The sequence below is a fragment of the Delftia sp. K82 genome (assembly GCF_002193035.1).
Taxonomy (GTDB): domain Bacteria; phylum Pseudomonadota; class Gammaproteobacteria; order Burkholderiales; family Burkholderiaceae_C; genus Comamonas; species Comamonas acidovorans.
Genome location: NZ_MYFL01000001.1, coordinates 783518 through 898860, shown reverse-complemented (window position 1 = coordinate 898860; position 115343 = coordinate 783518). Strand labels below are relative to the sequence as shown.

The following is a 115343-nucleotide window of genomic DNA, read 5'->3' as shown; positions in this document are numbered from 1 at the left end:
CGCACATGGGCCTTGACGGCCTGGTGGCCGCCCACGCGGTAGAAGTGCCCGTCCGACAGCACACGCAGCAGGCGCGTCTGCAGGTCGAAGGGCATGTCGCCGATTTCATCGAGAAAGAGCGTGCCGCCCTCGGCCTGCTCGAAGCGTCCGCGCCGTTGCGTCTGGGCGCCCGTGAAGGCGCCGCGCTCATGGCCGAACAGTTCGGACTCCAGCAGGTCCTTGGGGATGGCGGCGGTGTTGATGGCCACGAAGGGGCCGCCCGCCACGGGCGAGTGCTTGTGCAGCGCGCGCGCCACCAGCTCCTTGCCCGAGCCCGACTCGCCCGTGATCAGCACCGTGACCTGGCTCTGGCTGAGCCGGCCGATGGCGCGGAACACGTCCTGCATGGCAGGCGCCTGGCCCAGCATCTCGGCCTGCAGCGGGGCCTGGGCCTCGGCCACATCCTCGCGCAGGCTTTCCTCGACGGCGCGCCGAATCAGCTCCACGGCCTTGGGCAGGTCGAAGGGTTTGGGCAGGTATTCGAAGGCTCCGCGCTGGAAGGCCGAGACGGCACTGTCCAGGTCGGAGTACGCGGTCATGATGATGACGGGCAGGCCCGGCTGCTGGGCGCGGATCTGCTCGAGCAGCTCCAGCCCCGAGCCGCCGGGCATGCGGATATCGCTCACCAGCACCTGGGGTGGCTGGCGCGCCGGGTCACCGGCATCGACATCGGACAGTGCCGTGAGCACATCGCGCGCCTGGATGAAGCTGCGCGTTGCCCAGCCTTCCCGGCCCAGTGCCTTTTCCAGCACGAAGCGGATGGAAGGGTCATCATCCACGATCCAGATCGGTTTCATTGGTGGTGCATCCTTCCCTTGTTGCAGTGTTGACTTCCGTGGGCCTCAAGGCAGGGGAATGAGGATGCGGAAATCCGTGCGGCCCGGCTGGCTTTCACATTCGATCAGCCCCTGGTGGCGCTGCACGAAGGTCTGCGCCAGCGTCAGCCCCAGTCCCGAACCGCCATCCCTTCCCGATACCAGCGGATAGAAGATCCGCTCCTTGATGGCATCGGGAACGCCTGGCCCGTTGTCGATCACATGCAATTCCAATGCCAACCGATAGCGCTGGCGACCAAAAGTTACCTGCCGGGCCACACGCGTTCGCAAAATGATCTCGGCATCACCAGCCGCAATGCGCTCCTGCAGCGCCTGCGCCGCGTTCTGGACGATGTTGAGCACAGCCTGGATCAGCTGGGCGCTGTCGCCCCGGAACTCCGGGATGGAGATGTCGTAGTCGCGCGTGATGGTCAGCCCGGCAGGGTGCTCGACCAGCACCAGCGAGCGCACGCGCTCGCAGACTTCGTGGATGTTGACGTCGCCCACCTCATGCGGATGGCGGTGCGGCGCCAGCAGCCGATCCACCAGCGCCTGCAGCCGGTCGGCCTCGTGGATGATGACTTCGGTGTACTCGCGCAGCTCGGGGGCGTCCAGATCCATCTGCAGCAGCTGGGCTGCGCCACGGATGCCGCCCAGCGGGTTCTTGATCTCGTGGGCCAGGTTGCGGATCAGCTCCTTGTGTGCCTGGGCCTGCTCGCGCAGCCGCTCCTCGCGGTCCTGGCGGGCCTGCTGCTCCAGCGGCCAGAACTCGACCAGCACATGGCCGGGCCGCTCGGCCAGCGAGACCGTGACGTGCACGGGCAGCGCATCGCCGCCCACGCGGTGCAGGCTGGCCTCGAAGCGCAGGGCCGCGAAGTCGTTGTCCTGGGCGCCACGCAAGGCCTTGTCCAGCAAGGCCGGCTCGGTGAAACAGGCCGCCAGCTCGCTGCCTTCGAGCATGCGGCGCGACAGGCCCAGTGCGTTTTCAAGGGCGGCGTTGGCGAAAAGCACGGCACCCTGCTCGTCGAGCACGGTCATCAGCGTGCACAGCAGGTCAAGCGCCTGATAGGAGGCCGGGGGCGCCGGCCGGTCGTCCTGGATCATGGCCGGGCTCCGGTGGGCCGCGCGGGCCCGTCAGTTCTTGGGAAGTCGATCCAGCTCACGGCGGATGCCGGCGACATCGCCTTCCTGCCGCGAGATGCTGCTCTTGAGCTGCTCGACACGTTCCAGATAGCCCTGGGGATTGCGCAACTCCAATGCGGTGCGCTGGGGATTGCCATCGTTGTACTCCTGACGCAGCTGTGTCAGCTTCTCCTGGGCGCGGGCCAGCTCGCTTTCCAGAATGGTCCGCGCGTCGGAGTCGCGGGCCTTCTGGGCGCTGCTGTTGACCTTGGCCGGAGCGGGCGATCCTGCGGCCGGAGCGGCGGAGGTGCGCGGTGCCTGGCTGCCGCCCGAGGCCGCCGGCTTGCTGCCGCCATGGATCACCGTCACATGCCCGCCATCCACCGGCTTGCAGTCCTTGGCCTTGGCCTGGCTGACGTTGTTGGTGTACTCGTTGCCGCAGCGGTAGATCACGTCCTGGGACCAGGCTCCCACCGACAGCAGGGGCAGCAGCAGTGACACAAACAGTTTCTTCATTCCATTCCCTCGGGTAGCCAGATCGGAAGGGCCCAGCTTATCCGGGCAAGTATCGCTCCATCTTCCGGGCTGGACGTCATTTCTTGAGCGGGCCAACCCCTTTTGGTTCCGCGCCCAGCATACCCAGGTCCTGGCCGAAAGCAAAAAAGGCGGCTTGCGCCGCCTTTTTGCCGACTCGCCTTACAGCGAGAAGTACATGTCGTACTCGACCGGATGCACGGCCTGACGGTAACGGGTCACTTCGCCCATCTTCAGCTCGATGTAGGCATCGAGCATGCTGTCCGAGAACACGCCGCCCTTGGTCAGGAACGAGCGGTCCGCGTCCAGAGCTTCCAGGGCCTGGTCCAGGCTGTGGCAGACCGTGGGCACCAGCTTGTCCTCTTCCGGGGGCAGGTGGTACAGATCCTTGGTCGCGGCTTCGCCGGGATGGATCTTGTTTTCCACGCCGTCCAGACCTGCCATCAGCAGGGCCGAGAAGCCCAGGTAGGGGTTCATCAGCGGATCGGGGAAACGTGCCTCGACGCGGCGGCCCTTGGGGTTGGCCACGTAGGGGATGCGGATCGATGCCGAGCGGTTCTTGGCCGAGTAGGCCAGCTTGACCGGAGCCTCGAAGCCGGGCACCAGGCGCTTGTAGCTGTTGGTGCCGGGGTTGGTGATGGCGTTCAGGGCACGGGCGTGCTTGATGATGCCGCCGATGTAGTACAGCGCGAAGTCGGACAGGCCGGCGTAGCCGTCACCTGCGAACAGGTTCTTGCCATCCTTCCAGACGGACTGGTGCACGTGCATGCCCGAGCCGTTGTCGCCCGGATAGGGCTTGGGCATGAAGGTGGCGGTCTTGCCGTAGGTGTTGGCCACGTTCCAGATCACGTACTTCATGACCTGTGTCCAGTCGGCGCGCTCCACCAGGGTGCTGAAGCGGGTGCCGATCTCGTTCTGGCCGGCGCCAGCCACTTCGTGGTGGAACACTTCGACGGGAATGCCCAGTTGCTCGAGCAGCAGCACCATTTCGGCGCGCAGATCCTGGGTGCTGTCCACGGGGGGCACGGGGAAGTAGCCGCCCTTGTTGCGCGGACGGTGGCCGCGGTTGCCGGATTCGAACTTGGCGCCCGAATTCCAGGGTGCTTCGTACTCTTCGATTTCGTAGAAGGTGCTGCCGGGTTCGGTGTTCCAGCGCACGCCGTCGAAGATGAAGAATTCGGGTTCGGGTCCGAAGTAGGCGGTGTCGCCCAGGCCCGATGCCTTCAGATAGGCTTCAGCGCGCTTGGCCACGGAGCGGGGATCGCGGTCGTAGGCCTTGCCATCACCGGGTTCGATCACATCGCACTGCAGGAACAGCGTGGTCTCTTCAAAGAAGGGGTCGATGTTCGCGGTAGCGGGATCGGGCATCAGCTGCATGTCAGATGCTTCAATGCCCTTCCAGCCTGCCACCGACGAGCCGTCGAAGGCGTGGCCCGAGGTGAACTTGTCTTCGTCGAAGTGCGACACCGGCACCGTGACGTGCTGCTCCTTGCCACGGGTGTCCGTAAAACGAAGGTCCACGAATTTGACCTCGTTCTCCTTCACCATGTTCAACACGTCTGCAACGGTCTTTGCCATCAGATCTCTCCTGCCAATCTGGCTGATCAAAAAAGATAAATACTCTTAAGCAGTTTGCGTGCCAGGCTGCATCCATTGAGTGCATGCCTGCAGACTGGCACCTGCTTGGCGCGCCAGCCCCGTGATTCTGCCGCCTTGGGAAGGGCTTGTGGATGACATTGAGGCCTCTGTCGGCATTCGATCCACCGCCCGGCATCTTCACCAAATCGGTGCAGATTCAGGGACCGGCCCGTAAATCAGATATTGCGCACCAATTCAGGGCCAAGACTTGCACCAAATGAGTGCAAGCCTTCCAGCAGTGTGGGCCAGGCCTTGGTGACGGCACCAGCTTCGCCCTTGACACCAAGTTCTATGTGCCGGCCGTGCTTGGAATCATCCACACTGGGCAGGCTGAACACCTTGACGCCCGGGTGGTCGCGCTCTATGGCCACCATCAGCGGCGTCAGCGTGGCTTCCATGCCGCCGTAGACGATGACCGAATGCTCCCGCTGCACCGTGCTGTGGAAATGCTTGGCGTAGCGCTGCTCCAGCACCCACTCGACCATGGGCCAGGCCATGACAGGGAAACCGGGCACGAAGTGCACGGTGCCCGCTGCACCCGTTTTGCCCATTGCGCCCGAGCAGGAAAAGCCCGGGATCTTGTTGTAGACGTTGGGGATGATGCGGGCGCCTTCGGGGAAGTTGCCCATCTGCAGCCGGTGCAGGTTGTCGGCGCGCTGGGGTTCGTAGGGCTTGCCTTCTTCGGTGGCCACATCGCGCATGCGCTCGCGGATCAGGGCCACGGCTTCCGGGTGCAGTGCCAGCGGCACGCCCAGGGCCTCGGCCGCGCATTGGCGCGTGTGGTCGTCGGGGGTGGCGCCTATGCCGCCAAAGCTGAAGACCACGGCCTGCGATGCGAAGGCGCGGCGCAGGGCGTCGGTGATGCGCGCCCTGTCATCGCCCACGTACTCGGCATGGGCCAGGGACAGGCCACGCGCGCCCAGCAGCTCGATCAGCTTGGGAAGGTGCTTGTCGGCACGCTTGCCCGACAGGATTTCGTCTCCGATGATGAGTGCGCCTACTTGAAGGGTCATGAGGTCTTTTCTTGCGGGGTGGAGGGGGGAGAGGCCGCGCCGGCTCGGAGCGGCGCGTCGGGAGCGTAGGGCACGATGGGGGTGTCGGGCAGCGCGGGTTCCTCCTCGCGCATGCGCTGCAGCGCGGCCAGGCAGAAGTGGGCAAACCACAGCGAGGAGAAAGCGAAGATCAGCGCATAGATCCAGATGGCCACCGGAATCAGTATCCAGAAGGCCGCGATGAAGACCACGCCGGAGGCCCAGACAATGGCCGGCGCCGCGCCCAGATAGCCGCAGACCACGCCCATGAGCATCAGCGCCAGGCGGTGGCGCAGGAAAAGGCTGCGGCGCTCGGGCTTGCTGGCGTGGGCAGAAAGCGCGTCAAAGGCCATGACGCGGTAGGTCAGCCAGCCCCAGATCAGCGGCGGGATCACCACCACCAGGGGCGGCACGAACCACAGCGGCACCGACACCAGCAGCGCGATCAAGGCAATCAGCGAAGAGCCTGCGGACCACACCAGGCTGCCGACCAGGGTGGCGCCCTGCCTGCGCTCCAGCGCGGGAAAACGCCGCTGGGCCACCAGCTCGACCAGGGCCGGCGTCATGAACAGCGCCACCAGCAGCAGCGAGACCACGACCAGCACCGGCGTGACCGAGAGCACGACCAGCACCGGCGCCACCAGCTCGGGCAGCGATTGCACGCCCATCCAGGACCAGACGGTGTGCAGCCAGCCCACGCCCTGCAGGACCCCTTCCGTCCAGACGACGGCATCGGCCCAGAAGAAATAGCCCAGCAGCCAGGCCGTGATGGCCATGAACAGCAAGGGAAACAGCGACCATGCAATCACCCGCTTATGCAGGCAATACGCCGTCGCACGCCAGAAGGAATCGAGTAGCAAGCCCATGCTGGCAAGCATACCCCGAGCCCAGCCTCAAGCGCGACCCATCAACCTTAGGAACCCACGCCATTGCTGGGCCCAAAAGCCCTGGCCGTAGTCGCGCAGCTGGCCCTGGGCATTGGGCTGGACTTGGTCGCGCACGCCGGTGGGATCGAAGCGCAGCTCGAAGTTGGCCGTGCCGAACAGCATGTCCCACCAGGGCAGGAGCACGCCGAAGTTGTTGCCATGCGCCTTCTTGTTGCGCACGGGCGCCATGGGCTCATGGCCAATGCCGATGGCGTGGTGGCGGCGGTGAAAGCGGGGGCTGATCCACAGCCGCTCTCCGATGGTGCCGAACCAGACGCGCAGGTTGGCGTGCTGGAAGCTCTCGCTGAGCTGGGTGAAGGCCACGATGGCCACGAACTGGCCCGGCGCCACGCCGATGAGCTGGGCCACGAGCACGATGATGGTGTCGCGGATCACATCGTCGAGCAGGTGGTTGCGGTTGTCGCTCCACACCGTCATCTGGCGCTGCGAGTGGTGCAGCGCATGCAGCTTCCACCACCAGCCGATGCTGTGCTGGCCGCGGTGTATCCAGTAGTCCAGGAAGTCGAAGGCCAGCAGGTAGATGATCAGGCTGACCCAGGCCAGGTCGGTGACGCCGGGCCACACGCCGTCGAGGTGAAAGCTCGGCAGCCCCCAGACATGCAGGCGGCCCATGAGCTCGTCCCACAGCGGGTCCAGCGTGAAGAACAGGGCCAGCCGGAACAGGCCCAGCCGGTGGACCACGGTGTAGATGATGTCCACGTGGATGGCGCGCCGGTCGGTGACGGGCTCGACGGGCCGCCAGTATTGCAGCGGCGCGATCACCGCCACCATGATGAAGATCTGCAGCAGGCCCACCAGCAGCCAGCCCGTGGCGCCATAGGCGTCCTCCAGCAGGCTGGCCTGCCCCAGGCCGAACAGCAGGGGCTGGACAACGCCCTCGAACAGGCGCTGCTGCGCATTACCGAACCACTGAATCCACCAGTCCACACCACGCTCCCATCGCCCGCCGCGCTGCGCGCGCGGACACTATGCGAATTTTGCTACCCAATCCCGATAGTCGGGATGCTCCCGCAGCGTGCGGAAGCAGAACCCCTGCTTGAGCAGGCCCGTGACCAAAGGTTCCAGCACGGCAGGTGCCCAGGGGTCCTTGCGTGACCAGATGCCCAGATGGGCCAGCAGGATGTCTCCGCTGCGGATGTTCTTGAGCGCCTGGGCCAGCAGCTGCGCATTCGGGTAGCGGTCACTGGGCAGCTCATCGCCCAGAAAACCCGCGCTGGCCCAGCCCACATGCATGTAGCCGCCCTGCCGCGCGGCATCCAGCAGCGCGGGCGAGGTCTTGCCGCCGGGCGCACGGAACAGCGGCAGAGGCTTGCGCCCCGTGATCTGCTGCAGCCGCTGTGCGGATCGGCGGATCTCGTCGCAATAGCCTGCCGCATCGACCGTGAAGTTCTCGTTGGCGCGAGGCCCTGCCGAGGGGCGCACGCGAAAACCCGTGACCGGCCCGTTCTTCGAGGCGCGCAGATCACCGCGCCAGTACATGTGGTCGTAGGTGTGCGAGGCGAATTCATGGCCTTCGGCAGCGCGTGCGCGCCACCAGGGCGCCCAGGTCTCGCCCAGGCTGCCATCGCCTTGCTGGGTGGGCTCGTTGGCCGCGAAAAACGTCACTGGCACCGCATGGCGCTTGAGCACATCGGCCACCAGGTCGGCAATGCCCATGTGGCCTGTGTCGAAGGTCAGATACACGGTCTTGGCACAGCCTGTGCCATGCCCTGCCGCCAAGGCGGGGCGCAGCAGGCCGAAAGCCGCCGTACCGGCCAGCGATTGCGCAAAGAGACGGCGGTCCATCAGCGTTGCGCGTGGGCCAGCGTCCACACGCCGTGCGGCGACTTGCCGACCTTGACCTGCTGGACCACCTTCTTTTCCACGGTGTCGATCACCGACAGCTTGCGCGCCCAGCGCGAGCTGACCAGCAGGTAGCGGCCGTCGGCGGAGACGTCCATGCAGTCGGGGCCGCCCGGTGCCGGGTAGTTGGCCACGACCTGGTTGGTCTGCATGTCGATCTTGCTGATGGTGTTGGCCACGCGGTTGCTCACATACAGGTGGCGGCCGTCGCCGGCCGCGCGCATGGCGTGGGCGCCAGCGGCTGTCTTGATGCGGGCCACGCTGCGCGGCTCGGGGCCGGTGATATCGAACACTTCCACGCCATCGCTGCCGGTCAGGCCGATGAACAGCTTGGTGCCGTCCGGGCTGCCATAGAGATCGGCCGGCATGGGGCCGGTGGGCACGCGGGCCTTGATGGTCTGGGTGGCGATGTCGATGGCCACCAGGGCATCGCTGTCCTGCATGGTGGAATAGATGGTCGTGCTCTTGGCATCGATCCAGAGATGGCTGGGCGTCTTGCCCGTGGGCACGCGCTTGACCAGCTGCGGGTTCTGGCCATCCCAGCGGTAGATGTCGATGTGGTTGAGGCGGTTGGCCGCCGTGACGAACCACTTCATGTCCGGGCTGAAGCGCAGGTGATAGGGGTCGATGATGTCGCGGATCACGCGCTGCACCTCGCCCGTGCGCGGATCGACCAGGGTCAGGGTGTCGCCCAGCGCATTGGCCACGACCAGCGATTTCTCGTCCGGCGTGAGGTACAGGTGATGCGGCTCCTTGCCCGTGGGAATGCGTGCCGTCTCCTGCCAGGTGACCGGGTCCACGATGCTGATGTTGGCATCAAGCGAGTTGAGCACAAAGATGGGCGTGGGGCCCTGGGTCTGCGGTGGCGGCGTGACACGCGCGACCGGGGCCGCGGGAGCTGCCGTAGCCGAGGGAACGGAAGGCGCGGCAGGAACGGCGGCCGCCTGGGCCGATGCGGCTTGCGCCTGCACGGCAGCAGACGTGGCCGAGGCCGCACGGGCCGATTTGGATCCGGGCAGGGATGCCACGGCCAGCCAGGCCAGCGCACCGCCGCCCACAACCAAAGCCACAGCCGCGCTCAAGCGCCCGACGGAAAGACGTTTCACAAAGCACCACCTTCTGAGAATCTGCGCAGTGTAGCTGCGCCAATCAGCCCCTCGGACGCTCTGGGGCATCGGCTTTTGCTGCTGTGCAAAAAACCGACATTTGCGCGACGTTGGCCCGAGATATCGCGGCAAGCGCGCCAATCCATGACTTGCATCAAGGCATGACAACGGCGCATGGAAATACCCGCCACAACGAAAAAGGGAGCCGACAGGCTCCCTTCGCTGGCATGCACCCAAAGGCGCAGTGGCGATCAGATCTTCCACTTCTCCATGAGCTTTTCGGGACGCAGGGTGTCGTAGTGCTCGAAGGGCTGGTGGATCCAGGGGTTGGTCGGCAGGTAGTCCACCGAGTAGTCGGGCGTGAAAGCCGACAGGCCCTTGGTCCAGATCACGGCGCTGCGCAGCTCGGTGATCGGCGGGTAGTTGGTCTTGAGCATGGCGATCACGGCGTTCAGCGTGTGACCCGAATCGGCCAGGTCATCGACCAGCAGCACGCGGCCGGCGATCTCGCCCTTGGGCGTGGTGATGAAGCGCGCGATGTCCAGATGGCCCTGCACCGTGCCGGCTTCGGCGCGGTAGGAGCTGGTGGACATGATGGCCAGCGGCTTGTCGAAGATGCGGCTGAGCATGTCACCGGGACGCAGGCCGCCACGGGCCAGGCAGAGAATGGTGTCGAATTCCCAGCCGGACTGGTGCACTTTGATCGCGAGCTTTTCGATCAGTCCGTGGTATTCGTCGTAGCTCACATACAGGTGTTGACCGTCTTCCGTCAGCATGGAATGGCTCCTGGTTCAATCTTGGGGTTCAGCCGCCAGTGGTTCACTGAGCGGCGTAGGGGTTTTGCATCAGGATGGTGTGATCCCGGTCGGGGCTGGTCGAAACCATGGCGATGGGCACGCCCGTCACTTCCTCGATGCGCTCCAGATAGCGGCGGGCATTGGCCGGCAGCTTGTCGTAGTCGGTCACGCCCACGGTGGAATCGGTCCAGCCGGGGATGGACTCATAGATGGGCTTGCAGCGGGCGATCTCGTCGGCACCCATGGGCAGCAGGTCGATCTTCTCGCCATCGAGCTCGTAGCCCACGCACAGCAGCAGCTCCTGCAGGCCGTCGAGCACGTCGAGCTTGGTGATGCACAGGCCCGACAGACCGTTGACCTGGGCGCTGCGCTTGAGCAGCGCGGCGTCAAACCAGCCGCAGCGGCGCGAGCGGCCGGTGGTCACGCCCTTTTCGGCGCCCACGGTGCTCATGTGCCAGCCCGGCGTGCCTTCCTTTTCCCAATCCAGTTCGGTGGGGAAAGGACCGCCGCCCACGCGGGTGCAGTAGGCCTTGGTGATGCCCAGGATGTAGTGCAGCATGCCGGGGCCCACGCCCGAGCCTGCAGCCGCATTGCCGGCGACGCAGTTGGACGAGGTGACATAGGGATAGGTGCCGTGGTCCACGTCCAGCAGCGTGCCCTGCGCGCCTTCGAACAGCAGGTTGGCGCCTTCGGCGTGCGCGGCGTTCAGCTCGCGGGAGACGTCGGCCATCATGGGCTTGAGCAGCTCGGCATGGCGCATGGCCTCTTCGTACACCGCGTCGAATTGCACTTCGCCATCCTTGATGTACGGCTTGAGCGCGTCACCGAAGGTGAAGTTCTTCGAACCCAGCACGTTGACCAGGATGTGGTTGTGCAGGGCCAGCAGTTCGCGCAGCTTGGTGGCGAAGCGCTCGGGGTACTTGAGGTCCTGCACGCGCAGTGCGCGGCGGGCAATCTTGTCTTCGTAGGCGGGGCCGATGCCACGGCCGGTGGTGCCGATCTTCTCGGTGCCGCCCTGCTCGCGCGCAGCTTCGCGCGCCACGTCCAGCGCCGAGTGGAAGGGCAGGATCAGCGGGCAGGCCTCGGACACGCGCAGACGGTCACGCACCTGCACGCCGGCCTTCTCCAGGCCTTCGATTTCCTCGAACAGCTTGGCGGCAGAGAGCACCACGCCGTTGCCGATATAGCACTTCACGCCGGGGCGCATGATGCCGCTGGGGATCAGGTGCAGTGCGGTCTTCACGCCGTTGATGACCAGCGTGTGGCCAGCGTTGTGGCCACCCTGGAAGCGGACCACGCCCTGGGCGCTTTCGGTCAGCCAGTCCACCAGCTTGCCTTTGCCTTCGTCACCCCACTGGGTGCCGACCACGACCACGTTGCGACCTTTGGTAGCTTTCATATTCAAATCCGATGAAATCCGAAGAAATTGACAAATGCGTCAGATGGCTTGCACGGCCCACTGCCCGGCAACCTGCACGAGCTCGCGGTCGCAGTGGAATTCGTCCACTTCGCTTTCATGCCCTGGCAGCACGCAGACCACGGTCTCGCCCTGCCGGCGCAATGCAGCAATGGCAGCCGCAACCTGGGGATCGTCGCCCCAGGGCGCGCGGATGGCAGCCTTGAGCGGGCGCTCGGGCACGACGGCGACGAGCTGCTTGATGTCCAGGCTGAAGCCGGCGGCGGGCCGGTTGCGGCCAAAGACCGCACCCACCTCGTCATAGCGACCGCCGCGCACCAGCGCATCGCTGGCACCCGGCACATAGATGGCGAAGCGCGTGCCGCTGTAGTAGGCATAGCCGCGCAGATCGGCCAGATCGAAGCTCACGCTCACGCCTTCGAGGCGCTGCGCCAGCCAGCGCAGCTGGTCCAGCAGCGGCTGCACGCCTGCAGTGCGGGCCAGCAGCTTCTCGGCGCGGTCCAGCACCTCGATGCCGCCGTACAGCTGCAGCAAGGCCATCAGGCCTTCGCGCGAGGCGACGGGGAAGTCGCGCGTGAGGCGCTCGAGTTCGCTCGCATCCTTGGCGGCCAGCGCAGCGTGCACGCCGCGCAGCACCTGCATGTCCACCATCACGCCAGCCAGCAGGCTGCGCACGATGCGCACATCGGCCAGATCGACATTGATGTTGGTGACGCCTGCGCTGCGCAGGCAGTCCAGCGCCAGGTGCAGTGCCTCCAGGTCGGCTTCCATGCCCTGGTGGCCGTAGATCTCGGCACCGAACTGAAGCGGCTCGCGCGTGGCGCGGGGGCGGTCAGGGCGGGCATGGACAACGGGGCCGCAGTAGCACAGGCGCGTGAGGCCCTTGCGGTTGAGAAGATGGGCATCGATGCGGGCCACCTGCTGCGTGGTGTCTGCACGCAGACCCATGGTGCGGCCTGTCAGCTGGTCGATGAGCTTGCAGGTCTGCAGGTCCAGCGCCTCCCCTGTGCCGGTGAGCAGGGATTCGAGGTACTCCAGCATGGGCGGCATGACCAGTTCATAGCCATAGCCACGCGCTGTATCGAGCAGGCCTCGACGCAATTCTTCGATGTGCCGGGCCTCGGAAGGCAAGACATCGGCGATGTGATCCGGCAGGACCCAAGCAGACATGGAAAAGGGGGAGGCTGTTAAAAACGTGATTCTACCGGCTGTTGCGGGCCAGCCCAAATTGGGGGTGACCCAAGGCCCACGGCGGGTGTTCGGTATTCCGAATCGATTCGGTGCACGGGCGACAGCGGCGGCGCAAGAAAAAACGGCGCCCCAACAGGGGCGCCGTGCAGGGGCCGGGCGGCGTTGCCGCTCAGGCGCGCTTATTTTCCAGAGCTTCCACCACTGCGGTAGGCCTTGAAGAAATCGGTCTGCGAAGGATCGAGCACGAGCACATCGCTCTTCTTGGCAAAGCTGGCCTTGTAGGCCTCCAGGCTGCGGTAGAACTGCGCAAACTGCGGGTCCTTGCCAAAGGCCTCGGCGTAGGTCCGGGCGGCCTCGGCATCGCCCTCGCCCTTGATCTTCTGGGCATCACGGTAGGCATTGGCGATGGTGATCTCGCGCTGGCGATCGGCCTCGGCGCGGATCTTCTCGCCTTCGGCGGCGCCGGTGGAGCGCAGCTCGTTGGCCACGCGCTTGCGCTCGGCTTCCATGCGGCGGTAGACCGATTCCGTGATCGTCTCGGCATAGTCCACGCGCGTGATGCGCACATCGACCACGTCCACGCCCCAGGGCTTGGCGCCGCGCACGGTCTCCAGCACTTCGCGCTTGACGTCGTTCATCAGCGCATCGCGCTTGCTGGACAGCAGTTCGCGCACGGTGCGGCGGTTGATTTCCTCCTGGAAGGCATTGCGCACCACGCGGTTGAGCTGCATGGCGCCGGCCGACTCGTCCAGGCCCACATTGCGGATGTACTCCGACGGATCGGAGATGCGCCAGCGCACGTACCAGTCGATGACCACGCGCTGCTTTTCGGCAGTGAGCATGGGCTCGGTGTCGGTGCTGTCCAGCGTGAGCAGGCGCTTGTCGATGTAGCGCACGTTCTGGAACGGCGGCGGCATCTTGATGTTCAGGCCCGGCTCGGTGATCACTTCCTTGATCTGACCCAGGGCATAGACCACGCCGAACTGGCGCTGATCGACGACGAACAGCATGGAGCTGAGCAGCGCGAGCGCCAGAAGAATGCTAGTGATGAAAAATCCAACTCGGTTCACTTGGGCTGCTCCTCAGCGTGCTTCGCGGTCACGGCTGCGACTGCTGTCGCGGCTGCGCGCATCGTTCGAAAGGCCGGGAATGGCGGCAGGCGCAGGCGCCTGAGTGCTGGGGGCCGCCGAGCTGTCGGCTGCCGGCACATTGCCGCTCACGCCTTGCATGATCTTGTCCAGCGGCAGGTACAGCAGGTTGGAGCCCTGGCGCGATTCCACCAGCACCTTGGTCACGTTGCCGTAGATCTGCTGCATGGTTTCCAGGTACATGCGGTCGCGCGTGACCTGGGGAGCCTTCTGGTACTCGGTGAACACCGAGCTGAAGCGCTGCGCATCACCCTGGGCCTGGGCCACGATGCGGGCCTTGTAGCCGTTGGACTCTTCCAGCAGGCGCGCTGCCGAGCCGGCTGCGCGCGGCACCACGTCGTTGGCGTAGGCCTGCGCTTCGTTCTTGGCACGCTCACGCTCCTGGCCGGCACGCAGCACGTCGTCGAAGGCCGCCTGGACCTGCTCGGGCGGACGCACACCGCCTTGCTGCAGGTTGATGCCCACGACTTCCACGCCCACCTTGTAGCGGTCCAGGATGGTCTGCATCAGGTCGCGCACGCGCGGGGCGATCTGGTCGCGCTCCTCGGCCAGCGCCGTGTCCATCTTCATCTTGCCGACGACTTCGCGCACGGCAGTCTCTGCGGCCTGGACCACGGCCTCGGACGGGTTTTTGCTCTCGAACAGCCAGGCGCGCGCGTCGCTCAGGCGGTACTGGACGGCGAACTTGATCTCGACGATGTTCTCGTCCTCGGTGAGCATGGCCGACTCGCGCAGGCCCGTGCTCTTGATGATGGTGTCGCGCCCCACGTCGGCCGAGCGGATCTGCGTCACGAAGACCAGTTCATGGCGCTGGATCGGGTACGGCAGCCGCCAGTTGATGCCGGCGCCCACCGTGCTCTTGTACTTGCCGAACTGGGTGATGACGGCCTGCTGGCCTTCCTGGACGATGAAGATGCCCGTGCCCATCCAGATGATGAAGGCAATGCCGGCGATCAGGCCCACGCCCATGCCGGCGCTGCGCATGTCCGGCGGCTGGCTGCCGCCGCCATTGCGGATGGGCGGCTGGCCACGGCCGCCGCCCGGCTTGCCGCCGAACAGGCCCGAGAGCTTGCGGTTGAGGTCGCGCCACAGCTCATCCAGATCAGGCGGCTGGCCGCCGCCCGACGAGGGGCGGTTGTCACGGCTGTCGCGGTTGTCGCGTGCAGGCTCCGCAGGTGGGGGCGGCGGCGCGGGACGGTCGGCATCGGGGCGCGAAGCATCGTCGTTCTTGTCGTCGCCACGTCCCCATCGCGGATCATTCAGGTTGAACATCCCGCGAAGGCGCTGCGGCAGCATCGCCCAGCGATGGGCGCGTTGTGAAAGATTCATGCGAGAAGTCTCGGTTTCTTCGGTAAAGACAGGGACCCAATCGGCATTTTGCCCAATCAGGGCGCTAGCCCCTAGTATTCGGCGTCCTGCCCAGGGGGCATCGCGCCATCCACCTCCTCCTGATCCCGCTCATCACCACCGTGCGCTTCGGCGTGTTCCGCCTCCGCGCGCAGCGCATGCTCGGCCAGCAACTGCCGCAGCTGCGGCAGCCCCTCGCCGGAGCGGGCGCTGACGAACACCCGTGAAACAGGCAGCCCGTCAAGCTCGTACTGGTCCTGCAACTGCGCTGGAAGCCGCTCCGGATCGACGGCGTCCAATTTGTTGAAAACCAGTACCAGAGGCACCTCCTGGGCACCGATTTCCTTCAGAACTTTCTGGACTTGTTGGATTTGCTCTGGGAAATTCGGATTGGAGGCGTCGACCACATGCAGCAGAAGATCGGCATCGATCGCCTCCTGCAACGTGGCCTGGAATGCATCGACCAGGCCGTGCGGCAGGTCGCGGATGAACCCCACGGTATCCGACAGGGACACCGATTGCTGGGCTTCATTCAGGTACAGCTGGCGCGTGGTCGTGTCCAGCGTGGCGAACAGCTGGTCGGCCGCATAGGCGCGCGCCTTGACCAGCGCATTGAACAGCGTGGACTTGCCGGCGTTGGTGTAGCCAACCAGAGAGATGTTGAAGATGCCATGGCGCTCGCGCCGCCGACGCTGCGTGGCGCGCTGCTTCTTGACCTTCTGCAGCCGCTCCTTGGTGCGCTTGATCGACTCGTCGATCATGCGGCGGTCCAGCTCGATCTGCTTTTCGCCAGGGCCGCCACGGCCGCCGATGCCGCCCATCTGCCGCTCCAGGTGGGTCCAGCGCCGCACGAGGCGCGTGGCCACATATTGCAGGCGCGCCAGCTCCACCTGCAGCTTGCCTTCATGGCTGCGCGCGCGCTGGGCGAAGATCTCCAGGATAAGCAAAGTGCGGTCGTTGACCGGCATCTGCAGATGGCGTTCCAGGTTGCGCTGCTGGGCCGGGCTCAGGGCCTGGTCGAACAGCACTTCCTGGGCACCGTGCATCTGGGCGAGCATGCGGATTTCGTCGGCCTTGCCACTGCCCACGAACAGCGCCGCATCGGGCACCTTGCGCTTGCAGGTCAGTCGTGCGACGGGACGCAGGCCGGCCGTGCCGGCCAGCAGGCCCAGCTCTTCCAACTCGCCATCGAAATGGGGAAAGCCGAAATCCACGCCCACCAGCAGCACTGGCGTTGGCGTGGACCGGTCAAAAGATTCAGAACTCAAGAAAAACCTCTCCCGAAGGGTGAGGAAGCTCCCCGGCGGTGCGGGGAGGCATCAGGGCGCCGCGAGCTCAAGCGCTGGCGTCGCTGCCGGCAGCTTCGGCCGTGGAGAAGTTCACGGCGCGGCCGGGAACAATGGTGGAGATGGCGTGCTTGTAAACCATCTGCGTGACGGTGTTGCGAAGCAGAACCACGTACTGGTCGAAGGATTCGATCTGGCCTTGCAGCTTGATGCCGTTGACGAGGTAGATGGACACCGGAACATGTTCGCGGCGAAGCGCGTTCAGGAACGGGTCTTGGAGGAGTTGGCCTTTGTTGCTCACGATATTCTCCGTGTTCGAAGAGTGTTGTTGTAAACCGACACCTTACCACAGTGTTTTGGGGCCCTTGTTCGCACAAGGGTTTTCCCGAAATCCCGTAGCTTGTTACTTGTCCTTGTCGGCAAAAGGATTATGAGAGGTTTTCAACTCGATCCGCAACGGCGTGCCAACCAAATTGAATTCCTTGCGGAATCGCCCTTCGAGGAAGCGCTTGTATGCCTCCGTCACATGCTCGAGCGAATTGCCGTGTATGACGATGACCGGAGGGTTCATGCCGCCCTGGTGCGCATAGCGCATCTTGGGGCGATAGATGCCCGTCTTCTTGGGCGTCTGGAACTGTACGGCCTCCATCAGCAGGCGCGTGAGCACCGGCGTGGGCATCTTGCAGGTGGCAGCCTTGTGCGCCTGGATGATGGAGTTCCACAGCGGACCCAGGCCCTGGCGCTTTTCCGCCGAGATGAAATGCATGGGAGCGAACTTGAGGAAGGACAGGCGCGTCTCAATCGAGCGCTCCAGCATCTGGCGCTGGTAGTCGTCCACCGCATCCCATTTGTTCACGGCCAGCACCACGGCACGGCCGCTTTCCAGCACGTAGCCGGCAATGTGCGCATCCTGGTCGGTCACGCCCTGCGTGGCATCGATGAGCAGCAGCACGACATTGGCGCTTTCGATAGCCTGCAGCGTCTTGACCACGGAGAACTTCTCGATGGCCTCGAACACCCGGCCCTTGCGGCGCAGGCCTGCCGTGTCGATCAGCTCGAACTTCTGGCCGGCGCGCTCGAAAGGCACCGAGATGGCGTCGCGCGTGGTGCCCGGCATGTCGAAGGCGACCAGTCGCTCCTCACCCAGCCAGGTGTTGATCAGAGTGGATTTGCCGACGTTGGGGCGCCCTGCCACAGTGAGGCGGATGGGCTTTTGGGCCACATCGTCGAAGGGGTCGTCTTCCTCGGGTTCGGGCAGGTTGAGCTGGCCCAGGGCCAGGTCGAGCAGGTCGCGCACGCCCTGCCCGTGTGCTGCGGAAACCGGCAGCACATCGCCCAGGCCCAGTTCGTAGAACTCGGTCAGCTGCACGCCTTCCTTCATGCCCTCGGCCTTGTTGGCCACGAGCACGCAGGGCTTGCCCAGCCGGCGCAGGTACTTGGCGATGTCGTGGTCCTGGGCGGACATGCCCAGGCGCGCATCGACAACGAAGACCACGACGTCAGCCTCGGCAACAGCCTGCTGCGTCTGGCGCGCCATCTCCTTGAAGATGCCGCTGGATGCATCTGGCTCAAAACCGCCGGTATCGATCACGATGTACTCGTGCTTACCCTGGCGGCCCTGTCCATAGTGGCGGTCACGCGTGAGGCCCGCGAAATCCGCGACGATTGCATCCCTCGACTTGGTCAGCCGATTGAACAGCGTCGATTTGCCCACATTGGGTCGCCCTACCAGGGCAATAACTGGCTTCATTCCCGAAAATACCTATCAATCCGGCCTGAAGCCGTACACAGTTCCGCTGCGGCTTACCACCACCAGCGTATTGGCAGCCGATACCGGGGGCGAGGCCACGCCGGAGTCGTCCGTCTTCAATCGTGCCAGCGCCTGTCCGTCCGTCTTGGACAGCAGGTGCACCACACCATAGTCATCACCAAACACCACCGAGCGGCCCAGCATCAACGGCGCCGTCAGGCGGCGGTGCTGCAGTTGGTCGATGGACCACACGCGCGAGCCGTCGCCGCGGCGCCAGGCCTGGACGGTGCCATTGCTCTCGGCGCCGAACACGGAATCACCATCACCGTCGATGCCATCGGCACCCTTGGACGGCTGGGTCCAGCGCACCGATGCGTTTTGCGTATCCACACAGCCCACGGCAGCCTGGAAGGCTCGCGCGCAGACGCTGTCACCGACACGGCTGACGCGGCCCACGAGGTCCACCAGGCGCTCCACGTCATTGGTGCCGCGCGGGCTGGCCAGCGGAGCCTCCCAGCGCACGGCGCCGGTGTCGGGATCGATACCCACCATGCGGCCCGACAGGCCGGCCACCAGCGTGTTGCCCACGGCGATCAGCACGCCGGGCTGGCGCAGCACCAGGGGCTCGCCCGGGCGCTGCGCGGTCCACAGCTTGCGGCCGTTGGCGGCATCGAAAGCGGCCAGCGAGCGGTCGGCTGCCAGCACGAAGACGCGGCCTCCCGCCACCAGAGGCGGCGTGTAGGCGGCTGCGGGCAGTGGCTGCTTCCACAGCTGCTTGCCTTGCGAGTAGACGATGATCTGGTTGCTGCGCGTGAGCACGGCCTGGCGCTCGGCGTCACCGCCCACGCCCGCGGTCAGCGGCTCGCCAACAGTGAAGCGCGACAGCTGGCTGCCGTTGCGTGCATCGAGGGCCGTGACGCTGCCGTCCTTGGCAGCGATCAGCAGCGTGTCGCCCTGCACATGGATGTCGGTGGCCAGCGGCACTTCGGCGCCGAGCTTGGCGGTCCAGGCCTGGTGCACGGCCAGCAGGCCGGGGTTGGCACCCAGCTCCTGGGGCTTGGGCTTGGTGTCGCTGCTGAACCACGAGGACACGGTGGAGCAGCCACCCAGGGCACCGGCCAGCAGGCCCAGAGCCATCCAGCGCGCAACGCCGCGCGGGCGCGAAATCGCCATCAATTGATCAGCCGAAGTTTTCAAGGTTGCTTCTCCGAAGTCGACGTCTTGGCTTGTGCCAGCACGGTGGGTTCAGCACCCAGCGCATTGAGCTTGAACTCGATCAGACGGCCATAGTCCACGCCCTTGTCCAGGGCGGCATGGGCGCGCTGATAGGCATCAATGGCTTCGGCCTGCTTGCCCTGGGCCGCAAGAATGTCGCCACGGCGATCGGCCACGATGCCGGCGAAGGATTCGGGCATGCTGCCTTCCAGCGCCTTGAGGGCTTCGTCGTATTGCTTTTGCTGCTCCAGCACGGCGCTCAGGCGCAGCTTGGCCAGCGCCTTGTAGCCTTCGTCGCCCTTGTCGGCCACCCAGCTCAGGGCTGCCTTGGCGTCATCGAGCTTGCCTTCGTCCACTGCAGCCTTGGCCAGCAGCAGGCCGGCCTGGGCCGCCTGCGTGGTGCCGGCGTACTTGTCCTTGAGATCAGCGAAGGCCTGGCCGGCGCGCGCCGCGTCCTTGCCAGCCAGCGCCACGTCAACGGCATGCGCCAGAGCGGCAGCCTGCGTGGCCTGGCGCTTTTCCCAGTACTGGTAGCCATTCCAGCCGGCAAAGCCGACGAAGATGACCACGAGCACGCCGGTGATTAACGTGCCCCAGGTATTCCAGAAATGCTTGAGCTGCTCTATCTGCTCTTGTTCTTCGAGATCGAAATGGTTTGCCATGGATCGCCTGTGTCGCTTTATGTATGGAGGTCGCCGCTGGAGCGGTCGCTTGAAAAGCTGCGGATGCTGGTCAAACCGCCGATTGTAGGGTGGCAGCCCATTGGGCCGCATCAGCCAGGGCTTGCTGCACCTGCTGGCCCGCGCCGTCGCGCAGCGACTTGACGGTGACCAGGCCCTGCTGCAGCTCATCGGAGCCGAAGATCAGCGCGAAATGTGCACCGCTGGCATCGGCCTTCTTGAACTGCGACTTCATGCTGCCCATGCCTTCGGCGCTGGCCGCATGCATCTGCACGCGCACACCGGCCTCACGCAGCTGCTGCAGGGTGCGCAGCGCCACAGGCATGGCCGCCACGTCGGGGACGATGGCGTAGGCATGCAGCGTGGGCGCGGGGATGTCGGTGCCGAGCTCCTTGACGAGTTCCAGCACACGCTCCACACCCAATGCCCAGCCCACGGCAGGCGCGCTCTTGCCGCCTACCTGTTCGATCAGGTAGTCGTAGCGGCCGCCAGCGCAGATGGTGCCCTGCGAGCCCAGCATGTCGGTGATGAACTCGAACACCGTCAGGTTGTAGTAGTCCAGGCCGCGCACCAGGCGCGGGTTCACGGTCCAGGGCACGCCGTTGGCGTCCAGGATGGCCTTGAGCCCGTCGAAGTGGGCCAGCGAGCCCTCGCCCAGGAAGTCCAGCAGGCGCGGCGCGCCGTTGACCATCTCCTGCATGGCGGGGTTCTTGGTGTCCAGCACGCGCAGCGGGTTGCTGTACATGCGGCGCTTGGCCTCTTCGTCCATCACGTCCTGGTGCTGCTCCAGGTAGGCGATCAGGGCCTGGCGGTGTGCCTGGCGCTCCTCGGGCTGGCCCAGGCTGTTGATTTCCAGGCGCCACTGGGTCAGGCCCAGCTGCTTCCACAGGGAAACGGCCAGCATGATGAGTTCGGCATCGACATCGGGGCCGGCAAAGCCCAGGGCCTCGGCGCCGATCTGGTGGAACTGGCGGTAACGGCCGCGTTGCGGGCGCTCATGGCGGAACATGGGGCCCATGTACCACATACGCTTGCCGCCGTCGTACAGCAGATTGTTCTCGATGGTGGCGCGCACCAGGCTGGCCGTGCCTTCGGGGCGCAGCGTCAGGCGCTCGCCGTTGAGCTTGTCCTCGAAGGAGTACATCTCCTTCTCGACAATGTCCGTCACCTCGCCGATGCCACGAACGAACAGCTGCGTATGCTCGACGATGGGCGTGCGCACGTTGCGGTAGGCAAAGCGCGCCATCAATTCACGCACCTGCGCTTCCAGCCATTCCCAGCGAGCGGACTCGGCGGGAAGAATGTCGTTCATGCCTTTGACGGCGGAGAGTTTTTCGGGTTTGGCCACGTTGTTCTCGTTCGATGAATGCTCGGAAACAGGCGCTGACCCCGCTTTTTTCGCCCCTGCTCTCAACGCCTGTTTCGCGTAAGAGCCAATGAGGCAAAGCGTGGTGCGCTATCTATTTTGCAATAACTGCAGGCGCAGCCGCTCAGGCGGGTGCAGCGGCGGTGGCGCCATAGGTGCGCGCCACATAATTTTCGACCAGTGCCTGGAATTCCTCGGCAATCCGCTCGCCGCGCAGCGTGAGCGCCTTTTCCCCGTCGATGTAGACGGGGGCGGCGGGCGCCTCGCCCGTGCCGGGAAGGCTGATGCCGATGTTGGCGTGCTTGCTCTCGCCGGGACCGTTGACGATGCAGCCCATCACGGCCACCTTCATCGCCTCGACACCGGGATACTTCATGCGCCACAGCGGCATCTGGCCACGCAGATAGTCATCGATCTGCTTGGCCAGTTCCTGGAAGGTGGTGCTGGTGGTGCGGCCGCAGCCCGGGCAGGCCGTGACGCTGGGCACGAAGATGCGCAGGCCCAGGGCCTGCAGGATTTCGGAGGCGACCACCACTTCCTGCGTGCGCGCCTCGCCGGGCTGGGGCGTGAGCGAGACGCGGATGGTGTCGCCAATGCCTTCCTGCAGCAGCACGGACAGCGCGGCGGCCGAGGCCACCGTGCCCTTGGTGCCCATGCCGGCTTCGGTCAGGCCCAGGTGCAGCGCATAGTCGCAGCGTTGCGCCAGGGCGCGGTAGACCGAGATCAGGTCCTGCACGCCGCTGACCTTGCACGACAGGATGATGTTGTCGCCATTCAGGCCCATGGACTCGGCCAGGCGCGCGGAATCGACGGCCGAGGAGATCAGCGCCTCGAACATGACCTGGCGCGTATCCCAGGGCTGGGCGCGGCGCGAGTTCTCGTCCATCAGCCGGGCCATCAGTTCCTGGTCCAGCGAGCCCCAGTTGACACCGATGCGCACGGCCTTGTCGTAGCGGGCCGCCGCCTCGATCATCTGGCCGAACTGCTTGTCCTTCTTGTCGCCCTTGCCCACGTTGCCGGGGTTGATGCGGTACTTGGACAGTGCCTCGGCGCAGGCCGGGTATTCGGTGAGCAGGCGGTGGCCGTTGTAGTGGAAGTCACCCACCAGCGGCACGTACTCGCCCATGCGGTCCAGCTGCTCGCGGATATAGGGCACGGCGGCGGCAGCCTCGGGCGTGTTGACGGTGATGCGCACCATCTCCGAGCCGGCCTGGGCCAGTTGGCGCACCTGGATGGCCGTCTCGACCGCGTCCACCGTATCGGTGTTGGTCATGGACTGCACGCGCACAGGCGCATCGCCACCCACGGTGACGACGTTGTTGCGCCAGACCACACGGGCCTGGCGGGACTTGCGCGGCAGCGGCGAGGCAATCGCTATCGGCTGCTGCGTGATGGGGAGATCTTGCACGGTCACTTCACCTCAAAGCGGGCCACATTGTCGCGGGTGGTCTTGGCGACTTCCAGCAATTCGCCACGCACACGCACCTCGGTGCCGCTGGCATTGCCGATGATGACCGACAGCGGCAGCGCGCCCTCGGCGCCAATGGATTCACCGGCCGCCAGCGTCTTTTGCAGCACCACGCGGCCGCTGGAATCCTTGACCTGTACCCACGATTGTGCGTTGGCCTTCATGACCAGCACGCCACCAGGCGTTTGCGCCGCGGTGGCTGCCGATGTCGCTGCGGCGCCCTCGGCAGGCGCATCGGCGGCAGGGGCAGCAGGCGTTGTGGTGGACGCAGGAGCCGGAACGGCTGCCGCTGCAGGCGCTGAAGTTGCCGGTGCAGATGCAGGTGCAGGGGCAGATGCAGCCGGCACATCGGCCGGCGTCGTCGCCGCAGGCGCAACGGGCTCCTGGGCGGCCACGGGCTCGGACACAGTCCCTGCTGGCTGCACCAGGGCAGCGGCATCGGAAGCGCCGGCCTGCGGCTCTTCGGCGTCGCCTTCATGCTTGGGCAGGAAGTAGACGGCAGCGGCAGCGGCCAACAACAGCAGCACGATGATGGCCACCTTGCGCGAGCCGTTTTCACGTCCCAGCGATGTTCCGGTGGCCTTGAAGGAGCGCTCCTTGAACGTGGCGTTGATGCTGCCGCGATCATCGGCCAGGCTCTTGAGCTGGGTGCGCGGCAGCAGGGCCAGCACCGATGCCGAGTCCATGCGCAGCGTGCGGCAGACGCTTTGCGCCAGGGCCCGCATGAAGACATGGTCCTGGAATGCGGCGTAGTCATCCGCCTCCAGCGCCTCCAGCTTGGGGGCTGGCACCTTGAGTGCCGCCGCCAGCCCGGCCAGAGACAGACCCGCCGCCTCGCGCGCCTGGCGCAGCAGCGTGCCCGCCGTCATGGAAGTTTGTGCGTTCTCGCCTTGCGTACCTGCTTCGTCATGCACCGCCAACACCTCACTCATTGAATGCTCCACGCTCGTAGGCCAGCCATTGGCGGGACTCGGGGAAGCGCTGGTGCAGCTGGTCAGCCAGCTGCCGCATCGCTGCAGATTGCTGCAGCGCCCTCTCTATCTTGATCCCCAGCCACAGGCTTTCCGCATTGGACTGGGGACTGCTGTTCAGGCGCCGGATGTAGAACTGCGCCCTCTTGGCGTCGCCGCCCTGCAGCATCGCGTTGCTCAGGTGGTAGGCGATCACCGGGTTGGCGGGATCGAGTTCATAGCCCTTGAGCAGCGCCTGCTGGGCCTCGACCAGCAGGCCGGCCTGCTGCAGGCACAGGCCCTTGGCCATCCAGGTCTTGGGGCGCTCCAGGTAGCCGGGCTGGGCCAGGGCCTTGTCCAGCCATTCCTGGGCTTGCGCGTATTGCTTGCGCTGGCACAGCAGCCAGCCGTAGTTGTGCTGCAGGTCGCCGTCCTGGGGACGCAACGACATCGCCTTGCGCAGGCTGGCGTCAGCCTGGTCCCAGTCCTGGTTGCGCATGTAGATCAGGGCCAGCAGGCCATAGCCGTCGGCGGAACTGGGGTCAGCGGCCAGCGCCTGGTTCACCTCTTCCAGGGCCACATCGATGCGGCCAGCCTGGAAATAGGAAGCCGCCAGCTCCAGGCGGATGCTTGCGCGGCGGCGGGGATCGGCCTCGGCGGCAGAAGCCATCGAGGCATTGGAGACGGAGGAAGCGTTGCCGGAGCCAGAATTCGTCGGGGGCACCAAAGGCTGCTTGCCTGCGCAGCCCGCCAAGAAAAGAACCAGCGCGGGCACTGCCCAGCGCATGCCTGTACCGATATCCCCCGTTCGCAGCCGCCGAGCCACTGACTTCATGAACTGTCCTTTGTTCCGTCGGGGCATGCCAGGCATGCCCCAGGTCTTCTCAAGGCACCTGCTTGAGAACAATGGTGCGCTGCCTGGCCATGCGCTCGGCAGCGCGCGTGCGGTCCTTGACATCGCCAGCCAGCTGTCCGCAGGCTGCGTCGATGTCGTCGCCACGTGTCTTGCGCACCGTGGTCACGATGCCGGCATTGCTCAGCAGGCTGGCGAACTCCGTCACCCGCGCTGCGGGTGAACGCAGCAGCCCCGAGGCCGGGAACGGATTGAACGGAATCAGGTTGAACTTGCACCAGCTGCGGCCATCGCCACGCGCGCGGACCAACTCTATCAGTTGGCGAGCATGCTCAGGCTGGTCATTGACGCCATCGAGCATGCAGTATTCGAACGTGATGAAGTCACGGGGCGCGAACTCCAGGTAGCGCTCGCAGGCATCGAGCAGCTCGTGGATGGGGTACTTGCGGTTCAACGGCACCAGGGGGTCGCGCAGCTCGTCATTGGGCGCATGCAGCGACACGGCCATGGCCACGGCGCAGTCCTGGGACAGCCGGTCGATCATCGGCACCACGCCCGAGGTGGACACGGTCACGCGGCGGCGCGAGAGGCCGTAACCATGGTCATCGAGCATGGCGCGCAGCGCCGGCACCAGGGCCGTGTAGTTCTGCAGCGGCTCGCCCATGCCCATCATCACCACGTTGGAGATGACGCGCTCGCCGCCCGTGCCCAGGCGCTTGCGCAGCGCATGCTCGGCATACCACAGCTGGGCCAGGATCTCGCCCGTGCTGAGGTTGCGGCTGAAGCCCTGGTGACCCGTGGAGCAGAAGCGGCAGCCCACGGCGCAGCCCGCCTGGGACGACACGCACAGCGTGCCCCGGTCATCTTCGGGAATGAAAACGGCTTCGACGGCATCGCCGCCTCCCACGTCGAACAGCCACTTGACTGTTCCATCGGCAGACACATGCTCGGTCAGAACCGGCAGGGCCGTGATGTGGGCACACGCCTTGAGCTTTTCGCGCAGGGACTTGGCCAGATCGCTCATCTGGTCGAAGTCGCTGGCGCCTCGCTGGTGAATCCAGCGGAACAGCTGCGTCGCGCGGAAACGCTTCTCGCCGAGTTGCTCGCAGTAAGCGGCAAGTCCGTCGAGATCAAAATCTAGCAAATTGGTATTCATGTCGGCAGGCCGGTGCCACGCCGCTCTCGGCTCTTCCGCGGCAGGCACGGCCTGCACCGGACAGACCATGACGGCCGCGGAAGACGCGGGGATTAGCGCGAGTAGACGTTCATACCGGGGAAGAAGAAAGCCACTTCCACGGCTGCAGTTTCAGCGGCGTCAGAGCCGTGCACGGCGTTGGCGTCGATGCTGTCGGCGAAGTCGGCGCGGATCGTGCCCTTCTCAGCCTTCTTGGGGTCGGTGGCGCCCATCAGTTCGCGGTTCTTCAGGATGGCGTTCTCGCCTTCCAGAGCCTGGATCATCACGGGGCCGGAGACCATGAAGTCCACCAGGTCCTTGAAGAAAGGACGCTCCTTGTGGACGCCGTAGAACTGCTCGGCTTCGCCGCGCGACAGGTGCACCATCTTGGCAGCGATGACCTTCAGGCCAGCGCCTTCGAAGCGTGCGTAGATCTGGCCGATCACGTTCTTGGCAACGGCGTCGGGCTTGATGATGGAAAGAGTGCGTTCGATGGCCATTTGAATGGTTCCTAATCAGGGTTACTATGGATTTTTGTCAATTGGACAAAACCGTTGATTCTAGCTGTGCCATCAAAGTCCTTGATGACATGGTGCTGCCAAATGGCAGGCTTACAGGGCGGGCCGACCACCTCTGGAGAACCAGAAGGCGGACGGCCCGGCCGCCTTTCAGCGGCGTCCTCCCGGCTTGCGCTTGGCGTTCTGGCGTGCACGCGAGAGGCTGTCGGAGCCGATGTAGCCCACCGATGTACGCATCGGATCGGGCTGCTGGCTGCCGCCGCCCTTGCCCCGCCCGCCTGCACCGCCCTGCCCCTTGCCCTGTCCCTGGCCGCCGTCAGCCTTGCCGCCCTTGGCGGCAGGCTTGGCACGCGGGCCGTCGAGCATGGCGTTGGGCGCCGGGCGATTGCCGTCGAAGTAGCGGCCGCCGCCTTCGCGGCGAACGGTGTTGCGGTCAGCCGGGCCACCACGGCGGCCTCCGGCCGGTGGCTTGGGTGCAGCGGGCGCACGCGCCTGCATGCCGGCTGCCGAAGCCAGGGACTGGATATCGGCCTGGTCCAGCTCCACCCAGGCGCCGCGCTTGAGGCCGCGCGGCAGCACCATGGCGCCGTAGCGGATGCGGATCAACCGGCTCACGGCATGGCCCACCGCCTCGAACATGCGGCGCACTTCGCGGTTGCGGCCTTCGGAAATGGTCACGCGGTACCAGCAGTTGGCGCCTTCACCACCGCCGTCCTCAATGGAGCCGAAGGCGGCCACGCCGTCTTCCAGCTGCACGCCGTCGGTCAGGCGCTGCTTTTCTTCCTTGCTGAGCGCGCCCAGCACACGGGCTGCGTATTCGCGCTCCAGGCCGAAGCGCGGGTGCATCAGGGAGTTGGCCAGCTCGCCCGAGCTGGTGAACAGCAGCAGGCCTTCGGTGTTCAGGTCCAGACGGCCCACCGATTGCCATTTGCCATGCTGCAGCCGAGGCAGCTTGCGGAACACCGTGGGACGGTTTTGCGGATCGTCATGCGTGACGACCTCGCCCACGGGCTTGTGATAGGCGATAACACGCGCCGGCGGCGGGTCGATGCGAAAGCGGATGGGCTGGCCATTGACCTTGATCTGGTCGCCGAACTGGATGCGCTGGCCCACGTGGGCAGGCTCGTTGTTGACCGAAATGCGGCCTTCAAGAATGAGCTGCTCCATTTCGAGGCGCGATCCCAGCCCGGCCTGGGCCAGCACCTTGTGCAGCTTGGGCGAATCGACCTGGGGCAGCAGCACACGCTTGGCAGGCGCGGCATCGTCGCGCTCTTCGGCGGCGTCGAGTTCGCCCGAGATGACGTCCGCAAAACCGTAGCCTTCGACAGAGCCTGAGTCGCTTGACTCTGATGCATCAGCCGGCACCAGCTCTTGCACGGTGTCTTCGGCATGCACCGCCTCGTCGGCCGGACGCGGCTTGCGCACAGGCTTGGCGCCGGGCCGCGCCCCGGCCTTGGGAGCGCGCGTGCGCGCAGGGCGGGCCTTGCGCTGCGCGCCGGCCTCATCGGACGCCGGCTGGGCGTCCTGGTCTTTGGAGATATCACTACCCGTCATGGCTTTCCTTCTTCGGCCTGCTTTGCAGTGCCGTCCGTATCCGTTGTATCCGCTGTATCCGTTGCGTCTGTTGCCTCTGCCGCATCCGCCAGGTCTGCTGTATCTGCTTGAGCCGTATCTGCTGCCAATGCGGCATCTGCCCCGTCCGATCCCGCGGCATCTGTCTCGCCCTGGGGCTCTTCGGGCAAGGGAGCGTCACCGGCTGGCGCGGCCTCGTCCGCTGCCAATTCCTGCGCACCCGACTCTTCCAGCGCCTTGAACAGGCTTTGCTGGGATTCGGGCTCCTCGAGCATGGGCAACTGGTCCAGCGACTGCAGGCCCAGGTCGTCCAGAAACTGGCGCGTGGTGGCGAACAAAGAGGGCCGGCCCACGGTTTCCCGGTGGCCAATGACCTCGATCCATCCCCGGTCTTCCAGTTGCTTGATCAGCAGGCTGTTGACCGTCACGCCGCGTATGTCCTCGATGTCGCCGCGCGTCACTGGCTGGCGGTAGGCGATGATCGCCAGCGTCTCCAGGGTCGCACGGGTGTAGCGTGGCGGCTTTTCGGGATGCAGCCGGTCCAGATAGACCCGCATCTCGGGCCGGCTCTGGAAGCGCCATCCAGACGCCACCTGCACCAGCTCCACACCCTTTTGCGCCCAGTCTTTCTGCAGGTCCAGCAGCAGGTCCTTCAGCGTGTCGGAGCCCAGCACGTCATCGAACAGCGAGCGCAGCTCACGCAGCGTGACAGGCTGCGGCGCACAGATCAATGCAGTTTCCAGGACCCGCTTGGCATCTACCGTATTCATGGCTCAGCGTCTCGGGAACAAAGGCGCGCGTGCCACCAGAGGTGGCAGCCAGGGTGCGCCGAATCAAAGAAGAGGAAGCAAGCGCTCCACGGATGCCATGCGAGAGATGGTCAGAGGCTTTCGGCGGGATTGTAGCTCAGCCCCCAATTTTCCAGCGCCTGTGCCATATCGGCCGGCAGCGGCGCGCGCAGCACCAGGGCCTGGCCTGTCATGGGATGGGTGAAGGCCAGCCGGAAGGCGTGCAGCGCCTGGCGCGCCATGCCGCCAGCCTCCTTGCCGCCGTAGACGGCATCGGCCACCAGCGGGTGGCCCAGCGATGCCATGTGCACGCGAATCTGGTGGGTGCGGCCCGTGTGCAGCGTGCAGCGCACCAGGCTGACTTCCTCGTTGCCGGCCAGCAGGTCGATGTCGGTGCGCGCGGTCTTGCCCGCATGCTGTGCCAGGTCGACCACGGCCATGCGCAGGCGGTTGCGCGGGTCGCGGCCGATGGGTGCATCGACCTCGCGGCGCTTGCGCGGGCCCCAGGCCTTGTGGGCCAGCGCCAGGTACTGGCGGCTGACATCGCGCGCGGCGATCATGGCCACCAGCGCGTCCATGGCGGCGCGGCTGCGCGCCACCACCATGAGTCCGCTGGTGTCCTTGTCCAGGCGGTGGACGATGCCGGCGCGCGGCACCTCCCGCGCCTTGGGGTCGCGCCCCAGCAGGCCGTTGAGCAGGGTTCCCGTCCAATTGCCCGGAGCCGGGTGGACGACCAGGCCAGCCGGCTTGTTGACGACCAGCAGGTGCTCGTCCTCATACACCACGTCCAGCGCCATGTCTTCGGGCTGGAAGGCCATGCTCTGCTGCGTGGGCCGCATCTCCAGCACCATCCGGTCGCCGGCGGCCACCTTGGTGGCCGGCTTGACCAGCACACGCCCATTGAGCGTGACCGCGCCCTGCGCCAGCAGTTGCTGCAGATAGCTGCGGGAGAACTCGGCCACGCATTCGGCCAGCACCTTGTCGGCGCGCAGGCCGTGCTGGGCCGGCGGCACGGTGATCTCGCGCAGCTCGGCTGCGGCGGCCTCGACCTCGCCGCCTTCGGCCTCGTCCTCGACCGGCTCCCACGGCGATTCGCCGGGCGCAGAAGAAACAAGCCCCTGCGGGGCAGGGGCTTGTCCGGTTTGCCTGGTGCTGCGGCTCATCAGCGCGAAGGCAGGTAGCGCGAAGGATCGACAGGCTTGCCCTGGCGACGCACCTCGAAGTGCAGCTTCACGCGGTCCGCGTCGGTGCTGCCCATCTCGGCGATCTTCTGGCCCTTGCGCACGGTCTGGTCTTCCTTGACCAGCAGCGTCTGGTTGTGCGCGTAGGCCGTGAGGTAGGTGTTGTTGTGCTTGAGGATGATCAGGTTGCCGTAGCCACGCAGGCCGGCGCCGGCATAGACCACGCGGCCATCGGCAGCGGCCATCACGGGATCGCCGGCCTTGCCTGCGATGTCGTAACCCTTGTTGCGCGCCTCGTCAAAACCGGCGATCAGGCTGCCCGATGCAGGCCAGATGAAGTCCACATCGTCGGCGCCCTTGCCGGCTGCGGGTGCAGGGGCGGGTGCCGGGGTCGGTGCGGGTGCAGGCGTTGCCGTGGAGCCGCCCGACGATGCCACGGGTGGCAGCGGCGTTGCCACCACGGGCGAGCCGCTGGGCGTGGAGGAGGCAGTGGACGAGGGGCGCGTGCCGACGCTGTCCGAGCTGGTCGGCGGCACGACGCGCACCACCTGACCGACTTCGATCAGATTGGGGTTCTCCAGATTGTTCCAGCGCGCGATGTCCTTCCAGCTCTGGCCGGTTTCCAGGCCGATGCGGATCAGCGTGTCACCGGGCTTGATCGTGTAGTAGCCGGGCTTGCCGGCGTTTTCGACGCCCGGCAGCGGCTTGACGGCTGCCGATGGCGAGGAAGAGGTGGAGGAGGTGGTGGTCGTTCCACGGTCCTCCACGGGAGCCCTGTTCACTTGGGATGTGCAGCCTGCCAGAACCATGCCGGCCAGCACCACCGTTCCCCAAGCCCCAAGACTTCGCGATACCAACATAAGTTATTCCCTTCTAGGCGATGCCCGATTTTAGGGGGACAAAGTTCACGGCCTCCAAAATCGACTGCGTAAACCCGTGTGAACTCTTGTCAATCACCAGCAGTGCCTGCTTACCACCCGTAACCACCATGGGGGCGACAAGCCGCCCGCCCACGGCCAACTGGTCGCACCAGGCCGAGGGCATGCTCTCGCCGCCAGCGGCCGAGATGATGCCCGCATACGGCGCGCCGCTGCCATAGCCTTCCATGCCATCTCCAAAGATCAGATGGACATTGGTCAGCCGCCAGGGACGCAGGTTGCTGCGCGCTTTCTCGTGCAGGCCGCGCAGGCGCTCGATCGAATAGACCTCGCGTGCCACGCGCGCCAGCACCGCCGCCTGGTAGCCGCAGCCCGTGCCGATTTCCAGCACGCGGCCCAGGCCCGACTTCGCGGCTTCCGAACCCAGCAGCAGCTCGGTCATGCGGGCGACCACGCTGGGCTTGGAGATCGTCTGGCCCAGGCCAATGGGCAGGCTGGTGTCTTCATAGGCCTGGTTGACCAGGGCGCTGTCCACAAAGCGGTGGCGCTCCACCGATCCCATGGCGGCCAGCACGGCAGGCGACTGTATGCCGGTGGCGGCCAGCCGCTGCACCATGCGGGCGCGCACGGCGGCCGAGTCCAGGCCGATGCCCGAAGGCTGTTGCGGGGCACGGGCACCGGCCGGCGCCAGCGCAGAGCGCGCAGGCGCCGCGCGCGAGGCCGGCGCAGGGGTCTGCACCGAGCGCGCCACCCACGAGGGAACTCCGGGACGGCGCTCGCTCACGGTTGCACCGCCCCGCCCTGGCCGGCCGACGCCAGCCTGGCCGCCGTCTGTGCCCAGTAGCCCAGGTTGTCGTGGTCGGTCAGGTCCACCTTCAGCGGCGTGACGGACACATGGCCGTGCGCCGTGGCGTGGAAGTCCGTGCCCTCCGAGTCATCCTTGGCCGCGCCTGCGCCGCCTATCCAGTACATCATTTCGCCGCGCGGGCTCTCCTGGGTGATGACGCGTTCGGCCGCATGGCGGCGGCCCAGCCGGCACAGCTTGAGGGGCTTGAGCGCGGACAAGGGCATGTTGGGAATGTTCACGTTGAGCAGCCAGGGCGACAGGCCGATCAGCTCCTGCGATTGCATGTCCATGACCAGCTGGCGCGCGGCGGCGGCAGCGGCCTCGATCTCGGACCAGCCCTTGTCCACCTGCGAGAAGGCAATGGAGGGAATGCCGAACAGAAAGCCCTCCATGGCGGCGCCCACGGTGCCGGAATAGATGGTGTCGTCGCCCATGTTGGCGCCGTTGTTGATGCCGGAGACCACCAGGTCGGGCCGGTAGCCCAGCAGGCCGGTCAGGGCGATGTGCACGCAGTCCGCAGGCGTGCCATTGACATAGCGAAAGCCGTTGTGGGCCTGGTGCACATACAGCGGCGCGTTCAGCGTCAGGGCGTTGGACTTGGCACTGTTGTTGTGCTCCGGTGCCACCACCTCGACGTCTGCCACCGTGCGCAGCGCCTCGTACAGGGCCTGGATGCCGGGCGCCTGGTAGCCGTCGTCGTTACAAATGAGAATCTTCATGGATACAGCAGGGATTGCGGGCGATTGTAGGCGGGCGTCTCGTCGCCCGAGGGACAGGAGGCATTCCCACCACACTCCTATCATCGGCCAGCCATTCAATCACAGGAGACAACCACCATGCACGCTTGGCTTTGCACCACGCCCACAGGCGTCGATCAACTGCAGTGGACGCAGCTGCCCACGCCCACGCCGGGCCCTGGGCAGGTACTGCTCGAAGTGAAGGCGGCCAGCCTGAACTTTCCCGATCTGCTGATCGTGCAGAACAAGTACCAGATGAAGCCTGAGCTGCCGTTCGTGCCGGGCTCGGAGTACGCGGGCGTGGTCCAGGCCGTGGGTGAAGGCGTGAGCCACCTGGCCGTGGGCCAGCGCGTGGCCTGCCTGTCGGGCACGGGTGGCTTCGGCACCCATACGCTGGCGCCGGCCGCGCTGTGCATGCCGCTGCCAGACGGTTTCAGCTTTGTCGATGCTGCGGCCTTCATCATGACCTATGCCACCTCGCACCATGCGCTGATCGACCGCGGCCAGCTGCGCGCGGGCGAGACCGTGCTGGTGCTGGGCGCGGCGGGCGGCGTGGGCACGGCCGCCATCCAGATCGCCAAGGCGGCGGGTGCGCGTGTAATCGCAGCGGCCTCCACCGACGAGAAATGCGCACTGTGCAAGGCACAGGGCGCCGATGCCACCATCAACTACAGCCAGGGCGATCTGCGCGCCGCCATCAAGGAAGCCACCGACGGCAAGGGCCCCGACGTGGTCTACGACCCCGTGGGCGGCGACTTCGCCGAGCCGGCCTTCCGCTCCATCGCCTGGCGCGGCCGCTATCTGATCGTGGGCTTTGCCGCTGGCCCGATTCCTGCCCTGCCGCTGAACCTGCCGCTGCTCAAGGGCGCATCGCTGGTGGGCGTCTTCTGGGGCGAGTTCTCCCGGCGCGAGCCCAAGGCCAATGCGGCCATGATGCAGGAGCTGGCGCAGTGGTACGGCCAGGGAAAGATCAAGCCCGTGATCGACCGCACCATGCCCATGGCCGAGCTGCACGCCGCCTATGCGCGCATGGGATCGCGCCAGGTGCAGGGCAAGCTGGTGATGGTCAACGAGCAGTGAACCGGGCGCTGGCCATGCCACACTGGAGGGCATTGCATTCTGAAACAACTGCCCACCCATGGCCGAGCGCTCCGCTTCCGAACTGGCACGCGAAACCCTGCGGCAACTGGCGCTGAACCGCCTGCCGCCCACCCCGGAAAACTACACCCGCCTTTATGAACAGGCGGCCGGCGAGCCCGGCCCCGCCAGCTTTCCCCAGGGCCCGCTGCGCCATGTCCATGCGCTTTTGCCAGCGCAGACGCCCGGACAGAAGCGCCTGCGCGACCAGTTGGGCGCTGCCATAGAGCGCAGCGACTGGCAAGGCCTGCAGCAGGTCATCACCGCCTATGCCAACGCGGCCTTGCAGCCGCCTGCCCATGAGGCCCGGCCCGTGGAGCTGCCCGTGCCGCCGCCCGTCCAGGCCCTGCCCGACGACCTGACCCAGCAGTTGGCACGGCGCTTCGAGGCCTTGTCCACGCTGCTGGACACCCAGGACACCAAAACCGGGCAACTGCACCAGCAGCTGATGGAGCAGCTGCAATCGCCGCCCGTGGATGCCAAGGCCCTGGCGCGGCGCCTGCACGACCAGCACTACCAGCTGTCGTTCGCCATCGCCGACCAGCTTCAGGTCCTGCAGTTGATGCAGGAGTTGCTGCAGACCCTGGTGCAGCACCTGGCCCAGGACCCCACGCATGGCAGCTGGCTGGTGCAGCAGCTCACGGCCATCGAGCAGGCCATCACCCCGCCGCTGTCGCCCGCGCCCCTGGCCGATGCACGGCGCGAGCTGCAGACCGTGATCCACCGGCGCCTGCAGTTGCAGGACGGCATGGCCGCCGCGCAGCAGGCGCTCAGGGACATGCTGGGCGGCTTCGTGCAGCACCTGGCGCAGATCACGAGCAGCAATGAAACGCTGGGCGCCCGCATGGAAGAGGCGGCACGCCAGCTGGACGGCATCCAGCGCCTGGAAGACGCAGCCCCGCTGCTGCAGCAGGTGCTGGAGGCCACGCGCACAATGGCCGCCGGCAGCCGCGTGGCCCAGGAGGAGCTGCAGGCGCTGCGCGCCCATGTCGATGCCTGCGAGGCCCGCATCGAAACACTGCAGCAGGAGCTGGACGAGGCCGCGCGCCGCGCACGCCACGACCCGCTGACCGGCCAGCTCAACCGCCTGGGCGTGAGCGAGGCGCTGGACCGCGAGGTGGCACGCGCACAGCGCCATGGCCAGCCGCTGAGCGTTGCCCTGGTCGACATGGACGGCATGCAGGCCCTCAATGCCGAACTGGGGCATGCCATGGGCGATGCGGCGCTGGTGCATGTGGCCCAGTTGGCGCGCCAAGGGCTGCGCCCGGAAGACGTGGTGGGCCGCTATGAAGGCCAGGCCTTCGTGCTGCTGCTGCCGCAGACCCCGGAGACGGCGGGCGCCCAGGCGCTGCAGCGCCTTCTGCAGTTGCTGGAGCAGGCGCCTTTGCCCGCATCTGCGCAGACCCCCGGCCAGCCCGCGCCCCGGCCCCTGAGCTTCAGCGCGGGCGTGGCCCAGTTGCAAAGCCACGAAAACGGCATGGACGTGCTGCGCCGCGCCGACACCGCCATGCTGCAGGCCAAGGAGCGCGGCAAGCACTGCATTGCCACGGCATCAGGCGCACAATGGCAGCCAGTTGGAAATGCAGGCGCCGGCCTTTGATCCACCCCAAGGCCACGCCCCGTCTTTCCCCGCTTTTTTGCGCCATCTGCCCCGAACCGCCATGCACCTGCCCTTCAGCGCCTCCGTCCCTGCACCGCGGCGCCAGTTTCTGGTCGGCTCGGGCCTGGCCACGGCGCTGGGCCAGTTGCCTGCCTGGGCCCGGCTGGGCGAGCGGCCTGCGCACAACCCCTTCACGCTGGGCGTGGCCAGCGGCGACCCCGAACCCGACAACGTGCTGCTGTGGACACGGCTGACGCCACCGCTGGCCCAGCTGGGCGAGACCGACACCACGGCCATGCCTGCGCTCAAGATCCGCTGGGAGCTGGCGCACGACCCGCTGTTCCGCCAGATCGTGCGCAGCGGCGAGGCCATGGCCCAGCCCGAATGGGGCCACGGCGTGCATGTGCAGGTGGGAGGACTGGCGCCCGACCGCTGGTACCACTACCGCTTCATGCTGGGACAGGCGGTCAGCGGCACGGGCCGCTGCCGCACGGCGCCCGCCCCCGGCAGCATGCCGCAGCGCCTGCGCCTGGCCTATGCCTCCTGCCAGCGCTGGGAGCACGGCTACTACGCGGCCTGGCGCCAGGTGGTGCAGGATGCGCCGGACCTGGTGATCTTCCTGGGCGACTACATCTACGAATACGCCACGCCCGCCATGACGCTGGGCCTGGCCCGCACGCACAGCCTGCGCGCCGCGCAGACCCTGCAGGACTACCGCGACCGCTACGCCCTGCACAAGAGCGACCCGCTGCTGCAGGCCGCGCATGCCCTGTGCAACTGGTCCGTGGGCTGGGACGACCATGAGGTGGAGAACAACTACGCGGGCGACCAGGGCCAGGGCGATGCCGCGCGTTTCCTGGCCCGGCGCATGGCCGCCTGGCAGGCCTTCTACGAAAACATGCCGCTGCGTGCCAGCGCGCTGACGGGCGCCGGGGCATCGCATGGCGGCGGCGGCCTGCAGCTGTACCGCAGCCTGCAATGGGGCCGGCTGGCCCGGCTGCATCTGCTGGACGGCCGCCAGTACCGCAGCGCCCAGGCCTGCCGCATCGAGGGCGAGGCAGACAAGGGCAGCGTGCGCCCTGCGCAATGTGCGGCCCTGTCGGATACGGCGCGCAGCTTCCTGGGCTGGACGCAGGAGCAGTGGCTGTACCGCCAACTGGCCGAGGACGCCCGCCACCAGGGCAGCGAGGGGCCGCGCTGGAGCATCCTGGCCCAGCCCACCCTGCTGTCGGCGCACCGGCCGCCCTCGGGATCGCAGGCCACGGACAGCTGGGACGGCTACCCGGCCGCGCGCCAGCGCCTGGTGCGCCACCTCACGCCGGGCGCCCAGCCCACGCCGCGCAACAGCGTGCTGCTGGGCGGCGACCTGCACCAGAACTACGTCTGTGCCGTGCATGCCGATCCCGAGGCCGCGCCCGAACGGCGCAACCCCATCGTGGCCAGCGAGTTCTGCAGCACCTCGATCACCTCGCGCAGCGGCACCACACAGGCCAAGGTCGATGCCATCGTCGCCCACAACCCGCAGGTGCTGTACGCACGCTGCGAGGAACGCGGCTATGGCCTGGCAGACATCACGCCCGAACGCTGGACCAGCGAGCTGCGTGCCGTGGCCAACCCCATGCGCGCCGACAGCCGCATCTACACGCTGGCCCGCTTCACCGTCGAGGACAGGCGGCCCGGCCCCGTAGCCAGCTGACAGGGCACTGACGCAGGGCACGACCGAAGGGCACTTTCAGCAGGCCTCGGAATCAGTGGCTATCCTGACATCGCCCCCCTGCATGCCGCCTATCGTATGGTGAGCTGCCTTGCCCCGCCCACCAGAACACGGAAGCCATGCACCTGACTTTCAGCGCCTACTACACCCTGATCTTCGCCGCCCTCGTCCTTTTGCTGGGCAAATGGCTGGTGCAGCACCTGCGCCTGCTGCGCGAATTCAACATCCCCGAGCCCGTGGCCGGCGGTCTGGTCGTCGCCGTCGCCCTGTTCGTGCTCAACCAGACCCTGGGCTACACCTTCAGCTTCAGCAGCGAGCTGCAGATGGCCTTCATGCTGGTGTTTTTCTCCTCCATCGGGCTGAGCGCCAATTTCGCCAAGCTGCGCGAAGGCGGCCGTTCGCTGCTGCTGTTCCTGGCCGTGGTCGCCGTCTTCATCGGCCTGCAGGACCTGGTGGGCGTGAGCCTGGCCACGATGCTCGGGCTCGACCCGCTGTTCGGGCTGATCGCAGGCTCCGTCACCCTGACGGGCGGCCATGGCACGGCAGGCGCCTGGGGCCAGGTTTTCGAGCGCGAATACGGTATCCAGGGTGCGGTCACGCTGGGCATTGCCTGTGCCACCTTCGGACTGGTGATCGGCGGCCTGATCGGCGGCCCGCTGGCCAAGGCCCTGATCACGCGCCGCAGGCTTGCCGTGCACGACCCCGCAGCCGCCCCCGAAAAACAGCCCCCGCTGGGCGAAAGTGCAAGCCACGGCGGCTTCGAGAACCCCGAGCAGACGCGCCTGATCACCACCAGCGCGGCCATAGAGACACTGGCCCTGTTCGCAGGCTGCCTGGGCTTTGCCGAGTTCATGGCGCAGTTCACCGCCGGCACCCTGTTCTCCCTGCCCACCTTCGTCTGGGCGCTGGCAGGCGGCGTCGTGATCCGCAATACGCTGGACTATGTCTTTCACTTCCAGGTATTCGACCGGGCCATTGACGTCTTCGGCAATGCCTCGCTGTCCATCTACCTGGCCATGGCCCTGCTGTCGCTCAAGCTTTGGGAGCTTGCAGGGCTGGCGGCGCCGCTGATGGTGATCCTGGCGGCCCAGACCCTGGTGATGGGCCTGTATGCCGCGCTGGTGACCTTCCGCATCATGGGCAGCAACTACGATGCGGCCGTGCTGGCCGCCGGCCACTGCGGTTTCGGCATGGGTGCCACGCCCACGGCCGTGGCCAACATGCAGGCCATCACCAACCAGTACGGCCCCTCGCACAAGGCCTTCCTCATCGTGCCGATGGTGGGCGCCTTCTTCGTCGACATCGTCAATGCCACGGTGATCCAGCTGTTCATCCGCTGGCTGCACTGACCACCGCGAACACCGAACGCACCATGCCCCTGCTGCGCCGCGCCCTTGCCACCACCCAGGCGCTCGTCCTGGCCCTGCTGCTGGCAGGCTGCAGCCTGCCGCCGCTGGCCGGCCGCAGCGAATCCACGGCGCTGGCGCCCGAGGCCGCCCAGGCCACGCTGCTGGGCCAGGCGCTGGCACCGCTGCTGGACCAGCATCCGGGGCTTACCGGCATCCACGCGCTTTCCGATGCACGCAACGCCTACGCGGCGCGTGCCCTGCTGGCCCGCGTGGCCCAGCGCACGCTGGATGTGCAGTACTACATCTGGCGTGACGACACCACGGGCCACCTGCTGCTTGACGAACTGCGCCAGGCCGCCGACCGGGGCGTGCGCGTGCGCCTGCTGCTGGACGACGGCGGCACGGCGGGGCTGGACACGCAGCTCAGCGCGCTGGACCGGCATCCGCAGATCGAGGTGCGGCTGTTCAACCCCTTTGCGCAGCGCACGCCCAAGGCGCTGGGCTATGTGACGGATTTCTCGCGCACGCAGCGGCGCATGCACAACAAGAGCTTCACGGCCGACAGCCAGGCCAGCATCGTGGGTGGACGCAACATCGGCGACGAGTACTTCGCGGCCACCGACGGCGTGCTGTTCGCCGACCTGGACGTGGTCGCCATGGGGCCGGTGGTGGCCGATATCGCGCACTCGTTCGACCAGTACTGGGCCAGCGCCTCGGCCTACCCCGTGGCCAGCCTGCTGCCGCCGCTGCCCGACTATGCGGTGGCGCGCGCCAGCGAGGCCCTGGCCACCGAGGTGCAGCGCCCCGAGGCCCAGGCCTATGTGCGCGCCGTGGCGCAAAGCCCGTTCACGCAAGAGCTGCTGGCCGGCCGCCTGCCGCTGCGCTGGGCCCGCGCCACCCTGGTCAGCGACGATCCGGCCAAGGTGCTGGGCCAGGTGCCCAGGCAGGGGCTGCTGATCACGCAGCTGGCACCCGCCATCGGCCAGCCGCAGCGCCAGCTGGACCTGGTCTCGCCCTACTTCGTGCCCACCGAGGCCGGTGTACGCGCCCTGGCCGGCCTGCGCCGCCAGGGCATTGCCGTGCGCGTGCTCACCAACAGCCTGGAGGCGACCGACGTGGCCGTGGTCCACGCCGGCTATGCACGGTATCGGCGCCCGCTGATCGAGGAAGGCGTGCAGCTGTACGAGCTGCGCCGCCAGATCGGCGAGCCGGACGCGCCCGCCGCCGATGCAGGCGTGCCCCGGCAGGGGCTGCCATCGCCCGCCGCGTCCTCGGGCGGGAAGGCGGGCGTGGGTTCTGGCAGCCGCCCCGGCAGCTCGGGCTCCAGCCTGCATGCGAAGACTTTTGCGGTCGATGGCGAGCGCATCTTCGTGGGCTCGTTCAACTTCGACCCGCGCTCGGCCCACCTCAACACCGAAATGGGCCTGCTGATCGACAGCCCCGAGATGGCTTCGCAGATGAGCCACATGCTCGACCAGAGCCTGCCGTCCGCCGCATACCACGTGCAGATCGATGCACAGGGCCGCCTGAGCTGGACCACGGAAAGCGGCACGCCGCCTGAGCCACTCACCACAACCACCGAGCCCGGCAGCAGTGCATTCAAGCGCCTGATGCTGCGCGTGCTGGGCTGGCTGCCCATCGAGGGGCTGCTTTGATGCCGGGCCTGGCCGCTCAGTCCAGCCGGATCGACGGGCGCAGGCGCGAATTCATCAAATCGATCAGCCACAGCAGCCCGCCGCGCCAAAAGCCGTAGATGCGGGCCTGGTGCGAGCGGTACAGCATGATGTGGCTCAGCATGGCCATGCGCCCGCGGATCACGCCGCCGTTGAACAGGCCGAATTTGCCCAGCGATCCATAGGCGTCGTAATGGGCCAATGACACCAGGGCGCCAAAGTCGCGGTAGGCAAAGCCTTCGGGACGAAAACCCGGCTCCTTCAGCAGGCGCGGCAGCGTCTCCACCAGATAGCGGGCCTGCTGGTGCGCCACCTGGGCGGTGGGCGGCAGCGGCACGCTGGCGCCGGGCAGGGTGAAGCTGGCGCAATCCCCCACGGCGTAGACATGGGGGTCGCTGGTCTGCAGCTGGCCGTTGACCTTGAGCTGGTTGCCTTGCGTGGTCTCCAGTCCCAGCTGCGCCAGGAAGGCCGGGGCCTTCACGCCCGCTGCCCAGACACGCAGCCCTGCGGGGACGAACTCGCCGCTGGCCAGCACGAACCCCTCTTCGCTGGCCGACTGCACGCGGCCGTTGACGATCACCGAAACGCCCAGGGCCTGCAACCGCAGACGCGTGGCTTCGGAAATCTCTTCAGGAAAACCGGGCAGCAGGCGCGGCCCGGCCTCGATCAGCACGATGCCGAAGCGCGCGGCCTCGCCCAGCGCGCCGTAGGCCCGGGCGCTCTCGGCCAGTTGCACCAGCTCGGCCGCCAGCTCCACGCCCGTGGCGCCGCCGCCCACGATGGCCACGCGCAGCTGCTCGCCGCTGGTCATGCAGCGCACCATGCGCAGGCGGATCTCGCTGTTGAAGGCATCGGCCTTGCGGCGCGAGTCGATCATGAAGCAGTGCTCGTCCACGCCCGGCGTGCCGAAATCATTGGCGCCGCTGCCCACGGCGATCACCAGCCTGTCGTAGGCAATGCGCCGGCCCGGCACGATCTCGCGGCCATCGGGCGCCTCGATGGGGGCCAGCAGCACCTCGCGGGCCTCGCGGTCCAGGCCGCACATTTCTCCGGGCTGGTAGGCAAAGCTGGCGTCGCTGGCCTGGGCCAGGTAGGTGGTCTGCTGCTGGGCCAGGTCGCGCGTGCCGGCCGCAATGGTGTGCAGCATGGGCTTCCAGACATGGGCCGAATCGCTGTCCACCAGGGTCACGGAGCCGATGGCGTCCGTGCGCCCCTTGCCCAGCGCCGTGGCAATCTCCAGCCCCGCCACGCCACCGCCCACGACGACGATGCGCGCCCCGCCCGATCCCGTTGCCGAACCCGCTTCTTGTTCCTTGCCCATTGCTGCTCCCCGCCGGAAGGCCCGGCCGGCCGCACCATGCGCCGGCTTGCAGGACATTCGCTTCCAGACAGTCTTGATTCTTGTCAGTTTGGGTAGCAGGCGACTTGCTAGGGGTAAGCCCCAAATCTGCAACAGATATCTGATAGAAGACCGTCGATCGCGCAAGGCCCAGTCTTGTACAGGACCGCGCTGCAGGAAAAACCTCATCCCTGCCGGATGGCCAGCCGGACGTGATCATTGCGCTATCAACACAAGAGCATCCACCGCCTACGTCACGCAGCATCGACGACGACATGACGGCCTGCATCTGCAGGCCTGCACGAATGCCCCGCCGCCGGGCCCGCGATTTGCGATTGTCAATATACGAAACGTATATTCCCCGTATGATCGCCACCCCATGGGAATCGTCAAAATATCCGACCAATTGCACGACCAGATCCGCCTGTCCAGCGCGGCCCTGGGTCGATCCATCAACGCCCAGGCCGAGCATTGGCTGCGTGTCGGCCAGTTGGCCGAACACCATCCCCATCTCGACTACGCAGGCATCTGCGCCCTGCTGCTGCAAGAGGCCGCGGCCACGCTGAAGCTGGGCGAGCCCGAAGCGGCGCCGGCTCCCGCCGATACGGCAGCACGCCGCCCGCGCCCCGTGCGCCTGTCGGAAGGCCTGCAATGAGGGGCGCCAAGCTGCGCAGCGTTCCGCTGCACGATGCCCTCGATATCGGGCAATCACGCAAGGCCGGTGGCCTGGCCGCCCGCGTCCTGCAGATGCTGGTGCCCCACGTGCAGCCAGGCGTCAGCACCGAGCACCTGGACAGGCTCTGCCATGACTTCATCGTCGACGAACTGCGCTGCGTGCCCACCAACGTGGGCTACCACGGCTTTCCGAAGACGGTCTGCACCTCGCCCAACCACGTGGTCTGCCACGGCATCCCCGACGCCCGTCAGATCCTGCGCGAGGGCGACATCCTCAATGTCGATGTGGCCGTGACCACGCCCGAGGGCTGGATCGGCGACACCAGCCGCATGTACTACGTGGGCCAGCCCTCCAACCAGGCGCGCCGCCTGGTGGAGACCACCTACGAGGCCCTGCTGGCCGGCATCCGCGCCGTGCGCCCCGGCGCCACGCTGGGCGACATCGGCCATGCCATCCAGACCGTGGCCCAGCGCGAGCGCTTCAGCGTGGTGCGCGAGTACTGCGGCCACGGCATCGGCAAGGTCTACCACGACGACCCCCAGGTGCTGCATTACGGCCAGCCCGGCCAGGGCATGGTGCTGGAGGCCGGCATGATCTTCACCATCGAGCCCATGCTCAACGCCGGCAAGGCGGCCACGCGCGAACTGGCCGACGGCTGGACGGTGATCACCAACGACAAGTCGCTGTCCGCCCAGTGGGAGCACATGGTGGTGGTGACCGACACGGGCTTCGACGTGCTCACGCGCTGGCCCGAGGGCACGGGCAGCTACGCGGCCATCTGAGCATGGCGTCCAACTACCTGTACCTGGGCCTGGCCATCGTCGCCGAGGTGGCGGCCACCTCCTGCCTCAGGCAGTCCGAAGGCTTCACGCGGCTGTGGCCCAGCGTGGTCACGGTCCTGGGCTACGCGCTGGCCTTCTACTTCCTGTCGCTGACGCTGCGCACCGTGCCCACGGGCGTGGCCTATGCGATCTGGTCGGGCGCGGGCATCGTGCTGATCTCCCTGGTCGGATGGCTCTGGCAGGGCCAGACGCTGGACCTGCCCGCGCTGGCGGGCATGGGCCTGATCGTGGCGGGCGTGCTGGTCATCCAGCTGTTTTCCAAGACGGCCGGACACTGAGCCGCTGCCCGCGCTGCGGCCTGGCCATCAGCCCGTGATGGCCTGGACCGACCCGGCTTGGCGGCGCAGCTCGAACTTCTGGATCTTGCCCGTGCTGGTCTTGGGCAGCTCGCCAAAGACCACGGCGCGCGGCACCTTGTAGCCGGCCAGGTGCTTCTTGCAGTGGGCCACGATGTCTTCGGCCGTGGTCTGCGCGCCGGCCTTCAGCTCGATGAAGGCGCAGGGCGTCTCGCCCCACTTGGGATCGGGTTTGGCCACCACGGCGGCGGCCAGCACGGCCGGGTGGCGGTAGAGCACGTCCTCGACCTCGATGGACGAGATGTTCTCCCCGCCCGAGATGATGATGTCCTTGCTGCGGTCCTTGATCTGTATATAGCCGTCCGGATGCTGCACGGCCAGGTCGCCCGTGTGGAACCAGCCGCCGCGGAAGGCCTCGTCCGTGGCCTGCGGGTTCTTCAGGTAGCCCTTCATGGCGATGTTGCCCTGGAACATGATCTCGCCCATGGTCTGGCCGTCATGGGGCACGGGTTCCATGGTCTCCGGATCGAGCACGCTGGCCGAGCGCTGCAGGTGGTAGCGCACGCCCTGGCGGGAATTGAGGCGCGCGCGTTCGCCGATGTCCAGCGCATCCCAGGCTGCATGCTTGGCGCAGACCGTGGCCGGGCCATAGACCTCGGTCAGGCCGTAGACATGGGTGATGTCGAAGCCCAGCTGCTCCATGCCCTCGATCATCGAGGCCGGTGGCGCGGCGCCTGCCACCATGGCCTTGACTCCGGCGGGCACTCCCTCCTTCATGGCGGCCGGCGCGTTGACCAGCAGGCCGTGCACGATGGGCGCGCCGCAGTAATGCGTGACGCCGTGGTTGCGGATGGCGTCGAAGATGGCCTGCGCCTCCACCCGGCGCAGGCAGACGTTGACGCCGGCGCGTGCCGCCACCGTCCACGGAAAGCACCAGCCGTTGCAATGGAACATGGGCAGGGTCCACAGGTAGACGGCGTGCTTGGGCATGTCCCACTCCAGCACATTGCTGATGGCATTGATGGCCGCACCCCGGTGGTGGTAGACCACGCCCTTGGGGTTGCCCGTGGTGCCGCTGGTGTAGTTCAGCGCAATGGCGTCCCACTCGTCGGCAGGCAGCTGCCAGTCGAAACCGGCATCGCCACCGGCCACGAAATCGTCGTAGTCCAGGCTGCCCACCTGCTCGGCGGCCGGGCCGTACAGCGCGTCCTCGACCTGGATCACCAGCAGCGGTGCGCTGCGCTGGCGCAGCTTCAGTGCCTTGGCCACCACGCCCGTGAACTCCGGGTCCACGATCAGCACCTTGGCCTCGCCGTGGTCCAGCATGAAGGCGATGGTTTCCGCATCCAGCCGCGTGTTCAGTGCATTGAGCACGGCCCCCGCCATGGGCACGCCGAAATGCGCCTCCACCATGGGCGGCGTATTGGGCAGCATCACGGCCACGGTGTCGTTCTTGCCCACGCCCGCCTTGTGCAGGCTGCTGGCCAGCTGGAGGCAGCGCGCATAGGTCTCGCCCCAGTTGCGGCGCAGCGTGCCGTGGACCACGGCCAGCCGCTCGGGATAGACCTCGGCCGTGCGGGCGATGAAGCCCAAGGGGCTGAGCGGCGCATGGTTGGCGCTGTTGCGCTCCAGATGCTGGTCGTAAATGTGGGTCATCGTGGTCTCCGGTTCGCTGGGTTTTCTGGTGAGATGCCCGCCTGCCGCCGCAGGCTGGCGAAACCTGAAGATATAGCAAGACAGGCTTACACAAGCTTGATGCGCATCCACCCGGCTCGCCACCGCACAGGCCCGGATAACCAAAGCGGCATGCATGGTCTTTGCAGGGCATCACGACTTTCAGAATTTCATGGAAACTGAAAATACCTATGCAGAACAATCACTTGACCTGCCTGCGGACACGCCTGTGACTGTCCCCCAGGCGACTGCACAACCACAGTCCTCTATAAGACATCATTTATCAGATGACTCGGCCGCACGGCCCCGGCTTCACTCGTAGAATCGCCGCTTGGATTCGCCGGCCAGCACCGCTGGAAGGCGAACAAGGAGTTCCTAGAGGAGTCGCCTGGCAACGCTCCAGGCATCGTTGGAGACGAGCCTGCACCCCACCGGTGCAGGCTTTTTTTTGCTTCAGCGCAGGCTCAGGGACTGGCGCTTCCAGGCCGGGTCCTGCCAGCGCTGGAACAGCGGCAGGGCCGATACATCGCCGGTCACGCGCTCGGTGGCCAGGCCGTCCAGCCGCACCACTTCGAAGCTCTTGCGGTAGCGGCCCTGGCCACGGGCCTCGCGCGCCACCAGCATCAGTTGGCCGCCAGGCACCCAGCCCGCCCATTCGGCCACGCCGGTCTCCGGGGCGGTGGCGGCCGGGGGCAGCACGTCGGCCAGCCAGCCGCCTTCGGTCTTGCGCAGCACCCACAGTTCGCGCCAGCCTTCCAGCGGCTGCACGGCCAGGGCCACGGCCGTGCCCTCGCGGTTGGTGCTGGCCGATGCGGCCCACACCACGCCATAGGTGCAGCGGCGCAACAAAGGGGCCTTGGCGCCGTGCTGGGCGTCCACCAGCAGCACGCAGGTTTCGCCGGCAGCACCGGGCTCGGTCAGCAGCGTCGGGCGGGCTCCGGCAGCAGGAGCCGCAGCAGCAACAGGCGACAGCGCCCAGCGCACGGCGCTCACCCGCATGGCCGCGTCGTTGTAGGCGCTCTGGTCTTCATCGGGCAGCTCGGACTTGCTGACGCCCGTGAACTCGGCCAGCGCCCGGGCGGCCGATGCCGCCACGGCAGGGTCGGCCATGCTCTTGCGCGCCTGCTGAAAGGCCAGCGCCGCCCACACGCTGGCGCGGCGCATCTGCACGCGGCCGCGCAGGTAGGGCGGCAGGCCGGTCACGTCCACGCGCTCCAGCACATCGGCCTGCCAGGCATGCATGCGGGCGCGCTCATGGGCCGGCAGATCGGGGTCCACGCATTCGGGCCGTGTCAGCGCCAGGGCGGCGCGGGCGCGCTGCGGCGCGTCGGCGGCGGGCATGGCCAGCACGCGGCGGAAGAATTCGCCTTCATAGCAGACCTGCATGCGGCCTTCGACCTCATAGGTCGCAAAGCGCAGGCCGTAGCCGTTGGCCACATCCAGGTGGGCCGACAGCGTGGCGCCCGAGGCCTTGCCGGGCGCAGCGGCGGAGGCGCGCCGCGCCAGCCGGTCGGCAAAGCCGCCCAGTGCGTCGAAGGCCTGCGCGCCTTCGGCGCCAGCCAGGGTCCTGGCGGGCGCGGCCTGCAGGTAGGCGGCCGCCAGGCCGATGCCCAGCGCCTCGGCACCGGGCGTGTCCTGCACGAAGCGCAGCACGGCCAGCAAGGCGGGGGCATCGGCCTCGGTCATGGCCACGCGGCGCACATCGCCGGCGCGGATGAAGCCGCCGCGCTCGCGCTTGTGGTCCCAGACCTGGAGGTAGTCCAGGCGTTCGCCCCTGATCTCCAGCACCTCGCCCTGCCACAGGCTGGCCTGCTGCTGGGCGCCATCGCGCGGCGCGGCGCGCAGGCTGGCCTGGTCCTGCACCACGATGGCGCTGCCCATGCCGGTGGCCAGCGCTGCGGCGGCCAAGGTCGATACGGTCAGCATGGCTTATTGCTCCTGAACGGCTGCGTTGGCATCTTCGGCCGCCACGGAGGCTGCGCCGGCCTGTGCATTGCGGCTGCCGCCCAGCAGGGCCGCACCGATGAAGTCGCCATTGGTCGGCGGGGGCGCGATGATGACCTGGATCTTGTCCGAGAGCTTGTCGGCCAGCGTCTTCTGGATCAGCAGCGGGTAGCGCGTGACCAGGGTGCCTTCGCGCGCCATCTGCTCGGCGTTGACCTTGCCCAGGCGGTCCATGCGGAAGGCCTCGGCCTCGGCCAGCTTCTGGCGCGCATCGGCTTCGCCATTGGCCTCGATGCGGCGGGCCTGGGCGCTCCCCTCGGCGGCTTTCACGCGGGCCACGCGCTCGGCCTCGGCCTCCAGCTGGCGCTGCTCAATCTGGCGCTGCTTGAAGGGCAGCACATGCTTCATGGCCTCTTCCTGGGCACGCGCGGCAATCACCTGCTCGCGTGCGGCGGCTTCGGCGGCCACTTCGCGGCGCACCTTGTCGGCATTGGCGTCCAGCTCGGTTTCCTTGACGCGCTTGTCCTTGAGTTCCAGCGTGTAGCGCATCTTCTCGGAGGCCAGTTCCTCGGCCAGCAGGCTGTCCATGCCGCGGCGGTACTCGGCGGGCAGGTCCACCTTGCCGATCTGGATGCTGCGCAGCGTGACGCCATCGGCCGCCAGGCGCGTGCGCAGTTCCGTTTCCATGATCTGGGCGATCTCGGCGCGCTTGGTCGAGAAAATTTCGCGCACGGTGTAGCGCGCAAACACCTTGTAGACCAGGCCCTGCACGGCGGGCTCCACGATGTCGCCGCCTATGTCCAGAGGCAGGTTGCCGGCCTTGACGGCGGGCGATGCGGGATCAAGCGCATAGCGCACGTTCAGGTCCAGACCCAGGGACAGGCCCTCGACCGACTGCAGGGGTGCGCTGCCATTGGCCTGGCGCATGGCCTCCGGGCGGTAGCTCTGGTCGCGCAGGGAGAACACGCGCACCGTGTGCAGGCCCGGCACCACCCACACGCTGCCATCGCGCCACAGGCTGACCGAGCCCGTGAACTGGTTCAGGCGCACGCCCAGCGTGCCCTGCTCCAGGTGCTGCACGGGCGGGTTGCGCACCACCACCAGGCCGGCCGCCACCACCACGGCGCCGATGGCCAGCCAGCGCACGGTACGTGCCGTGGGCAGCAGGACCGCCCAGTCCACGGGCTGGCGGCGGGGCGCGTTGGCCGGCAGCGTTGCAGCATCGGACCCGGCTGCGGGCGCGGCAGGGCCGGCTTCGTCCAGGCGGGCGGACTTGCGGCCCGTCAGGGCCTGCATGATGCGGTTCCAGGTGGCTTTCATGGTGTTCTCTCTCTCGGCTGTGATGGCTGTTGTTGGCTGTTGTTGGCTGTTTCTGAGGCACCGGAAACAGGGGTGGCTCATTGAGGACCGATTGTTCGAATCTGCCCCGGAAGCAACAACGCAGCGCACGGACCAAAGCGCTCACACCGGCAGCGCAAACGCTCCGGCCCCGGAAGAAAAACTCACACCCGGGCCGGCGCAGGGCCGAGATAATCCCGCGAACACCGCCACGGCGGCCTCCCCCGACCCCACCACTGCACAGCCCCATGACCCGTATCGCCGTGATCGAAGACGACCTGCCCACCAGCAACCAGTTGGCGGGATGGATACGCAGTGCGCGCAGCGGCATCGTGATCGACCAGTGGTTCACGCGCGACGAGGCCGAGGCCGCTCTGGCGCGCGAGCACTACGACGCCGTGGTGCTGGACATCGAGCTGGGCCGCGAGCGCCACGCGGGCGTGGCCCTGATCAACGCCATCAACAAGCTGGGCCAGGGCACGCCGGTGCTGGTGGTCTCGGCCATGCCGGCCGCCATCTACCGCAGCATCATGAAGGCGCTGGACGCCTGGGACTACCTGCAAAAGACCACCTTCGAGGAGGCGGACTTCATCGAGACCTTCCTGGACATCCTGCGCACCACGCAGCGTGCGGCGCCCGTGGCCGCGCAGGCAGCCGCAGCGCCTGCAGGCGACGCCCTGGTGCTGGACCCGCTGTGGCAGCGCACGCCCACCTGGCGCGGAGAGCGCATCAACCTGCCGCTGACGGCCCAGCGCATCCTGGCCACGCTGCACCAGCGCAGCGGCGAAGTGGTGTCCTACGACGAGCTGTTCGAGGTGGTCAAAAGCGGCCGCAACCGCGACAACGTGCGCAAGCACGTGAGCACCATCCGCGAGGCCCTGCGCGAGGTGGACCCGGGCTTCGAAGGCATAGAGAACGTGCCCATGCGCGGCTTTCGCTGGGTGGGCCAGGCCGGCGCCGCCGTCCGCACATGAAGCGCCTGCTCAACCCCAGGCTGGAGCTGCCCCGGCTGGAAGTGCCGCGCCTGGGCCTGGCCGCCTTCCGCCAGCGCATCCTGCTGCGCGGCGTGTTCGTGCTGCTGGCCGTGGCCACGGTGGCGCTGAGCGTGGTGGTGCTCAAGGACGAGAAGGAACGCGCCTGGCAGGCCTACCAGCACGGCTTTGTGCGCAGCCAGGCCGAGGTCATGGCGCGGCTGCGCCATCCTTCGGGCCGGCTGGCCCTGCTCAACGCCGGCCACCTGGGCCAGGGCGTGACGCCGCTGGCGCCGCTGCTGCTGCCCTATGCGGCCATCGACTTCGACGATCCGCAAAAGTCCCAGCAGGCCGTGGAGATGGCCGGCTGCTCGGTGCAGTATCCCGATGGCGCCTCGCTGTGCGCAGCCATTGGCAACAATCCCTACGCAGGCGGATTCATCTATCTGGTGGGCAGCTTCTTCGCAGGCGAGCTGACACCGCGCGAGCGCGGCTCGCGCGAGCCCGCCCAGGCGCACCGCGCCCGCATCACGCTGGACATGCGCGGCAGCACCTACCGCTGGATTGCGCCCTATGAGGCCATGCCGCAGCAGGGCAACAAGTCCGGCAACGGCGAGCACGGCCGGCTCACCGGCTTTGTGGATAACGGCACGCCCCAGCTTGAGGCCCGCGCGCGGCCCGTGCGCGATTTCCGTGGCTGGCTCTGGCAGAACGGCCATTGCCGCGACCTGCCGCCTGGCGTGCAGGGCCATGGGGGCAATGACAAGACACCACCTGCAGCCGACTGCCTGCGCCGCACGCACTACTCCATCCGCCTGCCGGTCGAGCTGTTCCGCGAAGCCCTGTTCCGCAGGGACGTGCGCCCCGTCTGGCCGCCTGAAGACCTGGGCAGCATGCGTGTGCGAGTGGAAATGCTGGCCCCCGGCGACACGGAGCCGCCGCTGTTCGACAGCAACTCGCCTGGGGCGCAGCTTGCGGCCTCGCTCAACGACATCTCGCGCAGCCTGCTGCCGGGCGAGCGCGTGCAGATCCGCAAGGTGGGTGCCGACGAGGCCAGCGCCATCACCCTCAAGGGCGTGGATGTGCAGGCCGCGCCGTCGGCGCCCTGGCTGCTGCGCCTGATCAGCTGGCTGCCGCTGGATGCGGCCGGCGTCTCCGCCGCCACCATGACCCCGGCCGTGCCCACGGGCCAGGACATTCTGGACACGCCCACGGGCAACTACACCGTCAGCTTCACCGGCCACCCGCGCGATGTGGAGCAGGGCCTGGCCGCCGTGGCCACGCGCCTGTCCTGGTACCTGGGCGCCATGCTGGCCGCCATTGCGCTGGCCTGGCTGATCGTCGAGTTGGGGCTGATCCGCCGCGTGACCGCCCTCACCCGGCGCGCCGCCGCCGTGTCGTACAACGTGCAGGACGGCCATGTCGGCCCGCGCCTGGGCGACCTCGAAGTGTCGGACCTTCGTGGTTCCGACGAGCTGGGCATTCTGGCCGGCGGCCTGGCCGACCTGCTGCAGCGCGTGAAGGACGACCTGCAGCGCGAACAGCTGCGCGCCCAGCAGGAACGCGACATGTGGCATGCCGTGGGCCACGAGATCATGTCGCCCCTGCAATCGCTGATGGTGCTTTACGGGCCCGACGACCCCGGCCACCGCTACGTGCAGCGCATGCAGCAGGCCGTGCATGTGCTCTACGGCACGGCATCGCCGGCCGAGGCGCTGCAGGCCGCCAACGTGCCCGAAGGCCGGCTGGACCTGAACGCCTTCCTGTCCCACGTGGCCGCCAACGCGCACTTTGCGGGCATTGCCAATGTGGTCTACGAAGGCGGGAGCGGGGAAGGGGGCGGGAACAGGGACGGCACGGGCGCCGTGATCGTGCGCGCCGACGAGTTTGCGCTGGAAGACGTGGTCACCCACATCCTGCGCAATGCCGACAGCTACCGGCCCGCGGGCACGGCCATCACGCTGTCGCTGTCGGCCTCGGAGTCCGCCGCCAGCGCCACGCTGCACAACCAGGGCGCCACCATTGCGGAGGACCTGCTGGAGCGCATCTTCGAGCTGGGCGTGTCCGCCCCCCAGGAGCCGGCGGCCGCCGGCAGCGCCGAGCACCGGGGCCAGGGCCTGTTCGTGGCCAGGACCTACATGGCGAAGATGGGCGGCACGATCAAGGCGCACAACACGCGCGATGGCGTGGCCTTCACGCTGACCTTCCAGCGCCTGGGCTGAGGGCCGGGCACCGCCGGCCAGTGCCCCCGGGGCACGGCCGGATGGCCCCGCGAAGGCACAATACGCGGGTGTCCATTCCCCAATCGTTCATCCAGGAATTGCTCTCGCGCGTCGACGTGGTCGATATCGTGGGACGCTACGTGCAGCTCAGGAAGGGCGGCGCCAACTTCATGGGCCTGTGCCCGTTCCACAGCGAGAAGTCGCCCTCCTTCACCGTCAGTCCCAGCAAGCAGTTCTATCACTGCTTTGGCTGCGGAAAAAATGGCAACGCCATCGGCTTTCTGATGGACCATGCCGGCATGGGCTTCGTCGAAGCCGTGCAGGATCTTGCCGGCCAGGTCGGCCTGCAGGTGCCGCAGGACGACATCAGCCCCGCCGAGCGCGAGCGCCAGGCTGCGCAAAAGCAGAAACAGGCCACCCTCACCGACGTGCTGGAGAAGGCAGGCGACGCCTACCGCAAGCACCTCAAGGCATCGCCCCAGGCCATCGACTACCTCAAGCGCCGCGGCGTCTCGGGCGAGACCGCCAAGCGCTTCGGCCTGGGCTACGCGCCTGCGGGCTGGCGGTCGCTGGCCAGCGTGTTCCCGCAGTACGACGATCCGCAGCTCGAAGAATCGGGCCTGGTCATCGTTGGCGAGGGCGACGACAAGCGCTACGACCGCTTCCGCGACCGGCTGATGTTTCCCATCCGCAACGTCAAGGGCGAGTGCATCGGCTTCGGCGGCCGCGTCTTCGGCGACGAGAAGCCCAAATACCTGAATTCGCCCGAAACCCCGGTCTTTCACAAGGGGCGCGAGCTCTACGGCCTCTTCGAGGCCCGCACCGCCCTGCGCGACATGGGCTATGCGCTGGTCACCGAAGGCTATATGGACGTGGTGGCCCTGGCCCAGCTGGGCTTTGCCAACGCCGTCGCCACGCTGGGCACGGCCTGCACGCCCGACCACATTCACAAACTGTTTCGATTTACCGAAGCCGTCGTCTTCAGCTTCGACGGAGACGCGGCGGGCCGGCGCGCCGCGCGCAAGGCGCTCGATGCGGCCCTGCCCTATGCCAGCGACACGCGCAGCGTCAAATTCCTCTTCCTGCCCGCCGAGCATGACCCGGACAGCTTCATCCGCGAGTACGGCAGCGAAGCCTTTGCCCGCTACGTGGGCGACGCGCTGCCGCTGAGCCGCTTTCTCATCGAGGCGGCCAGCGAAGGCTGCGACCTGGGCCAGGCCGAAGGCCGTGCTCACATGGCCAGCAATGCCCGCCCCCTGTGGACGGCCCTGCCCGACGGCGCGCTCAAGCGCCAGCTGCTGGGCGAGATCGCCGAACTCGTGCAGCTGGATGCGCGCGATCTCTCGGACCTGTGGTCGCAGGAAGCCGCCCGCAGCGGCCCCGCACGGGGCTCCATGGCCGGTGGCGCCCACCATCCGGGCCAGGCCAGCCATGCACCGGCCGCGCCCGACTGGGGCCAGCCGGCCGAATACAACGCGCCTTCGGGCTGGCCCGAGCGGGCCAGCCAGGGCGGCGGCGCAGGCGGCTGGCGCGCAGGCGAGCCCGGGCGCGGCGGCAAAAAGCCCTGGCCTCGCAAGCCCTGGGACAAGAATGGCCGCAGCGACTTCAACCCGCCGCCCATGGGGCCGCGCGTAGCCCCTGCCACGCGCACGGACCAGGCGGCGCGCCTGCTCATGGCGCACATGGAGTTCATGGAAGAACTCACCCACGAGGACTTCGAGGCGCTGGCGCGCTGCGCCGCCGGGCACGGCGCGCTGTTCCGCTGGATGGAAGCACAGTTCCAGGAATCCGGCCCCCGGCCCTTCGCCGTGCTGCGCGAGCAGTTGCGCGGCCTGCCCCATGAAGTGCTGGCCGACAAGCTGATGAGCGGCCCCCACGCCCATCCCGAAGGCGAGCTGTCCGAGCTGCGCCGCGAGCTGCGCGGCGTGCTCAACCGCATCGTCATCGACCACATCAAGGCCCAGATCGACGAAGCCGTGCGCGACATGGCACGGGACCCCAGCGCCGCCCAGCGCTATCGCGATCTCTTTGCCCGACAGCAGGTCCTGGAAAACCAGATGCGCACTTCCTCTTGAAATCGAGGTAAGCAGATATAATTAGGGGCTATCGGCAAGAGCGACAGCAGCACCTCCGGACCGGGCCCCGTGAAGAACTCACGTGATTGCAGCAACTGCACGGCCCAATTTCCCGCAAGGACTGCACACCAAATGTTCGCCCAGACATCTTGCCTGGAACGTTTTTCGCTTCCCTGGCGGACCTAGTCCGTCCGCGCGTGCGCCTAGGCGGCGCTTGTTTGAGTTTCCCTTTGTGTGTGTTCGCTCCTGACCGTGAGGTGTTCATGCCCGTTTCAAAGTCCGTGAAGTCCAAGCAGGCCCCCGAAGCTCCAGCGAAGCCCAAGACTTCGACAACCTCTTCAGCCCCGGCCAAGGCCGGTGCCGGCAAAGCCGCTGCAGGACCGAAGAGCGCCGCATCTGCGGCCAAAGCAAAGAAAGATACCGACGTGGTAACCAAGTCCCAAGCCGAACTCAAAGCCATGGCCGACGAGCTGCTCGCCGCCGCGACCCCCAAGCGCGGCCGCAAGAAGGCAGCCGAAGGCGACGACGCCCCCGCCCAGACCGAAAAGAAGCCTGCCGCCGCCAAGAAGGCGCCGGCCAAGGCAGCCGCAAGCTCCACCGCCGCTGCCAAGACCCCCGCCAAGCGCGGCCGCAAGCCCAAGGCCAAGGAAGGCGACGACATCGATGATGCCGACCTGTCCGATATCGATGGCGACATCGACGGCGAAGGTGAAGGCGAGTCCGAGGTCGAGACCGAAGTGGAAGTCGAGGTCGAGACCACTTCGGCCCCGGCTGAAAAGGTCAAGCCCCTGCGCATGAAGATCAGCAAGGCCAAGGAACGCGCCTTGATGAAGGAATTCGGCCTGGACGAAACCGTCCTGACCGAAGAGGAAATGTCCACCCGCCGCCAGCGCCTGAAGGCGCTGATCAAGCTGGGCAAGACGCGCGGCTACCTGACGCACAGCGAAATCAACGACCACCTGCCCGACAAGCTGGTCGATGCCGAGACGCTGGAAGTCGTGATCTCCATGCTCAACGACATGGGCGTGGCCGTCTACGAGCAGACGCCCGATGCGGAAACCCTGCTGCTGAACAACACGGGCCAGTCCGCCACCACCGAAGAGGAAGCCGAGGAAGAGGCCGAAGCCGCCCTGTCCACGGTGGACTCCGAGTTCGGCCGCACCACCGACCCCGTGCGCATGTACATGCGCGAAATGGGCACGGTCGAGCTGCTGACGCGCGAAGGCGAAATCGAAATCGCCAAGCGCATCGAAGGCGGCCTGATGGACATGATGGAGGCCATCTCGGCCTCGCCTGCCACCATCGCCGAGATCCTGGCCATGTCCGAGGAAATCCGCGAAGGCAAGGTTGTCATCTCCACCATCGTCGACGGCTTCGTCAACGCCAATGAGAACGACGACTACGTGGCCGAAGAAGACTTCGACGAATACGACGAAGAGGACGACGACGACGGCAAGGGCGGCTCCAAGGCGCTGACCAAGAAGCTCGAAGAGCTCAAGAACGAGGCGCTGCGCCGCTTCGACGCCATGCGCGAGAACTTCGACAAGATGCACAAGGTGTACGACAAGGACGGCTACGGCACGCCCGTGTACATGAAGGTGCAGAAGGCCCTGACCGAAGAGCTGATGACCATCCGCTTCACGGCCAAGACCATCGAGAAGCTGTGCGACCTCGTGCGCGCCCAGGTGGATGACGTGCGCAAGAAGGAACGCGAGCTGCGCAAGATCATCGTGGACAAGTGCGGCATGCCGCAGGAGACCTTCATCGCCCAGTTCCCGCCCAACCTGCTGAACCTGCAGTGGGTGGTGCAGCAGGTCGCGGCCGGCAAGCCCTGGAGCAACGTGCTGGAGCGCAACATCCCGCCCGTGCAGGAGCTGCAGCAGAACCTGATCGACCTGCAATCGCGCGTGGTCGTGCCGCTGGACGAGCTCAAGCGCATCAACAAGCGCATGAACGATGGCGAGCGCGCCAGCCGTGACGCCAAGAAGGAGATGATCGAGGCCAACCTGCGCCTGGTGATCTCCATCGCCAAGAAGTACACGAACCGCGGCCTGCAGTTCCTGGATCTGATCCAGGAAGGCAACATCGGCCTGATGAAGGCGGTGGACAAGTTCGAATACCGTCGCGGCTACAAGTTCTCGACCTATGCCACGTGGTGGATCCGCCAGGCCATCACGCGCTCGATCGCCGACCAGGCGCGCACCATCCGTATCCCGGTGCACATGATCGAGACCATCAACAAGATGAACCGCATCTCGCGCCAGCATCTGCAGGAGTTCGGCTTCGAGCCCGATGCGTCCATCCTGGCGGCCAAGATGGAGATCCCCGAGGACAAGATCCGCAAGATCATGAAGATCGCCAAAGAGCCGATCTCCATGGAAACGCCGATCGGCGACGACGACGATTCGCACCTGGGCGACTTCATCGAGGACACCAACAACACCGCTCCCGTGGACGCCGCCATGCAGGCCGGCCTGCGCGACGTGGTCAAGGACATCCTCGACGGCCTCACCCCGCGCGAAGCCAAGGTGCTGCGCATGCGCTTCGGCATCGAAATGTCCACTGACCACACGCTGGAAGAAGTGGGCAAGCAGTTCGACGTCACGCGCGAACGCATCCGCCAGATCGAAGCCAAGGCCCTGCGCAAGCTCAAGCACCCGAGCCGCTCGGACAAGCTGCGCAGCTTCATCGACTCGCTGTAAGGCGCTGTGGATGCCGGCCTCCGGGCCGGCAACCGCCCCCTGGAAAGCCCCGCACTCCCCTGCGGGGCTTTTTGTTTGTGGCGGGCCATCTGCCGGGCAGGGCGACGGTGGCGCGATAGACTGCCGCCTTTGTCTGCACGGGCAACAGCATGGCTCTCGAAATCGAACGCAAATACCTGGTGGCCGACCCTGGCATCGTGGCAGGCCTGACCGGCGTGCGCATGGCGCAGGGATACATCGCCGACAACGGCATGTGGGTGCGGGTGCGCATCGCCGGAGACACCGGATTTCTCACGCTCAAGGGCCCGGCACGCGGCATGAGCCGCGCCGAATTCGAATACCAGATCCCGCTGGCCGATGCCGAGACGCTGCTGGCCCAGCACTGCGCACATGGCGCCATCGACAAGGTGCGCTACATCGTGCCGGTGGACGGCTTCGACTTCGAGGTCGATGTGTTCGAAGGCCCCCTGGCCGGCCTGGTCACGGCCGAGATCGAACTGGCGAGCGAGGATATCCAGCCGCCATCACCCGCCTGGCTGGGCGCGGAGGTTACCGCCGACCTGCGCTACAGCAATTCGCAACTGGCCAAGACCCGGCAGTTGCCTTCGCCGGCCCTGCTGCCGGGTTGACGCAGGACGGCCCTGTGGACGCCCCGGGGCTATAGGGACTGACTGCCGGGACTGACTGCCGGAACTGCCTGCGCTGTGCAGCGGTTCAGCCGCCGGCCCGGTCCAGGGCCATCGTCTGCACCCGCAGTTCGCAGCCCTCGCGCAGCGGCTGCAGCCCGCCCACAGGCCGAAAGCCATGCGCCAGGTACAGGCGCATGGCGGGAGAGTCGGCATCGGTCACACCCAGCCGCACACGCTGCATGCCCTTGTGCCAGGCCCAGGCGATGGCCTGCGCAAGCAGGGCCTGGCCCGCCCCCCGGCCACGCACGGCGGGATCGACCCACATCTGGAAAAGATCGGCCACGCCGGGCTCGGGGGCACACAGCTTGCACCAGACCAGGCCGCAGGCCTGGCCGCCGTTGACGGCGAAGAGCACCCTGTCCCTGCCCCCGGCAGCAGCGGCCTGCAGCCGTGCAGCCCAGTCCGCGTCAGCCCTTGCAGCCTCTGCCGCCCAGGTGCTGCCGAAGGCGTCGGGGGCATCGCGCAGGGCACGCAGGCGGATATCGCGGTACTGCGGCCATTCATGGGGATCAACGGGGCGGATGGAGATCATGGAGCCTTCTGCGTCAGGCAAAGGGGTTGGGAAAGAGAACCTCAGCCCCGGCCATGCCGGGCTGCGAGCACCGCCAGCATACGGAAGAAGGCGGCACCGATCTCCTCCTCACAGACGCAGGCGTATCCCAGCAGCAGGCCGCGCCGCTTGTGCGGGCCTGCGTAATAGCGCGACAGCGGCTTGACGAAGATGCCCGCCTGCCGGAGATCCTCGGCAAGCGCCACATCGTCGTCCTGGCCCGGCAGCTGCATCACGAAATGCAGACCTGCGCTGCTTTCCACCCAGGGCAGGTGGTCGGCGCCCAGGTAGCGCTCGATCAGGGACAGCAGCATGCGGCGGCGCTTGCCGTAGAGCAGGCGCATCTTGCGGATGTGGGCGGCGTAGTGGCCTTCGGTGATCAACTCGGCAATCACCTGCTGGGGCAGCTGGTGCCCCTCGCGGTACAGCTCGGAATGGATGCGCCGCAGGGGCTCGGCCAGGGCCGGTGGCAGCACCATGTAGCCCATGCGCAGCCCCGGATAGAGGGTTTTGCTGAAGGTGCCTATGTAGATCACGGGCGCACCTTCCTCCATGCCCTGCATGCTGGGCACGGGACTGCCGGAGAAGCGGAATTCGCTGTCGTAGTCGTCCTCCACGATCCAGGCGCCCACGCGGCGCGCATAGGCAATCAGCGCACGGCGCCGGGCCATGCTCATGACGGCACCCAAGGGATATTGGTGCGAGGGCGTGACGAAAATCAGCCGGGGCGCGGGCAGGCCTTCGGGCAGTTGCATGCCCTCCTCGTCCACGGGCACGCTGTGCAGGTGCAGCCCGTGCTGCATGCGCAGCACGTTGGCAATGCCCCAGTAGCCGGGCTCCTCCATCCACACGCAGTCGCCGGGATCGGCAAGGCTGCGCACCACCAGGTCGATGGCCTGGTGCACGCCTTCGGTGATCAGCACCTGGCCCGGCCCGCAGTCCACGGAGCGCGCCACGCGCAGGTGCTCGGCCAGGGCCTGCTTGAGCGCGTCCACGCCGCCGCGCGTGCCGTAGGTCAGCAGTTGCGGCCCGGCGTGGCGCAGCAGGCGGTTGTGGATGCGCGCATAGGTGGCGCGCGGAAATTCGGTCACGTCGGGCACGCCGGGCATGAAGGCGCCCCATTGCTGCTCGGAGGCCTGGGCCGTTTTCAGCAGGGCCTGCGCCTGTGCAGACAGGCCGCCGCCCGGTGCGGGCGCCGCGGCGGTGGCGCGGCGTGCGGGCGCACGCCCGCCGCTCAGCAGCAAGGCCGCAGGCAGGGTGTCCACCACATGCGTGCCCCGCCCCACCTGGCTGCGCACATAGCCCTCCACCTGCAGCTGCTCATAGGCGTGGTTGACGGTGTTGCGCGACACGCCCAGCTCGCGCGCCAGGTCACGCGAGGCAGGCAGACGGCTGCGCGGCAACAGGGCCCCGCTGTCTATGGCCTGGCGGATGGCCAGGTACAGGCCCCGGTTGAGATGGGTGCGGTCGCCGCCCAGCCCGCGCCAGTCCATCTGGAGGATGAGATCCGCGCACACGGAGGGTTTTGCCATGCCTGCCTTGGTGGAGTGAGGATAGAGGTGGAGGCGCGCTCAATTGGCACCACCATCTTTTCAAAAGATGGCTCCAGTCATGGAACCAATGGCCACTATAACGGGAAGCCTTGCATCCCCATCAACGGAGAACCCTCTCATGTCCAGCGCCACCGCCTCTTCCCCGAACCAGCAACTCCAGAACCGGCGCAACGCCGCCATGCCGCGCGGCGTGGGCGTGATGTGCGGCTTCCATGCCGTGCAGGCCGACAACGCCCTGCTGACCGATGCCGAGGGCCGGCAGTACATCGATTTCGCGGCCGGCATTGCCGTGCTCAACACGGGCCACCGCCATCCGCGCGTGGTCCAGGCCGTGCAGCAGCAACTGGAGCGCTTCACGCACACGGCCTTCCAGATCGTTCCCTACGAAAGCGCCATTGCGCTGGCCGAGCGCATCAATGCGCTGGCGCCCATCGACGGCCCGGCCAAGACCGCCTTCTTCACCACGGGCGCCGAGGCCGTGGAGAACGCCGTCAAGATCGCGCGCCATGCCACGGGCCGCTCGGCCGTGATCGCCTTCCAGGGCGCCTTCCATGGCCGCACCCAGCTGGGCATGGCACTGACGGGCAAGGTGGCGCCCTACAAGCAGGGCTTCGGCCCCATGCCGGGCGAAGTCTTCCACGCCCCCTTCCCCAGCGAGCAGGCGGGCGTGAGCGTGCAGCAGTCGCTGGACGCCATTGCCATGCTGCTCAAGACCTCGGTGGACCCGCAGCGCGTGGCCGCCATCATCGTGGAGCCCGTCCAGGGCGAAGGGGGCTTCCACCCCGTGCCTGCCGCCCTGTTCACCGGCCTGCGCCAGCTGTGCGACCAGCACGGCATGCTGCTGATCGCCGACGAGGTGCAGACCGGCTTCGCTCGCACGGGCAAGCTGTTCGCCATGGAGCACTACGGCGTGCAGCCCGACCTGATCACCATGGCCAAGAGCCTGGGCGGCGGCCTGCCGATCTCGGGCGTGGTGGGCCGCGCGGCCGTCATGGACGCGCCGCACCCCGGCGGCCTGGGCGGCACCTATGCCGCCAACCCCCTGGCCGTGGCCGCAGCCCATGCCGTGCTCGACGTGATCGATGAAGAACGGCTGTGCGAGCGCGCCCACGCGCTGGGCAACCAGCTGCGCGCGCGCCTGCAAGCCCTGCAGGCGCAGGATGCCGGCATTGCCGACGTGCGCGGCCTGGGCTCGATGCTGGCCGTGGAGTTCCGCCTTCCCGGCAGCGGCGAGCCCGACGCGCAGCGCGTGGCCGCCGTCGTCCGGCACGCGCAGGAGCAGGGCCTGCTGCTGCTGACCTGCGGCCTGTACGGCAACGCCATCCGCTTTCTCTATCCGCTGACGATTCCACAGCCGCTGTTCGCCAGGGCCCTGGACATCATCGACAGCGCCATCACCCAGAGCGCGTCCCAGCCAGTCGCCGCCTGAATCCCCATCCCAGCCACACCCTGCTGCACCATGAGTCTTTCACTGCAACGCCCCGATCTGTTCCGCCAGGCCTGCCTGCTCGCCGAGGGCTGGCGAGCCGTGGGCTCCGGCCCCGCCATCGACGTCTTCAACCCCGCCACGGGCGAGCGCCTGGGCCAGGTGCCTGCCCTGCAGGCCGGCGAGACCGAAGCCGCCATTGCCGCCGCACAGCGCGCCCTGCCCGCCTGGGCCGCGCTGACGGGCAAGCAGCGCGCAGGCATCCTGCGCCGCTGGTTCGACCTGATGCTGGCGCACCAGGACGATCTGGCGCGGCTGATGACCCTGGAGCAGGGCAAGCCCCTGGCCGAGGCACGCGGCGAGATCGCCTACGCGGCCTCCTTCATCGAATGGTTTGCCGAGGAAGGCAAGCGCGTGGACGGAGAACTGCTGCAGTCGCCCACGGCCGGCCAGCAGTTGCTCACGCTGCGCGAGCCCATTGGCGTGTGCGCCGCCATCACGCCCTGGAACTTCCCGGCCGCCATGATCACGCGCAAGGCCGGCCCGGCGCTGGCCGCCGGCTGCACCATGCTGGTCAAGCCGGCCGAAAGCACGCCCTTCACGGCCCTGGCCCTGGCCGTGCTGGCCGAGGAGGCCGGCATTCCAGCCGGCGTCTTCCAGGTGCTGACCGGCCACCCGCAGGACATCGGCCAGGCGCTGACGCAAAGCCCCGTGGTGCGCAAGCTCAGCTTCACGGGCTCCACGGCCACCGGGCGGCTGCTGATGCGCCAGTGCAGCGACACGGTCAAGAAGCTGTCGCTGGAGCTGGGCGGCAATGCACCGTTGATCGTGTTCGACGATGCCGATATCGACCAGGCCGTGGCCGGCATCCTGGCCTCCAAGTTCCGCAACGCGGGCCAGACCTGCGTATGCGCCAACCGCATCTATGTGCACGACCGCATCCATGACGAACTGGCCCGCCGCCTGGCGCGGGCCATGGCGGAGTTCAAGGTCGGCAACGGCCTGGAGCCCGGCGTGACGCATGGCCCGCTGATCAACGAGGCCGCCGTGCAGAAGGTGGAAAGCCATGTGGCCGACGCGCTGTCCAAGGGCGCACGCCTGCTGGCCGGTGGCAGGCGCCTGGTGCCGGGCCAGCTGTTCTTCGAGCCCACGCTGCTGGCCGATGTGAACGACAGCATGCGGGTCTGCGAGGAGGAAACCTTCGGCCCGCTGGCGCCGCTGTTCCGCTTCCATGACGAGGACGAAGTGGTGCGCCGCGCCAACGACACCATCTACGGCCTGGCCGCCTATCTGTTCACCAACGACAACCGCCGCATCTGGCGCGTATCGCGTGCGCTGGAGTACGGCATGGTGGGCATCAATACCGGCCTGATCTCCAACGAGGTCGCGCCCTTCGGCGGCGTCAAGCAGTCCGGCCTGGGCCGCGAGGGCTCGCGCCACGGCATCGAGGAATACCTGGAAACCAAGTACCTGTGCCTGCAGACGGCATGAGCACGGCCTGAAGTCCGCAGTGCCCCCCGGCAGGGAAGACAGCATGGGCCCTTGACGGCAGCCTGGCTAGACTGGGCGCCATCAAAGGCCTATCCGATTCGCACCATGGACGCTTCTTCCGCCAGCCCCTCCTCCCCCACCGCGCCACTGCGCATCGCCGTCATGGGCGCAGGCGCCGTGGGCTGCTATTTCGGCGCACTGCTGGCACGCGCCGGCCACCAGGTCACGCTGATTGGCCGTCCCGCCCATGTGCAGGCCGTGCAGCAGCATGGCCTGCGGCTGGAGACGGCGGCGCTGGACATCCAGGTGCCCATGCAGGCATCGACCGAGGCCAGCGCCGTGCGCGATGCCGATGTGGTGATGTTCTGCGTCAAGTCCACGGCCACCGAGGAAGCGGCCCGCGAGATGCAGCCGCACCTGGCGCCGGGCGTTCTGGTGCTGACCATGCAAAACGGCGTGGACAACGACGAGCGCGTGCGCGCCGTGCTGGGCCCGTCCGTTGCCGTGGCGGCCGCCGTGGTCTATGTGGCCACGGCCATGGCCGGTCCCGGCCATGTGCGCCACTTCGGGCGTGGCGAGCTGGTCATCGCGCCCTCTGCACTCAGCGAACAGGTGGCCCGGCAATTTGGTGCCGCGGGCATTGCCGTGCAGGTATCGCCCGATGTGCGCGGCGCGCTGTGGGCCAAGCTGGTGATCAACTGCGCCTACAACGCGCTGTCGGCGCTGTGCCAGCTGCCCTACGGCCCGCTGGTGCAGGCGCCCGGCGTGGCGCACGTGGTGGACGACGTGGTGGCCGAATGCCTGGCCGTGGCAAGGGCCGACGGCGTGGCCCTGCCCGGCGACGTGCCCGCTGCCGTGCGCGGCCTGCCGGCCACCATGCCGGGCCAGTTTTCGTCCACCGCCCAGGACCTGGCGCTGGGCAAGCCCAGCGAAATCGATCACCTGAACGGCTACGTGGTGCGGCGCGGCGAGGCCCTGGGCGTGCCCGTGCCGCTGAACCGCACGCTGCAGGTGCTGGTCAGGCTGGCCCCTTCACGCATGCAGGCCAGCCAGGCGCCCCGGAACCCGCCTCAGAACTCGTAGTTGGCGGACACCCACAGGCGGCGGCCTTCCTGGTTGTTCGCGTAGCGGTTGCCAAAGATCACGGTACCCTGGACCTGGCCCGGTACGTTGTAGGGCTGGTAGTCCACGAAATCCTTGTTGAACAGGTTGTAGATGGCCGCGTTGATGGTGAACTGCTTGCTCACGCGGTAGCTGCCGCCCAGGTGGAACTGGGTATAGGCCTTGTAGTTGCCCAGCGCGGCCTTGGCGGCCTGGGAGCTGGCGCTGGTGCCGGGGTCGCGGAAGCGCTCGCTGCGGTATTCGGCACGCAGCCACAGGTTCCACTGGGCACCCGGCTCCCAGTCCAGGCGGGCGTTGAGCGCATGCTTGGGCGTGTCGCTCAGCGGGTTGCCCCGGTTGGGGCCGCTCTTTTGCTCGCTCCTGGTGAAGGTGTAGTTGGCGCTGGCATTCCAGCCGCGCGCCAGCGGCATGCGCGCACTCAGCTCCAGGCCGCGCGTGACGGCCTCGTCCACGTTGATGGACTGGCCGAAGGCATCCACCAGCGGCCAGTCGCCGAAGCTCACGCAGCCGGGGCGGTTGGGCGCTGCCGCAAAGTCGCAGTTGATCAGGCCCGGGCCGCTGGTGATCTTGTCCTTGAACTCGTTGTTGAACACCGTGGCGCTGCCTGCAAAGCCCGTGGGGCTGTCGAAATAGACGCCCAGTTCGGTGGTGCGGCTGGTTTCGGGCTTGAGGTTGGGGCTGCCCACCAGCGGCAGGCGGCCCTGCTGGCCGAAGCCGTTGATGCCGGGCGCCAGCTGCTCCACGCGCGGCGTCTTGTAGCCGTTGCTGACGCCGCCCTTCACGGTCCACTGCGGCGCGGCATTCCACACGCCGTAGATGCGCGGGCTGAGCTTGCCGCCGAAGAGGCTGTGGCGGTCATAGCGCGCGCCCATGGTGAGCTTGAAGGCGTCGGTCAGGCTCCATTCGTCTTCGGCAAACAGGGCCTTCTGCGTGAAGGCGAACTTGTTCGGCGCCACGCCGTCCTTCATCTCGGCATCCCACCACTGGCCGCCCAGCGTGGTCAGGTGGGCACCCCAGGGCAGGACCAGCTTGCTGTCCAGTACCTTGCTTTCCACCTCCAGCGTGCGCGCGGCACCTGGCGTCGCGCCCGGGGTTCCCCGGGGAATGGTCCGGCCGATGGTCTCGGTCCTGTTGACCATGAAGCTGGTGTCCCAGGTTCCGAAGCCGTAGCGACCGGTATGGGCCAGCGTGAGCTGGTCACGGTTGTATTTCTGCTCGGGGCTGTAGCCCCCCGTGCCCAGCGTACCCAACTGGCCCTGCGAGTTGTCATAGGTCTGGCGGCCCGAGTCCAGGTCCAGCGTGATGTCGTGGTACCTGTTGGGCGTGAGCGCCAAGCGCAGGCCCAGGTTGTTGATCTCGGACTTGACGGGGTTGCCGCCCATGATGGGAACGGCTGGCTGGCCGTTGGCGCCCGCATAGGTGATGTCCGAAGCGGCCCGGCGCTGGGTGCTGCCGCGGATCGACAGGCCCAGCAGGTCCTCCTTGATGGGGCCGCTCAGGTAGAACTTGCCGGATTTGATGTCACCGAACTCCGACTCTTGCTGCAGCGTGTAGTCGGCGCTGACGCTGCCCGTCCAGGTCTTGCCGACCTTGCGGGTGATGATGTTGATCACGCCACCCATGGCGTCGGAGCCGTAGAGCGTGGACATGGGGCCGCGGATGACCTCGATGCGCTCGATGGCGCCGATGGGCGGCATGAAGCTGGTCTGCGTCTCGCCAAAGCCGTTGGGCGTGACGTTGCCGGCCGAGTTCTGGCGGCGCCCGTCGATCAGCACCAGCGTGTAGTCGCTGGGCATGCCACGGATGCTGATGTTCAGGCCGCCGGTCTTGCCTGCTGGGGCGCCCACGTCGATGCCCTCCACGCTTTCCAGCGCGTCGGTCAGGCTGCCGAAGCGGCCCTTGGCCAGTTCCTCACGCGGGATGACGGTGATGGAGGCCGGTGCCTCCTTGATGTCCTGCTCGAAACCCGAGGCGGAGACCACGACTTCGCGCAGCTCCGTGGCGGGCGCGGCATTGCCTGTTGCCGTCTGTGCAGAGACGGCACCCGAAGCGCAGACGGCAGCCACCACAAGGGCCAGATGGGAAGGACGCGACGGAAGAACTCCGCGCAGATCGCGATACGACATGCAAACACTCCAGAAACGGAAAACGGGCTGTGGGGCCCGTGCAACTCGCTTTGAAATGATTGGTTATGCGATGGGATGGGGATATGTAACGAAATTATATGAACATTGAGAATAATTTCCATTCTCATGATCACAATAGGATTTATCTGTCGCACGGATGCTACGTTCCTAGGAGCAGAAAGCGCTGACGGCACCAATGCTTGCGCTGGCGCAAGCTGCTCTCACCACCTCAATACACATCACGCCGGTAGCGGCCGCTGCGCACCAGCTGGTCCATCTGCGCCTCACCCAGCACGGCGTGCAGCGCCTGGTCCACGCCCTGGGCCATGCCCTGCAGGCTGCCGCACACGTAGATGGCTGCGCCCTGCGCCACCCATTGGCGCAAGACATCGCCGGACTGCGCCAGCAGGTCCTGCACGTAGCCGCGCGGCGCGCCTTCGCTGCGGTCGCGCGAGAAGGCCAGGTCCAGGCGCTGCAGCACGCCGCCATCGCACCATGCCTGAAGCTCGTCGCCGTACAGCCGGTCGTGCGCCGCATTGCGCTCGCCGAACAGCAGCCAGTTGGGACCCAGGCCCGCCGCAGCACGCGCGCGCAGGTGGCTGCGCAGGCCGGCCAGGCCCGTGCCGTTGCCGATCAGCACCAGCGGGCGCTGCAGGTTGTCTTCCAGCCGGAAATTGCGGTGCGCACGCAGCCTCAGGGTGATGGCTGCACCCAGGGGCGCGCCCTGCGTGAGCCAGCCCGAGGCCAGGCCCGGCGAGCCATCCTCGCGCCGCGCCTGGCGCACCAGCAGGTGCACGCAGCCATCCTGGGCAATGGAGGCGATGGAGTACTCGCGCGGATGCTGCGGGTCCGCAGGAATGCAGACCTGCGCCAGGTCGCCGGACTCCCACAGCGCGGGCTCCGTTGCAGGGGGCTGCAGCTCGATGTGGAACACCGGCTCGCCTGCGCTGCCCGGGTTCATGTGCCGGCGCGCGGCCAGCGTCCATTCGCTGAAGACCGGCTGCTCCCATGCCGGCATGTCGCCCAGGCTGCTGATCTGGGTCAGCTGGTGCTGCCAGGCAGTCAGCGCCTGCGGCGCGCCGTTGTCCATTTCAATGCGCTCGAACCAGGGCCTGGCGCCACCGGCACGCAGCCAGCTGTCCAGCGCGCGGCCAAAGCCGCAGAACTGCGCGTACTGCCGGTCGCCCAGCGCCAGCAGACCGTATTGCAGATGGGACAGCGGCCGTGCATCGGCCATGGCGTGCGCCAGGAACAGCGCCGCGTTGTCGGGCGGGTCGCCTTCACCATAGGTGCTGGCGATGAACAGCGCCCTTTGCGTGCGCGCCAGCAGGTCGGCATCCACAGCGTCCAGGGCGCACAGGTGCACGCTTTCTCCGGCCGTGTGCAGCAGCCGTGCGGTCTCGCGCGCCAGCTCCTCGGCCTGGCCGGTCTGGCTGGCATAGGCCACGAGCAGGGGCAGCGCGCCCTCGCGTGCGCTGGTCAGCGCAGCCGCTTCCTGCAGGGTCCGCATGCGCTGGCGGCGCTCGCGCCACCAGATGGCGGCGCACATGGCCGCATAGAGCAGGACCAGCACGGCGGCTGCGAGTACGCGCAGCCCGGTTTCGGACAAGGTCATGGCGAGGACCGGGAATCTACACGGCGGAAAAAGGGAAGGAAACGCTCACGGCAGCAGCGCGGCAAAAGCCGTTGTCATCGCCATGGCAGGGCCTTGGGCAGTGCGCTCGCACAGCAGCGCCGCCACGCCGCGCTGCTCGGCAAAGTCCAGGCCCTCGCGCGGCCCCAGCACGGTGAGCACGGTGGCCAGGGCGTCGGCCTGCATGCATTCGGCATGCAGCACGGTGACGCTGGTCAGGCCATGCGCCACGGGCTCGCCGCTGCGCGGATCGATGGTGTGGGAGTAGCGGCGCCCGCCTTGCTCGAAGGCATGCCAGTGGTCGCCCGAGGTGGCGATGGCCATGTCGCGCAGCGGCAGCGCCAGCGGCGTGGACTGGTCCGCCATGCTGGCCACGGCCACGCGCCAGGGCTGGTTGCCAGGGCGCTGACCACAGGCCCGCAGCTCGCCGCCCACCTCGACGAGGAAATCGGTATGGCCCAGCGCCTGCAGGCGCTCGGCGACCAGGTCCACCGAATAGCCTTTGGCGATGCCGCTGAAGTCCACATGGACGGCGCCGGGCTGCAGCGCGCGCCGGCCTGCCAGGTCCAGCACGATGCGCGGGTAGCCCACGCGCTCGCGCACCCGCCGCAGCGCATCGGCATCGGGGATGCCGGCGCACTGCGACTTTTCCGCACGCGGGCCGAAGCCCCACAGATCGACCAGCGGCCCCACGGTAGGGTCCCAGGCGCCGCCGCTGGCCTGCGCCCAATCGAGCGCACAGGTCAGCACGGTGAAGAATTCGGGCGGCAGTGCATGCCAGCTGCCGGGCTCGGCGCGGTTGAAGCGCGAGATGTCGGAGCCGGCTTCCCAGTTGCTCATCTGGCGCACGACCAGGGCCAGCGCAGCCTCTATGGCCTGGCGCGCCTCATTGAGCGGGCGGAAATCCGGGTTGTGCAGGCGTACGCTCCAGGTCGTGCCCATGGCCTCGCCGGTGAGTGTTTGCAGCGCGGCGGGATCTGCCCGCCGCACGGCCTGCGGCGCGTAGCCGGAGACGGCAAAGGACGCCGCGCCTGTGGACACAGGCGCGGCAAGGCCCCGGCCTGCGCTGCCCTGCAACAGGGCGGGCGCAAAGCTCACGCGCACGGGCGCGGGCGCAGACGGAGCCCCGGGTGGGGACGCAAGGCTCAGGGCAGCACCTCGAACGTGCCCACGTAGGAAAGGCGGCGCTCCTTGGCCTGGGGCAGCGATGTCTTGCTGTCCTGGGCATCGGCATCCACCCAGTACATGCCGGCGGTGGGCCAGGTCACGCTGAACTCGCCCTTGGCGTCGGTCGTGGCCTTGATCTCGCCCTTGTTGTCGCGGTAGCGCGTGGCGCCGGGCACCAACACGACTTCCAGGTTGGCGGCGGGCTTGCCGTCCACATGGAAGGCGAAGGTGGCCTTCTCGCCCTTGACCAGGTCGTTGGGATGGGTCACGGGCACCAGCTCCAGCCCCTTGCCGGAAGGCTTGACGGCGCTGGGCTTGCCCACGGTCACGAAGGTCTCGATGCGGCCCACGGACTGGGTCACCTTCAGGTCCTGCGCGTCGGCGGGCACATCGGCGGCGAACTTCTCGGGCGAGCCGCGCCAGCGGCGGTTCTGGCCCGTGGCCTTGTCCTTCCAGGAGGCAAACAGGCCGTCGTTGACGATGGCCAGGCGGTAGGTGCCGCTTTGCTGCAGGTCCAGGTCGAACACGCTGCGCAGCTTGCCGCGATGGGCATTCTGCGGCGCGACGGCCGAGCCGTCCGGCGCCGAGACAACGAGGTTGTCCAGGCCCAGCGGCACGTGGTTGAAGAAGAACAGGTCGTTGGAGACAGCGGCATCCACCGTGATCCATTCGGCCTTGGACAGCACCGTGGTCGAGGGCAGCAGCCACAGGTTGTGGGCCTGGGCGGCCTGGAAGGCGCCGCAGGCAATGGCGAGGCTGGCAGCCAGACGGACGGCAAAGCGGGTCTTGGACTTCATGAAAAATCTCCTTGGTTCGTGGATGGGTCTGGCACGTGCAGCGATGGCGTCGTCCCCCTCGTGAGGGGGAAGGCGCGCAGCGCCTCGGCGGCTTTCAATTTCAAGGCTTGAGCTCGACGCTGATCTCGCCCAGCTCGCTGCTGCCCTTGGCGCTCAGTTGCTCGGCCTTGGCCGCGGGCCACTTGAAGGGCACGGTGACCACTTCGCGGCCGCCGACTTCGCGCGCGGCCTCGACCACGAGCTTGTATTCACCGGGCGGCAGCTTGGCGAAGGGATTGGCGCCTTCGGTGAAGCTCAGCTGGTGCTTGCCCACGGGACGCGTGGGGCTGGTCACGCCATCGATCGGCAGGGTCAGGTCACGGCCCGTGCGGCGCCACCACTGGCGCATGTCCTTGAGCCACTTCGTGCCTTCGGCATTGCGCATCTTCACGTCGTACCAGACCGACAGCGTGGAGGCCACCGAGGCGTCGGCGCGCTCGATCCACACGGCCACGTAGGGGCGGTGGTATTCGGCGACATCCAGGCGCGGAATTTCCACGCCCACGTTCAGGCCGGCGGCAAAGACCGGGACCGCGCCCAGGCAGGCGCCAAGCGCCATGGTGTAGCGCAGAGAGAAGTGCGGATTCATTGGCAAGGCTCTTTCGGTTCTCAGTGGATCAACAGGAGGGCCAGCAGCATGGGAATCACCAGCCCCATGCCGACCATGGGCCAGGTGAAGGGGCGATTGCCTGCATGCATCTTCAGGATGAACAGGCCCGTGACGGTGAACACCAGGCAGGCTGCGGCAAAGATGTCGATGAACCAGCTCCAGGCGGCGCCCGTGTTGCGGCCCTTGTGCAGGTCGTTCAGATAGGCGATCCAGCCCCGGTCGGTGCGCTCGTATTCGGCCTCGCCATCGGCCAGGGCAACGCGCACCCAGGCATCGCCGCCAGGGCGTGGCAGGGAGACGTACAGTTCGTCGGCCGTCCATTCGGCCTCGCGGCCCTCGGCCTCAAGGCCCCACTGGCCGCGCACCCAGTCCGCAAACGGCGCAGGCACGGGCGCCCGGTCGCGCGGCTGGCTGGCCTGCTGCTGGACCAACTGCACGCGCAGCGCATCGGGCAATGCCGCCTCGCCACGCACGATGCGCGGCTTGGACTCGATCTGCCCCGCATGGTTGAGCGTGAACCCCGTGACGGCGAACAGCAGCATGCCGATCAGGCACAGCGCGGAGCTGACCCAGTGCCACTCGTGCAGTGTCTTGAGCCAGTAGGAACGGCGCCGAGGGTCCGGTTTGGGGGATGTCATCGCAACAGAAAAAGGCGGCAGCGCCACGCGGCGTCAACCATCACGGATGGCGGGCACGGGAGCCCAGGAAAGGAAAGGCCCGGGGATTCTACCGCCCACAAATAAGAATTGATCGCATTTACACAAGCTTTACCGGCTTAATCGTGCGCCACGCCAAGGCGGTGCCAGCATCACCCAAAGTAAAATAAGAATGCTTATCACTTGCATCTCTCATCTTCACCCTTCGTGTCCTGTCCCGCCGTGACTCCCCACCAGGCCCTTGCCCATCTTTACCAGCAGCACCATGGCTGGCTGCGCACCTGGCTGCAGCGCCGGCTGGGCCATGCAGGCGATGCGGCAGATTTCGCACAGGACACCTACGTGCGCGTGATGGAGTCCCGCACGGAACTGTCCGAGATCCGGGAGCCCCGCGCCTTCCTCACCACGGTGGCCAAGCGCGTGATGGCCAACCACCTGCGCCGCCGAGAAATTGAACGAGCCTATCTGGACACGCTGGCGCTGCAGCCCGAGCCGCTGGCGCCCTCGCCCGAGGAACGCGCCATCGTGCTGGAGACGCTGTGCGAGCTGGACCGCCTGCTCGACGGCCTGCCGCCCAAGGTGCGCGCGGCCTTTTTGCACGCCCAGCTGGACGGCATGGCCTATGCCGAGATCGCGTTGCTGCTGCAGGTCTCGGTCAGCTCGGTCAAGCAGTACATGGCGCGCGCCATCAGGCATTGCTACTTCCCGGAACATGCGGCATGACACAGCGCTGCGCTGCCGGGCGCGTCCATGGCGCCGATGGCTCCACCCATAGTGCCGACCACGCGCTGCCGCCTGACGTGGTCCACAGCGCCGTGGACTGGCTGGTGCAGCTGTGGTCAGGCGAGTGCACAGAGGAACAACGCGCGCAATGGCTGGACTGGCGCGCGGCCCATCCGCTGCATGAGCGGGCCTGGCAGCGCATCGAGGCCACGAATGCGCGGCTCAGGCTGCCTGACGCACGCCCGGACAGCGGTCCCCTCAATGGCCCCCTTGCCACGGCCACGCTGGCGCGCAGCCTCAAGACCGCCCAGTCACGCCGCCGCCTGCTGGCCAGCGTCGCTGGCCTGGCCGGCGCAGGTGCTACGGCATGGACTGCGCATGAGCGCCTGCCCTGGCAGGCCTGGAATGCCGATGTCAGCACCGCCAAGGGCGAGCGGCGCTCCCTGCAGTTGCCCGATGGCACGCAGCTGCTGCTCAACACCGAGACGTCCGTGGACCTTGCCTTCGACGACCAGCTGCGCCGCGTGCTGCTGTTGCGCGGCGAGCTGATGGTCACCACCGCCCATGACACGGCCCAGCCCGCGCGCCCCTTTGTGGTGGACACGCCCGCGGGCAGGCTGCGCGCCCTGGGCACGCGTTTCACGGTGCGCCATGACATGGAGACTGCGGATACGCGCGTGGCCGTTTTCGAGGGTGCGGTCGAGGCCCGCAGTCGCACGGGCGAGTTGCTGCGTGTCGACAGCGGCGAAGCCGCAAGGCTCAGTGCCACGCAGGCGCTGCCGGCCGGCGCGGCCGGCGAGGGGCCGGGCTGGGATGAAGGCGTGCTCGTGGCCTCGGACATGCGCCTGGACCGCTTCATCGACGAACTGCGCCGCTACCGACCCGGGCTGATCACGCTGGCACCCGAGGTGGCCGGGTTGCGCCTGTCAGGCGTCTTCCCGCTCGCCGATACGGATCGCATCCTGCAGTCCCTGGTACAGGTGCTGCCCGTGCGCATCCATGTGCCGGTGCGCTACTGGGTGCGCATAGGTCCGGCGTGAAGAGAAGGCGGCGGGACAACCCGGCCCGGTGACATCGGTCTGTACCTTTTCCCATCTCGCGTGACAAGCAGGGGAGAGGCGCTTTGCGGCGCCATGTTTCCTCCCTGATCCAAAGACCGCACCAACATGTCCGACCTCCATCACCAGCGCCGCCTCGCTACCGCGGCGGCACGCGTCCTCCGCCCCGCGCAACCTGCGCCCGTGTTCCACCTGTCCGCATTGACCCTGGCCCTGGCCGCCGCACTGGCCAGCCTGTCCGCCCTGCCCTTGCCCGCGAATGCCCAGGCCCAGGCCCAGGCCCAGACAGGTAGTACCGAGCGCGCCCAGGCCTACGACATTCCGGCAGGACCGCTGGAGGCCGCGCTCACGCGCTTCGCCAAGGCCTCGGGCGTTCTGCTGGCCTATACGCCCGAGCTGGTGCGCGATCTGCAAAGCCCGGGCCTGCAGGGCAGCCATGCGCCGGCCGAGGCGCTGACCCGCCTGCTGGCGGGCTCGGGCCTGGCGGCCGCGACCTCGGGCAACGGCGGCTATACGCTGCGCCGCTCGCAGGCATCGCCTGCGTCCTCGACAGCGCCTGCCGCCTCAGCCGTGGGCGCCACCACGCTGGGCGAGGTGCGCGTCACCGCCAAGGCCGAGGTCGGCAGCGCCACGGAAGGCACGGGCGCCTACACCGCGACCGGACCCAGCAGCACGGCCACGGGCCTGGGCCTGTCGCTGCGCGAGACGCCGCAGTCGGTGAGCGTGATGACGCGCCAGCGCATGGATGACTTCAAGCTGGAGACGCTGACCGACGTGCTGGAGCAGACGCCCGGCGTGGCCGTGGTCCGCCAAAGCGAGATGACCACCTTCAACGTGCGCGGCTCCAGCGTCAACCTGCAGACCGATGGCAGCCGCCAGCTCACCAATGGCTGGGGCTGGAACACGCACATCATGTACTCGCTGGACGATCTGGCCGAGATCGACCGCGTTGAAGTGCTCAAGGGCTCGTCGGGCCTGATCAATGGCGACGGCGCCTACGGAGCCACGGTCAACCTGATCCGCAAGCGCCCCACGCGCGACTTCCAGGCCAGCGTAATGGCCAGCGCGGGCAACTGGGGCACCTACCGTGCCGATGCCGACATTGCCGGTCCGCTGAACCAGGAAGGCAGCCTGCGCGGCCGCCTGGTGGCCTCGCGCAAGAGCGGCGACAGCTTCCGCGACCACCAGCACAGCAACAGCTCCATGCTGTACGGCACGCTGGAATACGACCTCACCCCCGACACCCTGCTGAGCGCCGGCATCACCTACCGCCAGCGCGAACTGCGCGGCTCGGGCGGCACCACGCCCATCCAGGGCTACACGGGCACCGGCCAGTTCGTCGGCTGGATGCCGCGCTCGCTGAACATCGCCGCGCCCTGGTCGGGCTACGAGCAGGAGTCGCTCAACAGCTTCGCGCGCCTGGAGCACCGCTTTGCCAGCGGCTGGAAGGCCAAGCTGCAGATGTCGCATGAAGAGGTGAAGACGCCCGACATGCAGGTCGGCCTGCTGCGCTACGCCCTGCCCAGCTCGGCCCAGTTCGCGGCCTACAAGGACATCGAGTCCCGCAACCAGAACATCAGCATCGACGTTCAGGGCCCGTTCACGCTGTTCGGCCGCCAGCATGAGTTGCTGGTGGGCGCGGGCGCCGCACGCAACCGCACCACGCTGCTGCGCGGCGCGCGCCCCGGCCTGGACCTGCCGCAGGTGGACTTCAGCCAGGGCGGCGCAGCCATCCCGGCGCCAGCGGACAACATCCCCTATTCCAACGACCTGTTCAGCAACAAGCGCAGCTATCTCTACAGCGCGGCACGCCTCAATCTGGCCGATCCGCTGAAGCTGATCGCCGGCCTGCGCGTGACCAACTACGACCAGAAGGATGTGACCGACATCAGCTGGTACAACTACAACATGCGCGAGCACGGCGTGGTCACGCCCTATGCGGGCCTGGTGTATGACGTCAGCCCGAACATCTCGCTGTATGGCAGCTACGCCAGCATCTTCAAGGCGCAAAGCGCCAAGGATCTGCAGGAACGCACCCTGCCGCCCGAGGAGGGCCTGACCTACGAGATCGGCGCCAAGGGCGAATTCTTCGACAAGCGGTTGAACGCCAGCGTCGCCCATTTCTGGATGCGCACCGACAACACGGCCGTGGAAGACGGGCTCATGCCCAATGGCGACACGGCCTACCGCGCGGTCCAGGGCGCACGCAGGCGCGGCTTCGAACTGGAACTGTCCGGCGAGCTGGCCAAGGGCTGGCAGGCCCAGGGCAGCTACGTGACCATCAACAGCAATCTGGACAACGCCGCCACCAGCCCGCGCCACCAGTTCAAGCTGGGCACCACCTACCGCTTCGCGCAGGGCGCGCTGTCCGGCCTGACCGTGGGCGGCGCCGCGCGCTGGCAAAGCGCCATCTCCACCAGCCGCGGCGCCGCCACGCTGCGCCAGGACGCCTACTGGGTGATGGACCTGATGGCGCGCTACCAGATCAACCGCCATCTCAGCATCGCGGCCAACGTCAACAACCTGTTCGACAAGCACTATTTCTCGGGCGTGACCAACTTCAATGCCCAGGGCCTGTACTACACCTGGGGCGCGCCACGCAGCGTCAACGTGAGCATGCGTTACGACTTCTGAGCGCCGAGGGACCGCACCGGCCCTGGGACCCCAGAGCCGCGCGGGCCGGACTGCGCTGTACTGTGTTGTGTCAAGCAGCTGACGCACATGCTTACATAATCTGCTTTTCTGATTCATTTGCGCCCACAATGGCGCGCGAACCCGATTGGAGACTGCATGCGCCTTCCGAGCTTTTCGCAAACCGCCGCCAACGCCGCCCATACCGCCGCCCATACCGCCGATGGAACGCGCCAGAACCGCCGCCAGATGCTGGCCCAGGGCGCTGCCCTGGCCATGCTGTGCTCTCCTCTGGCCCATGCCGCACCGCCAGCGGCAGCACCTGCAGCCCATGCGCCACGGGCTGCCGGCAGCGCCCAGCGCGTGGCGACCAGCCTGCGCATCGTCATTCCGGCCAATGCCGGCGGCGGCTGGGACCAGACCGGCCGCGCGCTGGGCGCGGCGCTGGTGGCCAGCGGCGCGGCCGAGCGCGTGGAGTATGAAAACGTAGGCGGCAAGGGAGGCACCATCGGCCTGGCCCAGTTTGCCGAGCGCCATGGCAAGGACCCCGACGCCTTGCTGATCGGCGGCATGGTGATGGTCGGTGCGGTGGCACTGCAAAAGCCGGCCGTCAACATGTCGCATGTGCAGCCGATTGCCCGCCTGACCAGCGATTACCTGGTCGTGGCCGTACCGGCCGACTCCCCCATCCGCAATGCCAAGGACCTGGTGGCTGCGCTGCGCAGCGACCTGGCCCACCAGTCTTTTGCGGGTGGCTCGGCCGGTGGCGTGGACCACATGTTCGCCGGCCTGCTCACGCGCGCGGCCAAGGCGGCGCCCGAGCAACTGGTCTACAAGCCCTTTCCTGGCGGCGCCCAGGTGGTGGAGGCCTTGCTCAAGGGCGATGCGCGCATGGGCGTGTCCGGCTACAGCGAGTTCAGCGAAGCGCTGGCCAGCGGCAAGCTGCGCGCCATCGGCGTGTCCTCGCGCCGCAGCCTGTTCGGCCTGCCCTCGTTCCGCGAGCAGGGGCTGGATGCGGACATGGCCAACTGGCGCGCCGTCTTCACCGGCAAGCAGGTCAGCGCCGCACGTGCCCAGGCCCTGCTGGGCGCCGTGGAGCAGGCCACGCAGCACGAGAGCTGGCAACGCGCCCTGCGCCAGAACCGCTGGGAGCCTTCCTGGCAGGCGGGCCGCGATTTCAACGGCTTTCTGGAGCTGGAGCACACCACGGCCAGCGTGATGACCTATCTGCTCAAACTCAAGAGCTGAGAAACCGCCGCGCAGCGGGCAGACCACGTGGCGGGCCTGCAACACTGGCTTGGTCATACGCGTATTCCTCTAGCGTGGGGCATTGCCGCTGTGGGTTTTGAGCTACCAAACTTGTAGCAGAATGGATCCAGAGCTATAGTTCCCCGGGACTTGGCTCGGCGCGCGTCCCACCCGGACGCACCCGCCGGCTCACCCACACCATTGCGCAAGGAGAAGCGTCATGAGCTCCAAGGAAAACGCCGCCATCAACCAGCTGTTCGAGAAACTCGAATGCCGCTACGCGTTGCGCGTGCTGTGGGCGCTGCGTGACGGCCATCCTCAGACCTTTCGACTGCTGCAAGACAGCGTGGGCGGCATCACGCCCAACACGCTGAACACCCGCATCAAGGAGCTGCGCGAGTGCGGGCTGCTGGAGCATGGCTCCGACGGCTACACCGTGACGCTGGCCGGCCAGGACCTGCTCAAGCGCCTGTCCGATGTGCAGGCCTTTGCCAACCGCTGGGTGGCCGCGCGCGCCAAGAAGTGATGTCAGGCCGGGCGCGGCACCAGGCGCCACGGCCTCTTCCCGCGCAGGGCCTCCGGCCCGCCGGGTCGTCTCCTTTCCCCCTACCGTTTCTCTCTCAAGGAATACCACCATGGCTTTCACCACCACCGCATCCGGCCTGCAGTATGAAGACACCGTCGTGGGCGACGGCGCCGAAGCCCAGCGCGGCCGCAGCGTGACCGTGCACTACACGGGCTGGCTCTACAACAACGGCGTGCAGGGCGCCAAGTTCGACTCCAGCAAGGACCGCAACGATCCCTTCGTCTTCCCCCTGGGCGGCGGCATGGTGATCAAGGGCTGGGACGAAGGCGTGCAAGGCATGAAGGTGGGCGGCCAGCGCACCCTGATCATCCCGGCCGAGCTGGGCTATGGCGCCCGCGGCGCCGGCGGCGTGATCCCCCCCAACGCCACGCTGAAGTTCGACGTGGAGCTGCTGGCCGTCTGAGCCTGCATCCACAGGTTCATGCAAGGGCAAGGCGCGAAGGTGCCTTGCCCTTTTTCATGGACGGGCCGCCCCAAACCCTCTCGGGGCGCGTGGGAGCCATTCCTCATTCAAGGTGCCTTGCCGAACAGCGCCTCGTGCAGCGGCAGGTAGCTGGCAGGACTGGCCGCCTCGCGCAGGCGCGGCGCCAGCGCCACCAGCTGGTCGTAGCCCATGGCCGCTTCCACGGCAAGGTTGAGCCGGAACCCCTTCAGGCCCAGGTTGGCCGTGATGGCCACGGCCAGCGGATAGGCGTTGCGATAGCGCACGGCCAGCGATGGCTCGGACTGCGCGGGGGCATCGCCTGCCGAATCCGTGGACGAAACCGCTGCAGCAGGCGCGGCAGGGACCGAAGGCACCGCGACGGCCACCACGCCCAGCCGGGGCTCGGCCGCGTCGCGCGGTGCCAGCCATTCGCGCTCCACCAGCGCCAGGATCTCGTCCTGCGTCACGCCCATTCCGGCCACGGCCTGCAGCACCTGCGCCAGGCTGCGCTGCCCGTCAAACAGCAAAAAGGCCGAGCGCAACCGGGGCGAGAGATCGGCATGGCGTTCCTTGAATGCCTGTTGGCCGGCGGACGTTTTCACAAAATGCATGGCGGACGGGATTCTCTGCAAGGGATCGGATCGGACACGGCTCGCAGCGTGTCATGAGCCTCCGGCTCCCAAAAGCGGGTTTTCCAGCACGCACGGGCTTCAGTGGGGCCGGCAATGATCCAGATCTGCCAAAAGCGCAAAAACGGGGCAGAAAATGGCCATCCTCCCGCCCGGCGGCCTCTGCCCGTCAGGGCGCTTTTGCGGGCACGGAACGCGCCGGGGCCCGGCGGCGCGGGTCCAGGCAGCTGACCAGCCAGGTCACCAACAGGCCGGCCGGCACGCCGAAGACGCCCGATGAAATCGGCTGTATGCCCCACCACAGGCGCGCGTGCAGTGCTTCGGGCAGCACGGGCTGCAGTGCCGGCACATGCGAGACCATGTAGTACAGCGTGACGCCCAGCCCGGCCAGCATGCCGGCCACGGCGCCCCGGCGCGTGGTGCCACGCCAGAAGATGCCCAGCACCATGGCCGGCACGAAGGCCGAGGCCGCCAGCGAGAACGATGCCGTGACCATGGGCAGGATGTCCGAGGAACGGCGCGAGGCCACGAAGGCGGCCGACAGCGCCATCACCAGCAGCGCGAACTTGGACAGGATCACGCGCTGCTCGGGCGAGGCGCGGCGGCGGCGCTCGCGAAAGTACAGGTCGCGCACCAGCGCGTTGCTGATGGTCAGCAGCAGTCCATCGGCCGTGGACAGCGCCGCAGCCAGGCCGCCGGCCGCCACCAGGCCGGAGACCACGTAGGGCATGCCGCCCAGCTCGGGCGTGGCCAGCATGATGAGGTCGGCGCCCATGCGGATCTCGCCGAACTGCAGCACGCCGTCGCCGTTGACATCCTCCACGGCCAGCAAGGAGGCATCCACCCGGGCCCACTGCGCCATCCAGTTGGGCAGCTCGTCAAAGCGGATGCCCACGAGGTTGTTCATGACCTCGAACTTGACCAGCACGGCCAGGGCCGGCGCGCTCATGTACAGCACGCCGATGAAGAACAGCGTCCAGCCCACCGAGGCCCGCGCCCCCGACACCGAGGGCGCCGTGTAGTAGCGCGTGAGCAAATGCGGCAGGCCGGCCGTGCCGGCCATGAGGCAGAACATCAGAGCCAGGAAGTTGCGCCGGCTGTCCTCGTAGATCTGCTGCTCCTGGGGCGATCCGTCGGGGTTGCCGGCGAATGGCAGGCTGTGCAGCGGAATGCCGCCCAGCGGCTTCTCGCGCTCGCGCATTTCCTGCAGCTGGCGTGTCCACAGCGCGCGCGCGGCGGCTTCGTCGCGCGGCATGGCGGCCAGTTCGCGGCTGGCGGCCATGATGGCGCCGATATCGCCGCTGCGCGTGCGCAGATCGCGTATGCGCTCGGCCAGCGCCTGGCGCTCGGCGGCCAGAACGCGCGGCACGTCCTTGAGCTTGTCCTCCAGCACCTCGGCGCGCAGGCGGTAGGCGGCGATCACCTCCTGCTCGGCCGGCGAGTCCAGCAGGCGCTGCTCCATCTCCGCAATCTGGCTGAGCTGGGCCGTATAGGCCAGCGGTGCCACGGGATTGCCCATCTGCCGGTAGGCCAGCCAGGACACGGGGATCAGAAAGGCCAGCAGGATCACCACGTACTGCGCGACCTGGGTCCAGGTGATGGCGCGCATGCCGCCCAGGAAGGAGCACAGCAGCACGCCGCCCAGGCCCAGCATGATGCCGATCTCGAACTGCACGCCCGTCAGCCGCGAGGCGATCAGCCCCACGCCGTAGATCTGCGCCACCACATAGGTGAACGAGCAGATCACGGCCGCCAGCGCCGCGATCACGCGCGGCCAGCGCCCGCCGTAGCGCTGCTGGAAGAAATCGGGAATGGTGTAGAGCTTCATCGCCCGCAGGTGCGGCGCGATCAGCATGGCAACCAGGCAAAAGCCGCCCGTCCAGCCCAGCAGGTAGGCCAGTCCGCCGGCCTGGCCCGGCACGCCGGCAAAGCCCTGCAGGTACAGCGCCCCCGACAGGCTGATGAACGAGGCCGCGCTGACCCAGTCCGCCGCAGCCGCCATGCCGTTGTAGAAGGGCGGAATGCGCCGGCCCGCGACGTAGTACTCCTCGGGGTCGCTGGTGCGCAGGTACACGCCGATGGCCGCATAGACCATGACGGTGAAGAACAGGAAGATGGGGCCTATCCAGTGGCGCGACAGGCCTTGCTGCTCGGCCCAGAACATGAGGGCCAGAAAGCCGAGCACGCCGAGCGTGTACAGGGCCACGATGCGGTGCAGCCGCCAGTGGGAGGAGTGGGAGGCCGCCGTCAGCGGTGCTCGCTCAGCCATGGCCGGGAGGCGATGGCGGTGCGGACGGTTGCGTATCGGCCGATGGGGATGCGGGAGCCGGTGCCGTCGCAAAAGCGGCCCGGGCCTCGCGGCGCTCGAAATGGTCCATGGACAGACAATAGACGATGACGATGGCCAGGAACATCAGGACTGCCCCCTGGGCCGCGAACCAGTAGGCCAGCGGCCAGTCCGGCATCAGCGCCTGCAGGTCACGCGCGTAGTAGCAGGCGCCAAAGGAGACGGCGACCCAGACCGCGAACAGCACGGCCTTGAGCCACAGATGGCGGATGTCGTGCAGGTCGGGGGCGAAGGTCTCGCCTTCGGACGGTCCCCCGACCGCGTCGTCATGCAAGTGCGCTTTCGGCGTATGCATGGCGACGCTGCCAGCCCTTACTGCGCCAGGCGCTGCCAGGTGGCGACCACGCTGTCGGGATTCAGCGAGATGGAGGCAATGCCTTCGTCAGCCAGCCATTGGGCGAAGTCCGGGTGGTCCGAAGGGCCCTGGCCGCAGATGCCCACGTACTTGCCCTGGTCCAGGCAGGCCTTGATGGCGCGCGACAGCATCTTGCGCACGGCCGGGTCGCGCTCGTCGAAGTCGGCAGCCAGCAGCTCCAGGCCGGAGTCGCGGTCCAGGCCCAGCGTCAGCTGGGTCAGGTCGTTGGAGCCGATGGAGAAGCCGTCGAAGAACTCGAGGAACTCGTCCGCCAGGATGGCGTTGGAGGGCACCTCGCACATCATGATGAGCTTGAGTTCGTTGTCGCCGCGCTTGAGGCCGTTGGCCGCCAGCAGCTGGGTGACGCGCTCGGCCTGCTTGAGCGTGCGCACGAAGGGAATCATGATCTGCACGTTGGTCAGGCCCATGTCCTCGCGCACGCGGCGCAGTGCCTCGCACTCCATGCGGAAGGCCTCGCCGAAGTCCTCGGAGATGTAGCGCGCGGCGCCACGGAAGCCCAGCATGGGGTTCTCTTCCTCGGGCTCGTAGCGGCTGCCGCCGATGAGCTTGCGGTACTCGTTGGACTTGAAGTCCGACATGCGCACGATGACGGGCTTGGGCCAGAAGGCGGCGGCAATCGTGGCCACGCCTTCGGCAACCTTGTCCACATAGAAGGCACGGGGCGAAGCATGGCCGCGGGCCACGGATTCGACGGCCTTCTTGAGGTCGGCATCGACGGCGGGGTAGTCCAGGATGGCCTTGGGGTGCACGCCGATGTTGTTGTTGATGATGAACTCCAGGCGGGCCAGGCCCACGCCCTCGTTGGGCAGCTGGGCGAAGTCGAAGGCCAGCTGGGGGTTGCCCACGTTCATCATGATCTTGGTCTTGATGGCGGGCATCTCGCCACGCTGCACTTCGGTGATCTCGGTCTCGATCAGGCCGTCGTAGATCTTGCCGGTATCGCCTTCGGCGCAGCTGACGGTGACCAGGGTGCCGTCCTTGAGCAGGTCGGTGGCATTGCCACAGCCGACCACGGCCGGAATGCCCAGTTCGCGCGCAATGATGGCCGCGTGGCAGGTACGGCCGCCACGGTTGGTGACGATGGCCGAGGCGCGCTTCATCACCGGCTCCCAGTTGGGATCGGTCATGTCGGTCACCAGCACGTCGCCGGGCTGGACCTGGTCCATGTTGGCGATGTCATTGACCAGGCGCACGGGGCCCGTGCCGATCTTCTGGCCAATGGCGCGGCCTTCGGCCAGCACATTGCCCGTGCCCTTGAGGGCGTAGCGCTGCTCGGCCTGGCCCTTGGCCTGGCTTTTCACGGTCTCGGGGCGGGCCTGCAGGATGTAGAGCTGGCCGTCCGTGCCGTCCTTGCCCCACTCGATGTCCATGGGGCGGCCATAGTGCTGCTCGATGACCAGGGCATAGTGGGCCAGCTGCTGCACGTCCTCATCGGACAGCGAGTAGCGGTTGCGCAGCTCATGGGCCACGTCGGTGGTCTTGACCAGCTTGCCGCTGGCGGCCTTTTCCTCGGGCGAGGCAAAGACCATCTGGATCAGCTTGGAGCCCAGGTTGCGGCGGATCAGGGCCTTCTTGCCGGCCTTGAGCATGGGCTTGTGCACATAGAACTCGTCAGGATTGACGGCGCCCTGCACCACGGTCTCGCCCAGGCCATAGCTGGAGGTGATGAAGACCACGTCCTCGAAGCCCGATTCGGTGTCGATGGTGAACATCACGCCGGCCGCGCCCAGGTCGGAACGCACCATGCGCTGCACGCCGGCCGACAGGGCCACCACGTCGTGGGCAAAGCCCTTGTGCACGCGGTAGGAGATGGCGCGGTCGTTGTACAGCGAGGCGAAGACTTCCTTCATCTTGTGCAGCACCGACTCGATGCCCACCACGTTCAGGAAGGTTTCCTGCTGGCCGGCGAACGAAGCGTCGGGCAGGTCTTCGGCCGTGGCCGAGGAGCGCACGGCGAACGAGGCCGCCTCGTTGCCGCCCTGCAGGCGCACGAATTCCTCGCGGATGGCCTGCTCCAGATCGGCCGGGAAGGGCTGGTTCTCGACCAGGGCACGGATTTCGGCACCGACCTGGGCCAGGGCGCGGACATCTTCCACATCAAGGGCAGCCAGCTTGGCGCTGATCTTGTCGGCCAGGCCGTCGTGGGCCAGGAACTGGCGGAAGGCATGGGCCGTGGTGGCAAAGCCCGTGGGAACGCGCACGCCTTGCGGCAGCTGCGAGATCATTTCGCCGAGCGAGGCGTTCTTGCCGCCTACGGACTCGACATCGGTCATCCTCAGTTGTTCAAACGGAACGACGAGGGCGGTGGCCTCGAACAGTTGAGACATGGGAAAGCTCCAGAAGTTGAAAACCGTCGTGCGCCGCCCCGGCTGCCAAAGCCGGGCACGGTCGATCCATCCACGCAGGCATGCGCGAGGCTTTGCTGTTCTGGTTGGAGGCCGGCAGCGAGCATGGATGGGAAATTGGGAATAATGGGCGCCATTGTAGGCGTTTGCCGTGAACCGACGGCAGCCCCCCCTGTCCAGAGTCCGACCACCATGCACACCCACACCATCTTCGTCATCTCCGATGGCACTGGCATTACAGCCGAGACCTTCGGCACGGCCATCATGGCCCAGTTCGACACCAAGTCGCGCCTGGTCCGCATCCCCTTCGTGGACACCATGGACAAGGTGCACCAGGCAGTGCGCCAGATCAACCATGTGGCCGAGTCGGAAAGCCACAAGCCCATCGTCTTCACCACCCTGGTCAACCAGGACATGCTCGACCTGATCGAGAGCCAGTGCAAGGGCAAGGTATTCGACATGTTCGGCACCTTCGTGCGGCCGCTGGAGCTGGAGCTGGGCCAGAAATCGCTGCACCGCGTGGGCCGCTTCGCCGACATCAGCGAGAGCAAGGAATACCTGGAGCGCATGGAGGCCATCAACTACACGCTGGCCCATGACGACGGCCAGACCCACCAGGACCTGACGGGCGCCGACGTGATCTTGGTCGGCGTCTCGCGCAGCGGCAAGACCCCCACCAGCTTGTACCTGGCCATGCAGTTCGGCCTCAAGGTGGCCAACTACCCGCTGATCCCCGAGGATTTCGAGCGCAAGCAGCTGCCGCCCGCCCTGGTGCCCTCGCGCAAGAAGCTGTTCGGCCTGACCATCGATCCGCAGCGCCTGTCCAGCATCCGCAACGAACGCCGGCCCGACTCCAAGTACGCCAGCCTCGTCAATTGCCGCTACGAGGTGGCCGAGGCCGAATCCATGATGCGCCGCAGCGGCATACCGTGGCTGTCGAGCACGACCAAGTCCATCGAGGAAATCGCCACCACCATCCTGCAGGAGGTGCTGCCCCAGCACCTGGGGCACTAGCCTCCCCTGCGCTGCTCAGGCCGGTACATTCCAGCGCAGCATGGGCTGCTGCGGCAGCGTCTCGACCAGGTAGTCCACCAGGGCACGCACCTTGGTCGGCACGTACTGGCGGTCGCGAAAGCAGGCGAAGAAATCCAGCGTGGTGTCCTCGAAATGCAGCTGCCCCTTGCGCGCCGGGCCCAGGGCCAGCGGCTGCAGCAGTCCTTCGCGCATGTAGCGGTGGGCAATGAAGCTGCCGATCCAGACGATGCCGCCACCGGCCACGGCCATTTCGGTGAGTGCATCGACATCGCTGGCGATGGCGGTCACGCGCAGCTGCGGGTCCACTCGCTTGCCGTCGCGTGAAAACGGCCAGCGCATGAAACGGCCATCGGCCTCGCGCCGGTACAGCAGGCAGGCATGGTCCAGCAGATCCTGGGCCGTCCGTGGCCTGCCATGGGCCTGCAGATAGGCCGGTGATGCACACAGCACGCGCGGCACGGCCGCCAGCTGGCGCACGGCCATGCCGGGCTCCAGCACATCGCGGTAACGCACGCTGATGTCCACATCTTCCTTGAGCACATCCACCTGCCGGTCCACCACCAGCAACTCCAGCTCCAGCCGGGGATGCTGCGCGGCAAAGGCCGGCAGCAGCGGCGCCAGCACATGGCGGCCAAAGGCTGCCATGCAGGCGATGCGCAGCCGGCCCTGCAACTCGCCGTGCAGCTGGGACAGGTCGGATTGCGCTTTTTCCAATTCCTGCAGCACGGGGCCCACGCGCGCCAGATAGCGCTCGCCCGCCTCGGTCAACGCCATGGATCGCGTGGTGCGCGTGATCAGCCGCGTGCCCAGCTCGCGCTCCAGCCGGGCGATGTTCTGGCTGGCCGCCGCCGGAGAAATGCCCAGCTGGCGTGCAGCCGAGGCAATGGAGCCGCCTTCCAGGGCTTTGACGAAGGTCTCGATGGATCGCAGATTAGGCACAGAAAACTATGGATGAAAAATGGATTCATCAATATAGCTTACGAGTGCACCAAGCTGCGGCCCTCTACACGGCAGCACGGGCCTTGCCTACAGTCGTGCACTTGCCGCGCCGAATCGAATCGACAAGCGGCCTGACCGGATCCGTGTCCATGCCTTCTACCTCTGCCTCAATTTCCACTGCAGCCCCCCGCAGCCGCAAGCTGCACCGCCGCTTCGCGCCCATCGTCTTTGCCTTCTACATGTCGGCCATCATGGCGTTTCTGATGTGCTGCGCCATCGTCGGCGCCAACAGCGGCCTGGGCGCCGACTACCTGCAGCGCGTGATGCAGGCCTATGTGCTGGCCATGCCCGTGGCCTTTGTCTGCGTGATGGTGGTGCGTCCGCTGGTAGGCAGGCTGGTGGCCGCCACCGTGCATCTCTGACGCGGCCCGACGCAGGGCCGGATCTTTGTTTTCAGGGGTGCGTTCAGGCCAGCGCCTGCGCTGCCAAGCGCGGCAGGCCTGCCACCAGTTCGCGCCAACCCGGCAGCTCGGCCCGGCCCGGCTTGCGCTCGCCAAAGAACATGGCCATCAGGTCGCCCTGGGCATCGAAGGCCTCGACCGAGGTGACCACGCCATCGGCCGTGGGCTTTTGCACGGCCCAGACGCTGGCGATCAGGTCGCAGCGCAGATGCAGGTTGAAATCCGGGTCCATGACATTGATCCACTGTGCGCCGCCGGGCGTGTCCATGGGCTGGATGTTGTGCACGGGGCCGGTGTGGATCTGTATGCAGCCGCCGCTGTCCACGAAGACCATGATGGGCAGGCCGTCCACAGCCGCATCGCCCAGCAACTGGGCCACGGACTCGGGCGCCAGCCGCGCGCAGTGGCTGGGCACCAGGCGGAAGGCCTGCTGGCGCTCGGCGCCAAACCGGCGCAGCAGATCGAAGAATTCATGCGTGTCCTGCATGGCGGCCCAGGCCGTGCTCAGGCCGGGCACGTCGATGGCCTCGTCGGCCTGCGGCAGCGCACGCGGGCGGGCATGGCGGAACAGGTAACCAGCGCTGGGCTCGGCGAAACGCTGCACCAGCGCCTCCCACGCCTGCAGGTCGGTGGACTCGCGCGCATGGACCTTGTGCACGGCACGGCCCTGCGCATTGAAGAACTGCAGGCTGCGCATGGCTGGCCTGCCGGCCTGGGCAGGCTGCTCGGTCACGGCATAGCCGGCATGCCATTGGGCAAAGAACATTCGCAGGTCGATGTCGCGGCCCAGGGCAAGGCCCACGCCGCCGTTGGCCGAAAGCTTCTGGTAGACCCCGGTCTTTTCGTGGACCGTGGACTCGTTGCGCGTCAGCGCCATCACGGGGCCGCAGTCCTGCAAGCCCTTCAGGATGGCCAGCCATTCGGCGCGCAGCGGCACGGCCTGGAGGCTGCCCTCGTGCTGGCCCGCATGCGCGGCAATGGCGGCGCCTTCCGGCAGGCCCAGGGAATCGGCGGCCTCCTTGGCGCGCAGGCCACCCTGGCGCGCCCGCGCAAAGCGCTGGCGGACTGCGGGAGCATCGACGGGAATCAGGAGCCCGCCCTCCTCGGCATCGTGGACGGCGCTGCTCATTGCAGGGTGTCCAGCGGTGCGTGCCAGAGCGCATGGGGCACCGGCTGGGCTGCATGGGCTCCAGGCAGGGACACTCCGGCCTCGGACACGGCGCGGTGCGAGCGCGACGGCGCGTCCGCATCGGCCACTGCCTGCCAGCGTTGCTGCAGCCGCCCCAGCAGGGCGCGCATGTCATGGGACAAGCCGCCCGCGCAGGCCAGGTTTTCGAGCTGCTCGGCCACCCGGGCGGCCATGGCCGGCCTATGGGTGTCGCAGCAGCCATGGCCGAAGCCGGTCATCAGGGCCAGCGTGGCAGCCAGCGCGGCCTCGTTCTCAGGCAGCAGGTATTCCTCGTCCTGGGCAAGGCTCTCACTCTTTGATGGATGCATGGGGTTCTCCTTGCGTTTCAGTTGGCAGCGTTGCACATGCATGCGCCCGCGCCACAGGCGCATGCTTCAGAAATCCTTGACCATCGACACCCGCACATGGCGGCCGGGCTGGCTGTAGGCGTCGGCAATCGCCGTGTTGGCAGCCAGGCCGCGCACATCGGCCCAGCGCCAGTACTTCTTGTCGGTCAGGTTGTAGATGCCGGCGTTCAGGCGCAGGTCGGGGCGTATGCGCCACTGGGCGCTCAGGTCGGCCACGGTGGCCGAGGGGCTGAGCCAGGCGGCGCTGCCGTTGGACACGTCGCCGGCCTTCTTGCCACTCCAGTGCGAGACGTTGAACTGCACGCCCACGGCAGAGCGCTCATAGCGCACGCCCAGCACCAGTTGCTGGGGCGAGATGGTGTCCAGCGGCTTGTCGGTCTGGGTGTCCTTGCCGTCGGTGTACCCGTAGGCCAGGCGCGTCTGCCAGTCGCCACCGGCCCAGCGGCCCCAGTCGTAGTCGGCCTTGAGTTCGAAGCCGCTGATGCGGGCGCGGCCCACGTTGATGGACTGGTAGATGGCGGGGTTGGCCCGATTGCCGGGCTCGCCCGCAACCAGTTGCTGGTCAACGATGAAGTCCTTGTAGCGCCCCGTGAACACGGCGGCGTCCAGGCGCAGCCTGTCCATGCGCCCACGCAGGCCCAGCTCGAAGGTCTGGCTCTTTTCGGGCCGCAGATTGGGGTTGGGAATGTTCCGGTAGAACGCCACCGGGTTCTCGAAGAAGGCATTGATCTGCCCGGCGTTGGGCGCCCGGAAGCCCGCCGCGTAGTTGCCGTAGACCGACCAGACCGGGCTGGCCTGCAGCATCACGCCCAGCTTGGGCGAGAGCGCGGAGTCGGAGTTACTGACCACGGTGGGCACAAAGCCGTTCTGCCGGGGCTTGATGCTGTAGTGCTCGGCGCGCAGGCCCGGGGTCACGCTCCAGGGGCCGCTGTGCAGTTCGGCCTGGGCGAACAGGGCGGTGGCGCTTTCGGTGGTGTCGGGGAAGCGCTTGAGCGGGAAGCTCTCGCCCACGGGCGGCGTGATGCCGTTTTGCGCGTTGACCACCTTGTTGCGGAGGTAGTCCAGCCCGTAGGTGAACTTGCCACTGGCCGAAGAACTCCAGCGCAGCAGGCGGCTGGCCTGTGCGTGCAGCTGGATCGCGTCCTCGTCATAGGTCACGTCGCGCTCGCGGTAGGGCAGGCCGATGCGCGTCTCGGTGACGAATTCGCGCGCGTCGGACTTCTGGTAGCTGGCCATCAGCTGCAGTTCGTCGGCCAGCGCCGTGCCCAGTTGCTGCCACTGGCCCTGCCAGCTGGCCCGCCAGCGCTTCATGTCGGTGCGCGAGTCGGAATTGGCCACGGTGGCCGAGCGCGCGGACAGCAGGGCGTAGTCGGCGCGCTTGTCCACGTTCTCGAAGGTGAAGACATGCTTTTGCACGGCGCTGGGCGTGAAGACCAGGCGACCCATCAGCGATTCGCTGCGGTCTTTCTCGGGATTGGGCGTGGTGCGCGCCGCGCCCGTCACGTTGTTCGTGCCCATGTTCTCCAGCGCGTGCGAGCGGCCCAGGCCCGCCGACAACAGCCATGCCCATTCGGGGCTGGCACGGCCCGCCACGGTGGCGCCCAGCTTGCGGCCGTTGTCCGAGCCGTCATAGCCGGCAGCCACGCGGCCGGCGATGCGCTTGTCCTTGCCCAGCAGATCGTCTGGCTGCACGGTCACGAAGTTGACCAGGCCGCCCATGCCGTCCGATCCATACAGCGCGGGCGTGGAGCCGCGCAGGATTTCCACGCGCTGCACCAGGCCCAGATCCAGGTAGTCGCGGCCGAAGCTGTTGGCGCTGAAGCTGTAGCTGCGCGGCAGGCGCACGCCATCGACCAGCATGAGCACGCGGTTGCCATCCAGGCCACGGATGTTGAAGCCGCTGTTCTGGTCACGCCCGGCCGACGAGGTCGCCAGCGAGAAGCGCGCCGGGGCGCGAGGCACTTCGACATTGGACAGGAGGTTGACCATCTCGCGGATGTCGCTGGCCTGCTCGCGTTCCATGCGGCCGGCGTCGATCACGTCGATGCTCATGGGCAGGGTGTCAGGGTCCTGCACCTCGCGCGAGGCGCTGATCACCATCTCCTTGAGGGCCGGGGCACGGGTCCGTGCCCCGGACGCGGCCTGCGCCAGCAATTGCGTGTCGGCATCTCCGGCGTTTGCAACGTTTGCGGCGTCTGCGGCGGCCTGCCCCGGCTCCTGGGCCAGGGCAGCGGAGGCGCACAGCAGCGCGCAGGCGGCGGCCAGGGGATGGCGCGCCCGCCGGGCGCTTGATTGCATTGCGAAGTCGTAAGCCATTGCGAAGCCCTCTCTCTGATCAACATGGATGTGCGAGAGCTGGCTTCTGCTTGCAGCAGCTGGCGGGTGGCCCGCCAGCCGTTGGCGCGTCATGTGCTGGCTGGATGAAGAAAAATTATATGCGAATAGTTCTCATTTATTGATTTGATCTGGCGCATGGTCCCCGGAACAAACCCTGCTGGCGCCGCGTGCCGCCAGGCAGCTATCTGTGCGACACCCACAGCGACAAGGCCCGCGCCTGAAGACGCGGGCATGAAAAATAGCCCCCACCCTCCCCTTGCTGCGCCAGGCCTTCTGCCCCTGGTCGGGCGATGAAAAAAGGGCCCGGATGCCATGGCATCCGGGCCCTTTCTCCGGCTTGCTCCGCGCCATGGCGGAGCAGCGGCTGGTCAGTGGCGGATCAGGTGGTCGAAGGCCGACAGCGCAGCCGTGGAGCCGGCACCGGCAGCAATGATGATCTGCTTGTACGGCACGTTGGTGCAGTCGCCTGCGCCGAACACGCCGGGCACGCTGGTGTGGCCCTTGGCGTCGATCACGATCTCGCCGAAGCGTGTCAGCTCCACCGTGCCCTTGAGCCAGTCGGTGTTGGGCAGCAGGCCGATCTGCACGAAGATGCCTTCCAGCGCCACGGTCTTGACCTCTTCCGTCGTGCGGTCCTTGTAGGTCAGGCCGGTGACCTTCTTGCCATCGCCGTTGACCTCGGTGGTCTGGGCGTTGAGGATGACCGTGACGTTGGGCAGGCTGCGCAGTTTCTTTTGCAGCACGGCGTCGGCCTTGAGCTCGCTGGCGAACTCCAGCAGCGTCACGCTGCGCACGATGCCGGCCAGGTCAATGGCCGCTTCCACGCCCGAGTTGCCGCCGCCGATGACGGCCACATTCTTGCCCTTGAACAAGGGACCGTCGCAGTGCGGGCAGTAGGTCACGCCCTTGGTGCGGTACTTGTCCTCGCCCGGCACGTTCATGTTGCGCCAGCGCGCGCCGGTCGAGAGGATGACCGTCTTGGCCTTGAGGCTGGCGCCCGAGGCGGTCTGCACCTCGATCAGCCCGCCTTCCGTGGCGGCCGGAATCAGTTTGGACGCCGTCTGCAGGTTCATGATGTCCACCTCGTAGTCGCGCACATGGCGCTCCATGGCGGCGGCCAGTTGCGGGCCTTCGGTCTTGGAGACCGAGATGAAGTTCTCGATGTCCACGGTGTCCAGCACCTGGCCACCGAAGCGCTCGGCGGCGATGCCGGTGCGGATGCCCTTGCGTGCCGCATAGATGGCAGCTGCCGCGCCGGCCGGGCCGCCGCCGACGATCAGCACGTCGAAGGCATCCTTGGCGGAAATCTTGGCCGCTTCACGCGAAGCGGCGCCGGTATCGACCTTGGCCACGATCTCGGCCAGCTCCATGCGGCCCTGGCCGAAGCGCTCGCCGTTCACAAAGACGGTGGGCACGCCCATGACTTCGCGCTGCTCGACTTCCTTCTGGAACAGCCCGCCGTCGATGGCGGTATGGCTGATCTTGGGGTTGAGCACGGACATCAGGTTCAGCGCCTGCACCACGTCGGGACAGTTGTGGCAGGACAGCGAGTAATAGGTCTCGAAGTGCAGCGGCACGTCGATATTGCGCACCTGCTCCAGCAGCTCGGCCGATTCCTTGGACGGATGGCCGCCGACCTGCAGCAGGGCCAGCACCAGCGAGGTGAATTCATGGCCCAGGGGGACGCCTGCGAAACGCACGCCGCTGTCCACGCCGGGATTGGTGATCAGGAACGAGGGCTTGCGCACCTCGGCGTCGTTGTGCTCGACGACGGTGATCTTGTCGCTCAGCTCGCGGATTTCCAGCAGCAGTTCCTTCAGCTCGCGCGCACCCTGGCTGTCATCCAGCGAAGCCACCAGCTCCACCGGACGCTGCAGGCGCTCCAGGTAGGCCTGCAATTGGGCTTTCAGGTTGTTGTCAAGCATGTCGGACTCCTAGGGAAATACGAATTTTCGGAAAAAAAAGCCCGGGCGCCAGGCACCCGGGCGTCTTCAACAGTTCAACTGTGAACAGGAAGCGGTGTACCGCTTAGATCTTGCCGACCAGGTCCAGGGAAGGAGCCAGGGTCTTGTCGCCTTCTTCCCACTTGGCGGGGCAGACTTCACCGGGGTGGTTGCGGACGTACTGGGCAGCCTTGACCTTGCGCAGCAGATCGACGGCGTTGCGGCCAATGCCTTCGGCGGTGATTTCCACGGCCTGGATCACGCCATCGGGATCGACGATGAAGGTGCCGCGGTCAGCCAGGCCCTGGCCGGGACGCAGGACTTCGAAGTTGTTGCTGATTTCCCAGGTGGGGTCGCCCAGCATCGTGTACTTGATCTTGCGGATGGTGTCCGACGTGTCGTGCCATGCCTTGTGCACGAAGTGGGTGTCGGTGGACACGGAGAAGACTTCCACGCCCAGCTTTTGCAGTTCGTCGTAATGGTCGGCCACGTCGCCCAGTTCGGTGGGGCACACGAAGGTGAAGTCAGCGGGGTAGAAGAAGAACACGGCCCACTTGCCCAGGACGTCCTTTTCGGTCACTTCGATGAACTTGCCATTCTTGAAGGCCTGCGTCTTGAAGGGCTTGATTTGGGTGTTGATCACGGACATTGCTGTTTCCTTTGTGGTTGGTGAGTGAACACAGGACGAAGTCTAGGCCCAGGCAATCGATTGATCCAATGAATTGATTGAATTCATCCGATTGCCAAAAACTATGTGAACATCCTTGGTCTCCAGGCCTGCGGGCTTGACCAGCCCGCCACCGGCCTGAAGAGGCTATTTTGGGCCGAAATATGACAAGGCAATGCAGCAACCCCGCAGCCGCGTCGGCAGCCGGCCCGCAAACGAGAACGCGCCTCATAAGCAGCCAATGCGCGATAACAGGGGTTTGCTTGATCTGACGCAGAAACCCTAGACAATCCACCCCTATAGCGGCCGGCGATCGGCGCGGTCCCCCACGTACAACAAAGGAGTTCCCCATGCAAGGCGACGCACAAGTCATCACCTGGCTGCAAGCCCAGCTCAAGAACGAGCTGACGGCCATCAACCAGTACTTCCTGCACTACCGCATGTACAAGCACTGGGGCTTCGACAGGCTGGCCAAGAAGGAATACAAGGAGTCCATCGGCGAGATGAAGCACGCCGACTGGCTCATGGACCGCATCTTCGTGCTCGACGGCCTGCCCAACCTGCAGGACCTGGGCAAGCTGCAAGTCGGCGAGGACGTGCCCGAAGCCCTGGCTTGCGACCTGAGCAGCGAGAAAACCGCGCAGCAGACCATCAAGGATGGCATCGCCCACTGCGAAAGCGTGCGCGACTATGTCTCGCGCGATCTGCTGCAAAAGATCCTGGACGATACCGAGGAGCACATCGACTACCTCGAAACCCAGCTGGACCTGATCGACAAGGTCGGCATCCAGAACTACCTGCAGTCGCAGATGGACGAAGAGTCCTGAGCATCGGACTCAGGGGCGGCGGCACAGGCCGCACCCCGCACTCGAAACGACGGGCCTGTGTGCCCGTTTTTTCATCTTCTGGCCCGGCTATCGGTCACTCGTCGGCGTATCGCAGCGGAAACAACAGAAGAAAGGTCGTGCCGGTCTGCGCGGCCGACTGCACCTCAATCGTGGCGTCCAGCAATTCCGCCAGCCGCTTGACGATGGACAGGCCGATCCCCTCGCCTGCGCCGCTGCGGTAGCTGGCCGCCGCACCGCCTTGCTGCGGCGCGCCCCCGGTGCGGACCTCCCCGGATGTCGCCGACCCCAGGTGGCCCGAAGGGTCCATGTCCGTGGCCTGCTTGAGGGCGGCAACCAAAGGCGCCGCAGGCGCCATGCCAGGGCCCGTGTCCCCGATGGAGAGCATCCAGCGGCGCCGGTCCTCCCCATCGCCCAGAGCCCATTTCACCGTGACACCGCCCTCCTGGGTGTACTTGAGCGCGTTGAGTATCAGGTTCTGCGCGATGCGGCGCAGTTTCAAGGCATCCCCTTCCACCGGCATCGTCCCCGGCCCCTGCAGGTGCAGGTACAGGCCGCGATCGTTGGCCAGGGCCTGCAGTCCCTCGCACAGATGGGTGATCACCTCGGCTGCGTCAAAGGAGGTCAGTTGGCGATGCTCGCGCCCGGCGTGCAGCTTGGCCAGTTCCGTCACGTCATCCAGCAGATGGCGCAGCGACTGGACGTTGCGGTCCAGCATGCGCAGGAGCTTCTCGCGCGACTGCGCCGGCGCATGCTGCATGCCCAGGCCATGCGTCACATTGGCCACCACGCCGACGTTGCTGCGCAGGTCATGCGCGACCTGCTCCCACAGTTGCGAGCGCTGCAGGTCCAGCATGCTCACGTCATGCAGCGCCGCTTCCAGGTCCCGCACATGGCCCTCGGCCTCCTGCTGCTGCAGGCGGAAATACTGGGTGCTGCTGTCCTGCACGTCGCGCGTGTAGGTGGCGGCCCAGGCCTTGCGCGCAACGGGCATGGCGCCATGCGCATCGGGATGCTCCTCGGCATAGGCCTCCAGTTGCGCCACCATGACTTCGTTGAGCAGGCCCAGCTCGCGCACGACTTCATGCAGGTCATAGCCCTGTTGCCAGCGGTGCAGGCCATGGGCGGCGGCCTGCTCGCCATCGACCGGCGGCTCGGCCGCGCCTGCCGGGGCACCGCCGAGGGCCCGCAATTGCTGCTCGAACGCGGCCAGCACGGCCGGAATGTGATCGTTCAACTGGGTGCGGGGAAGCGCCTCGCCGGCGGTCAGTGCCGGGTCCCGTCTGACGGCCTTGCGCCATGTCTGCAAGAGTCCTTCGCGCTGCGCCGCGAGGGCGTCTGCCAGTATGCAGAGTTCATTTCCTTGGCTTGTCATGGATCGGCATCCGTGGCGGTCTGTAGAGAGGGGAAAAATGCGTTGCGCCAAGGATGGTAAGGCCAAAAACCCGGCCGATCGGGCTCGTGCCGGCGCGCCTACAGGCCGGTGGGAAAGTGCACGCCCGCGCGCTGGGCAGCCTGCACGATGTGCGTGGCCATGGCCTGCTGCGCCAGCTCGGGCCGGCCCTGGGACAGGGCCTCGATGATGGCGGCATGCTCCTCGGCGGTCGCATGGCGCGCGCCGCGCTTGTAATACGGCAGGCGCTGGCTTTCCTGCATGACCTCGCCACTGCCGCGCAGCACGTCGGCAATCGCATGGTTGCCCGAGATGGTGGCGATCTGCAGGTGAAATTCGAAATCCAGGCGCGTGGCCTGCACGAAATCGGCCAGCTCGATGCTCTGCTGCATGGCCTGCAGGTTGGCCTGCAGGGCCGCCACGTCTTCGGGCTGCACCACCAGGGCGGCCAGGCGTGCGACAAAGCCCTCCAGCGCATAGCGCAGCTGATAGACATCGGTGAGCGCATGCGAGTCGGCAAAGCGCCAGGCCTCTGCGGCAGAGGCCGGGGCGTCGGTGGCCTCGGTCACGTACATGCCCTTGCCGGGCCGCGCCACGACCAGGCCCAGCCCCTGCAGCGTGGACAGCGCCTCGCGCAGCGAGGTCCGGCTGATGCCCAGTTGCTCCGACAGGTCGCGCTGCGACGGCAGCAGCGCGCCCACCGGATACACGCCGCCCTCGATCCACTCGCGGATCACGCGGGCGGCATTGCCGGCAACGGCGGTGCTGGCGGAAGGACTGGAAGCGGTGCTGGGTTCCATGCGTTGGCAGGTCTCGGGGTCGGGGGCGGCAGGTGCGCTGATCTTAGCGACTGCGCACCGCTGCCGCACGGTCGTGTGGTCGTGTGGTCGTGTGGTCGTGTGGTCGTGTGGTCGTGTGGTCGTGTGGTCGTGCGGCGTTGGTGCCTCTACTTGTTGACCAGCTTGGCCGGCACCGTATAGGTCAGGAAGGCGCCGAACAGCAGCACGCCGGCCAGCACGAACATGGCGGCATTGGTGCTCTGTGTCGCATCCTTGATGAGGCCGATCATGTAGGGACTGATGAAGCCCGCCAGGTTGGCAAAGGAGTTGATCAGCGCAATGCCGGCTGCCGCACCCGCGCTGGACAGGATGGCCGTGGGCAGGCTCCAGAACAGCGGAGAGGTCGCCAGGCTGCCGCCCGCGGCCAGCGCCAGGGCGGCCAGCGACAGATAGACGTTGCCGCTGAAGATGGCCGACAGCATCAGGCCCGCTGCGCCCACGCAGAACGGCACGATCAGGTGCCAGCGGCGCTCGCGCATGCGGTCCGAACTGCGGCTGACCAGGTTCATGGACACCACGGCCACCGAGAACGGCACGGCCGTCAGCAGGCCGATGTGAAAGGCACCCTCCACGCCCGACTGGCGGATCAGGCTGGGCAGCCAGAACGTGAGGCCGTACTGGCCCATGACGGTGCAAAAGCAGATCAGGGCCATCTTGATGATGCGCGGGTCGGAGAACAGCGCGCGCAGCGTCACATGGCTATCGCTCTTGCTGGCGTTCTCGCGGGCGATGTTGCGCTCCAGCAGGGTCTTTTCCGCCTCGGTCAACCAGCGTGCGGCGCGGATGCCGTTGTCCAGGTACCAGAGCACGGCCAGGCCCAGGATCATCGAGGGGATGGCCTCGAGCAGGAACAGCCACTGCCAGCCGCGCAGCCCCGCCACGCCCTGCATCAGGTCCATGATGCCGCCCGACAGCGGGCCGCCCAGGATGCCCGAGACCGGAATCGCGCACATGAACAGCGCCACCATGCGGGCGCGCCGGTACGACGGAAACCAGTAGGTCATGTACAGGATCATGCCGGGGTAGAAGCCTGCCTCGGCCGCGCCCAGCAGAAAGCGCAGCACGTAGAACTGCGTGGGCGTGCTCACGAACATCATGGCCGCCGAGATCAGGCTCCACATGATCATGATCCGCGAGATGGTGGCCTTGGCGCCTATGCGGTGCATCAGCATGTTGCTGGGCACCTCGAAGAAGAAGTAGCCGATGAAGAACAGCCCCGCACCCAGGCCGTACATGGCCTCGCTGAACTGCAGGTCGGCCAGCATGTGCAGCTTGGCGAAGCCCACGTTCACCCGGTCCAGGTAGGCCGCCACATAGCAGGCCATGATGAAGGGCAGCAGGCGCCAGGCCACCTTGCGGTAGACGGCGGCCTCGGCCGGCGTTTCGCTGGCCAGCGCCGGCGCCGCGCCGGCGACCTCGGCAGATGCGGGAAGAGATGACATCAGGGAGTCCTTGGTTGAGGAGTTGCGACCAACTGGTATTACCGGTATGAAATTACGAAGCGAACGGTACCCCCAGCGCTTTGCCATGTGCACTCGCATTTACCCCAATTCAACGCAAGCAAAACCAATTCCCCGAGGTTTGACAAAAATCCGGTCCAACTGCAAACTGGTATTACCAGTACGAAAACAAGAGGCAAAACTTCGTGAACACCTTGTCAGAGACCCGCCCCGCCAGCCTTTGCCTGCGCGCCCAGCCGCTGACCGCCGAGGCCTTTGCCGAGTTTGGCGAGGTCCTGGACAGCACAGGCCACACACCGCTGCTCATCAACGATGGCATGACCGAGCGTTACCACGCCCTGGCCCGCGTGGACACGGGCGGCAGCGAAGGCCATGGGCTGATCAACCTGTTCCATGCCCGGCCCTATGCGCTGCCCCTGCGGCTGACCAGCATGGAGCGCCACCCCCTGGGCAGCCAGGCCTTCATGCCGCTGGATGCACAGCCCTTCATCGTGGTGGTGGCCCCCCTGGGCGAACAGGTGGCAATCGCCGACCTGCGCGCCTTCATCACCAACGGACGCCAGGGCGTGAACTACCGGCGCGGCGTCTGGCATCACTCGCTGATCGCGTTGAATGCGCCGGCGCGCTTCATCGTGATCGACCGTGGCGGCCCTGGCGACAACTGCGACGTGCTGCCCATCGGCGGCGCCGAGGGCGTTGTGCTGGACCTGGGCAGCGCGCAGGCCTGAATTCGGCCCGCCCCATGAGCCAATGAACAAAGCCGCCCGAGGGCGGCTTTGTGCTGCATGGCGGCCGGCGGACTCAGGCGGGCACCAGAAAGTCCCGGCTGATGCCCTGGCCCAGGTCGTGCACGCGGTCCAGGAACTGCGTGAGATAGGCGTGCAGGCCCGTGGCCAGGATTTCGTCGATGCGCGCATAGCGCAGGTCGGCCAGCAGGCGGCCTGCCTTGCGCTGGGTCTCGCGCGACTGGGCGTTGGCCACGCTTTCCAGGTTGGCCACCACCTCCAGCATGCTGGCCAGCAGCGAGCGCGGCATGTCGCTGCGCAGCATCAGCAGCTCGGCCACGCGCTCAGGCGTGATCACGTCGCGGTAGACCTTGCGGTAGACCTCGAAGGCCGAGACGCTGCGCAGCAGCGCGCTCCAGTGGTAGAAGTCGAACGGCGTGGCTGCCTTGCCCGATGCGCCGTTGCGTGCGCTGCCGTGGTAGTCGCGCTCGATGGCGTGGAACTTCACGTCCAGCAGGCGTGCCGTGTTGTCGGCGCGCTCGATGAAGGTGCCCAGGCGCAGGAAGTGGAAGGCCTCGTCCTGCAGCATGGTGCCCAGCGTCACGCCGCGCGACAGGTGCGAGCGGTGCTTGACCCATTCGAAGAACTGGCCCGGATCGCGCTCCCAGTCGCCCTCGGCCAGCAGGCGCTTGAGCTCCAGCCAGGTCTGGTTCTGGGTCTCCCAGGCCTCGGTGGTCAGGGCGCCGCGCACGGCGCGCGCATTCTCCCGCGCAGCGCGCAGGCAGGAGGCGATGGACGAGGAGTTGCTCTCGTCGCGCACCATGAAGTGCAGCACGGCCTCGCGCTGCACCTCGCCGTGGCGGGCGGCGTAGGAGGGGATCAGCTCGCTGATGGACAGCACGCCCTGCCAGGCCTTGCGCGCCACCTGCGGCGCCTGGGGCAGCATGGAGGTGTCATAGGAGACGTTGAGCATGCGGGCGGTGTTCTCCGCACGCTCCGTGTAGCGGGACATCCAGTACAGATGATCGGCAGTACGGCTGAGCATTCAATGTCCTCCCTCGTTTGACTCACCGGCCCCGAGCACCCAGGTGTCCTTGGTGCCGCCGCCCTGTGATGAATTGACCACCAGCGAGCCCTCCTTGAGCGCCACGCGCGTGAGGCCGCCGGCCACCATGCGCACCTGGTTGCCGCTGAGCACGAAGGGCCGCAAATCGATGTGCCTTGGTGCGATGCCCTGCTCCACCAGGGTGGGGCAGGTGGACAGCGCCAGCGTTGGCTGCGCGATATAGCCGCCGGGATTGGCGATGAGCGCGCGGCGGAAATCCTCGATCTCGCCGCGCGAGGCGGCAGGCCCGATCAGCATCCCGTAGCCACCGGCGCCGTGGACTTCCTTGACCACCAGCTCGTCCAGGTGGTCGAGCACGTAGCGCAGGTCATCGGGCTTGCGGCACAGCCAGGTCGGCACGTTCTGCAGGATGGGTTCCTCGCCCAGGTAGAAGCGGATCATCTCCGGCACATAGGGGTAGACCGATTTGTCATCGGCCACACCCGTGCCCGCTGCATTGCAGATGCTCACGTTGCCGGCACGGTAGGCGCGCATGAGGCCGGGGCAGCCCAGCGTGGAGGTGGGGCGGAAGACTTCGGGGTCGAGAAAATCATCGTCCACGCGCCGGTAGATCACGTCCACGCGCTGTGGGCCGCGCGTGGTGCGCATGTAGACCACGTCCTTGTCCACCACCAGGTCCTGGCCCTCGACCAGCTCCACGCCCATTTGCTGGGCCAGGAAGGCATGCTCGAAGTAGGCGCTGTTGTGCATGCCGGGCGTCAGCACCACCACCGTGGGCTCGGGCGTGCCGGCCGGCGCGCTGGCGCGCAGCGTCTCCAGCAGCATGTCGGGATAGTGGGCCACGGGCTCCACGGGATGGCGCGAGAACAGGTCCGGGAACAGCCGCATCATCATGCGCCGGTTCTCCAGCATGTACGACACGCCCGAGGGCACGCGCAGGTTGTCCTCCAGCACGTAGTACACACCCTCGCCCTGGGCATTGGCGGCGCGCACGATATCGATGCCGGCAATGTGGGCGTAGATGCCGCCCTGCACCGCCAGGCCCCGCATCTCGGGCCGGTACTGGCTGTTGTTCAGCACCAGTTCGCGCGGCACCAGGCCCGCGCGCAGGATCTCCTGGTCGTGATAGACATCGTGCAGGAAGCGGTTGAGCGCCGTCACGCGCTGCACCAGGCCCGCCTGCATTCGCGACCACTCATGTGCGGGAATGACGCGCGGTATCAGGTCGAAGGGGATGAGGCGCTCGTTGCCGGCGCCGCTTTCGTCCTTGTCGCCGTAGACGGCGAACGTGATGCCGACGCGCCGGAAGATGATCTCGGCCTCGGCGCTGCGCGCTCGCAGCGTCTGTTCGGACTGGCGCGCAAGCCATTGCGCGTAGTCCTTGTAGTGCAGGCGCACATCGCTGCCGTCGAACGGCGTCATCGTGTACATCTCGTCAAATGGATGCATTCGTCACCTCCTGTCGCTGCATGTGTACGGGGTCTAGCAAGCTACGGGCCAGCCCTCGTATCGCACCAGTGTAGCGATAGGTAACCTCAATCCGGACAAGCGGTATCCAGCATATGCATCCTGCTCCGCCATCGGCGCACGCCCTATCCGCCCTGCCCCTGCGTGACGTGCACATCCCAATAGCGGCGCGCCCTTTCCCGCTCGCAGACCAGGTGCACGGGGTCCGAAGAGCGCCAGTGCGCCGCGCCGCAGCGGGCCGACTGCACCACGCCGGCGCCATGGGCCTCATAGCGGCGCACCACCTCGGGGACAGGATGGCCATAACGGCTGCGATATCCCGCCTGCACCATGGCCCAGCGCGGTGCCAGGGCCTGCACCAAGGCGGTGCTCGATGAAGTGCGGCTGCCGTGGTGGGGCACCAGCAGCCACTGCACGGGCGTGAGGGCGCCGGCCCTTGCCAGTGACCGCTCCTGCCCAGCCTCGATGTCACCGGCCAGCAATGCCTGCACGCCAGATGCCGAGCGCAGCAACAGCACGCAGCTGCCCGCATTGGCATGGGCCAGCGCCCGTGCGGAGGGCAACCGTTCGCCGGCAGACGGATGCAGCACCTCCAGCCGCACGCCATCCCATTCCCAGTGCTGGCCCGCCTGGCAGCGGCGCACAGCGCCCAGGCCGGCCAGCGCAGGGTCAAGGATCACGGAATCCGACCCCCAGACCTCCGCCTGCGGCTGCGCGGCATGCACGGCCAATGCACCGCCCGTGTGGTCATTGTCGCGGTGGCTGAGCCACAGGGCATCCAGCCTCAGACCCAGAGCCTGCAGCAGCGGCACCAGCACCCGGTCGCCGGCATTGCTGTCCAGGCCGTACTGCGGCCCCGTGTCATACAGCAGGCTGTGCCGCGCCGTGCGCACCAGCACGGCATTGCCCTGGCCTATGTCCACGGCCATCAGGTCGAACTCGCCATGCGCCGGTGATGGCGACGGCCACCACAGGGCCGGCAGGCACATGGCCAGGCCCCAGCAGCGCCATCCGGCAGGCACCGGAGCCACCAGCGCCAGGCCACCGCACAGCGCAGCCAGCCCTGCCCACAGCGGCGGCTGCGGCAGTTGCACCACGGCCCATGCCCACTGGTCCAGCCATTGCAGCAGCTCCAGCAGCGGGGCCAGCGCCAGCGCCGCGCCTGTCCACAAGGGCGGCCACAAGGCCCCCAGCAGGGCCAGCGGCGTGACCACGAAGGTCACCCAGGGAATGGCCGCCAGATTGGCCAGCAGGCCCGACAGCGACAGCTGGCCGAACAGCATCAGGCCCAGCGGCGCCAGCGCCAGCGAGATGCGCCATTGCTCGCCCCACAAGGCCAGCGCACGGGCAGGCAGCGAAGGCCGCTGCGCGCCCTGCATGCGCGCATCGGTGGCCAGCAGCACGCCCACGGCCACAAAGCTCAGCCAGAAGCCAGCCTGCCACAGGGCCCAGGGGTCCAGCACCACGACCACGGCCAGCGCCAGGCACCACACGGCGGGCCAGGGCCAGCGCAGTCCGGCGCCGCGCAACGCAGCCACGCTGGCCAGCATGCAGACGGTGCGCTGCGCCGGCAGTCCCCAGCCGCTGAACAGCGCATAGCCGCCCGCCAGCAGCACGCCGGCCAGCAGGGCCGCCTGCGGCGCCGGGCACCACAGGCAGGCCCGTGCGCTGCAGCGCCACAGCCGCCCCACCACCAGTGCTGCCAGCCAGGCGAACAAGGTGATGTGCAGGCCGGAAATGCTCATCAGATGGGCCACGCCGGTATGCCGGAACAGCGCCCAGTCATCCCGCGCAATGGCCTGCTGATCACCCATGGCCAGGGCGGCCACCACACCCAGCATGCGCGGCGCATGGGCAGGGTCCAGGCCGATGCGCTGCAGGGATGCCGCAAGCGCGGCTGTGCGACCCAAGATGGCATCGCGCATCTGCTGGCGCCAGCGCTGCAGGGCATGGCTGCCGGTGTCGGCCAGTTGGCGTGCAGCGGGCTGTTCGCGCACATGGCCCGTGGCCTGCACGCCCTGCTCCCACTGCCACAGCTCATAGTCGAAACCATGGGGATTGCGCGCGCCATGCGGGCGCTTGAGCCGCACGGTCAGCGCCCAGCGCTGGCCAGGTCGCAGATCGGGCAGCATGGCAACACCCCTGGACTGCCGGCCCCGGGGGGCGTACCAGGACAGTTCGATCAGTGCAGGAAACGGCGCCAAGACCTCTTCGCTGCCGACGATCCGAGCCTGCTCCACCTCCATGCGCCAGCGCATGCCCTGGGCCATGTTCTGGGGAAGCGATGCCACGACGCCGACGATGCGCAGGTCACGCCCCTCCAACGGCGGAGACAGCGACTGGCCCGCAAAGTCCTGGGCCCGCCAGCCGGTCAACCCGCCCACCAGCAAGGCAGCGCAGACAGCGGCCCACAGGCGGTGCACACCACGGCCGCGCCGGCCTGCCCATGCCCTCCATGCCAGGCCTGCCAGCCCCATGCCCGCCAAGAGCAGATACATCCACAGCGGCCACAGGCGCGGCTGCGTGACCTGCCAGGCCGCACCGGCCACGCAGCCGAGCAGCAGGGGCGTCCAGGAAGACGGCGAGAGGGTTTGGGCAGGTGCCGCAGGGTGCATCCACACATGCTAGGAGCGGATGCCGCGCAGCCACCATGCACCGCCTCGGATTCAGACAACAATCAGACTGACGGAAGCCCAGGCCCTGACATGCCAGGGTGCAAGGGGCTGTGTCACACTGTCCGCCACCCCGGCACTGGTGCCGGATTTTTCTTGTCTCGAAGGAATCAACGATGAGCGTTTACGAACAACTGAAGGCCCTGAACATCGAACTGCCGTCGCCTGCCATCCCGGCGGCGGCCTACGTGCCCTATGTGCAGACGGGCAATCTGGTGTTCCTGAGCGGCCATATCGCGCGCAAGGACGGCAAGGTGTGGGCCGGCCAGCTGGGCCGTGATCTGCAGACTGCCGACGGCCAGCAGGCCGCGCGCGCCATCGCCATCGACCTGATGGGCACGCTCCAGCATGCCGCCGGCGGCGACCTGGGCCGCGTGCGCCGCATCGTCAAGCTGATGTGCCTGGTCAACTCCACGGGCGACTACACCGAGCAGCACCTGGTGGCCAACGGCTGCAGCGAGCTGCTGGGCCAGGTCTTCGGCGATGCCGGCACGCATGCGCGCAGCGCCTTCGGCGTGGCCCAGATCCCGCTGGGCTCCTGCGTGGAAATCGAGCTGATCGCCGAACTGGCCTGATCGGCAGCATGCCGCCGCACGGCGCCGCCGTGCTCGCAGGCGGCTAGAAACTCTCCCATTGGCCATCCTCGGCTGCCGGTGCGGCAGGCCGGGGCGCCGAAGCCAGCTTGGGCGCCGCCGCCCTTGCTGCGGCAGGCCGCGCGGCAACCGGCCCGACAGCCGCAGGCGCCACGGCTGCTGCCGGCCGCCTTGGCGCTGTGGCCGCGCTGTGCGCAGTGCGCGCCGCCGACGCAGCCTGCCTTGCGAGCGTCGTCGGCGAAGGCGCCAGGTGCGCCACCTTGAACACCGCCACCGTCCGCGACAATTGCTCGGCCTGCTCTCGCAGGCTTTGCGCCGCGGCTGCGCTTTGCTCGACCAGGGCCGCGTTCTGCTGCGTCATCTGGTCCAGCTGTCCCACGGCCTGGTTGACCTGGGCCACGCCCGCGCTTTGCTCCGAAGAGGCCGCCGTGATCTCGCCGATGGTGTCGGCCACGCGCTGCACGGACTGCACGATGCCCTCCATGGTGGTGCCGGCATCGCCCACCAGGCGGGCGCCGTCCTCCACCCGCTCCACCGAGGCGCCGATGAGCTGGCGGATTTCCTTGGCAGCCGCCGCGCTGCGCTGTGCCAGCGTGCGCACCTCGCTCGCCACCACGGCAAAGCCCCGGCCCTGCTCTCCGGCGCGGGCCGCTTCCACGGCGGCATTCAGCGCCAGGATATTGGTCTGGAAGGCAATGGAGTCGATGACGCCCACGATGTCGGCAATCTGCCGGCTGCTGTCGTTGATGCCCTTCATGGTCTCGACCACCCGGGCCACGACCTCGCCGCCGCGCTGCGCCACCTGTGACGCACCCGCCGCCAGGCTGCTGGCCTGCTGCGCACTGCTGGCACTTTGCTGCAGCGTGCTGGTGAACTGCTCCATGGCGGCAGCCGTCTCCTGCAGGTTGCTGGAGGTCTGCTCGGTGCGCACGGACAGGTCCTGGTTGCCGGTGGCGATCTCGGCGCTGGCGATGGCGATGCTGTCCGTGCTCTGGCGCACCTGCTGCACCATGCCCGACAGCGATTCGCTCATGGCCTGCAGCGAGCGCAGCAGGTCGCCGAATTCATCAGCACGCTGTGCCTGTCCCTGCACGCCTGCGCTCAGGTCGCCTGCGGCAATGCGTTCGGCCAGTTCGCTGGCCTCGGCCAGGGGCCGGCGGATGCTGGCAATCAGGAAATGGGCGCCGATGACGATGCCCAGCAGCAGCAGGCCCACGGCCGCAGCGGCAAAGCCCACAGTGAGCCTGCGCGAGGCGGCCATCTCTTCCTGGCTGCTGCGCACCACCTGCTCCTGCATCTGCACGAAGTCGCGCAGCGACTGCAGATAGGCATCCACGGCAGGGTTGTAGGACTGCTTGACCAGGACCAACGCCTGCTCCTGCCGGCCATCGGCCTTGAGCTGGCGTGCCTGGGCACGCAGTTCGATCATGGTCTTGCGGGCTGCCGCAATCCTGGCCATCTGCGCCTTGTCTGCGTCGGACAGGGGCATGGCTTCCAGTGATTTCTGCACCTCGGTGATCCGCGCCGAGGTGGCGGAGATCACGTCCTTGAACTCGGCCTCGACGGCGGCATCACTACTGACCACCACGGCCTGGGTACGGGCTGCGTTGGTTTCGGTCAGCCCCATCCAACGCACGGCGGCCTGGACCCGCGCCTGCATCTCCTGGGTCACCGCCTCGGACCGGGCCTGGACCTGGGCCGAGCGATAGCCCGACAAGCCGACCACGCCCACCAGCGCCACCACGATGGCGGCCACTGCAAGCCACAGCTTGTGTGCCATGCGAAGTCGCAGCATATCCAGTCTCCCTCATTTTGGAAGACTCCATGTTGAGGCCTGCAGCAGGGCACGGAGGCCGGAAAAACCCAGAGAAAACCCCTGATCCGCCCCTTTCGCGGAGGGCATTGCAGGGGCGGCCGCGCTCTTACTCCACGCGCGTCACGCTTTGCGGCTTGAAGCCCAGGTCGGCCGACTTGCCCTTGCGGCCGCGCGTGCCACGGGCATTGTTGAGACTGCGGATCTCCAGCGTCTCGCTGCGCTCCTTGCCGCCGCGGCCCACGCCATCGATGCGGATGCTGCGCGTGTAGGCGGCAGCGCCCGCCAGCGTGTCCTTGTCCTCCAGATCGAGCAGCATCAGCCCGCGACCGCCCTTGGCCATGTGCTTGAGGCTGGCGATCTCGAAGGTGAGGATGCGGCCGCCCGTGGAAGCGCAGATCACATGCGTGGCCGGCAGCAGCAGGCCCGCGCCCTGCTCACCTTCCTGCGGCTCGGCACGTGCGCCCATGGGCACGCCGTAGGCCGTGGACGGGGCGCACAGCGTCTCGCCGTCGGCCAGCGTGACGAAGGCCTTGCCCGCCTTCTGGCGCGAGACCATGTCGCTCACCATGGCCACGAAGCCGTAGCCACCCGACCCCGACAGCAGCAGCGCCGTGCCCTCGGCACCGGCGAAGTAGTACAGGATCTGGGTGCCGGCCTCCAGCTCGATGAGCGTGGTCACGGGCTGGCCATCGCCGCGCCCGCCGGGCAGTTGGGCCACCGGCACCGAATAGATGCGGCCGTTGCTGCCAAAGGCCAGCAACTGGTCCACGGTGCGGCACTCGAAGGTGCCGTGCAGGCTGTCGCCGGCCTTGAAGCTCAGCGTGCCCGCATCGACGCCATGGCCCTGGCGCGTGCGCACCCAGCCCTTGTCCGAGATGATGACCGTGGTGGGTTCATTGACCACCTTGACTTCGGCGACGACCTTCTTTTCCTCCTGGATCAGTGTGCGGCGCGCATCGGCGAACTGCTTGGCATCGGCCTCGATCTCCTTGCAGATCAGGCGGCGCATGGTGCTTTCGCTGCCCAGGATGTCTTCGAGCTTGCCTTGCTCCGTGCGCAGCTCCTTGAGTTCCTGCTCGATCTTGATGGCTTCCAGCCGCGCCAGCTGGCGCAGGCGGATTTCCAGAATGTCATCGGCCTGGCGCTCGGACAGCGCAAAGGCATCGATCAGCGCCTGCCTGGGCTCGTCGCTGGCCCGGATGATGGCGATGACCTTGTCGATGTTCAGCAGCACGGCCTGGCGGCCTTCGAGGATGTGGATGCGGTCCAGCACCTTGGCCAGCCGGTGCTGGCTGCGCCGCGTGACCGTGGTCTGGCGGAAGGCGATCCATTCCTCGAGCATCAGGCGCAGGCTTTTCTGCACGGGGCGGCCATCGAGGCCGATCATGGTCAGGTTGATGGAGCTGGACGACTCCAGGCTGGTATGCGCCAGCAGCGCCGTGATCAGTTCCTGCTGCGGCACCTTGCCGGTCTTGGGCTCGAAGACCAGGCGCACCGGCGCATCCTTGCTGGACTCGTCGCGCACGCCGTCGAGCACGGCCAGCATGCTGGCCTTGAGCTGGGTCTGTTCCTGGCTCAAGGCCTTCTTGCCGGTCTTGACCTTGGGATTGGTGATGTCCTCGATCTCTTCGAGCACCTTCTGCGCCGAGACGCCGGGCGGCAGCTCGGTCACCACGATCTGCCACTGGCCGCGCGCCAGCTCCTCGATTTTCCAGCGCGCGCGCAGCTTGAGGCTGCCACGGCCCGTGCGATAGGCGTCCTGGATGTCGGAGGCGCTGCTGATGATCTGCCCGCCACCCGGATAGTCGGGGCCGGGGATGATCTGGAACAGTTCCTCGTCGCTGAGCTGGGGCCGCTTGATCAGGGCCACGCAGGCGTCGGCCACCTCGCGCAGGTTGTGGCTGGGGATTTCCGTGGCCAGGCCCACGGCAATGCCGCTGGCGCCATTGAGCAGGGCGAACGGCAGGCGCGCGGGCAGTTGCTGCGGCTCCTGCGTGCTGCCGTCGTAGTTGGGCACGAAGTCCACCGTGCCCATGTCGATCTCGTCGAGCAGCAGGCCCGTGATCTTGGACAGGCGCGCCTCGGTGTAGCGCATGGCGGCTGCGCCGTCGCCGTCGCGGCTGCCGAAGTTGCCTTGGCCATCGACCAGCGGATAGCGCTGGTTGAAGTCCTGCGCCATGCGCACCAGCGCGTCGTAGGCCGACTGGTCGCCGTGCGGGTGAAAGCGGCCCAGCACATCGCCGACCACGCGTGCGCTCTTGACGGGCTTGGCTGCCGTGTTGTGGTTGGGACCGCTGTAGCTCAGGCCCATGCGGTCCATGGCGTACAGAATGCGCCGCTGCACGGGCTTGAGGCCGTCGGTCACATCGGGCAGTGCCCGGCCCTTGACCACGGACAGTGCGTATTCGAGATAGGCCCGTTGCGCGTACTGGCCCAGGTCCAGTGCATCGCCGGCCGCCTGTTGTGCCAGATCCAGAGAGGTTTGGTCGCTCATGAAGAAATTCGTGATCTCAAAAAATGCAATGAATGCCGCTCATTGCGGCGTGGGCAGTCCTGTGGGCAGCGTCATGCGCACCCGGGGTGTGGTGCCCGGCAACGCCGCTGCTGCAGGCGCTGCAGGGCCCGCGCGCTCGCGCCCGCCCTGCAGCTGCTCGTAGATGCCGAGCACGGCCTTCACGTAATTGCGGGTTTCCTGGAAGGGAGGGATGGCCTGGCCCGCGCGCCGCACGGCGCCCTCGCCTGCGTTGTAGGCGGCCAGCACCAGGTCCAGCCGGCCGGGGAACAGCCCCATCAGATGGTTGAGGTAGCGCGCGCCGGCCGGCACGTTGACGGCCGGATCGGCCAGTTGCTGCTGCACGCTGCGCTGGCGGCTGGCCTCCACGCCGAAGCGCTGGGCCGTGGCCGGCATCAGCTGCATCAGGCCGACCGCCCCCTTGGGCGAGATGGCCTGCGCGTCAAAGCCCGACTCGACGGCGATCACGGCCTTGAGCAGGTCGTAGTCCACGCCCGTGCGGTCCGCCGCCTTGCGCAGATGGCCGCGCACGCTCTTGTAGCGCGGCGAGATGTCGAAGAAGCTTTGCAGCCGCGTATGCGCCTGCAGCCTGCGGCCGGCATCGCCGCTGCCGTCAGCGTCGGCAGCGGCCTCGGCCTGCACCATCGGGGGCTTGAGCCCCTGCTCGGTGCTGTCATAGACCGAGCCGCGAAAGTACAGCCTGTAGCGCTCGTCCAGCGCCTCTGCAGCGAAGTGCGTGATGCCGCGCTCGTCCACGAAGGCCCAGAGATCGGCATGCGCCGGCCGTGCCAGCCCCCACAGCGCCAGGGCCAGGCCCAGCGCCGCCAGCGCGCGCACCCCGGCGCCGCGCGCCAGGTGCGGGCGGTGCTTCAGGGCGGCGCGGAGCACAGTCATGGGTCAGATGTCGACTTCAATGGCGTCGCCATGGAGCTCCATGAGCTCGCGGCGCGCTGCGGCCTCGCCCTTGCCCATGAGCTTGGTGACGACCTGCTCGGCCGCCGCGAAGTCCAGGTTCATGAACTGCACGGGCAGCAGGCGACGCGTGTCGGGGTTGAGCGTGGTCTCCCACAGCTGCTCCGCATTCATCTCGCCCAGGCCCTTGAAGCGGCTGATCTGGCATTTCTCGCGCGGCACGCCGTCCTTGGCCGATTTGTCCAGGATGGCGGTCAGCTCGCCCTCGTCCAGCGCGTACATCTTGGCCGCAGGCTTCTTGCCGCGCGCAGGCACGTCCACACGGAACAGCGGCGGCAGCGCCACATGGATGTGGCCGGCCTCAATGAGCTTGGGGAAATGGCGGAAGAACAGCGTCAGCAGCAGCACCTGGATGTGCGAGCCATCCACGTCGGCATCCGAAAGAATGCAGACCTTGCCATAGCGCAGGCCCGACAGGTCGGGCGTGTCGTTGGGGCCATGCGGGTCCACGCCGATGGCCACCGAGATGTCATGGATTTCGTTGTTGGCGAACAGCCGGTCGCGGTCCACCTCCCAGGTGTTGAGCACCTTGCCGCGCAGGGGCAGCACGGCCTGGGTTTCCTTGTTGCGGCCCATCTTGGCGCTGCCGCCGGCCGAGTCGCCCTCGACCAGGAAGACCTCGTTCAGGCTCAGGTCGCGGCTTTCGCAATCGGTGAGCTTGCCCGGCAGCACGGCCACGCCCGAGCCCTTGCGCTTTTCGACCTTCTGGCCCGCCTTCTGGCGGGTCTGCGCGGCCTTGATGGCGATCTCGGCCAGCTTGCGGCCCCATTCCACGTGCTCGTTGAGCCACAGCTCCAGCGCGGGGCGCACATAGCCGCTGACCAGGCGCACGGCATCGCGCGAGTTCAGGCGCTCCTTGATCTGGCCCTGGAACTGCGGGTCCAGCACCTTGGCGTTGAGCACATAGCTGGCGCGCGCAAAGACGTCGTCCGGCATGAGCTTGACGCCCTTGGGCAGCAGCGAGTGCATCTCGATGAAGGCCTTGACCGCCTGGAACAGGCCGTCGCGCAGGCCGCTGTCATGCGTGCCGCCGGCGGTGGTCGGGATCAGGTTGACATAGCTTTCGCGCAGCGGTGCGCCGTCCTCGGTGAAGGCCACGCACCAGGCGGCGCCCTCGCCTTCGGCAAAGCTGTCGTGGTGGCGGTCGGCAAAGCCCTCGCCCTCGAACAGGGGGATGACCGCCTCGCCATGCAGGCTTTGCTGCAGGTAGTCGCGCAGGCCGCCCTTGAACTGCCAGGTCTGGGTGTCGCGCGTCTTCTCGTTGACCAGGGTCACAGACACGCCGGGCATGAGCACGGCCTTGCTGCGCAGCAGGTGCATCAGCTCGCCCATGGGCAGCTGGGGCGATTCGAAATAGCGGGCATCGGGCCACACGCGCACGGTCGTGCCCTGCTTGCGTTCGCCCGCGGCCAGCGGCCGCGACTGCAGGGGCTCGACCACGTCGCCGCCCGAGAAGGCGATGGTGGCCACCTTGCCCTCGCGGTGGATGCAGGCCTCAAGCCGCGTGGCCAGTGCATTCGTGACCGAGACGCCCACGCCGTGCAGGCCCCCCGAGAAGCTGTAGGCGCCGCCCTTGCCCTTGTCGAACTTGCCGCCCGCATGCAGCCGCGTGAAGACCAGCTCCACCACGGGCGCCTTTTCCTCGGGATGCATGCCGAAGGGGATGCCCCGGCCGTCGTCTTCGACGCTGTAGGAGCCGTCGGAATGCAGGGTAAAGCGGATTTTCTTGCCGAAGCCGGCCAGTGCCTCGTCGGCCGCGTTGTCGATCACCTCCTGCAGCACGTGCAGGGGGTTGTCGGTGCGCGTGTACATGCCGGGACGCTGCTTGACGGGCTCAAGGCCCTTGAGCACGCGTATCGAGCCTTCGGAGTATTCGCTGGCGGAAGTGGGAGATGGTTTGACTGCCATGGGGGCGGATTGTAGTGCGCGGCCCGGCTCAGTGCTGGATGCATTCACAGTCATTGACAGTGACTATCCCGAAAAAGCCGCCGCCATCAAGGGCCGCGCTGGCGCATGGGCGACCCAAGCGGCACAGCGCAAAACCCGGAGTTTCGCTAAAGTTTGCCGCATGCAAAAAAACAACCAACCCATGTCCATGGTGCAGATACTGCTGTGCGGGGGCGCAGTCGTGACGCTGTCCATGGGAATCCGCCACGGCTTCGGCCTGTGGCTACAGCCCATCACCCAGGAGATGGGCTGGACGCGCGAGTCCTTCGCGCTGGCCATCGCCATCCAGAACCTGTCCTGGGGCGTGCTCGGCATCTTCGGCGGCATGCTGGCCGATCGCTTCGGCGCCTTCCGCGTGCTCCTGGTGGGCGCGCTGCTGTATGCGCTGGGCCTGGCCGGCATGGCCATGGCGCCCACGACAACCTGGTTCGCCCTGACGGCCGGCGTGGTGATCGGCGCAGCGCAGGCAGGCACCACCTATGCCGTGATCTACGGTGTGCTGGGCCGCCAGATTCCCGTGGCGCGGCGCAGCTGGGCCATGGGCGTGACGGCGGCGGCGGGCTCCTTCGGCCAGTTCTTCATGGTGCCCGTGGAAGGCAGCCTGATCTCGAACTTCGGCTGGTCCAACGCCCTGCTGCTGCTGTCGCTGTGCGCGCTGATGATCATTCCGCTGGCCTTCGGCCTGCGCGAGCCCGGCTTCCAGCCCGGCAACGCCCGTCCCGTGCGCGACCAGAGCGCGGGCCAGGCCGTCGCCGAAGCGCTGCGCACGCCCAGCTTCGTGCTGCTGACGGCCGGCTACTTCGTCTGCGGCTTCCAGGTGATGTTCATCGGCGTGCACATGCCCAGCTACCTCAAGGACTACGGCCTGGCACCGCAGGTGGCCAGCATCTCGCTGGCGCTGGTGGGGCTGTTCAACATCGTTGGCACCTACGTGGCCGGCAACCTGGGCCAGCGCCTGCCCAAGCGCTACCTGCTGTCCACCATCTACTTCACGCGCTCGGTGGTGATCGTGCTCTTCCTGCTGGCGCCGCTGACGCCCTGGTCGGTCTACATCTTCTCTGCCGCCATGGGCCTGCTGTGGCTGTCCACCGTGCCGCTGACCAATGCCACCGTGGCACAGATCTTCGGCGTGCAGCATCTGTCCATGTTGAGCGGCATGGTGTTCTTCAGCCACCAGGTGGGCAGCTTCCTGGGCGTCTGGCTGGGCGGCTATCTCTATGACCACACGGGCAGCTACCAGGTGGTCTGGTACCTCGCCATCGGCCTGGGCGTGGCCGCCGGCCTGCTGAACCTGCCCATCCGCGAAGCCCCCGTGGCACGGTTGCGCGCGGCCCAGGCCGCTGCCTGAGATGACGACATCCATGACGACATCCACCAAGCCCCGCCCACGCATCCTGCGCAGGCTGGCGCTGTGGGCCGCCGTGCTGCTGGTGCTGGGTCTGGTCTTCATGCTCTACCTGCAGCCGCAGTTCATGCTGGGCATGGCAGACCAGATCTGGGCCTGCTTCTGAAATGGAAGCGGCAGCTGCGAAGGCCTGCCGGCACAATGTCGGCCGCTTTCACTTTATTTCCAAAATTGCACATGCACGCAGCCAAGCCGCCCTCGCCCTGGATCCAACGCTGGTCACACCTTCTGGCGCCCCAGGCCTCGGTGCTTGACGTGGCCTGCGGCCCCGGCCGGCACATGCGCTGGTTCCATGCGCGTGGCCACGCCGTCACCGGCGTGGACCGCGACGCCCAGGCCCTGGCCGGCCTGCAGGGCGTGGGCGAGCTGCTGTGCGCCGACATCGAAAACGGCCCCTGGCCCCTGCCCGGCCGGCAGTTCGGCGCCGTGGTCGTGACCCACTATTTGTGGCGCCCGCTGTGGCCGGCACTGCTGGACAGCGTGGCCCCCGGCGGCGTGCTGCTGTACGAAACCTTTGCCCAGGGCAACGAGGCTTTCGGCAAGCCTTCCCGCCCCGATTTCCTGCTGGCGCCCGGCGAGCTGCTGCAGGCCTGCGCGGGCTGGCACATCGTGGCCTACGAGCACGGCCAGCTGGGCGAGCCCGATCGCATGGTCCAGCGCATTGCGGCACTGCTCCCCGATGCAACAGGCCGGGAACCCGTGGCCATGCTGGCGCATCAGAAGGCGTCAGGCTCTGCAATCGCCTGAATCCCTACAGGCGCCCGCCTTGGGCCTGCCTCCGACACTCGTTAGAATGATCCTTTCCCGTTTTTTCTTGCGGACATGACATCCTCCTCCGTCGCTCTCACTGGCAGCATCGTTGCCCTCATCACGCCCATGCACGAGGACGGTAGTGTTGACTACCCGGCGCTGCGAAAACTCATCGATTGGCATGTGGCCGAAGGCACGGACTGCATCGGCGTGGTGGGAACGACAGGTGAATCCCCCACCGTCAACGTGGAGGAGCACTGCGAAATCATCCGCGTGTCCGTCGAGCAGGCTGCGGGCCGCGTGCCCGTGATGGCCGGCTGCGGCGCCAACAGCACGCACGAAGCCATCGAGCTGGCCCGCTACGCCAAGAAGGTCGGCGCCGACAGCCAGCTGCAGGTCGTGCCCTACTACAACAAGCCCACGCAGGAAGGCCAGTACCAGCACTTCAAGGCGATTGCCGAAGCGGTGGGCGACCTGCCGGTGGTGCTCTACAACGTGCCCGGCCGCTCCGTGGCCGACATGCAGCACGACACCGTGCTGCGCCTGGCGCAGATCCCTGCCATCATCGGCATCAAGGAAGCCACGGGCAACATCGAGCGCGCCCAATGGCTGATCCGTGAAGTGCCCAAGGACTTCGGCGTGTACTCCGGCGATGACCCGACCGCTGTAGCCCTGATGCTGTGTGGTGGCCATGGCAACATCAGCGTCACGGCCAACGTGGCACCGCGCCTGATGAGCGATCTGTGCAAGGCGGCCCTGGCCGGCGATGTGCGCACCGCCATGGACATCCAGCTGCGCCTGATGCCCGTGCACAAGAACCTCTTCGTCGAGGCCAACCCCATTCCCGTCAAGTGGGCCGCAGCACGCCTGGGCCTGTGCGGCCCGGCCATGCGCCTGCCGATGACACCTCTGAGCAAGAACCTGGAAGCCACCGTGGAAGCCGCCCTGGGCTCCGCTGGCCTGCTGTGAGGCGCCCCGCCCCACCGACCGAACGCACCAAGGATATTCGCGTGAAACAGCCCATTGCACGTCTGAGCCTGCTGAGCCTGGCCATCGGCCTGACAGCCTGCACGACCACGTTCCAAGAGAGCAAGATCGACTACAAGAGCGCCGGCAAGCAGCAGGCGCCCACCCTGGAAGTCCCCCCGGATCTGACCCAGCTGTCCACGGATTCCCGCTATGCCGTGCCCGGTGGCGTGGTCTCCGCCGCAGCCATGGAAGCCAACTCCAAGGCGCAAAAGCCCAGCGAAGGCCGCACGGCCACCGTTGCAATGGGCGATGTGCGCATCGAGCGCAACGGCGAACAGCGCTGGCTGGTAATCAAGCGCCCGGCTGACCAGCTGTGGGAGCCCGTGCGCGACTTCTGGCTGGAAAACGGCTTCATCTTCACCACCGAAGACCGCCAGCTGGGCATCATCGAGACCGACTGGGCCGAGAACCGCGCCAAGATCCCGCAGGACGTGATCCGCAAGACGCTGGGCAAGGTCTTCGACGGCCTGTACTCCACCAGCGAGCGCGACCGCTTCCGCACACGCCTGGAGCGCTCGGCCGACGGCTCCACCGAGGTCTACATCACGCACCGCGGCATGCAGGAGGTCTACACCAGCGCCCAGAAGGACCAGACCATCTGGCAGCCGCGCCCCTCGGATCCGGAACTGGAAACCGAATTCCTGCGCCGCCTGATGGTCAAGCTCGGCGTGAGCCAGGAGCAGGCCGATGCCGTGGCCAAGGCCAACACCACCACGGCAGCCGCCACCGGCAGCGTGCGCATGGAATCCGCCAACGGACAGCCCGTGCTGCAGATCGACGAAGGCTTTGACCGCGCATGGCGCCGTGTCGGCGTGGCCCTGGACCGCACGGGCTTCACCGTGGAGGACCGTGACCGCAGCCGCGGCATCTACTTCGTGCGCTATGTCGCGCCTGACGCCAAGGTCGAGCCCAAGGGCTTCTTCAGCAAGCTGTTCAGCCGCTCGCCCGATGCGGCCGCGCCGGTCAAGTACCAGATCCAGGTGCGCAGCGAAGGCGACAAGTCCACCGTCACCGTGCTCAACACCCAGGGCCAGCCCGAGACATCGGCCAATGCCCAGCGCATCGTGCGCGTCATCACCGACGACATGAAGTAAGCAAGCCTCTTTTCGGGCCTTGGGGCGGCAGCGTCCGCCCTTGGCTTGCAGCCACCGCGCAGTCATTTGCCGGTGGCTTTTTTACTGGACCAAAGCAAAGCGAAGACGAAAAAAAAACCGCAGCCCGAAGGATGCGGTTTTTTTCGCGGCAGAGGCCGAAACCTCTGCCATCGGCGAGGGCCGAATTACTGCTTGGTGGCTTCCTTGGCGGCAGCGTCGGCAGCAGCCTTGGCGGCGTCTGCAGCGGCAGCGTCAGCAGCGGGAGCAGGTGCTGCAGCGTCAGCGGCAGGCGCTGCGGGAGCAGCAGCGTCGGCGGCGGGAGCAGCAGGAGCTTCTGCGGGAGCGGGAGCTGCCGGTGCGGGAGCTTCAACGGCGGGTGCGGGAGCGGGGGCCGGAGCCTCTTCCTTCTTGCCGCAAGCGGCCAGAGCTGCAGCAGCGATCACGGTAGCCAGGATCAGAGAGTTCTTCATCACAGTTTCCTAGAGAGTAGGTAAGAAGACAGTACACAGGAGGGGCCCCGCCACTTGCGCCACCGGATGCGGGCAACCGGTACGCGGCGGCCAGGCCACGTCAAACACATTCATTCGACTTGGAGCGAATTATAGGGAGATTTTTTCGAGGCTGACTGAAACTGACAACCTCTGAACAATTCCGCACAAATCCTCTTGCCAAGTCCGAATGGGGCAGCGAGAAGCTGCCTTGGCGTCCACTGTGTAACAAAACCAGGTTGCTGTCAATTTACTGACGAACCCAAGACAATTCTTTACAAATCTATCGGGGTTCGCCATGAATCAGCAGAACGCTGTCAACGGTGAATGCCCGAACTTAGCATGACTGCGTCACAGCGTCTACCCGGTTCAGGACAGCGGCCCGCCTCGCACCCAGCCGGCGTCAAACCAGGAGGACAGCAGCTCCAGCGCGTCATCGCTGGCCTTGGCCAGATCGGCGCGTGACAGGGCGCGCGTATCGGCCAGCTTGCGCATCAGGGTGGCATCGCGGCCACCGGCCAGATAGCTTTCGCCGTTGATGAAGATGTGTTTTGCGTCATACATCATGCGCGTGCGGCGGTCGAGGACCACGCTCTCGAACATGCCGTGTTCCTCGCCATGCTCGAACCAGACATTGGCCTTGGGCTCGGTCATGTACTCGCCCAGCGCGCGCTCCAGCGCCAGCGGCTCGGCCAGCGCGCGCTCCAGCGCCTTGCGCGCGAAGTCGTGCAGGCTCGACGGAATCTCGCCCGGGGCCTCTACGGCGGGCTGGTCGGGATCGCGGTAGACCATGGGCGCTTCGGGTTCATCGGGCTCGTCGGACATGCGCAGCAGCAGCTCGCGGGCCAGTTCGTCGCGCGCGGGCGAGCGAAAGCCGATGGAGTAGGTCATGCACTCGCCCTCGGCGATGCCGTCATGGGCCCACTTGGGCGGCAGGTAGAGCATGTCGCCGGGCTCGAGCACGAACTCCTCCTCGGGCTCGAAATTCGAGAGCACCTTCAGCGGCACATCGGGCTGCAGCGAAAGGTCCTTCTGGCGGCCGATGCGCCAGCGCCGGCGGCCATGCGCCTGCAGCAGGAAGACGTCGTAGCTGTCGAAATGCGGGCCCACGCCGCCCTGGTCGGTGGCAAAGCTGATCATCAGATCGTCCAGCCGCGCCTCGGGCACGAAGCGGAACTGCTGCATCAGCTGGTGCACGCCGTCGTCGTGCAGATCCACGCCCTGCACGAGCACGGTCCATCCGGGCTTTTGCAGCGAGGGCAGGCTGCGGCGCGACAGCGGGCCGTGGCTGAGCTTCCAGTGGCCACCGTCCTGCTGCTGGATCAGGCGCGATTCCA

97 protein-coding genes (2 of these 97 running past the window's edge) are annotated in these 115343 nt (G+C 67.2%); 32 read left to right on the top strand and 65 right to left on the bottom strand.

Annotation, left to right across the window (positions count from 1 at the left end; all coding sequences use genetic code 11):
• The 31 genes from ntrC to surE form a co-directional block, all read right to left on the bottom strand.
• Window positions 1-836: the 5' portion of a nitrogen regulation protein NR(I) gene (gene ntrC, locus KDK82_RS03960; RefSeq protein WP_088164065.1), read on the bottom strand. Its footprint begins 736 nt before the window's first position; the window shows 836 of its 1572 coding nt (coding positions 1-836); its start codon is at window positions 834-836; its stop codon lies beyond the left edge, outside the window.
• A gap of 45 nt (window positions 837-881) precedes the next feature.
• Window positions 882-1958, bottom strand: coding sequence for a nitrogen regulation protein NR(II) (gene glnL / locus KDK82_RS03955; RefSeq protein ID WP_012206799.1), 1077 nt, complete (start codon window positions 1956-1958; stop codon window positions 882-884).
• Between the two features lie 30 nt (window positions 1959-1988).
• Window positions 1989-2492: a hypothetical protein gene (locus KDK82_RS03950; RefSeq protein ID WP_013801180.1), complete on the bottom strand. Its 504-nt coding sequence runs from the start codon at window positions 2490-2492 to the stop codon at window positions 1989-1991.
• 180 nt (window positions 2493-2672) lie between these two features.
• Window positions 2673-4088 carry a type I glutamate--ammonia ligase gene (glnA, locus tag KDK82_RS03945; RefSeq protein WP_012206801.1) on the bottom strand — a complete coding sequence of 472 codons (1416 nt, stop codon included), beginning with the start codon at window positions 4086-4088 and terminating at the stop codon, window positions 2673-2675.
• Window positions 4089-4324: 236 nt separating this feature from the next.
• Window positions 4325-5161, bottom strand: coding sequence for a molybdopterin-binding protein (locus KDK82_RS03940; RefSeq protein WP_088164064.1), 837 nt, complete (start codon window positions 5159-5161; stop codon window positions 4325-4327).
• A complete protein-coding gene (locus KDK82_RS03935; protein WP_088164063.1) occupies window positions 5158-6057 on the bottom strand; it encodes an EI24 domain-containing protein in 900 nt (299 codons plus the stop codon). The genes KDK82_RS03940 and KDK82_RS03935 overlap by 4 nt, the downstream gene beginning before the upstream one ends.
• A 15-nt stretch (window positions 6058-6072) precedes the next feature.
• A complete protein-coding gene (locus KDK82_RS03930; protein ID WP_012206804.1) occupies window positions 6073-7053 on the bottom strand; it encodes a sterol desaturase family protein in 981 nt (326 codons plus the stop codon).
• A 39-nt stretch (window positions 7054-7092) separates the two neighbouring features.
• Window positions 7093-7911: a polysaccharide deacetylase family protein gene (locus KDK82_RS03925; RefSeq protein WP_088164062.1), complete on the bottom strand. Its 819-nt coding sequence runs from the start codon at window positions 7909-7911 to the stop codon at window positions 7093-7095.
• Window positions 7911-9038: a beta-propeller fold lactonase family protein gene (locus tag KDK82_RS03920; RefSeq protein WP_325100473.1), complete on the bottom strand. Its 1128-nt coding sequence runs from the start codon at window positions 9036-9038 to the stop codon at window positions 7911-7913. Before KDK82_RS03920 ends, KDK82_RS03925 begins: the two co-directional genes overlap by 1 nt.
• 287 nt (window positions 9039-9325) lie before the next feature.
• Window positions 9326-9850 (bottom strand): phosphoribosyltransferase, encoded by a 525-nt coding sequence (locus tag KDK82_RS03915; RefSeq protein ID WP_012206807.1) that lies wholly within the window; start codon window positions 9848-9850, stop codon window positions 9326-9328.
• Between the two features lie 43 nt (window positions 9851-9893).
• On the bottom strand, window positions 9894-11270 hold the full coding sequence (locus KDK82_RS03910; RefSeq protein ID WP_012206808.1) for an adenylosuccinate synthase: 1377 nt from the start codon (window positions 11268-11270) through the stop codon (window positions 9894-9896).
• Between the two features lie 39 nt (window positions 11271-11309).
• Entirely contained in the window at window positions 11310-12458 is a 1149-nt protein-coding gene (locus tag KDK82_RS03905) for an ATP phosphoribosyltransferase regulatory subunit (protein ID WP_088164061.1), read from the bottom strand.
• A 200-nt stretch (window positions 12459-12658) separates the two neighbouring features.
• Window positions 12659-13549, bottom strand: coding sequence for a protease modulator HflC (gene hflC / locus KDK82_RS03900; protein ID WP_012206810.1), 891 nt, complete (start codon window positions 13547-13549; stop codon window positions 12659-12661).
• Between the two features lie 12 nt (window positions 13550-13561).
• Window positions 13562-14956, bottom strand: coding sequence for an FtsH protease activity modulator HflK (gene hflK, locus KDK82_RS03895; RefSeq protein ID WP_012206811.1), 1395 nt, complete (start codon window positions 14954-14956; stop codon window positions 13562-13564).
• A 71-nt stretch (window positions 14957-15027) separates the two neighbouring features.
• Window positions 15028-16242, bottom strand: a complete 1215-nt coding sequence (gene hflX, locus KDK82_RS03890) for a GTPase HflX (protein ID WP_012206812.1) — start codon at window positions 16240-16242, stop codon at window positions 15028-15030.
• Window positions 16243-16309: 67 nt separating this feature from the next.
• The gene (hfq, locus tag KDK82_RS03885; RefSeq protein WP_012206813.1) at window positions 16310-16561 is read right to left on the bottom strand and encodes an RNA chaperone Hfq; all 252 of its coding nucleotides are present in this window, start codon (window positions 16559-16561) and stop codon (window positions 16310-16312) included.
• A 102-nt stretch (window positions 16562-16663) separates the two neighbouring features.
• Window positions 16664-18010 carry a ribosome biogenesis GTPase Der gene (gene der, locus KDK82_RS03880; RefSeq protein ID WP_012206814.1) on the bottom strand — a complete coding sequence of 449 codons (1347 nt, stop codon included), beginning with the start codon at window positions 18008-18010 and terminating at the stop codon, window positions 16664-16666.
• A gap of 15 nt (window positions 18011-18025) precedes the next feature.
• The gene (bamB, locus tag KDK82_RS03875) at window positions 18026-19183 is read right to left on the bottom strand and encodes an outer membrane protein assembly factor BamB (RefSeq protein ID WP_088164060.1); all 1158 of its coding nucleotides are present in this window, start codon (window positions 19181-19183) and stop codon (window positions 18026-18028) included.
• A gap of 20 nt (window positions 19184-19203) precedes the next feature.
• Window positions 19204-19887, bottom strand: coding sequence for a tetratricopeptide repeat protein (locus tag KDK82_RS03870; protein ID WP_012206816.1), 684 nt, complete (start codon window positions 19885-19887; stop codon window positions 19204-19206).
• Between the two features lie 70 nt (window positions 19888-19957).
• Complete coding sequence (gene hisS, locus KDK82_RS03865; protein WP_212739077.1) at window positions 19958-21217, bottom strand: histidine--tRNA ligase; 1260 nt, start codon at window positions 21215-21217, stop codon at window positions 19958-19960.
• A gap of 178 nt (window positions 21218-21395) precedes the next feature.
• On the bottom strand, window positions 21396-22679 hold the full coding sequence (gene ispG, locus KDK82_RS03860; RefSeq protein WP_012206818.1) for a flavodoxin-dependent (E)-4-hydroxy-3-methylbut-2-enyl-diphosphate synthase: 1284 nt from the start codon (window positions 22677-22679) through the stop codon (window positions 21396-21398).
• A gap of 2 nt (window positions 22680-22681) precedes the next feature.
• Window positions 22682-23671, bottom strand: coding sequence for a RodZ domain-containing protein (locus tag KDK82_RS03855; protein ID WP_034396287.1), 990 nt, complete (start codon window positions 23669-23671; stop codon window positions 22682-22684).
• The gene (gene pilW, locus KDK82_RS03850; protein WP_088164059.1) at window positions 23664-24476 is read right to left on the bottom strand and encodes a type IV pilus biogenesis/stability protein PilW; all 813 of its coding nucleotides are present in this window, start codon (window positions 24474-24476) and stop codon (window positions 23664-23666) included. The genes KDK82_RS03855 and pilW overlap by 8 nt, the downstream gene beginning before the upstream one ends.
• A 97-nt stretch (window positions 24477-24573) precedes the next feature.
• Entirely contained in the window at window positions 24574-25698 is a 1125-nt protein-coding gene (gene rlmN, locus KDK82_RS03845) for a 23S rRNA (adenine(2503)-C(2))-methyltransferase RlmN (protein ID WP_034396288.1), read from the bottom strand.
• A gap of 92 nt (window positions 25699-25790) precedes the next feature.
• Window positions 25791-26216, bottom strand: a complete 426-nt coding sequence (ndk, locus tag KDK82_RS03840; RefSeq protein ID WP_012206822.1) for a nucleoside-diphosphate kinase — start codon at window positions 26214-26216, stop codon at window positions 25791-25793.
• A gap of 168 nt (window positions 26217-26384) precedes the next feature.
• On the bottom strand, window positions 26385-27788 hold the full coding sequence (locus KDK82_RS03835; protein ID WP_088164058.1) for a pseudouridine synthase: 1404 nt from the start codon (window positions 27786-27788) through the stop codon (window positions 26385-26387).
• The gene (gene scpB / locus KDK82_RS03830; RefSeq protein ID WP_088164057.1) at window positions 27785-28576 is read right to left on the bottom strand and encodes an SMC-Scp complex subunit ScpB; all 792 of its coding nucleotides are present in this window, start codon (window positions 28574-28576) and stop codon (window positions 27785-27787) included. The genes KDK82_RS03835 and scpB overlap by 4 nt, the downstream gene beginning before the upstream one ends.
• A 110-nt stretch (window positions 28577-28686) precedes the next feature.
• Window positions 28687-29757 (bottom strand): RluA family pseudouridine synthase, encoded by a 1071-nt coding sequence (locus KDK82_RS03825; protein ID WP_088164056.1) that lies wholly within the window; start codon window positions 29755-29757, stop codon window positions 28687-28689.
• On the bottom strand, window positions 29757-30635 hold the full coding sequence (locus KDK82_RS03820; RefSeq protein ID WP_012206826.1) for a peptidoglycan DD-metalloendopeptidase family protein: 879 nt from the start codon (window positions 30633-30635) through the stop codon (window positions 29757-29759). The genes KDK82_RS03825 and KDK82_RS03820 overlap by 1 nt, the downstream gene beginning before the upstream one ends.
• A 13-nt stretch (window positions 30636-30648) precedes the next feature.
• Window positions 30649-31437 carry a protein-L-isoaspartate(D-aspartate) O-methyltransferase gene (locus KDK82_RS03815; RefSeq protein WP_065346020.1) on the bottom strand — a complete coding sequence of 263 codons (789 nt, stop codon included), beginning with the start codon at window positions 31435-31437 and terminating at the stop codon, window positions 30649-30651.
• Complete coding sequence (gene surE, locus KDK82_RS03810; RefSeq protein ID WP_088164055.1) at window positions 31434-32219, bottom strand: 5'/3'-nucleotidase SurE; 786 nt, start codon at window positions 32217-32219, stop codon at window positions 31434-31436. The genes KDK82_RS03815 and surE overlap by 4 nt, the downstream gene beginning before the upstream one ends.
• 117 nt (window positions 32220-32336) lie before the next feature.
• On the opposite strand from surE, the gene KDK82_RS03805 reads away from it, so the two are divergent.
• The 5 genes from KDK82_RS03805 (at window position 32337) to KDK82_RS03785 (ending at window position 39692) form a co-directional block, all read left to right on the top strand.
• Window positions 32337-33317 (top strand): NADPH:quinone oxidoreductase family protein, encoded by a 981-nt coding sequence (locus KDK82_RS03805; protein ID WP_012206829.1) that lies wholly within the window; start codon window positions 32337-32339, stop codon window positions 33315-33317.
• 58 nt (window positions 33318-33375) lie between these two features.
• Complete coding sequence (locus KDK82_RS03800) at window positions 33376-34974, top strand: GGDEF domain-containing protein (protein ID WP_088164054.1); 1599 nt, start codon at window positions 33376-33378, stop codon at window positions 34972-34974.
• Window positions 34975-35035: 61 nt separating this feature from the next.
• Window positions 35036-36670 (top strand): alkaline phosphatase, encoded by a 1635-nt coding sequence (locus KDK82_RS03795; protein WP_065346023.1) that lies wholly within the window; start codon window positions 35036-35038, stop codon window positions 36668-36670.
• A 137-nt stretch (window positions 36671-36807) separates the two neighbouring features.
• Complete coding sequence (gene gltS / locus KDK82_RS03790; RefSeq protein ID WP_012206832.1) at window positions 36808-38037, top strand: sodium/glutamate symporter; 1230 nt, start codon at window positions 36808-36810, stop codon at window positions 38035-38037.
• Window positions 38038-38060: 23 nt separating this feature from the next.
• Window positions 38061-39692, top strand: coding sequence for a phospholipase D family protein (locus KDK82_RS03785; RefSeq protein WP_088164053.1), 1632 nt, complete (start codon window positions 38061-38063; stop codon window positions 39690-39692).
• Between the two features lie 16 nt (window positions 39693-39708).
• Here KDK82_RS03785 and KDK82_RS03780 read toward each other — a convergent pair whose 3' ends face one another.
• Entirely contained in the window at window positions 39709-41031 is a 1323-nt protein-coding gene (locus KDK82_RS03780; protein ID WP_013801159.1) for an NAD(P)/FAD-dependent oxidoreductase, read from the bottom strand.
• Between the two features lie 397 nt (window positions 41032-41428).
• Here KDK82_RS03780 and KDK82_RS03775 point away from each other — a divergent pair, with 397 nt between their 5' ends.
• From KDK82_RS03775 to KDK82_RS03765, 3 genes are read left to right on the top strand one after another with little or no spacing between them, the layout of a single operon-like run.
• Entirely contained in the window at window positions 41429-41704 is a 276-nt protein-coding gene (locus KDK82_RS03775) for a ParD-like family protein (RefSeq protein ID WP_016447576.1), read from the top strand.
• Window positions 41701-42507 carry a type I methionyl aminopeptidase gene (gene map / locus KDK82_RS03770; protein WP_046240831.1) on the top strand — a complete coding sequence of 269 codons (807 nt, stop codon included), beginning with the start codon at window positions 41701-41703 and terminating at the stop codon, window positions 42505-42507. Before KDK82_RS03775 ends, map begins: the two co-directional genes overlap by 4 nt.
• A gap of 2 nt (window positions 42508-42509) precedes the next feature.
• Window positions 42510-42845, top strand: coding sequence for an SMR family transporter (locus KDK82_RS03765; protein ID WP_088164052.1), 336 nt, complete (start codon window positions 42510-42512; stop codon window positions 42843-42845).
• A 27-nt stretch (window positions 42846-42872) separates the two neighbouring features.
• Here KDK82_RS03765 and KDK82_RS03760 read toward each other — a convergent pair whose 3' ends face one another.
• From KDK82_RS03760 to KDK82_RS03750, 3 genes are all read right to left on the bottom strand, one after another.
• Window positions 42873-44519 (bottom strand): acyl-CoA synthetase, encoded by a 1647-nt coding sequence (locus KDK82_RS03760; protein WP_088164051.1) that lies wholly within the window; start codon window positions 44517-44519, stop codon window positions 42873-42875.
• A 471-nt stretch (window positions 44520-44990) separates the two neighbouring features.
• A complete protein-coding gene (locus KDK82_RS03755) occupies window positions 44991-46463 on the bottom strand; it encodes a hypothetical protein (RefSeq protein WP_043819126.1) in 1473 nt (490 codons plus the stop codon).
• Window positions 46464-46466: 3 nt separating this feature from the next.
• The gene (locus KDK82_RS03750) at window positions 46467-47801 is read right to left on the bottom strand and encodes an SPFH domain-containing protein (protein ID WP_088164050.1); all 1335 of its coding nucleotides are present in this window, start codon (window positions 47799-47801) and stop codon (window positions 46467-46469) included.
• A 266-nt stretch (window positions 47802-48067) separates the two neighbouring features.
• Between KDK82_RS03750 and KDK82_RS03745 the strand changes: the two genes are divergently transcribed.
• The 5 genes from KDK82_RS03745 (at window position 48068) to KDK82_RS03725 (ending at window position 56418) form a co-directional block, all read left to right on the top strand.
• A complete protein-coding gene (locus KDK82_RS03745) occupies window positions 48068-48793 on the top strand; it encodes a response regulator transcription factor (protein ID WP_012206841.1) in 726 nt (241 codons plus the stop codon).
• On the top strand, window positions 48790-51012 hold the full coding sequence (locus tag KDK82_RS03740; RefSeq protein ID WP_088164049.1) for a HAMP domain-containing sensor histidine kinase: 2223 nt from the start codon (window positions 48790-48792) through the stop codon (window positions 51010-51012). The genes KDK82_RS03745 and KDK82_RS03740 overlap by 4 nt, the downstream gene beginning before the upstream one ends.
• Window positions 51013-51053: 41 nt before the next feature.
• Entirely contained in the window at window positions 51054-53087 is a 2034-nt protein-coding gene (dnaG, locus tag KDK82_RS03735; protein WP_088164048.1) for a DNA primase, read from the top strand.
• A gap of 263 nt (window positions 53088-53350) precedes the next feature.
• A complete protein-coding gene (gene rpoD / locus KDK82_RS03730) occupies window positions 53351-55789 on the top strand; it encodes an RNA polymerase sigma factor RpoD (RefSeq protein ID WP_088165427.1) in 2439 nt (812 codons plus the stop codon).
• Window positions 55790-55938: 149 nt separating this feature from the next.
• Window positions 55939-56418 (top strand): CYTH domain-containing protein, encoded by a 480-nt coding sequence (locus KDK82_RS03725; RefSeq protein WP_088164047.1) that lies wholly within the window; start codon window positions 55939-55941, stop codon window positions 56416-56418.
• Window positions 56419-56503: 85 nt separating this feature from the next.
• Here KDK82_RS03725 and KDK82_RS03720 read toward each other — a convergent pair whose 3' ends face one another.
• Entirely contained in the window at window positions 56504-57010 is a 507-nt protein-coding gene (locus KDK82_RS03720; RefSeq protein WP_088164046.1) for a GNAT family N-acetyltransferase, read from the bottom strand.
• Between the two features lie 41 nt (window positions 57011-57051).
• Entirely contained in the window at window positions 57052-58560 is a 1509-nt protein-coding gene (locus KDK82_RS03715) for a PLP-dependent aminotransferase family protein (protein WP_043819137.1), read from the bottom strand.
• Between the two features lie 139 nt (window positions 58561-58699).
• On the opposite strand from KDK82_RS03715, the gene gabT reads away from it, so the two are divergent.
• The 3 genes from gabT (at window position 58700) to KDK82_RS03700 (ending at window position 62581) form a co-directional block, all read left to right on the top strand.
• The gene (gene gabT / locus KDK82_RS03710; protein ID WP_013801148.1) at window positions 58700-60010 is read left to right on the top strand and encodes a 4-aminobutyrate--2-oxoglutarate transaminase; all 1311 of its coding nucleotides are present in this window, start codon (window positions 58700-58702) and stop codon (window positions 60008-60010) included.
• A 30-nt stretch (window positions 60011-60040) separates the two neighbouring features.
• On the top strand, window positions 60041-61498 hold the full coding sequence (locus KDK82_RS03705; RefSeq protein WP_088164045.1) for an NAD-dependent succinate-semialdehyde dehydrogenase: 1458 nt from the start codon (window positions 60041-60043) through the stop codon (window positions 61496-61498).
• 105 nt (window positions 61499-61603) lie between these two features.
• Complete coding sequence (locus tag KDK82_RS03700) at window positions 61604-62581, top strand: ketopantoate reductase family protein (RefSeq protein WP_088164044.1); 978 nt, start codon at window positions 61604-61606, stop codon at window positions 62579-62581.
• On the opposite strand, the gene KDK82_RS03695 is transcribed toward KDK82_RS03700, so the two are convergent.
• The 6 genes from KDK82_RS03695 to KDK82_RS03670 all read right to left on the bottom strand — a co-directional run bounded on the left by KDK82_RS03695 (window position 62569) and on the right by KDK82_RS03670 (window position 69630).
• Entirely contained in the window at window positions 62569-64746 is a 2178-nt protein-coding gene (locus KDK82_RS03695; RefSeq protein WP_088164043.1) for a TonB-dependent receptor, read from the bottom strand. The genes KDK82_RS03700 and KDK82_RS03695 overlap by 13 nt on opposite strands.
• 229 nt (window positions 64747-64975) lie before the next feature.
• Window positions 64976-66361, bottom strand: a complete 1386-nt coding sequence (locus tag KDK82_RS03690; RefSeq protein WP_088164042.1) for a sulfite reductase subunit alpha — start codon at window positions 66359-66361, stop codon at window positions 64976-64978.
• A gap of 45 nt (window positions 66362-66406) precedes the next feature.
• Window positions 66407-67483, bottom strand: coding sequence for an FAD:protein FMN transferase (locus KDK82_RS03685; RefSeq protein WP_088164041.1), 1077 nt, complete (start codon window positions 67481-67483; stop codon window positions 66407-66409).
• 41 nt (window positions 67484-67524) lie between these two features.
• Window positions 67525-68343 carry a DUF4198 domain-containing protein gene (locus tag KDK82_RS03680; RefSeq protein WP_012206854.1) on the bottom strand — a complete coding sequence of 273 codons (819 nt, stop codon included), beginning with the start codon at window positions 68341-68343 and terminating at the stop codon, window positions 67525-67527.
• Window positions 68344-68443: 100 nt separating this feature from the next.
• On the bottom strand, window positions 68444-68971 hold the full coding sequence (locus tag KDK82_RS03675; RefSeq protein WP_034396360.1) for a DUF2271 domain-containing protein: 528 nt from the start codon (window positions 68969-68971) through the stop codon (window positions 68444-68446).
• 20 nt (window positions 68972-68991) lie between these two features.
• Window positions 68992-69630 carry a PepSY-associated TM helix domain-containing protein gene (locus KDK82_RS03670; protein ID WP_013801140.1) on the bottom strand — a complete coding sequence of 213 codons (639 nt, stop codon included), beginning with the start codon at window positions 69628-69630 and terminating at the stop codon, window positions 68992-68994.
• 201 nt (window positions 69631-69831) lie between these two features.
• Here KDK82_RS03670 and KDK82_RS03665 point away from each other — a divergent pair, with 201 nt between their 5' ends.
• The 6 genes from KDK82_RS03665 (at window position 69832) to KDK82_RS03640 (ending at window position 76297) form a co-directional block, all read left to right on the top strand.
• Window positions 69832-70371: a sigma-70 family RNA polymerase sigma factor gene (locus KDK82_RS03665; protein WP_267908913.1), complete on the top strand. Its 540-nt coding sequence runs from the start codon at window positions 69832-69834 to the stop codon at window positions 70369-70371.
• Entirely contained in the window at window positions 70368-71411 is a 1044-nt protein-coding gene (locus tag KDK82_RS03660) for a FecR domain-containing protein (RefSeq protein WP_088164040.1), read from the top strand. Before KDK82_RS03665 ends, KDK82_RS03660 begins: the two co-directional genes overlap by 4 nt.
• Window positions 71412-71537: 126 nt before the next feature.
• Entirely contained in the window at window positions 71538-74063 is a 2526-nt protein-coding gene (locus KDK82_RS03655; RefSeq protein WP_088164039.1) for a TonB-dependent siderophore receptor, read from the top strand.
• Between the two features lie 156 nt (window positions 74064-74219).
• The gene (locus KDK82_RS03650) at window positions 74220-75308 is read left to right on the top strand and encodes a tripartite tricarboxylate transporter substrate binding protein (RefSeq protein WP_043819155.1); all 1089 of its coding nucleotides are present in this window, start codon (window positions 74220-74222) and stop codon (window positions 75306-75308) included.
• A gap of 220 nt (window positions 75309-75528) precedes the next feature.
• The gene (locus tag KDK82_RS03645) at window positions 75529-75834 is read left to right on the top strand and encodes a helix-turn-helix domain-containing protein (protein ID WP_012206858.1); all 306 of its coding nucleotides are present in this window, start codon (window positions 75529-75531) and stop codon (window positions 75832-75834) included.
• Window positions 75835-75943: 109 nt separating this feature from the next.
• Window positions 75944-76297 (top strand): FKBP-type peptidyl-prolyl cis-trans isomerase, encoded by a 354-nt coding sequence (locus KDK82_RS03640; protein ID WP_012206859.1) that lies wholly within the window; start codon window positions 75944-75946, stop codon window positions 76295-76297.
• Window positions 76298-76404: 107 nt separating this feature from the next.
• Here KDK82_RS03640 and KDK82_RS03635 read toward each other — a convergent pair whose 3' ends face one another.
• From KDK82_RS03635 to ppsA, 4 genes are all read right to left on the bottom strand, one after another.
• Window positions 76405-76929, bottom strand: coding sequence for a hypothetical protein (locus tag KDK82_RS03635; RefSeq protein WP_034396368.1), 525 nt, complete (start codon window positions 76927-76929; stop codon window positions 76405-76407).
• A gap of 187 nt (window positions 76930-77116) precedes the next feature.
• Window positions 77117-79216 carry a VC_2705 family sodium/solute symporter gene (locus KDK82_RS03630; protein WP_088164038.1) on the bottom strand — a complete coding sequence of 700 codons (2100 nt, stop codon included), beginning with the start codon at window positions 79214-79216 and terminating at the stop codon, window positions 77117-77119.
• Window positions 79209-79589 carry a DUF4212 domain-containing protein gene (locus tag KDK82_RS03625; RefSeq protein WP_012206862.1) on the bottom strand — a complete coding sequence of 127 codons (381 nt, stop codon included), beginning with the start codon at window positions 79587-79589 and terminating at the stop codon, window positions 79209-79211. The genes KDK82_RS03630 and KDK82_RS03625 overlap by 8 nt, the downstream gene beginning before the upstream one ends.
• 17 nt (window positions 79590-79606) lie before the next feature.
• Window positions 79607-81997, bottom strand: coding sequence for a phosphoenolpyruvate synthase (ppsA, locus tag KDK82_RS03620; protein ID WP_034396373.1), 2391 nt, complete (start codon window positions 81995-81997; stop codon window positions 79607-79609).
• A gap of 210 nt (window positions 81998-82207) precedes the next feature.
• Here ppsA and KDK82_RS03615 point away from each other — a divergent pair, with 210 nt between their 5' ends.
• The gene (locus tag KDK82_RS03615) at window positions 82208-83029 is read left to right on the top strand and encodes a pyruvate, water dikinase regulatory protein (RefSeq protein ID WP_012206864.1); all 822 of its coding nucleotides are present in this window, start codon (window positions 82208-82210) and stop codon (window positions 83027-83029) included.
• A gap of 15 nt (window positions 83030-83044) precedes the next feature.
• On the opposite strand, the gene KDK82_RS03610 is transcribed toward KDK82_RS03615, so the two are convergent.
• Entirely contained in the window at window positions 83045-83989 is a 945-nt protein-coding gene (locus KDK82_RS03610; RefSeq protein ID WP_043819159.1) for a LysR family transcriptional regulator, read from the bottom strand.
• A gap of 149 nt (window positions 83990-84138) precedes the next feature.
• On the opposite strand from KDK82_RS03610, the gene KDK82_RS03605 reads away from it, so the two are divergent.
• Complete coding sequence (locus KDK82_RS03605; protein WP_088165426.1) at window positions 84139-84411, top strand: DUF2798 domain-containing protein; 273 nt, start codon at window positions 84139-84141, stop codon at window positions 84409-84411.
• A gap of 43 nt (window positions 84412-84454) precedes the next feature.
• On the opposite strand, the gene KDK82_RS03600 is transcribed toward KDK82_RS03605, so the two are convergent.
• The 5 genes from KDK82_RS03600 to ahpC form a co-directional block, all read right to left on the bottom strand.
• Complete coding sequence (locus tag KDK82_RS03600; RefSeq protein ID WP_088164037.1) at window positions 84455-85579, bottom strand: hemin-degrading factor; 1125 nt, start codon at window positions 85577-85579, stop codon at window positions 84455-84457.
• Window positions 85576-85947 (bottom strand): hypothetical protein, encoded by a 372-nt coding sequence (locus KDK82_RS03595; protein WP_230355027.1) that lies wholly within the window; start codon window positions 85945-85947, stop codon window positions 85576-85578. Before KDK82_RS03595 ends, KDK82_RS03600 begins: the two co-directional genes overlap by 4 nt.
• Before the next feature lie 66 nt (window positions 85948-86013).
• Window positions 86014-88302, bottom strand: a complete 2289-nt coding sequence (locus KDK82_RS03590; protein WP_088164035.1) for a TonB-dependent hemoglobin/transferrin/lactoferrin family receptor — start codon at window positions 88300-88302, stop codon at window positions 86014-86016.
• A 389-nt stretch (window positions 88303-88691) separates the two neighbouring features.
• Window positions 88692-90248 carry an alkyl hydroperoxide reductase subunit F gene (ahpF, locus tag KDK82_RS03585; protein ID WP_012206870.1) on the bottom strand — a complete coding sequence of 519 codons (1557 nt, stop codon included), beginning with the start codon at window positions 90246-90248 and terminating at the stop codon, window positions 88692-88694.
• Between the two features lie 103 nt (window positions 90249-90351).
• On the bottom strand, window positions 90352-90915 hold the full coding sequence (gene ahpC, locus KDK82_RS03580) for an alkyl hydroperoxide reductase subunit C (protein ID WP_012206871.1): 564 nt from the start codon (window positions 90913-90915) through the stop codon (window positions 90352-90354).
• A gap of 368 nt (window positions 90916-91283) precedes the next feature.
• Between ahpC and bfr the strand changes: the two genes are divergently transcribed.
• A complete protein-coding gene (gene bfr / locus KDK82_RS03575) occupies window positions 91284-91760 on the top strand; it encodes a bacterioferritin (protein WP_012206872.1) in 477 nt (158 codons plus the stop codon).
• A gap of 94 nt (window positions 91761-91854) precedes the next feature.
• On the opposite strand, the gene KDK82_RS03570 is transcribed toward bfr, so the two are convergent.
• From KDK82_RS03570 to KDK82_RS03560, 3 genes are all read right to left on the bottom strand, one after another.
• Complete coding sequence (locus tag KDK82_RS03570) at window positions 91855-93153, bottom strand: sensor histidine kinase (protein WP_088164034.1); 1299 nt, start codon at window positions 93151-93153, stop codon at window positions 91855-91857.
• A 98-nt stretch (window positions 93154-93251) separates the two neighbouring features.
• Window positions 93252-93971 carry a FadR/GntR family transcriptional regulator gene (locus tag KDK82_RS03565; RefSeq protein ID WP_043795813.1) on the bottom strand — a complete coding sequence of 240 codons (720 nt, stop codon included), beginning with the start codon at window positions 93969-93971 and terminating at the stop codon, window positions 93252-93254.
• 146 nt (window positions 93972-94117) lie between these two features.
• Entirely contained in the window at window positions 94118-95452 is a 1335-nt protein-coding gene (locus tag KDK82_RS03560) for an MFS transporter (RefSeq protein WP_013801125.1), read from the bottom strand.
• A gap of 203 nt (window positions 95453-95655) precedes the next feature.
• Between KDK82_RS03560 and KDK82_RS03555 the strand changes: the two genes are divergently transcribed.
• Window positions 95656-96198, top strand: a complete 543-nt coding sequence (locus tag KDK82_RS03555; RefSeq protein ID WP_088164033.1) for an ureidoglycolate lyase — start codon at window positions 95656-95658, stop codon at window positions 96196-96198.
• 73 nt (window positions 96199-96271) lie between these two features.
• Here KDK82_RS03555 and KDK82_RS03550 read toward each other — a convergent pair whose 3' ends face one another.
• The 3 genes from KDK82_RS03550 to KDK82_RS03540 form a co-directional block, all read right to left on the bottom strand.
• A complete protein-coding gene (locus tag KDK82_RS03550; RefSeq protein WP_012206877.1) occupies window positions 96272-97240 on the bottom strand; it encodes an alpha-E domain-containing protein in 969 nt (322 codons plus the stop codon).
• Complete coding sequence (locus KDK82_RS03545) at window positions 97241-98710, bottom strand: circularly permuted type 2 ATP-grasp protein (RefSeq protein WP_012206878.1); 1470 nt, start codon at window positions 98708-98710, stop codon at window positions 97241-97243.
• A gap of 143 nt (window positions 98711-98853) precedes the next feature.
• Entirely contained in the window at window positions 98854-101343 is a 2490-nt protein-coding gene (locus tag KDK82_RS03540) for a DNA internalization-related competence protein ComEC/Rec2 (protein ID WP_088164032.1), read from the bottom strand.
• 173 nt (window positions 101344-101516) lie between these two features.
• Here KDK82_RS03540 and KDK82_RS03535 point away from each other — a divergent pair, with 173 nt between their 5' ends.
• Window positions 101517-101975: a RidA family protein gene (locus KDK82_RS03535; RefSeq protein WP_012206880.1), complete on the top strand. Its 459-nt coding sequence runs from the start codon at window positions 101517-101519 to the stop codon at window positions 101973-101975.
• Window positions 101976-102018: 43 nt separating this feature from the next.
• On the opposite strand, the gene KDK82_RS03530 is transcribed toward KDK82_RS03535, so the two are convergent.
• From KDK82_RS03530 to KDK82_RS03515, 4 genes are all read right to left on the bottom strand, one after another.
• Entirely contained in the window at window positions 102019-103788 is a 1770-nt protein-coding gene (locus KDK82_RS03530; protein WP_088164031.1) for a methyl-accepting chemotaxis protein, read from the bottom strand.
• A 127-nt stretch (window positions 103789-103915) separates the two neighbouring features.
• A complete protein-coding gene (gene parC / locus KDK82_RS03525; protein WP_088164030.1) occupies window positions 103916-106303 on the bottom strand; it encodes a DNA topoisomerase IV subunit A in 2388 nt (795 codons plus the stop codon).
• A 39-nt stretch (window positions 106304-106342) separates the two neighbouring features.
• Entirely contained in the window at window positions 106343-107215 is an 873-nt protein-coding gene (locus KDK82_RS03520) for a lytic transglycosylase domain-containing protein (RefSeq protein ID WP_088164029.1), read from the bottom strand.
• A 3-nt stretch (window positions 107216-107218) separates the two neighbouring features.
• The gene (locus KDK82_RS03515) at window positions 107219-109201 is read right to left on the bottom strand and encodes a DNA topoisomerase IV subunit B (RefSeq protein WP_012206884.1); all 1983 of its coding nucleotides are present in this window, start codon (window positions 109199-109201) and stop codon (window positions 107219-107221) included.
• 181 nt (window positions 109202-109382) lie between these two features.
• On the opposite strand from KDK82_RS03515, the gene KDK82_RS03510 reads away from it, so the two are divergent.
• From KDK82_RS03510 to bamC, 5 genes are all read left to right on the top strand, one after another.
• Window positions 109383-110588 carry an MFS transporter gene (locus KDK82_RS03510; RefSeq protein ID WP_179217915.1) on the top strand — a complete coding sequence of 402 codons (1206 nt, stop codon included), beginning with the start codon at window positions 109383-109385 and terminating at the stop codon, window positions 110586-110588.
• 13 nt (window positions 110589-110601) lie between these two features.
• Window positions 110602-110751, top strand: a complete 150-nt coding sequence (locus tag KDK82_RS32595; protein WP_179217843.1) for a hypothetical protein — start codon at window positions 110602-110604, stop codon at window positions 110749-110751.
• Between the two features lie 71 nt (window positions 110752-110822).
• Window positions 110823-111392 carry a bifunctional 2-polyprenyl-6-hydroxyphenol methylase/3-demethylubiquinol 3-O-methyltransferase UbiG gene (locus KDK82_RS03505; RefSeq protein WP_088164028.1) on the top strand — a complete coding sequence of 190 codons (570 nt, stop codon included), beginning with the start codon at window positions 110823-110825 and terminating at the stop codon, window positions 111390-111392.
• Between the two features lie 75 nt (window positions 111393-111467).
• Window positions 111468-112364 carry a 4-hydroxy-tetrahydrodipicolinate synthase gene (gene dapA, locus KDK82_RS03500; RefSeq protein WP_012206888.1) on the top strand — a complete coding sequence of 299 codons (897 nt, stop codon included), beginning with the start codon at window positions 111468-111470 and terminating at the stop codon, window positions 112362-112364.
• 41 nt (window positions 112365-112405) lie between these two features.
• The gene (bamC, locus tag KDK82_RS03495; RefSeq protein WP_034396421.1) at window positions 112406-113518 is read left to right on the top strand and encodes an outer membrane protein assembly factor BamC; all 1113 of its coding nucleotides are present in this window, start codon (window positions 112406-112408) and stop codon (window positions 113516-113518) included.
• Between the two features lie 185 nt (window positions 113519-113703).
• Here the strand turns inward: bamC and KDK82_RS03490 are convergent, their stop codons facing one another.
• Window positions 113704-113988: a hypothetical protein gene (locus KDK82_RS03490; RefSeq protein ID WP_012206890.1), complete on the bottom strand. Its 285-nt coding sequence runs from the start codon at window positions 113986-113988 to the stop codon at window positions 113704-113706.
• A gap of 387 nt (window positions 113989-114375) precedes the next feature.
• Window positions 114376-115343 carry the 3' portion of a cupin domain-containing protein gene (locus tag KDK82_RS03485; protein ID WP_013801115.1) on the bottom strand. 163 nt of this gene lie beyond the right edge of the window, so the window shows 968 of its 1131 coding nt (coding positions 164-1131); its start codon lies off the right edge, out of view; it ends in the stop codon at window positions 114376-114378.

What these genes read in the sequence shown, in the direction of transcription:
- glnL (WP_012206799.1), bottom strand. Translation starts at nt 1,958, where the DNA reads ATGATCCAGGACGACCGGCCGGCGCCCCCGGCCTCCTATCAGGCGCTT.
- KDK82_RS03950 (WP_013801180.1), bottom strand. Translation starts at nt 2,492, where the DNA reads ATGAAGAAACTGTTTGTGTCACTGCTGCTGCCCCTGCTGTCGGTGGGA.
- glnA (WP_012206801.1), bottom strand. Translation starts at nt 4,088, where the DNA reads ATGGCAAAGACCGTTGCAGACGTGTTGAACATGGTGAAGGAGAACGAG.
- KDK82_RS03940 (WP_088164064.1), bottom strand. Translation starts at nt 5,161, where the DNA reads ATGACCCTTCAAGTAGGCGCACTCATCATCGGAGACGAAATCCTGTCG.
- KDK82_RS03935 (WP_088164063.1), bottom strand. Translation starts at nt 6,057, where the DNA reads ATGCTTGCCAGCATGGGCTTGCTACTCGATTCCTTCTGGCGTGCGACG.
- KDK82_RS03925 (WP_088164062.1), bottom strand. Translation starts at nt 7,911, where the DNA reads ATGGACCGCCGTCTCTTTGCGCAATCGCTGGCCGGTACGGCGGCTTTC.
- KDK82_RS03915 (WP_012206807.1), bottom strand. Translation starts at nt 9,850, where the DNA reads ATGCTGACGGAAGACGGTCAACACCTGTATGTGAGCTACGACGAATAC.
- KDK82_RS03910 (WP_012206808.1), bottom strand. Translation starts at nt 11,270, where the DNA reads ATGAAAGCTACCAAAGGTCGCAACGTGGTCGTGGTCGGCACCCAGTGG.
- KDK82_RS03905 (WP_088164061.1), bottom strand. Translation starts at nt 12,458, where the DNA reads ATGTCTGCTTGGGTCCTGCCGGATCACATCGCCGATGTCTTGCCTTCC.
- hflK (WP_012206811.1), bottom strand. Translation starts at nt 14,956, where the DNA reads ATGAATCTTTCACAACGCGCCCATCGCTGGGCGATGCTGCCGCAGCGC.
- der (WP_012206814.1), bottom strand. Translation starts at nt 18,010, where the DNA reads ATGAAGCCAGTTATTGCCCTGGTAGGGCGACCCAATGTGGGCAAATCG.
- bamB (WP_088164060.1), bottom strand. Translation starts at nt 19,183, where the DNA reads ATGGCGATTTCGCGCCCGCGCGGCGTTGCGCGCTGGATGGCTCTGGGC.
- KDK82_RS03870 (WP_012206816.1), bottom strand. Translation starts at nt 19,887, where the DNA reads ATGGCAAACCATTTCGATCTCGAAGAACAAGAGCAGATAGAGCAGCTC.
- hisS (WP_212739077.1), bottom strand. Translation starts at nt 21,217, where the DNA reads ATGAACGACATTCTTCCCGCCGAGTCCGCTCGCTGGGAATGGCTGGAA.
- KDK82_RS03855 (WP_034396287.1), bottom strand. Translation starts at nt 23,671, where the DNA reads ATGAGTGAGGTGTTGGCGGTGCATGACGAAGCAGGTACGCAAGGCGAG.
- pilW (WP_088164059.1), bottom strand. Translation starts at nt 24,476, where the DNA reads ATGCGCTGGGCAGTGCCCGCGCTGGTTCTTTTCTTGGCGGGCTGCGCA.
- rlmN (WP_034396288.1), bottom strand. Translation starts at nt 25,698, where the DNA reads ATGAATACCAATTTGCTAGATTTTGATCTCGACGGACTTGCCGCTTAC.
- ndk (WP_012206822.1), bottom strand. Translation starts at nt 26,216, where the DNA reads ATGGCCATCGAACGCACTCTTTCCATCATCAAGCCCGACGCCGTTGCC.
- KDK82_RS03835 (WP_088164058.1), bottom strand. Translation starts at nt 27,788, where the DNA reads ATGACGGGTAGTGATATCTCCAAAGACCAGGACGCCCAGCCGGCGTCC.
- scpB (WP_088164057.1), bottom strand. Translation starts at nt 28,576, where the DNA reads ATGAATACGGTAGATGCCAAGCGGGTCCTGGAAACTGCATTGATCTGT.
- KDK82_RS03825 (WP_088164056.1), bottom strand. Translation starts at nt 29,757, where the DNA reads ATGAGCCGCAGCACCAGGCAAACCGGACAAGCCCCTGCCCCGCAGGGG.
- KDK82_RS03820 (WP_012206826.1), bottom strand. Translation starts at nt 30,635, where the DNA reads ATGTTGGTATCGCGAAGTCTTGGGGCTTGGGGAACGGTGGTGCTGGCC.
- surE (WP_088164055.1), bottom strand. Translation starts at nt 32,219, where the DNA reads ATGAAGATTCTCATTTGTAACGACGACGGCTACCAGGCGCCCGGCATC.
- KDK82_RS03805 (WP_012206829.1), top strand. Translation starts at nt 32,337, where the DNA reads ATGCACGCTTGGCTTTGCACCACGCCCACAGGCGTCGATCAACTGCAG.
- KDK82_RS03800 (WP_088164054.1), top strand. Translation starts at nt 33,376, where the DNA reads ATGGCCGAGCGCTCCGCTTCCGAACTGGCACGCGAAACCCTGCGGCAA.
- KDK82_RS03795 (WP_065346023.1), top strand. Translation starts at nt 35,036, where the DNA reads ATGCACCTGCCCTTCAGCGCCTCCGTCCCTGCACCGCGGCGCCAGTTT.
- gltS (WP_012206832.1), top strand. Translation starts at nt 36,808, where the DNA reads ATGCACCTGACTTTCAGCGCCTACTACACCCTGATCTTCGCCGCCCTC.
- KDK82_RS03785 (WP_088164053.1), top strand. Translation starts at nt 38,061, where the DNA reads ATGCCCCTGCTGCGCCGCGCCCTTGCCACCACCCAGGCGCTCGTCCTG.
- KDK82_RS03780 (WP_013801159.1), bottom strand. Translation starts at nt 41,031, where the DNA reads ATGGGCAAGGAACAAGAAGCGGGTTCGGCAACGGGATCGGGCGGGGCG.
- KDK82_RS03775 (WP_016447576.1), top strand. Translation starts at nt 41,429, where the DNA reads ATGGGAATCGTCAAAATATCCGACCAATTGCACGACCAGATCCGCCTG.
- map (WP_046240831.1), top strand. Translation starts at nt 41,701, where the DNA reads ATGAGGGGCGCCAAGCTGCGCAGCGTTCCGCTGCACGATGCCCTCGAT.
- KDK82_RS03765 (WP_088164052.1), top strand. Translation starts at nt 42,510, where the DNA reads ATGGCGTCCAACTACCTGTACCTGGGCCTGGCCATCGTCGCCGAGGTG.
- KDK82_RS03760 (WP_088164051.1), bottom strand. Translation starts at nt 44,519, where the DNA reads ATGACCCACATTTACGACCAGCATCTGGAGCGCAACAGCGCCAACCAT.
- KDK82_RS03755 (WP_043819126.1), bottom strand. Translation starts at nt 46,463, where the DNA reads ATGCTGACCGTATCGACCTTGGCCGCCGCAGCGCTGGCCACCGGCATG.
- KDK82_RS03750 (WP_088164050.1), bottom strand. Translation starts at nt 47,801, where the DNA reads ATGAAAGCCACCTGGAACCGCATCATGCAGGCCCTGACGGGCCGCAAG.
- KDK82_RS03745 (WP_012206841.1), top strand. Translation starts at nt 48,068, where the DNA reads ATGACCCGTATCGCCGTGATCGAAGACGACCTGCCCACCAGCAACCAG.
- KDK82_RS03740 (WP_088164049.1), top strand. Translation starts at nt 48,790, where the DNA reads ATGAAGCGCCTGCTCAACCCCAGGCTGGAGCTGCCCCGGCTGGAAGTG.
- dnaG (WP_088164048.1), top strand. Translation starts at nt 51,054, where the DNA reads ATGGCCCCGCGAAGGCACAATACGCGGGTGTCCATTCCCCAATCGTTC.
- rpoD (WP_088165427.1), top strand. Translation starts at nt 53,351, where the DNA reads ATGCCCGTTTCAAAGTCCGTGAAGTCCAAGCAGGCCCCCGAAGCTCCA.
- KDK82_RS03725 (WP_088164047.1), top strand. Translation starts at nt 55,939, where the DNA reads ATGGCTCTCGAAATCGAACGCAAATACCTGGTGGCCGACCCTGGCATC.
- KDK82_RS03720 (WP_088164046.1), bottom strand. Translation starts at nt 57,010, where the DNA reads ATGATCTCCATCCGCCCCGTTGATCCCCATGAATGGCCGCAGTACCGC.
- KDK82_RS03715 (WP_043819137.1), bottom strand. Translation starts at nt 58,560, where the DNA reads ATGGCAAAACCCTCCGTGTGCGCGGATCTCATCCTCCAGATGGACTGG.
- gabT (WP_013801148.1), top strand. Translation starts at nt 58,700, where the DNA reads ATGTCCAGCGCCACCGCCTCTTCCCCGAACCAGCAACTCCAGAACCGG.
- KDK82_RS03705 (WP_088164045.1), top strand. Translation starts at nt 60,041, where the DNA reads ATGAGTCTTTCACTGCAACGCCCCGATCTGTTCCGCCAGGCCTGCCTG.
- KDK82_RS03700 (WP_088164044.1), top strand. Translation starts at nt 61,604, where the DNA reads ATGGACGCTTCTTCCGCCAGCCCCTCCTCCCCCACCGCGCCACTGCGC.
- KDK82_RS03695 (WP_088164043.1), bottom strand. Translation starts at nt 64,746, where the DNA reads ATGTCGTATCGCGATCTGCGCGGAGTTCTTCCGTCGCGTCCTTCCCAT.
- KDK82_RS03690 (WP_088164042.1), bottom strand. Translation starts at nt 66,361, where the DNA reads ATGACCTTGTCCGAAACCGGGCTGCGCGTACTCGCAGCCGCCGTGCTG.
- KDK82_RS03680 (WP_012206854.1), bottom strand. Translation starts at nt 68,343, where the DNA reads ATGAAGTCCAAGACCCGCTTTGCCGTCCGTCTGGCTGCCAGCCTCGCC.
- KDK82_RS03675 (WP_034396360.1), bottom strand. Translation starts at nt 68,971, where the DNA reads ATGAATCCGCACTTCTCTCTGCGCTACACCATGGCGCTTGGCGCCTGC.
- KDK82_RS03670 (WP_013801140.1), bottom strand. Translation starts at nt 69,630, where the DNA reads ATGACATCCCCCAAACCGGACCCTCGGCGCCGTTCCTACTGGCTCAAG.
- KDK82_RS03660 (WP_088164040.1), top strand. Translation starts at nt 70,368, where the DNA reads ATGACACAGCGCTGCGCTGCCGGGCGCGTCCATGGCGCCGATGGCTCC.
- KDK82_RS03655 (WP_088164039.1), top strand. Translation starts at nt 71,538, where the DNA reads ATGTCCGACCTCCATCACCAGCGCCGCCTCGCTACCGCGGCGGCACGC.
- KDK82_RS03650 (WP_043819155.1), top strand. Translation starts at nt 74,220, where the DNA reads ATGCGCCTTCCGAGCTTTTCGCAAACCGCCGCCAACGCCGCCCATACC.
- KDK82_RS03645 (WP_012206858.1), top strand. Translation starts at nt 75,529, where the DNA reads ATGAGCTCCAAGGAAAACGCCGCCATCAACCAGCTGTTCGAGAAACTC.
- KDK82_RS03640 (WP_012206859.1), top strand. Translation starts at nt 75,944, where the DNA reads ATGGCTTTCACCACCACCGCATCCGGCCTGCAGTATGAAGACACCGTC.
- KDK82_RS03635 (WP_034396368.1), bottom strand. Translation starts at nt 76,929, where the DNA reads ATGCATTTTGTGAAAACGTCCGCCGGCCAACAGGCATTCAAGGAACGC.
- KDK82_RS03630 (WP_088164038.1), bottom strand. Translation starts at nt 79,216, where the DNA reads ATGGCTGAGCGAGCACCGCTGACGGCGGCCTCCCACTCCTCCCACTGG.
- KDK82_RS03625 (WP_012206862.1), bottom strand. Translation starts at nt 79,589, where the DNA reads ATGCATACGCCGAAAGCGCACTTGCATGACGACGCGGTCGGGGGACCG.
- ppsA (WP_034396373.1), bottom strand. Translation starts at nt 81,997, where the DNA reads ATGTCTCAACTGTTCGAGGCCACCGCCCTCGTCGTTCCGTTTGAACAA.
- KDK82_RS03615 (WP_012206864.1), top strand. Translation starts at nt 82,208, where the DNA reads ATGCACACCCACACCATCTTCGTCATCTCCGATGGCACTGGCATTACA.
- KDK82_RS03605 (WP_088165426.1), top strand. Translation starts at nt 84,139, where the DNA reads ATGCCTTCTACCTCTGCCTCAATTTCCACTGCAGCCCCCCGCAGCCGC.
- KDK82_RS03600 (WP_088164037.1), bottom strand. Translation starts at nt 85,579, where the DNA reads ATGAGCAGCGCCGTCCACGATGCCGAGGAGGGCGGGCTCCTGATTCCC.
- KDK82_RS03595 (WP_230355027.1), bottom strand. Translation starts at nt 85,947, where the DNA reads ATGCATCCATCAAAGAGTGAGAGCCTTGCCCAGGACGAGGAATACCTG.
- KDK82_RS03590 (WP_088164035.1), bottom strand. Translation starts at nt 88,302, where the DNA reads ATGGCTTACGACTTCGCAATGCAATCAAGCGCCCGGCGGGCGCGCCAT.
- ahpF (WP_012206870.1), bottom strand. Translation starts at nt 90,248, where the DNA reads ATGCTTGACAACAACCTGAAAGCCCAATTGCAGGCCTACCTGGAGCGC.
- ahpC (WP_012206871.1), bottom strand. Translation starts at nt 90,915, where the DNA reads ATGTCCGTGATCAACACCCAAATCAAGCCCTTCAAGACGCAGGCCTTC.
- bfr (WP_012206872.1), top strand. Translation starts at nt 91,284, where the DNA reads ATGCAAGGCGACGCACAAGTCATCACCTGGCTGCAAGCCCAGCTCAAG.
- KDK82_RS03570 (WP_088164034.1), bottom strand. Translation starts at nt 93,153, where the DNA reads ATGACAAGCCAAGGAAATGAACTCTGCATACTGGCAGACGCCCTCGCG.
- KDK82_RS03565 (WP_043795813.1), bottom strand. Translation starts at nt 93,971, where the DNA reads ATGGAACCCAGCACCGCTTCCAGTCCTTCCGCCAGCACCGCCGTTGCC.
- KDK82_RS03560 (WP_013801125.1), bottom strand. Translation starts at nt 95,452, where the DNA reads ATGTCATCTCTTCCCGCATCTGCCGAGGTCGCCGGCGCGGCGCCGGCG.
- KDK82_RS03550 (WP_012206877.1), bottom strand. Translation starts at nt 97,240, where the DNA reads ATGCTCAGCCGTACTGCCGATCATCTGTACTGGATGTCCCGCTACACG.
- KDK82_RS03545 (WP_012206878.1), bottom strand. Translation starts at nt 98,710, where the DNA reads ATGCATCCATTTGACGAGATGTACACGATGACGCCGTTCGACGGCAGC.
- KDK82_RS03540 (WP_088164032.1), bottom strand. Translation starts at nt 101,343, where the DNA reads ATGCACCCTGCGGCACCTGCCCAAACCCTCTCGCCGTCTTCCTGGACG.
- KDK82_RS03535 (WP_012206880.1), top strand. Translation starts at nt 101,517, where the DNA reads ATGAGCGTTTACGAACAACTGAAGGCCCTGAACATCGAACTGCCGTCG.
- KDK82_RS03530 (WP_088164031.1), bottom strand. Translation starts at nt 103,788, where the DNA reads ATGCTGCGACTTCGCATGGCACACAAGCTGTGGCTTGCAGTGGCCGCC.
- parC (WP_088164030.1), bottom strand. Translation starts at nt 106,303, where the DNA reads ATGAGCGACCAAACCTCTCTGGATCTGGCACAACAGGCGGCCGGCGAT.
- KDK82_RS03520 (WP_088164029.1), bottom strand. Translation starts at nt 107,215, where the DNA reads ATGACTGTGCTCCGCGCCGCCCTGAAGCACCGCCCGCACCTGGCGCGC.
- KDK82_RS03515 (WP_012206884.1), bottom strand. Translation starts at nt 109,201, where the DNA reads ATGGCAGTCAAACCATCTCCCACTTCCGCCAGCGAATACTCCGAAGGC.
- KDK82_RS03510 (WP_179217915.1), top strand. Translation starts at nt 109,383, where the DNA reads ATGTCCATGGTGCAGATACTGCTGTGCGGGGGCGCAGTCGTGACGCTG.
- KDK82_RS32595 (WP_179217843.1), top strand. Translation starts at nt 110,602, where the DNA reads ATGACGACATCCACCAAGCCCCGCCCACGCATCCTGCGCAGGCTGGCG.
- KDK82_RS03505 (WP_088164028.1), top strand. Translation starts at nt 110,823, where the DNA reads ATGCACGCAGCCAAGCCGCCCTCGCCCTGGATCCAACGCTGGTCACAC.
- dapA (WP_012206888.1), top strand. Translation starts at nt 111,468, where the DNA reads ATGACATCCTCCTCCGTCGCTCTCACTGGCAGCATCGTTGCCCTCATC.
- KDK82_RS03490 (WP_012206890.1), bottom strand. Translation starts at nt 113,988, where the DNA reads ATGAAGAACTCTCTGATCCTGGCTACCGTGATCGCTGCTGCAGCTCTG.